The 115,343-nt window shown below is 52.7% G+C and carries 96 protein-coding genes and 1 other RNA gene (2 of these 97 running past the window's edge); 42 read left to right on the forward strand and 55 right to left on the reverse strand.

Annotated elements, in window-relative coordinates:
* Both AC6I7T_RS14800 and AC6I7T_RS14805 read left to right on the forward strand, forming a co-directional pair.
* Window positions 1–547, forward strand: the 3' portion of a protein-coding gene (locus tag AC6I7T_RS14800; protein WP_497794253.1) for a hypothetical protein. Its footprint begins 308 nt before the window's first position; 547 of the gene's 855 nt are visible here — the last part of the coding sequence; the start codon falls outside the window, past its left edge; its stop codon occupies window positions 545–547.
* A gap of 180 nt (window positions 548–727) precedes the next feature.
* On the forward strand, window positions 728–1,702 hold the full coding sequence (locus tag AC6I7T_RS14805; RefSeq protein WP_497794255.1) for an Ig-like domain-containing protein: 975 nt from the start codon (window positions 728–730) through the stop codon (window positions 1,700–1,702).
* 112 nt (window positions 1,703–1,814) lie between these two features.
* On the opposite strand, the gene miaA is transcribed toward AC6I7T_RS14805, so the two are convergent.
* Both miaA and AC6I7T_RS14815 read right to left on the reverse strand, forming a co-directional pair.
* Window positions 1,815–2,744 carry a tRNA (adenosine(37)-N6)-dimethylallyltransferase MiaA gene (miaA, locus tag AC6I7T_RS14810; protein ID WP_497794256.1) on the reverse strand — a complete coding sequence of 310 codons (930 nt, stop codon included), beginning with the start codon at window positions 2,742–2,744 and terminating at the stop codon, window positions 1,815–1,817.
* Window positions 2,745–2,916: 172 nt separating this feature from the next.
* Entirely contained in the window at window positions 2,917–4,233 is a 1,317-nt protein-coding gene (locus AC6I7T_RS14815; RefSeq protein WP_497794257.1) for an Nramp family divalent metal transporter, read from the reverse strand.
* Window positions 4,234–4,466: 233 nt separating this feature from the next.
* Here AC6I7T_RS14815 and purD point away from each other — a divergent pair, with 233 nt between their 5' ends.
* On the forward strand, window positions 4,467–5,747 hold the full coding sequence (purD, locus tag AC6I7T_RS14820; RefSeq protein ID WP_497794258.1) for a phosphoribosylamine--glycine ligase: 1,281 nt from the start codon (window positions 4,467–4,469) through the stop codon (window positions 5,745–5,747).
* Between the two features lie 131 nt (window positions 5,748–5,878).
* Here purD and AC6I7T_RS14825 read toward each other — a convergent pair whose 3' ends face one another.
* The 3 genes from AC6I7T_RS14825 to AC6I7T_RS14835 form a co-directional block, all read right to left on the reverse strand.
* The gene (locus AC6I7T_RS14825) at window positions 5,879–6,553 is read right to left on the reverse strand and encodes an HAD family hydrolase (RefSeq protein WP_497794259.1); all 675 of its coding nucleotides are present in this window, start codon (window positions 6,551–6,553) and stop codon (window positions 5,879–5,881) included.
* Window positions 6,554–6,743: 190 nt separating this feature from the next.
* A complete protein-coding gene (gene gatB / locus AC6I7T_RS14830) occupies window positions 6,744–8,222 on the reverse strand; it encodes an Asp-tRNA(Asn)/Glu-tRNA(Gln) amidotransferase subunit GatB (RefSeq protein WP_497794261.1) in 1,479 nt (492 codons plus the stop codon).
* A gap of 25 nt (window positions 8,223–8,247) precedes the next feature.
* Entirely contained in the window at window positions 8,248–9,432 is a 1,185-nt protein-coding gene (locus AC6I7T_RS14835) for a carbohydrate porin (protein WP_497794262.1), read from the reverse strand.
* A 274-nt stretch (window positions 9,433–9,706) separates the two neighbouring features.
* Between AC6I7T_RS14835 and AC6I7T_RS14840 the strand changes: the two genes are divergently transcribed.
* The 5 genes from AC6I7T_RS14840 to AC6I7T_RS14860 all read left to right on the forward strand — a co-directional run bounded on the left by AC6I7T_RS14840 (window position 9,707) and on the right by AC6I7T_RS14860 (window position 18,607).
* Window positions 9,707–11,158: a M20/M25/M40 family metallo-hydrolase gene (locus tag AC6I7T_RS14840; protein ID WP_497794263.1), complete on the forward strand. Its 1,452-nt coding sequence runs from the start codon at window positions 9,707–9,709 to the stop codon at window positions 11,156–11,158.
* Window positions 11,159–11,225: 67 nt separating this feature from the next.
* Window positions 11,226–14,792 carry a transcription-repair coupling factor gene (mfd, locus tag AC6I7T_RS14845; protein WP_497794264.1) on the forward strand — a complete coding sequence of 1,189 codons (3,567 nt, stop codon included), beginning with the start codon at window positions 11,226–11,228 and terminating at the stop codon, window positions 14,790–14,792.
* A 30-nt stretch (window positions 14,793–14,822) separates the two neighbouring features.
* Window positions 14,823–16,580 carry a DUF885 domain-containing protein gene (locus tag AC6I7T_RS14850; RefSeq protein WP_497794265.1) on the forward strand — a complete coding sequence of 586 codons (1,758 nt, stop codon included), beginning with the start codon at window positions 14,823–14,825 and terminating at the stop codon, window positions 16,578–16,580.
* Window positions 16,581–16,940: 360 nt separating this feature from the next.
* Window positions 16,941–17,816: a UTP--glucose-1-phosphate uridylyltransferase GalU gene (gene galU / locus AC6I7T_RS14855; RefSeq protein WP_497794267.1), complete on the forward strand. Its 876-nt coding sequence runs from the start codon at window positions 16,941–16,943 to the stop codon at window positions 17,814–17,816.
* 260 nt (window positions 17,817–18,076) lie between these two features.
* Entirely contained in the window at window positions 18,077–18,607 is a 531-nt protein-coding gene (locus AC6I7T_RS14860; protein ID WP_497794268.1) for a hypothetical protein, read from the forward strand.
* Window positions 18,608–18,682: 75 nt separating this feature from the next.
* On the opposite strand, the gene hslU is transcribed toward AC6I7T_RS14860, so the two are convergent.
* Together hslU and hslV are read right to left on the reverse strand one after the other, a co-directional pair.
* Window positions 18,683–20,236, reverse strand: a complete 1,554-nt coding sequence (gene hslU / locus AC6I7T_RS14865; RefSeq protein WP_497794270.1) for an ATP-dependent protease ATPase subunit HslU — start codon at window positions 20,234–20,236, stop codon at window positions 18,683–18,685.
* Between the two features lie 29 nt (window positions 20,237–20,265).
* Window positions 20,266–20,874: an ATP-dependent protease subunit HslV gene (gene hslV, locus AC6I7T_RS14870; RefSeq protein WP_497794271.1), complete on the reverse strand. Its 609-nt coding sequence runs from the start codon at window positions 20,872–20,874 to the stop codon at window positions 20,266–20,268.
* Window positions 20,875–21,172: 298 nt separating this feature from the next.
* Here hslV and AC6I7T_RS14875 point away from each other — a divergent pair, with 298 nt between their 5' ends.
* The 4 genes from AC6I7T_RS14875 to AC6I7T_RS14890 all read left to right on the forward strand — a co-directional run bounded on the left by AC6I7T_RS14875 (window position 21,173) and on the right by AC6I7T_RS14890 (window position 27,601).
* Complete coding sequence (locus AC6I7T_RS14875) at window positions 21,173–21,637, forward strand: hypothetical protein (RefSeq protein ID WP_497794272.1); 465 nt, start codon at window positions 21,173–21,175, stop codon at window positions 21,635–21,637.
* A gap of 928 nt (window positions 21,638–22,565) precedes the next feature.
* Entirely contained in the window at window positions 22,566–24,317 is a 1,752-nt protein-coding gene (locus tag AC6I7T_RS14880; RefSeq protein WP_497794273.1) for a HAMP domain-containing methyl-accepting chemotaxis protein, read from the forward strand.
* Between the two features lie 142 nt (window positions 24,318–24,459).
* On the forward strand, window positions 24,460–25,389 hold the full coding sequence (locus AC6I7T_RS14885; RefSeq protein ID WP_497794274.1) for a cation diffusion facilitator family transporter: 930 nt from the start codon (window positions 24,460–24,462) through the stop codon (window positions 25,387–25,389).
* A 79-nt stretch (window positions 25,390–25,468) separates the two neighbouring features.
* The gene (locus tag AC6I7T_RS14890; protein ID WP_497794275.1) at window positions 25,469–27,601 is read left to right on the forward strand and encodes a CocE/NonD family hydrolase; all 2,133 of its coding nucleotides are present in this window, start codon (window positions 25,469–25,471) and stop codon (window positions 27,599–27,601) included.
* A 171-nt stretch (window positions 27,602–27,772) separates the two neighbouring features.
* Here the strand turns inward: AC6I7T_RS14890 and AC6I7T_RS14895 are convergent, their stop codons facing one another.
* The gene (locus tag AC6I7T_RS14895; RefSeq protein ID WP_497794277.1) at window positions 27,773–29,611 is read right to left on the reverse strand and encodes an ATP-dependent DNA ligase; all 1,839 of its coding nucleotides are present in this window, start codon (window positions 29,609–29,611) and stop codon (window positions 27,773–27,775) included.
* A 189-nt stretch (window positions 29,612–29,800) separates the two neighbouring features.
* Between AC6I7T_RS14895 and prfA the strand changes: the two genes are divergently transcribed.
* On the forward strand, window positions 29,801–30,877 hold the full coding sequence (gene prfA, locus AC6I7T_RS14900) for a peptide chain release factor 1 (protein ID WP_497794278.1): 1,077 nt from the start codon (window positions 29,801–29,803) through the stop codon (window positions 30,875–30,877).
* A gap of 3 nt (window positions 30,878–30,880) precedes the next feature.
* Window positions 30,881–31,735: a peptide chain release factor N(5)-glutamine methyltransferase gene (gene prmC, locus AC6I7T_RS14905; RefSeq protein ID WP_497794279.1), complete on the forward strand. Its 855-nt coding sequence runs from the start codon at window positions 30,881–30,883 to the stop codon at window positions 31,733–31,735.
* Between the two features lie 33 nt (window positions 31,736–31,768).
* Here the strand turns inward: prmC and AC6I7T_RS14910 are convergent, their stop codons facing one another.
* From AC6I7T_RS14910 to AC6I7T_RS14925, 4 genes are all read right to left on the reverse strand, one after another.
* Window positions 31,769–32,281: a hypothetical protein gene (locus tag AC6I7T_RS14910; RefSeq protein WP_497794280.1), complete on the reverse strand. Its 513-nt coding sequence runs from the start codon at window positions 32,279–32,281 to the stop codon at window positions 31,769–31,771.
* Window positions 32,278–32,871 carry an RNA polymerase sigma factor gene (locus AC6I7T_RS14915; protein ID WP_497794281.1) on the reverse strand — a complete coding sequence of 198 codons (594 nt, stop codon included), beginning with the start codon at window positions 32,869–32,871 and terminating at the stop codon, window positions 32,278–32,280. The genes AC6I7T_RS14910 and AC6I7T_RS14915 overlap by 4 nt, the downstream gene beginning before the upstream one ends.
* Before the next feature lie 24 nt (window positions 32,872–32,895).
* Entirely contained in the window at window positions 32,896–33,822 is a 927-nt protein-coding gene (locus AC6I7T_RS14920; RefSeq protein ID WP_497794282.1) for a hypothetical protein, read from the reverse strand.
* Between the two features lie 267 nt (window positions 33,823–34,089).
* Window positions 34,090–34,797, reverse strand: a complete 708-nt coding sequence (locus AC6I7T_RS14925) for a TetR/AcrR family transcriptional regulator (RefSeq protein ID WP_497794283.1) — start codon at window positions 34,795–34,797, stop codon at window positions 34,090–34,092.
* Window positions 34,798–34,860: 63 nt separating this feature from the next.
* On the opposite strand from AC6I7T_RS14925, the gene AC6I7T_RS14930 reads away from it, so the two are divergent.
* A complete protein-coding gene (locus tag AC6I7T_RS14930; RefSeq protein WP_497794285.1) occupies window positions 34,861–35,346 on the forward strand; it encodes a hypothetical protein in 486 nt (161 codons plus the stop codon).
* Window positions 35,347–35,636: 290 nt separating this feature from the next.
* Here AC6I7T_RS14930 and clpB read toward each other — a convergent pair whose 3' ends face one another.
* The 4 genes from clpB to AC6I7T_RS14950 all read right to left on the reverse strand — a co-directional run bounded on the left by clpB (window position 35,637) and on the right by AC6I7T_RS14950 (window position 42,994).
* The gene (clpB, locus tag AC6I7T_RS14935; protein WP_497794286.1) at window positions 35,637–38,261 is read right to left on the reverse strand and encodes an ATP-dependent chaperone ClpB; all 2,625 of its coding nucleotides are present in this window, start codon (window positions 38,259–38,261) and stop codon (window positions 35,637–35,639) included.
* Window positions 38,262–38,373: 112 nt separating this feature from the next.
* Complete coding sequence (locus AC6I7T_RS14940) at window positions 38,374–38,859, reverse strand: Hsp20/alpha crystallin family protein (protein WP_497794288.1); 486 nt, start codon at window positions 38,857–38,859, stop codon at window positions 38,374–38,376.
* 468 nt (window positions 38,860–39,327) lie between these two features.
* Window positions 39,328–41,556: a RelA/SpoT family protein gene (locus AC6I7T_RS14945; protein WP_497794289.1), complete on the reverse strand. Its 2,229-nt coding sequence runs from the start codon at window positions 41,554–41,556 to the stop codon at window positions 39,328–39,330.
* Between the two features lie 97 nt (window positions 41,557–41,653).
* Window positions 41,654–42,994 carry an alpha/beta hydrolase family protein gene (locus AC6I7T_RS14950; protein WP_497794290.1) on the reverse strand — a complete coding sequence of 447 codons (1,341 nt, stop codon included), beginning with the start codon at window positions 42,992–42,994 and terminating at the stop codon, window positions 41,654–41,656.
* A 56-nt stretch (window positions 42,995–43,050) separates the two neighbouring features.
* On the opposite strand from AC6I7T_RS14950, the gene AC6I7T_RS14955 reads away from it, so the two are divergent.
* Complete coding sequence (locus AC6I7T_RS14955) at window positions 43,051–44,340, forward strand: class I SAM-dependent rRNA methyltransferase (protein WP_497794291.1); 1,290 nt, start codon at window positions 43,051–43,053, stop codon at window positions 44,338–44,340.
* Between the two features lie 188 nt (window positions 44,341–44,528).
* Here AC6I7T_RS14955 and AC6I7T_RS14960 read toward each other — a convergent pair whose 3' ends face one another.
* The gene (locus tag AC6I7T_RS14960) at window positions 44,529–46,028 is read right to left on the reverse strand and encodes an anion permease (RefSeq protein WP_497794292.1); all 1,500 of its coding nucleotides are present in this window, start codon (window positions 46,026–46,028) and stop codon (window positions 44,529–44,531) included.
* A 135-nt stretch (window positions 46,029–46,163) separates the two neighbouring features.
* Between AC6I7T_RS14960 and AC6I7T_RS14965 the strand changes: the two genes are divergently transcribed.
* Window positions 46,164–46,559 carry a RidA family protein gene (locus AC6I7T_RS14965; RefSeq protein ID WP_497794293.1) on the forward strand — a complete coding sequence of 132 codons (396 nt, stop codon included), beginning with the start codon at window positions 46,164–46,166 and terminating at the stop codon, window positions 46,557–46,559.
* Window positions 46,560–46,629: 70 nt separating this feature from the next.
* On the forward strand, window positions 46,630–47,058 hold the full coding sequence (msrB, locus tag AC6I7T_RS14970) for a peptide-methionine (R)-S-oxide reductase MsrB (RefSeq protein WP_497794294.1): 429 nt from the start codon (window positions 46,630–46,632) through the stop codon (window positions 47,056–47,058).
* Between the two features lie 115 nt (window positions 47,059–47,173).
* Here msrB and rpmB read toward each other — a convergent pair whose 3' ends face one another.
* Window positions 47,174–47,362, reverse strand: coding sequence for a 50S ribosomal protein L28 (gene rpmB / locus AC6I7T_RS14975; RefSeq protein ID WP_497794295.1), 189 nt, complete (start codon window positions 47,360–47,362; stop codon window positions 47,174–47,176).
* Window positions 47,363–47,602: 240 nt separating this feature from the next.
* On the opposite strand from rpmB, the gene AC6I7T_RS14980 reads away from it, so the two are divergent.
* A complete protein-coding gene (locus AC6I7T_RS14980) occupies window positions 47,603–48,961 on the forward strand; it encodes a glycosyltransferase family 39 protein (RefSeq protein ID WP_497794296.1) in 1,359 nt (452 codons plus the stop codon).
* 124 nt (window positions 48,962–49,085) lie between these two features.
* Here the strand turns inward: AC6I7T_RS14980 and AC6I7T_RS14985 are convergent, their stop codons facing one another.
* Complete coding sequence (locus AC6I7T_RS14985; RefSeq protein WP_497794297.1) at window positions 49,086–50,768, reverse strand: hypothetical protein; 1,683 nt, start codon at window positions 50,766–50,768, stop codon at window positions 49,086–49,088.
* Window positions 50,756–51,793, reverse strand: a complete 1,038-nt coding sequence (locus AC6I7T_RS14990; RefSeq protein WP_497794299.1) for an NAD-dependent epimerase/dehydratase family protein — start codon at window positions 51,791–51,793, stop codon at window positions 50,756–50,758. Before AC6I7T_RS14990 ends, AC6I7T_RS14985 begins: the two co-directional genes overlap by 13 nt.
* A gap of 148 nt (window positions 51,794–51,941) precedes the next feature.
* On the opposite strand from AC6I7T_RS14990, the gene AC6I7T_RS14995 reads away from it, so the two are divergent.
* The 4 genes from AC6I7T_RS14995 (at window position 51,942) to rpmA (ending at window position 55,908) form a co-directional block, all read left to right on the forward strand.
* The gene (locus AC6I7T_RS14995) at window positions 51,942–53,555 is read left to right on the forward strand and encodes a glycosyltransferase family protein (RefSeq protein ID WP_497794300.1); all 1,614 of its coding nucleotides are present in this window, start codon (window positions 51,942–51,944) and stop codon (window positions 53,553–53,555) included.
* Window positions 53,556–53,631: 76 nt separating this feature from the next.
* On the forward strand, window positions 53,632–54,978 hold the full coding sequence (locus tag AC6I7T_RS15000; RefSeq protein ID WP_497794301.1) for an ArnT family glycosyltransferase: 1,347 nt from the start codon (window positions 53,632–53,634) through the stop codon (window positions 54,976–54,978).
* A 188-nt stretch (window positions 54,979–55,166) separates the two neighbouring features.
* Complete coding sequence (rplU, locus tag AC6I7T_RS15005; RefSeq protein WP_497794302.1) at window positions 55,167–55,487, forward strand: 50S ribosomal protein L21; 321 nt, start codon at window positions 55,167–55,169, stop codon at window positions 55,485–55,487.
* 157 nt (window positions 55,488–55,644) lie between these two features.
* Entirely contained in the window at window positions 55,645–55,908 is a 264-nt protein-coding gene (gene rpmA / locus AC6I7T_RS15010) for a 50S ribosomal protein L27 (RefSeq protein ID WP_497794303.1), read from the forward strand.
* Between the two features lie 78 nt (window positions 55,909–55,986).
* On the opposite strand, the gene AC6I7T_RS15015 is transcribed toward rpmA, so the two are convergent.
* Window positions 55,987–56,901 carry a hypothetical protein gene (locus tag AC6I7T_RS15015; RefSeq protein WP_497794304.1) on the reverse strand — a complete coding sequence of 305 codons (915 nt, stop codon included), beginning with the start codon at window positions 56,899–56,901 and terminating at the stop codon, window positions 55,987–55,989.
* Window positions 56,902–57,034: 133 nt separating this feature from the next.
* A complete protein-coding gene (locus AC6I7T_RS15020) occupies window positions 57,035–57,223 on the reverse strand; it encodes a hypothetical protein (RefSeq protein WP_497794305.1) in 189 nt (62 codons plus the stop codon).
* A 335-nt stretch (window positions 57,224–57,558) separates the two neighbouring features.
* On the opposite strand from AC6I7T_RS15020, the gene gyrB reads away from it, so the two are divergent.
* Complete coding sequence (gyrB, locus tag AC6I7T_RS15025) at window positions 57,559–60,183, forward strand: DNA topoisomerase (ATP-hydrolyzing) subunit B (protein ID WP_497794306.1); 2,625 nt, start codon at window positions 57,559–57,561, stop codon at window positions 60,181–60,183.
* A 93-nt stretch (window positions 60,184–60,276) separates the two neighbouring features.
* On the opposite strand, the gene AC6I7T_RS15030 is transcribed toward gyrB, so the two are convergent.
* Both AC6I7T_RS15030 and AC6I7T_RS15035 read right to left on the reverse strand, forming a co-directional pair.
* On the reverse strand, window positions 60,277–60,960 hold the full coding sequence (locus tag AC6I7T_RS15030) for a DUF3142 domain-containing protein (RefSeq protein ID WP_497794307.1): 684 nt from the start codon (window positions 60,958–60,960) through the stop codon (window positions 60,277–60,279).
* A gap of 62 nt (window positions 60,961–61,022) precedes the next feature.
* On the reverse strand, window positions 61,023–63,116 hold the full coding sequence (locus AC6I7T_RS15035) for a PA5441 family protein (RefSeq protein ID WP_497794308.1): 2,094 nt from the start codon (window positions 63,114–63,116) through the stop codon (window positions 61,023–61,025).
* Between the two features lie 404 nt (window positions 63,117–63,520).
* On the opposite strand from AC6I7T_RS15035, the gene AC6I7T_RS15040 reads away from it, so the two are divergent.
* Window positions 63,521–65,281: an alkaline phosphatase D family protein gene (locus AC6I7T_RS15040; RefSeq protein WP_497794309.1), complete on the forward strand. Its 1,761-nt coding sequence runs from the start codon at window positions 63,521–63,523 to the stop codon at window positions 65,279–65,281.
* A 188-nt stretch (window positions 65,282–65,469) separates the two neighbouring features.
* Here the strand turns inward: AC6I7T_RS15040 and AC6I7T_RS15045 are convergent, their stop codons facing one another.
* Both AC6I7T_RS15045 and AC6I7T_RS15050 read right to left on the reverse strand, forming a co-directional pair.
* Complete coding sequence (locus AC6I7T_RS15045) at window positions 65,470–68,529, reverse strand: DUF6298 domain-containing protein (RefSeq protein WP_497794310.1); 3,060 nt, start codon at window positions 68,527–68,529, stop codon at window positions 65,470–65,472.
* 236 nt (window positions 68,530–68,765) lie between these two features.
* Window positions 68,766–70,067 carry an alginate export family protein gene (locus AC6I7T_RS15050; protein WP_497794311.1) on the reverse strand — a complete coding sequence of 434 codons (1,302 nt, stop codon included), beginning with the start codon at window positions 70,065–70,067 and terminating at the stop codon, window positions 68,766–68,768.
* 419 nt (window positions 70,068–70,486) lie between these two features.
* On the opposite strand from AC6I7T_RS15050, the gene AC6I7T_RS15055 reads away from it, so the two are divergent.
* Together AC6I7T_RS15055 and AC6I7T_RS15060 are read left to right on the forward strand one after the other, a co-directional pair.
* On the forward strand, window positions 70,487–71,308 hold the full coding sequence (locus AC6I7T_RS15055) for a response regulator (protein ID WP_497794312.1): 822 nt from the start codon (window positions 70,487–70,489) through the stop codon (window positions 71,306–71,308).
* Window positions 71,309–71,354: 46 nt separating this feature from the next.
* Window positions 71,355–72,308 (forward strand): DUF4118 domain-containing protein, encoded by a 954-nt coding sequence (locus tag AC6I7T_RS15060; RefSeq protein WP_497794313.1) that lies wholly within the window; start codon window positions 71,355–71,357, stop codon window positions 72,306–72,308.
* A gap of 452 nt (window positions 72,309–72,760) precedes the next feature.
* On the opposite strand, the gene AC6I7T_RS15065 is transcribed toward AC6I7T_RS15060, so the two are convergent.
* Complete coding sequence (locus AC6I7T_RS15065) at window positions 72,761–73,192, reverse strand: NUDIX hydrolase (protein ID WP_497794314.1); 432 nt, start codon at window positions 73,190–73,192, stop codon at window positions 72,761–72,763.
* On the opposite strand from AC6I7T_RS15065, the gene AC6I7T_RS15070 reads away from it, so the two are divergent.
* Entirely contained in the window at window positions 73,179–74,117 is a 939-nt protein-coding gene (locus AC6I7T_RS15070; protein ID WP_497794315.1) for an ATP-binding cassette domain-containing protein, read from the forward strand. The two genes, AC6I7T_RS15065 and AC6I7T_RS15070, sit on opposite strands and share 14 nt — an antisense overlap.
* 6 nt (window positions 74,118–74,123) lie before the next feature.
* Here AC6I7T_RS15070 and AC6I7T_RS15075 read toward each other — a convergent pair whose 3' ends face one another.
* Window positions 74,124–74,759, reverse strand: a complete 636-nt coding sequence (locus AC6I7T_RS15075; RefSeq protein ID WP_497794316.1) for an FKBP-type peptidyl-prolyl cis-trans isomerase — start codon at window positions 74,757–74,759, stop codon at window positions 74,124–74,126.
* 315 nt (window positions 74,760–75,074) lie between these two features.
* On the opposite strand from AC6I7T_RS15075, the gene AC6I7T_RS15080 reads away from it, so the two are divergent.
* Genes AC6I7T_RS15080 through AC6I7T_RS15090 form a run of 3 tightly spaced genes read left to right on the forward strand, consistent with a single transcriptional unit; the run spans window position 75,075 to window position 76,611 of the window.
* The gene (locus AC6I7T_RS15080; RefSeq protein ID WP_497794317.1) at window positions 75,075–75,863 is read left to right on the forward strand and encodes a sulfite exporter TauE/SafE family protein; all 789 of its coding nucleotides are present in this window, start codon (window positions 75,075–75,077) and stop codon (window positions 75,861–75,863) included.
* Window positions 75,864–75,867: 4 nt separating this feature from the next.
* Entirely contained in the window at window positions 75,868–76,158 is a 291-nt protein-coding gene (locus AC6I7T_RS15085) for a SemiSWEET transporter (RefSeq protein ID WP_497794610.1), read from the forward strand.
* Between the two features lie 18 nt (window positions 76,159–76,176).
* Window positions 76,177–76,611, forward strand: coding sequence for a gamma-butyrobetaine hydroxylase family protein (locus AC6I7T_RS15090; protein ID WP_497794318.1), 435 nt, complete (start codon window positions 76,177–76,179; stop codon window positions 76,609–76,611).
* 83 nt (window positions 76,612–76,694) lie between these two features.
* Here the strand turns inward: AC6I7T_RS15090 and AC6I7T_RS15095 are convergent, their stop codons facing one another.
* On the reverse strand, window positions 76,695–77,276 hold the full coding sequence (locus tag AC6I7T_RS15095; protein WP_497794319.1) for an LOG family protein: 582 nt from the start codon (window positions 77,274–77,276) through the stop codon (window positions 76,695–76,697).
* 107 nt (window positions 77,277–77,383) lie between these two features.
* Between AC6I7T_RS15095 and AC6I7T_RS15100 the strand changes: the two genes are divergently transcribed.
* From AC6I7T_RS15100 to AC6I7T_RS15120, 5 genes are all read left to right on the forward strand, one after another.
* Window positions 77,384–80,137 (forward strand): ATP-dependent helicase, encoded by a 2,754-nt coding sequence (locus AC6I7T_RS15100; protein WP_497794320.1) that lies wholly within the window; start codon window positions 77,384–77,386, stop codon window positions 80,135–80,137.
* An 89-nt stretch (window positions 80,138–80,226) separates the two neighbouring features.
* Window positions 80,227–80,382: a hypothetical protein gene (locus tag AC6I7T_RS15105; RefSeq protein WP_497794321.1), complete on the forward strand. Its 156-nt coding sequence runs from the start codon at window positions 80,227–80,229 to the stop codon at window positions 80,380–80,382.
* A gap of 316 nt (window positions 80,383–80,698) precedes the next feature.
* Entirely contained in the window at window positions 80,699–82,141 is a 1,443-nt protein-coding gene (locus tag AC6I7T_RS15110; protein WP_497794611.1) for an amino acid permease, read from the forward strand.
* Between the two features lie 116 nt (window positions 82,142–82,257).
* Window positions 82,258–83,268, forward strand: coding sequence for an adenosine deaminase (gene add / locus AC6I7T_RS15115; RefSeq protein ID WP_497794322.1), 1,011 nt, complete (start codon window positions 82,258–82,260; stop codon window positions 83,266–83,268).
* Between the two features lie 110 nt (window positions 83,269–83,378).
* Entirely contained in the window at window positions 83,379–83,576 is a 198-nt protein-coding gene (locus AC6I7T_RS15120; protein WP_497794323.1) for a hypothetical protein, read from the forward strand.
* Between the two features lie 151 nt (window positions 83,577–83,727).
* Here the strand turns inward: AC6I7T_RS15120 and AC6I7T_RS15125 are convergent, their stop codons facing one another.
* From AC6I7T_RS15125 to acnA, 3 genes are all read right to left on the reverse strand, one after another.
* Window positions 83,728–84,117 (reverse strand): DUF1634 domain-containing protein, encoded by a 390-nt coding sequence (locus AC6I7T_RS15125; protein ID WP_497794324.1) that lies wholly within the window; start codon window positions 84,115–84,117, stop codon window positions 83,728–83,730.
* Window positions 84,117–84,956: a sulfite exporter TauE/SafE family protein gene (locus tag AC6I7T_RS15130; protein ID WP_497794325.1), complete on the reverse strand. Its 840-nt coding sequence runs from the start codon at window positions 84,954–84,956 to the stop codon at window positions 84,117–84,119. Before AC6I7T_RS15130 ends, AC6I7T_RS15125 begins: the two co-directional genes overlap by 1 nt.
* 74 nt (window positions 84,957–85,030) lie before the next feature.
* On the reverse strand, window positions 85,031–87,790 hold the full coding sequence (gene acnA / locus AC6I7T_RS15135; RefSeq protein WP_497794326.1) for an aconitate hydratase AcnA: 2,760 nt from the start codon (window positions 87,788–87,790) through the stop codon (window positions 85,031–85,033).
* 600 nt (window positions 87,791–88,390) lie between these two features.
* Between acnA and AC6I7T_RS15140 the strand changes: the two genes are divergently transcribed.
* The gene (locus AC6I7T_RS15140) at window positions 88,391–90,400 is read left to right on the forward strand and encodes an ArnT family glycosyltransferase (protein WP_497794327.1); all 2,010 of its coding nucleotides are present in this window, start codon (window positions 88,391–88,393) and stop codon (window positions 90,398–90,400) included.
* A 48-nt stretch (window positions 90,401–90,448) separates the two neighbouring features.
* Here the strand turns inward: AC6I7T_RS15140 and AC6I7T_RS15145 are convergent, their stop codons facing one another.
* Complete coding sequence (locus AC6I7T_RS15145) at window positions 90,449–91,501, reverse strand: TonB family protein (protein WP_497794328.1); 1,053 nt, start codon at window positions 91,499–91,501, stop codon at window positions 90,449–90,451.
* A 377-nt stretch (window positions 91,502–91,878) separates the two neighbouring features.
* On the opposite strand from AC6I7T_RS15145, the gene AC6I7T_RS15150 reads away from it, so the two are divergent.
* Complete coding sequence (locus tag AC6I7T_RS15150) at window positions 91,879–92,505, forward strand: YqaA family protein (protein WP_497794329.1); 627 nt, start codon at window positions 91,879–91,881, stop codon at window positions 92,503–92,505.
* 93 nt (window positions 92,506–92,598) lie between these two features.
* Here the strand turns inward: AC6I7T_RS15150 and AC6I7T_RS15155 are convergent, their stop codons facing one another.
* The 3 genes from AC6I7T_RS15155 to AC6I7T_RS15165 form a co-directional block, all read right to left on the reverse strand.
* A complete protein-coding gene (locus tag AC6I7T_RS15155) occupies window positions 92,599–93,141 on the reverse strand; it encodes a DUF6580 family putative transport protein (RefSeq protein ID WP_497794330.1) in 543 nt (180 codons plus the stop codon).
* 319 nt (window positions 93,142–93,460) lie between these two features.
* Entirely contained in the window at window positions 93,461–94,486 is a 1,026-nt protein-coding gene (locus AC6I7T_RS15160; protein ID WP_497794331.1) for an alcohol dehydrogenase, read from the reverse strand.
* A gap of 212 nt (window positions 94,487–94,698) precedes the next feature.
* Window positions 94,699–95,760: a metal-dependent hydrolase gene (locus AC6I7T_RS15165; RefSeq protein WP_497794332.1), complete on the reverse strand. Its 1,062-nt coding sequence runs from the start codon at window positions 95,758–95,760 to the stop codon at window positions 94,699–94,701.
* 78 nt (window positions 95,761–95,838) lie between these two features.
* On the opposite strand from AC6I7T_RS15165, the gene AC6I7T_RS15170 reads away from it, so the two are divergent.
* Window positions 95,839–96,330, forward strand: a complete 492-nt coding sequence (locus AC6I7T_RS15170) for an OsmC family protein (RefSeq protein WP_497794333.1) — start codon at window positions 95,839–95,841, stop codon at window positions 96,328–96,330.
* Window positions 96,331–96,632: 302 nt separating this feature from the next.
* On the forward strand, window positions 96,633–98,666 hold the full coding sequence (ligA, locus tag AC6I7T_RS15175; RefSeq protein ID WP_497794334.1) for an NAD-dependent DNA ligase LigA: 2,034 nt from the start codon (window positions 96,633–96,635) through the stop codon (window positions 98,664–98,666).
* Window positions 98,667–99,033: 367 nt separating this feature from the next.
* Here ligA and AC6I7T_RS15180 read toward each other — a convergent pair whose 3' ends face one another.
* From AC6I7T_RS15180 to mtaB, 17 genes are all read right to left on the reverse strand, one after another.
* Window positions 99,034–99,540 carry a hypothetical protein gene (locus AC6I7T_RS15180; protein WP_497794335.1) on the reverse strand — a complete coding sequence of 169 codons (507 nt, stop codon included), beginning with the start codon at window positions 99,538–99,540 and terminating at the stop codon, window positions 99,034–99,036.
* Between the two features lie 172 nt (window positions 99,541–99,712).
* Entirely contained in the window at window positions 99,713–100,774 is a 1,062-nt protein-coding gene (locus AC6I7T_RS15185; protein WP_497794336.1) for a VWA domain-containing protein, read from the reverse strand.
* Between the two features lie 14 nt (window positions 100,775–100,788).
* The gene (locus AC6I7T_RS15190) at window positions 100,789–101,823 is read right to left on the reverse strand and encodes an RluA family pseudouridine synthase (RefSeq protein WP_497794337.1); all 1,035 of its coding nucleotides are present in this window, start codon (window positions 101,821–101,823) and stop codon (window positions 100,789–100,791) included.
* 4 nt (window positions 101,824–101,827) lie between these two features.
* Window positions 101,828–102,625, reverse strand: a complete 798-nt coding sequence (locus AC6I7T_RS15195) for a prolipoprotein diacylglyceryl transferase (RefSeq protein WP_497794338.1) — start codon at window positions 102,623–102,625, stop codon at window positions 101,828–101,830.
* A gap of 96 nt (window positions 102,626–102,721) precedes the next feature.
* Window positions 102,722–102,910: non-coding RNA, 6S RNA (gene ssrS, locus AC6I7T_RS15200), on the reverse strand.
* 91 nt (window positions 102,911–103,001) lie between these two features.
* A complete protein-coding gene (locus tag AC6I7T_RS15205) occupies window positions 103,002–104,051 on the reverse strand; it encodes a redoxin domain-containing protein (RefSeq protein ID WP_497794339.1) in 1,050 nt (349 codons plus the stop codon).
* Window positions 104,052–104,262: 211 nt separating this feature from the next.
* Entirely contained in the window at window positions 104,263–104,601 is a 339-nt protein-coding gene (locus tag AC6I7T_RS15210; protein WP_497794340.1) for a cell division protein ZapA, read from the reverse strand.
* Window positions 104,602–104,607: 6 nt separating this feature from the next.
* The gene (locus AC6I7T_RS15215; protein ID WP_497794341.1) at window positions 104,608–104,895 is read right to left on the reverse strand and encodes a hypothetical protein; all 288 of its coding nucleotides are present in this window, start codon (window positions 104,893–104,895) and stop codon (window positions 104,608–104,610) included.
* Between the two features lie 163 nt (window positions 104,896–105,058).
* Window positions 105,059–107,149, reverse strand: coding sequence for a phenylalanine--tRNA ligase subunit beta (pheT, locus tag AC6I7T_RS15220; protein WP_497794342.1), 2,091 nt, complete (start codon window positions 107,147–107,149; stop codon window positions 105,059–105,061).
* Between the two features lie 102 nt (window positions 107,150–107,251).
* Window positions 107,252–107,629 carry a four helix bundle protein gene (locus AC6I7T_RS15225; protein ID WP_497794343.1) on the reverse strand — a complete coding sequence of 126 codons (378 nt, stop codon included), beginning with the start codon at window positions 107,627–107,629 and terminating at the stop codon, window positions 107,252–107,254.
* A gap of 75 nt (window positions 107,630–107,704) precedes the next feature.
* On the reverse strand, window positions 107,705–108,811 hold the full coding sequence (gene pheS / locus AC6I7T_RS15230; protein WP_497794344.1) for a phenylalanine--tRNA ligase subunit alpha: 1,107 nt from the start codon (window positions 108,809–108,811) through the stop codon (window positions 107,705–107,707).
* Between the two features lie 101 nt (window positions 108,812–108,912).
* The gene (locus AC6I7T_RS15235; protein ID WP_497794345.1) at window positions 108,913–109,161 is read right to left on the reverse strand and encodes a hypothetical protein; all 249 of its coding nucleotides are present in this window, start codon (window positions 109,159–109,161) and stop codon (window positions 108,913–108,915) included.
* Window positions 109,162–109,464: 303 nt separating this feature from the next.
* Window positions 109,465–109,668 carry a hypothetical protein gene (locus AC6I7T_RS15240; RefSeq protein ID WP_497794346.1) on the reverse strand — a complete coding sequence of 68 codons (204 nt, stop codon included), beginning with the start codon at window positions 109,666–109,668 and terminating at the stop codon, window positions 109,465–109,467.
* Between the two features lie 430 nt (window positions 109,669–110,098).
* Complete coding sequence (rplT, locus tag AC6I7T_RS15245) at window positions 110,099–110,467, reverse strand: 50S ribosomal protein L20 (protein WP_497794347.1); 369 nt, start codon at window positions 110,465–110,467, stop codon at window positions 110,099–110,101.
* Window positions 110,468–110,638: 171 nt separating this feature from the next.
* The gene (rpmI, locus tag AC6I7T_RS15250; protein WP_497794348.1) at window positions 110,639–110,836 is read right to left on the reverse strand and encodes a 50S ribosomal protein L35; all 198 of its coding nucleotides are present in this window, start codon (window positions 110,834–110,836) and stop codon (window positions 110,639–110,641) included.
* 260 nt (window positions 110,837–111,096) lie between these two features.
* Window positions 111,097–111,738, reverse strand: a complete 642-nt coding sequence (infC, locus tag AC6I7T_RS15255) for a translation initiation factor IF-3 (RefSeq protein WP_497794349.1) — start codon at window positions 111,736–111,738, stop codon at window positions 111,097–111,099.
* 66 nt (window positions 111,739–111,804) lie between these two features.
* Complete coding sequence (gene mtaB, locus AC6I7T_RS15260) at window positions 111,805–113,169, reverse strand: tRNA (N(6)-L-threonylcarbamoyladenosine(37)-C(2))-methylthiotransferase MtaB (RefSeq protein ID WP_497794350.1); 1,365 nt, start codon at window positions 113,167–113,169, stop codon at window positions 111,805–111,807.
* Window positions 113,170–113,334: 165 nt separating this feature from the next.
* Here mtaB and AC6I7T_RS15265 point away from each other — a divergent pair, with 165 nt between their 5' ends.
* On the forward strand, window positions 113,335–113,790 hold the full coding sequence (locus AC6I7T_RS15265) for a response regulator (protein WP_497794351.1): 456 nt from the start codon (window positions 113,335–113,337) through the stop codon (window positions 113,788–113,790).
* Window positions 113,791–113,912: 122 nt separating this feature from the next.
* Here AC6I7T_RS15265 and AC6I7T_RS15270 read toward each other — a convergent pair whose 3' ends face one another.
* Together AC6I7T_RS15270 and rpsU are read right to left on the reverse strand one after the other, a co-directional pair.
* Window positions 113,913–114,212, reverse strand: a complete 300-nt coding sequence (locus AC6I7T_RS15270) for a zinc-ribbon domain containing protein (RefSeq protein ID WP_497794352.1) — start codon at window positions 114,210–114,212, stop codon at window positions 113,913–113,915.
* 289 nt (window positions 114,213–114,501) lie between these two features.
* Complete coding sequence (rpsU, locus tag AC6I7T_RS15275) at window positions 114,502–114,699, reverse strand: 30S ribosomal protein S21 (RefSeq protein ID WP_497794353.1); 198 nt, start codon at window positions 114,697–114,699, stop codon at window positions 114,502–114,504.
* Window positions 114,700–114,896: 197 nt separating this feature from the next.
* On the opposite strand from rpsU, the gene AC6I7T_RS15280 reads away from it, so the two are divergent.
* Window positions 114,897–115,343, forward strand: partial view of a gamma carbonic anhydrase family protein gene (locus AC6I7T_RS15280; protein WP_497794354.1) — the 5' portion only. 72 nt of this gene lie beyond the right edge of the window; only the first 447 of its 519 coding nucleotides appear in the window; the start codon lies at window positions 114,897–114,899; its stop codon lies off the right edge, out of view.

A 115,343-nucleotide genomic window follows, 5' to 3' on the forward strand; every position in this document is an offset into this window, starting at 1 on the left:
ACCGCAGCCCTCCGATGCAGCAAAACAAGAACAACCGGCCAAACCCGCGCTCACTGTCCCGGCAGGAACCATACTGGCAATTCGCCTCAATCAGCGAATTGGTGTCTTAACCTCCCGTACCGGTGATCTTTTTACCGGGCGGGTAGTCTCCCCCCTCCCGACGCAAGGGAAAACGACAATCCCGGCTGGCGCTTCCATCGCGGGAGTTGTGCTGCATACCCGCAGGAAGGTTCTATCCAAAGGGGCATCCGTTCTCAAACTCACGCTCAGCGGGCTAAATATTGGCGAGCAACACTTTCAATTCCGCACTACAGACTCCTCCGTCAGCACCCAACATCGCTCAACTGGCCAGGAAGACGATGAAAACAGCATTGGGAAGCTTCTAGGCGGGGCTGAAGACAACGATTCGGTCAAAATCTTCGGTTCGCTGACCGGAACACGATCCGGGGCTATAACGGCCTCTCTTATCGGGACCAAAGATATCGATTATCCGCCGGATTCGCTCCTCTCCTTCCAGCTGAATGCCCCTTTATCCCTTCGACCCTGATGTCCAAAACCCGGTGCTTTTCAGGGGAGGAGCCCCAAAGATAACCGGCGATTTTGGCTCTGAACGGGGAAAACACCATGACCTTGCGGCGCTTCTGCCTCTGGCCAGATACAATGAGGTGACAGGATGGTCCGCCATGCGTCTGACCATTGTGCCTTTTTGAGTAGAGGTAGCTAGAGCGTGCAGAGTTTCCAGCCAGGCAGCAAGTTTCGTTTTTTCGTTTTTCAGGCCGTAGTTCTCGCGTTTTTCTTCACCGTCTTGGCGCAGACTTCCGCGCAGGCCGCGACTTCGGAGACAACAACGACTTCGCTGTCCGTTTCCACCCAGCAGCTGAATAGCCGTACGAGCTTCACCTTCGGTGTAACCGTGAAGGGTCAAAGCACAGTGCCGACAGGAACTGTCACCATCACAGACGGAACAAAGCTTTATGGCTCCGCTGCTTTGGATACCAGCGGACTCGTCGAATTGGTGATTGACGCAATACCTGCGGGAAAATATCAGTTCTCCGCCGTCTATAACGGAGATAGTACTCACTCTGCTTCTACCTCTTCCGCTAGCTCAGCGGAATCGATTACTGCAGGCCTCTCGGATTACACCTTTAGAGTTCAGCAGACGAACTTGGTCGTGACAGCTGGCCAGAATATTGCCACGACGGTGAAGCTTATGCCTGAAAACGGGTTCAGCCAGTATGCCAGTTTTTCCTGTTCAGGCCTGCCGCTAGGCGCAACCTGCACCTTCACCCCAACAACGGTGTCGGCCGCAGATGCTGTCGCCGATCCTGATAATAATGGGGTCCTGGCCACATCGACCACTCTGACCATACAGACGACATCACTCTCCGGAGCACAATTGGTCCCGCAACACTCCTCGGGACTCTACTATGCCCTGGCAGCACCTGGAATTCTGGCCCTTGTCGGACTGGGTGGCCTATATAAGAGGTGGCGCTTTGCAAGCCAGACCCTGTTCATGGCTTTATTAGTGACCCTGACTCTGGGACTCTCGTCCTGTGCAGCCCGCTACAACTACTTCCATCACGGACCACCCACGAATACGGGAACTCCGGCAGGAAGCTACTCGTTGAAGCTCACGACCAGTTCCGACAATGGCATCAAAGAGACAACCCATACCATTCCGATTGCTCTGGTCGTTAAATAGATTTCTTTCGGCAATTTTTCCCATGCAGTTCCAGTCGAAAGCTGCATGGGAAAAATCCAATCCAGCCCGATTCTCTTCTTCCCTGAAATTCTCCCTTTCCGACCCAAACGCCTCAACAAGCAAGAGATTCGCACACTAGCTGCGTCGCATAGCTTATTGTCTCGGCACTATCTCCGAAATCATCGATCCACTGAACCTCAGGCTCGCGCCGAAACCAGGTGAGCTGCCGCTTTGCATAATTTCGATGGCCCTGCTGTGCGGCAGTAATTGCGTCTTCCCGGGACAACTCGCCGGAAAGGATCATCTTTGCCTGCTTATAACCGAGCGAATCGAGAATCCGGCAATTCTCGCCATAATGGGACAGAAGGCCGGCGGTCTCCTCTATCAGCCCTCGCGAAAACATCTCTGCGGCACGGCTGTCGATGCGTTGGTATAGCTTCTGGCGTTCCGGATTCAGCCCAATCCGCATAATCCGATATCCCGTGAGCGGATCACGGCCTGAGAGTAAAGCCTCCGACATGGGCTTCCTGGTTGACAGACAAACCTCAATCGCCCGAATGAGCTTTGGAAGATCGTTTGGATGGATACGCTCTGCCGATTGGGCGTCAAGCCGTCGCAAAATGCGGTGAAGCCAGCCAGGAGTGTGCCGGTCCTCACTTCGGCGTAGCCGTTCACGCAGTTCCTCATCCCTTTGGGGACCTTCAAAGAGACCCTCCAGCAAAGCCCGAAGGTAGAGACCCGTTCCGCCCGTAACAATCGGCAGCTTTCTCCGGAAGGTAATTTCCCGAATGGCTTCGCGAGCCTGTCGGCTGTAATCTCCAGCGGTATATGCCTCAGCAGGAGTTACAACATCGAGCAAGTGGTGAGGAACACGGGCTCGTTCTTCCAGATTGGGCTTAGCCGTACCAATTTCCATCTCGCGGTAGACCGCTACGGAATCACAATTGACAATCTCGCCTGAAAAACGCTCTGCAAGCGAAAGAGAAAGCGCAGTTTTTCCACTAGCCGTAGGCCCAAGAAGAATAACCAACAAGGGATCCATCACCATATCCGCCACCATCCCGGGGGAAAGATGCGGTCTAGCCCTGCTCGTGCAATCGTGAAAAGCACAATCGTCCCAGCAAGAAGAAGAAGGCCGAAGGTCTGCCTCCTTCCCAATTTTTGCAAGGACAATTTCCTTTCACTCGATATTTCAGAAGGATTCCCCGACTTCATTACCCCACCAGAGTCTGCCACAACAAAAAGGCATTAAGAGCAATGATCAGAGTAACCGAGGCCCATCCCAGGCAAGAAGTCAGGCGTGTATTCACGAATTTGCCCATCACAGACTCCCGTCCGGTGAGGACCAGCAGAGGAATAAGAGCGAACGGTAAGGTAAAGCTAAGTACAACCTGGGAAAGAATCAAGATTTCAAGAGGATCGAGGCCTATCCCAATCACCAGGATTGCTGGGGCGAGCGTCAATAACCGTCTCAGAAAGATGCTGAACTTCACGTTCAGGAAGCCGTCGATGATTACCTGGCCAGCCATGGTGCCTACTGTAGACGACGACAAACCGGAGCAAAGAAGCGCAATCGCAAAAACCAGCGCGGAAGTGGGTCCTAAAAGAGGTCCGAGAGTCTGATGCGCCTGCTCAATCGACATTCCACCGGTAACGGAACCGGCAAAAGCAGAGGCTGCGACAACCACCATCGCCGAATTCACCAGCCAGGCGCCATTCATGGCGGCAATAATGTCGATCAGTTCAAAGCGCAGATGACGCCGCTGTCTGAGATATCGCGTCTGTGCAGGGGCAAAACTGTCCATCTGTACTCGTGGTTGCACCAAAGCAGAGTGCAGATAAACGACATGAGGCATCACCGTTGCGCCCAGCATCGAAACCGCCGCATAGACACTTCGCCGGTCGATCATCGGTACGAACACGTGATAGGCGACCTGGTTCCAATGCGGATGGATCAGAAACATTTCAATGCTGTAACAGGCCCCAATGATAAACACGAAGATCATGATGGCCACTTCCAGACTGCGGAAGCCCCAAAGCTCCAGAGCCAGGATGGCGAAGACCAGAACAGCAGAAACTAACGCGGAGACCAGCAGAATCTCCGGCTTTCCCAATCCATGACGCAATAGCCAGGGCCCGACCAGAAGGTAGAATCCCATCGCGGCACCAAGAAACTCCGCGAGATCTGTTGCCAGAGCAGAGACCTCCGCTGCAACCCACAAGGCTACGGTTGTGGGACGAGAAAAGTGTTCTCTACAGTTCTGGGGCAGCGTGCGAGCTGTTGCAATTCCTAATTTGGCCGAGAGGTATTGAACCAGGATGGCCATAGCATTCGACCAGAGAAGGACCCATAAGAGCTGGTATCCAAACCGGGTTCCGCCATCGAAGTTGGCACCAAAGTTTCCCGGATCGACGTAGGCAATACTGGCAACAAAAGCAGGTCCGAAGTAATACCAGAGTTCAGTCGTGCGCAATCGCGGCATTCTTAATCGCTGCCTGATATGCACCTCTGATTTTGTTTCGATCTCCATAGGTTTGATGAGGAGAGGACGAACCGCAACTTCTCAGTATAGAAGCCAGTTACCTCTTCGCCGCACAGAGCATTTCCCGCAACGATGGGACGAAAAGTTGTATTTCATCTCTTCAACACCATGTGAGATGAGAAGAAATGGCACCAACGTGCAGGGTGGTTTGACTTTACCTCTTCGCTTTGCTGAAGATAACCCTTTGACTACTTGCTTGGTGAAGGAGCGGTACAAACAATATGAAAGTTCTGGTAATCGGATCTGGTGGACGCGAACATGCCTTGGCTTGGGCCATCGCGCAATCGAGTCGCGTCGGCGAGGTCGTCTGCGCTCCTGGAAATGGCGGTATTGCATCGGTCGCCCGCTGTGTTCCCGCCAATGTAAAGGACCTCAGTGACCTTCTGCGCGTTGTCAGTGAAGAAAAGCCCGATCTCACAGTCGTGGGCCCGGAGCTTCCACTCTCACTCGGACTTGTCGATGAGCTTCGGCAACGCAGTCTTGCGGTTTTTGGCCCGACGCAAAAGGCTGCAATGCTGGAAACCAGCAAAGCCTTTGCCAAGCGCTTCCTCCAGCGTCATAAGATTCCGACGGCCAATTATGCCGTCTGCACGAACCCCAGCGAACTCCACCAAACCATCGAGCTCTTCCACACTCCAATCGTGATCAAAGCCGATGGCTTGGCTGCAGGCAAAGGCGTGATCATTTGCAATACCCGCCATGAGGCAGAGGAAACAGCAGCTTCTCTCTTCTCCGGCAAGCTGTTGGGCACGCCAGAGCACACGGTCGTCGTAGAAGAGTTCCTGGAAGGCGAAGAGGTTTCATTCCTGGCGATTACAGATGGGAAACATGTTTCTCCTCTCGTCCCGGCACAAGATCACAAACGCATCGGCGAGGGAGATACCGGCCCGAACACCGGAGGCATGGGAACCTACTCTACCGACCACATCCTGGCACCTGAGATGCAGGATTGGATTCTGAGCCACATCGCTCAGCCCACGGTAAATGGCATGGCAGCAGAAGATATGCCGTTTACTGGCGTTCTCTACTGCGGTCTGATGATGACGGCACGGGGACCAATGGTGCTGGAATTTAACGCTCGTTTCGGTGACCCGGAAACACAATCCATCCTGGTACGCATGGAAAACGATCTACTGGAGACTCTGGTAGCGACTGTTGAAGGACGTCTCAGTGAAACAGAATTCCGCTGGAAGCCCGGAGCCGCAGCTTGCGTGGTAGCCAGTTCGGAAGGCTATCCAGGCGATTATCAGACCGGGTATAAAATCGACGGCCTTGCCGAAGCAGCCAGCATTCCTGGAGTTCAAATCTTCCACTCGGGAACCTCGCTCATGGACAACGGCGACATCCTGACAAGTGGTGGACGCGTTCTGGGGGTCACCGCATCTGGAGAATCTCTCGAAAATGCTCTGGGACTCGCCTACGACGCACTGAAGAGGATCAACTTCAATGGAATGTACTACCGCCGGGACATAGGACATCGGGCGTTCAAAAAGAAAAAATAGCCCTGCCGACCCGCCGCCCCAAGTAGATAGCAAGAGCTCCTGAAAGAGCATTCGTGGTAAAGAGTGGCCATTCCAGCAAAAGAATGGCCACCCTAAGAACATTTCCCGTATAGATCTAGAGCGGCCCCTCTCTATGCTGCCCGCGCCAGTCCAAACAAGGACTGATTGAACCTGGAAAGCAATTCTTCCGGATCTTTGTAGACTTCGATGAAACCAGATTCAATCAATTTGGCCTCGCTCCATCCACCGCAGGTCAGGCCAATCGAGACAATCCCCAATTTCCCGGCAGCTTCGGCATCGTAAGGTGTATCTCCTACGGCGATTGCTTGTTCTCCCGAAATCCCTAAGCGGTCGAGTGCTGCCGCGAAAATATCCGGATGTGGTTTAGATTTTTCGACATCTTCACTGCTGGTTGATTCCTCGATGAGATCCTCTATTTGCGCCACTTCTTTGTAAAACTCCAGCTCGTCACTGCTGGCCGAAGAAGCAATCGCAATTCGTAGGCCCTCTTCATAAATCCGCTCAACCAGTTCTCTGGTCTTCGGAAACGGCTTCACATGAGGGAAATAGTCTCGCTTGAAAACCTCATGCCGCCAGCGCTCCATTGGCTCCTGAATACGCTCCCGATCGGCAGCCGGAACAAATACGGGGATCAACTGGTCGCCACCTTTCCCAATCTGATGCAGGATCGCGCTGTAGTCCACTAGGATTCCGAAGTGCGCTAGGGCACGCTGCCATGCTTTGGCATGCAAATGATTCGTATCTAAGAGGGTCCCATCCATGTCGAGCAATACGGCTGTCTTCACCTTTCGCCTCCACAACTGCAATTGCGCTGTGAACCCTTAGATGGAGGTTGCCTCTTCCTGGGTATCCCTACATTTTTATCGCATTAAAGGCGGAGCCGGGAAATCGGCTTGTGCCGGTAGATGTGGATGCCGCAACAACAAAAGGGCAGCCCTTTACAGGCTGCCCTCTGTTGTTAACTTTAGGAATTTATTAGCTATCCAGCTTTTTCGTTACCAACTCATTGAGCAAAGCAGGATTTGCCTGTCCTTTGGAAGCCCTCATAACCTGACCGACGAAGAATCCGGCCACGGTCTTTTTACCGCCACGATACTGTTCAACCTGCTTAGGATTGGCTGCAATCACTTCGTCGATGAGCTTCTCCAGAACAGCTGGATCGGTAATCTGCTGCGGCTTCTCCCGTTCGTAAACAACAGGGAAGTCTTCCTTCTTCTCGAAGCAGGAATCGAAGAGCTGCTTAATCTGCTTGCTGGAGAGGTCGCCCTTCTCAACCAAATCGGCGGCCAATACGATGCCCTGCATGGAAATCGGAGACTGATCGAGTTCAAGGCCAATCGCCTTCAGGCGTCCTGTCAGTTCGCTCAATACCAGATTGGCAACACGCTTCGGATTCTTTGCCTGACGGGCGGCAGCCTCAAAACGGTCGGCAAATTCACGAGTAGCGGTAAGCGTCTGCGCGTCCTGTTCCGCCAGCTCGTACTCGGCAATCATTCTTGCCCGACGGGCTTCTGGAAGCTCAGGCAAACGCTTGGCGATCTCTGCCTTCCAGGCGTCGCTAACGATGAGCGGTGGAAGATCCGGTTCCGGGAAATACCGATAATCGTGAGCCTTCTCTTTGGAGCGCATGGCATAGGTACGGCCTTCGCTGGCATTCCAAAGACGGGTCTCCTGGGTGACACGCCCACCCGATTCGATCAGCTCGACTTGCCGCTCAATCTCATACTGCAAGGCGGCACGGATAAAGCGGAAGCTGTTGACATTCTTTACTTCAGCCTTTGTGCCGAACTTCTCCTGCCCACGAGGACGAACGCTGACGTTGGCATCGCAGCGCAATGAGCCCTCTTCCATGTTGCAATCGCTTACCCCGGTATAGAGCAGAATCTCTTTTAGCCGGGTCAGATACTCATAGGCCTCATCCGGGGTACGGATATCCGGCTCCGAAACGATCTCCGCCAGAGGCGTACCGCAGCGATTCAGGTCCAGATAGGTTTTGCTTACGGAATCGGCAAAACCGTCATGGATGCTCTTTCCCGCGTCCTCTTCCATGTGCAGACGGGTAATTCCAATTCGCTTCGTCTTACCTTCGGCATCCGGCACATCGATCCAGCCAAACTCTGCAATCGGCTTGTCATACTGCGAGATCTGGTAGCCCTTGGGCAGGTCAGGATAGAAGTAATTTTTACGCGCAAAGATGGAGCGCTCACGCACCTGGCAGTTCAAGGCAAGAGCCGCAAGAGTCGCAAACTCCACTGCCTTCCGGTTCAATACCGGAAGGGCTCCGGGCAAGCCTAAACACACCGGGCAGATATTGGTATTTGGCTCGTCACCAAACTTTGGAGAGCAGCTGCAAAAGGCTTTCGTCTCCGTCAGCAGTTGAACGTGCACTTCCAGGCCGATTACCGGCTCATACTTTGCCAGAACTTCAGGTGAAACACTCGCTGTCGCAGCCATACGTGGCTACGATTCTAACAACCTTTCAGAACAAAATTCTCATTCTTGTGCCCAGCAGAATCGTACTCCCTACTTTCGGCTGGTCGGAAGGATGCACCAAAACCTCGATATCCGGACCAAACTCCACGCTTTGGGTCATACGAATCCGATAAAAAGCCTCGTACAGATTTTCATGACGTTTGTAGGGTTTTCCACCCGGACGGGAGAAGGTTACTCCGGCTCCGAACATGTCTCCCCGGCGGCCAAACGGCCGGGTCTGGGTCAAACCGATCCCGAGAGTCTGCTTAATCGTCATCCCTGTCCTGGTACCGAAAGCAAAGCGCCCAAAGGGAGTCCAGCCATTCTTGAACTCGTGATCGAAACCGATGCCGCCGCCGTGCCCGCTACCGAGTGTCTTTGTGTCATCTCGCCAGATAGCGGCACGATAAATCTGAACCTGTTTTCCCAGAACACCCTTTCTCCAGCCGATCTCAAGGGCTTCGTAGAACTTACGATCCAGTAGAGTCTTGAGATTGGATTGCGCCGTCCCTTGCGTATCCGCAACTACAGAGTGAAGGAAGAAGTGTCTCGATACCTGAAACTCTGCTGCAGCTCCTGGCGTCCAGGCTCCGGAAAAGGGATTTGAGATGTTGCCATCGTAAGGACCGCCCAAGAACTGTTTGGACTCATCGTCATTTACCGGGCTGAGACCAATATATGAATTAGGGTGAATCTTGCCGACCGAGAAAACCAACCGCCGCGCCAGGAATTCCTGCTTCCAGTAAAAGAGGTTCACTGTTATGGGCCTTTGCTCACCGCTCCCCTGAAGACAATTGGTGATTAGCAAAGAGCCCAGACGGTCGCTTAAGTTGTATTGCTGACTCTGACCGATATTCGAGCCAGAGCGGAGCAGAATATTCAGCGACCCGGAGCTGCTTTCCCCTCTATAGGCAGTCCAATTGAGATTGAGATCCAGACGCCCGCTGTATTGGGTATGCCGTGGAGTATCGGGTGCTGCAGTGGCATACTGCGAGAGAAAAGTATAGTAAGCACCTATCTTGATCCTGTCCGAATCTTGCAGATGCCTCAGAGCTCCATTCATCGGACGGAAGAAGCTCAAGGGATCGTTCGGAAACAGAGGATCTGCAGGAGTCTTCTCTTCAGCCTCTGAATCCGATTGCTGCTCGATCAATTCCTTCTGAGAGGTATTGGACTTCTGCTCCTGCTGCATATCGCTTCTTCGATCAGACGTATTGTTCTTATCGTCAGATTTCTGCGATTGCGCCTCAGTTAGAGAAGGAATACAAAACGACACGCCAATAAAAAATGTGCACAGCAACAGAAGTTTCTTTGGTCTCATTCGATCGGAGCCGGTATATCTCGTCCCATTCGATAGATGCGCCCCAGGACCAAAAGTGTTCCAATCGCTACCAAGAGGCTTCTTGAGACAGATAATCTGTTCAGTACAATCGAACTCAATATCGAGCAGTCCTTACAGGAGCCCCATGCAACTTATCTCACGCAGTATCTGCGCTTCTATATTGGGAGTCAGCCTGCTGGTGCTATCTCCGCTATCTCCTGCACAACCCGGTAGCTCAACCGATCGCCAACTGGCCCGAGACATCTTCCGGCAGTTGATCGAGATCAACACTACCGACTCTGTAGGCAGTGTCACTGCAGCCTCTGAAGCAATGGCTAAGCGGTTCCTGGATGCAGGCTTTGCATCAGCTGACGTGCAGGTTCTGGGCCCTAATGACAAGAAGAAGAACCTTGTGGTCCGCTATCGAGGTACAGGGCAGAAAAAACCAATCCTCATCATCTGCCACCTGGATGTAGTGGAGGCACTGCGCAAGGACTGGAGCACAGATCCATTCCAATTCGTCGAGAAGGATGGTTATTACTACGGCCGCGGGACTCAGGACATGAAGGATGCAGACGCAATTATGGTGGCCGATTTTATACGTCTTCATAGAGAGGGGTTCAGACCTGAGCGGGATTTGATTCTGGCACTAACCGCCGATGAAGAAGGCGGTAAATCCAATGGAGTAGCATGGCTACTCAAAAATCATCGGGATCTGGTCGATGCCGAATTTGTTCTCAATCCCGATTCCGGAGGCGTTGACGTTCAAGACGGAAAGACCATCGCCGTAATGGTAGAAGCAACAGAAAAGGTCTATGCCGATTACCAGATCACAGCAACAAATCCTGGAGGACACAGTTCTCTACCGCGTCCGGACAATGCTATTTACGAACTCACCTCTGCACTCGAAAAACTAGCCCACTACAAGTTTCCTTTCGAGTTGAACCCCGTTACCCGCACCTACTTCGAGCGTCTGAGTGCCCAGGAAACAGGGCAAACTGCAACCGATATGAAGGCGATCTTGTCCAATCCACCGGATCAAGCGGCAGTAACGCGTCTTTCGGTGGTTCCCTCCTTCAACTCGACTTTGCACACCACCTGTGTTGCCACTCGGTTGAGCGGAGGCCATGCTAATAACGCGCTCCCCCAAACAGCTCAGGCGAACGTAAACTGCCGCATCATTCCCGGACATTCCCCGGAAGAGATACGCCAGCAACTGATTCAGCTCTTTGCCGACCCGAAGCTGACGGTGAAGTATGTCAGCGATGCAGGATTTGTAAGTGACACAGCACCGGACCGGAAGGCTATCGTGCCACCACCACCTCTACCTGAAGTATTTGAACCGCTGACGCGCATTGCCGGGACGCTGTGGCCAGGAGTCCCGGTTATTCCGACGATGGAAAATGGCGCCTCTGACAGCATCTATACAGCTGCTGCCGGAATGCCCAGCTATGGTATCTCCGGCATTGCCCTGGAACGGGGTGATGTTCGGGCTCACGGGAAAGACGAGCGAATACCAATCGACTCCTACTACAAGGGACTCGATTTTTATTACGAGTACCTGAAGGCATTGAGCTTGCCGCATCAGCAACATTAGGGACAATTCGTTATCTCAGGGCAGAAGAAGCACAGAAATCCTGAAAACGCCGTAGAATCTTTTTTGGATGATTCTCCCTTTTGTCCGCGAGTTGGTCGCGGGGCTAGAGCATTCTCAATCGTTTGAGCGCGTCCGAAGGCACTTCAGCCTGGGCAGAGGACGGCGACGTGTGTCCGGACTGACCGCCACTGCGCGCGCCCTCTATATACCACTCCTTGCCAAAGCAGCACAGCAACCTGTTCTGGTTCTGGTCGCGGACAACAAGGCCGCCGATGCCATGCATCTGGCCGTGCGTGCCGGTTGCGACCTAACCGGAGCAATTGCACAAGAAATGGTGCTGCGCTTTCCGGCGCACGACGTTCTTCCCTTTGAAAACCTCTCGCCGCATCCGGATGTTCAGGAACAGCGCGCCTCCGTGCTCTGGAAGATCGCAACGGGAGAGGCCTCCATCGTAATTGCGCCGGTAGAAGCAGCTGCACTACGCTTCTTCGACCGCGACTGGTATGCCGGGCTAGCTCGGGTTCTACGCCGTGGCGAAAGTATCGACCTCGAAGCCCTTGTGACCCACCTGAGCAGCGTCGGCTACACACAAATGGACATGGTTGAGATGCCGGGGCAGTTCACACGCCGTGGTGGCATCCTCGACATCTATTCCTCGGAAGCAGACCGGCCGGTTCGTATCGATCTCTTCGGGGATGAGATTGAATCCATCCGCAAATTCGATCCCGATACCCAACGCTCTTTGACGCCTCTTGACGAGGCTCTGATCCTGCCAATGACCGAAACTCCGGTCAACGAACGGCTGCTGGCAGCAGTACAGGCACGTCTTTCTGGAGAACGCCTGTCTTCGGAGGGTGAAGACAACGACCTGATTGAGCAGGCGATTGCCGCCGGCGGCGTTACCGTTTTTCCCGGATGGGAGTTTTTTGCAACCGTAGCAGGCGCAAATAAGACACTGCTGGACCTCTTCTCGAAGTGCATGCTCTTTGTTGAAGAGCCCGCGATGCTGAAGAATCAGGTCGAACGCTGGTGGAATAAGGTTCAGCAGCGCCATGATCGCTCCGGTATCGGCTCGCTGATCACTCCGGAAGATATCTATCTGCGTCCGGAGATTCTGCTGGCAACCATTCAGTCGCATCCCGGATTAGATCTGGACCAATTGGGAGCGGTCGATATCCTCGAAGACGACCCAACCCTGGGCGAGATTGCTTTCTCCACCCGGCCCACGCTCCGCTTTCACGGCTCAATCCCTGCATTTATCGAACAGATCAAGTCTCTCGTCAGCCAGCAACAGCATGTTCTTCTAGCCGCACCCAATCAAGGCGAAGTTGAACGTCTGGCAACTCTGCTTCGCGAATATGGACTCGCTTACCGTCTGGGCAGCCGCACACAGCACACGGGCAGCGAGAATATGTACGACGAGTCCAGCCATCTTGCCGGGAATCTGGCGACTCCAGTCATTGTCCGCTGTCCAATATCAAGCGGTGTCAGCATTTCGGACTCCGATTTAATTCTCTTTGGAGCCAATGATCTCTCCGACGATGTAGACGTTGCAGCCAGACCTCTTCCCAAGAAATCGAAATCGAAGACAGCCGCCTTCGTCTCCGATTTCCGGGATCTCGCCATTGGAGACTATGTCGTGCATGTGGAGCACGGCATTGCTCGTTATATCGGGCTGAAAGAGATTGTTCAGGACGGACTTTCAGTTGAGTTCATGATCCTGGAGTTTGCGGAGCAGGCACGCCTTTACGTACCGCTTACGCGCCTGGACCTGATTCAGAAATATCGTTCGACCGATTCCGGACCCGCTCCTGTCCTGAATAAACTTGGCTCTCAGCAGTGGGCTAAGACGAAAGCGCGCGTTCGTAAGGCCATGGAGGACATGGCCGATGAGCTGCTTAAACTCTATGCACAGAGAAAAGCGGCCCAGGGCCACGCCTTCTCTCCTGATAACGAATTTCAGCGTGAGTTTGAGGACTCCTTCGATTACAACGAGACGGATGATCAACTGACCGCCATCACCGATATCAAGCAGGACATGGAATCCACTATGCCGATGGATCGGCTGCTCTGCGGCGATGTAGGTTACGGCAAAACAGAAGTAGCAATGCGTGCGGCCTTCAAAGCGGTTCAGGACGGGAAGCAGGTTGCAGTCCTCACCCCAACCACGGTCCTAAGCTTTCAGCATTTCGAGACCTTCAAAAAGCGCTTTGCTCAGTTCCCGATCATGATTGAAATGATCTCCCGCTTCCGCACAGCGAAGGAGCAGAAGCAGATTCTGGAGAGAGTAGAAGCAGGGAAAGTCGATATTCTCATCGGAACCCACCGCCTACTTTCGAAGGATATTCAATTTCACGAGTTGGGCCTGCTTATTGTCGACGAGGAACAACGCTTCGGAGTGCGTCATAAAGAGCGGCTAAAGCAGATGCGCCGTGAAATCGACGTACTCGCCATGTCGGCTACGCCAATTCCGCGTACGTTGCATATGTCCCTCGTAGGACTGCGCGACATGAGCGTCATTGAGACTCCGCCAAAAGATCGCATGGCCATTCAGACTGTCGTAGCCAAATTCGACGACAAGCTGATTCGCTCTGCCATTGAAGTGGAGTTAGAACGCGAAGGACAGGTTTACTTTGTCCACAATCGCGTCGAAACCATTTACGAGATTGCCTCCAGAATCACAGAACTGGTTCCTACAGCCCGCGTAATCATTGGCCATGGACAGATGAGCGAAGGGGAGCTGGAAAAGGTCATGCTTGCTTTCATGAAGCATGAGTATGATGTGCTTGTCTCAACCACCATCATCGAAAACGGTCTCGACATTCCACTGGCAAATACCATCGTCATCAATCGGGCTGATCGCCATGGTCTTTCCGAGCTGTACCAGCTTCGCGGACGTGTTGGAAGATCGAATCGCAGAGCCTACGCTTACTTGCTCATCCCTGAAGAGAAAGAGCTTACGGAGATCGCACGGCGCCGTCTTGCCGCGCTGAAAGAATTCTCCGACCTTGGAGCCGGATTCAAGATTGCCGCACTCGATCTGGAATTGCGCGGAGCCGGAAACATGCTAGGCGGAGAGCAGAGCGGACATATCGAAGCTGTTGGTTTCGAAATGTATACCTCTATGCTCGAGCAGGCAGTACACGAGCTCAAGGGCGAAGGGCAAGAGGAACATCCTACGACCCAGCTCAATCTCGGCATCTCTTTGCGAGTGGACGAAAACTACATTCCGGAAGAGAACCAACGTCTGCGTATTTATAAGAAGATTGCCGGAGCACAGAGCGAAGAGGCACTCAACGACATCCGTTCCGAACTCGAAGACCGCTATGGACCTATTCCCGACCCAGTGGTTTATCTGCTGGAAGCTGCCAGCTTGCGTCTGGAGTGTGAACGAATCGGAGTCGCACAGGTCGATCGCAAGAAAGATCAACTGCATATCCGCTTTACAGAAAAAGCAGCCGTCGATCCTGGCCGCCTGATGAAGCTTGTCGCACGAAATGCCAAGAGGGGTGCGCAGTTTACACCACAGGGAGTTCTGCGATATCCGCTTGAAGCGCTCCGTCCGGATGAGATTCTGCTTGAAGTTCGTGCTCTTCTCGAGGATCTTGAGCTGGAAGAAGTTTCCGCAAAATAGTTTCTGCAACAGATACAAAAGGATTACCGCATGAAGATCTTCCGCTTGGTTGTAACCCTTGTCTTTGGAGGCATCATGTCTACCTCTGGCGCTATCGCCGCTACACCGAATGCCACAGAAACTTTCCGGCAATTGGCAGACCGGTATTTCGACGATGTCTATTTCAAATACTCGCCCACGCTTGGGACCCTTTCCGGATTTCACCAGTACGACACACAGTTGGAGAATTATTCGCGTGCCGTAATCGATGCAGAGATTAAAGGCCTGCATAGCTATGAGACAAAGTTCTCTGCAATTCAAGCCTCACAGCTGGATTCGGTTGCGCAAGGAGATCTTGCACTTGTTCTCGGTAATATCCGCTCATCCCTATTGACGATGGAAATTATCCGTCCATGGGAGAAGAATCCGGATATCTACTCGAGCGGCATCACAAATAGCGCGTTTTTTCTAATGGAGCGTAAATTTGCTCCTCCGGAAGAACGGCTCAAGCTGTTAATCGCGCGTGAAAAGCAAATGCCGGGAGTTCTTGCAACGGCTCGTGAAAATTTGAAGAATCCGCCGCAGATCTATACCGAGATTGCCATCGAGCAATTGCCGGGATTGGTAAGTTTCTTCCGCAACGATGTGCCAACTGCGTTTAAGACATCGAAGGACGAAAAGGTAAACGCGGAATTCGCCAAGACCAACGCGACTGTTATCGCGGCCTTGGAAGATTACGAAAAATGGCTGAAATCCGATCTGTTGCCGCGTTCGAAGGGAGATTACCGCATCGGAGCGGAAAACTTTTCAAAGAAGCTCTCCTATGACGAGATGGTGGATACTCCTCTCGATCAACTCCTGCAGATCGGTTATGACAATCTGCATCAGAATCAGGAGTCATTCAACCGGATTGCAAAAGAGCTGGATTCCACAAAAACTCCGCAGCAGATTCTCGATGAGCTAGGGAAGAATCATCCTGTTCCAAACCAGCTGCTGGATACCTTCCGCGCTACCTTCGACGGGCTGATTCAATTCATCCAACAGAAACACATCGTCACCATTCCCTCAGACGTGCGCCCGATCCTGGAAGAAACTCCTCCTTTCATGCGCGCTATTACGCTGGCCTCGATGGATACTCCCGGAGCCTTCGAAAAGGTTGCGAAGGAAGCCTATTTCAATGTGACGCTGCCGGATCCGAAGATGTCTCCGGCCGAAGTTGAAGGCTATATGCATAGCTTCAATGTGGGGACAGTCGTCAGCACCTCCGTACATGAAGCTTATCCAGGCCATTACATTCAATTCCTTTGGGTTCCCCAAGCCCCTTCCAAGGTTCGCAAACTTCTTGGTGCAGCTTCGAATGCCGAAGGGTGGGCACACTACTGCGAACAGATGATGCTGGACGAAGGCTACGGCCAGCCCGGAACGGGAGCCAAAGATGCGCAGGAAGCTAAGCTGCTGCGTCTGGGGCAGTTACAGGATGCATTGCTACGCAATGCCCGCTTCATCGTTGGAATCAAGATGCATACAGGGCAGATGAGCTTCGACCAGGCTGTAGACTTCTTCGTGAAGGAAGGCTTTCAGTCGCATGAGGTGGGAGTCGTAGAGGCTAAGCGCGGCACTTCAGACCCGACGTATCTCTATTACACCTTGGGCAAACTCCAGATCCTCAAACTGCGCGCCGACCTTCAGAAGAAGGAGGGCTCCTCCTTCTCTCTTGAGCAATTTCACAACGATTTTATGAAGCAGGGCTTTCCTCCAATCAAGATCGTGCGCAAAGCACTCTTGGGAGACGACTCGCCAACACTCTAGACCAAGTCACAACTGCACGGAAGCTGTGTAAGGCGGCTGCTAAAGCATTTATCCTGGCAGCCGCTTTCTTTGCAGGAGCACTCTCACTGTTACTGTTGCTGACTCCTCCACATAGTAAAGATCCCACATGTTGGTCGCTCTTCTTGGTCGGGAATAAATCTAAAAGCTCTGTTTTCAGAGAACTGCGCATTTGCGCAAATACTGCGCGCAGAAGTGGAGGGAAGCAGTCGTTTGTCCACATCCCGCATCTAAGTTTTTGTATTCTTATCTGCACTTAACCCATTTAGACCCTTACAATTAACAGGGCACCGTCCTCAGTGTCCCCCCATCTTGTTGTGCAGTTTTCGAGGATCCTTTGCAATGACCATGAAAGTTCGGAAGGCAGTTTTTCCCGCCGCGGGTTTGGGAACCCGCTTTTTGCCCGCAACGAAAGCAATCCCTAAAGAGATGCTCTCTCTGGTTGATAAACCCATCATCCAGTACGGAGTAGAAGAGGCACTCGCTGCAGGCTGCGACGAAATCATCATTGTTACCGGCCGGGGCAAGACCCCTATGGAAGACCACTTCGATACCAGCTTTGAATTGGAAGCTACGCTGGAACGTCGTGGAAAGACCGAACTGCTCGACATGGTTCGCCATGTGGCCCATATGGCCAAAATCTCTTATGTTCGGCAAAAGGAAGCTCTGGGACTCGGCCATGCCGTACTGACCGCCCGTAAGCTCGTGGGCGATGAACCCTTTGCAGTGCTTCTTCCCGACGATGTCATCGCCGCAGAGGTCCCTTGTTTAAAGCAGATGATCGAAGTCTTTGAGGAGCGGCAAGGATCAGTTCTTGCGACTCAGAGCATCGAAGGCCCGGCCATCTCTGCCTACGGCGTCCTGGATGGCACGGTGGATGAAAAAGATCCGCGCATCATGAAGGTCAGTGGCATGGTGGAGAAGCCGAAGTTCGAAGAGGCTCCTTCGAAAAATGCCATCATCGGCCGTTATATCTTGACCCCGCGTATCTTCGATCTGCTGGAAAACACTGAGCCGGGAGCAGGAGGAGAGCTGCAGCTCACCGATGGCATCAAGGCTCTGCTGCAGTACGAGCATGTCTATGGTTTCAACTTCGATGGCGTACGTCATGATGCCGGGGACAAGTTCGGCATGTTGCGAGCTACCGTAGAGTTTGCTCTCAAGCGCGACGACCTGGGACCCAAATTCCGGGAATACCTGAAAACATTAGAGTTATAGCTTTTCCTCGAAAAGTCCGGTTTTGCTTGTCGTCGCAGGCCGGGCTTTTCTTTAGAACACTTTCCCCGCCCAATTCCAGTTTGAAATCTTCGCACTCTCTTTGTCCCGCTGCTAAACAAGTTGCAGAGGAATCATTTTTCTATCTTGGCAAACGCGACAAAATCCGTATTCTCAGTGTCACCTGTAGTCACAAAATAGCGCATTCCTGTAAGGGGAGGAGTGCATCTTCGGTGAAAGGTACCGGAAAAGGAGGGTGACAAATGATTGCCGATCCCAAACCGCTCTACCAACTCTTTCATGATGTTGTAGCTGATAAGTATGTACACGAGCTAGGCCTGGCCGACCCGCGGGTGAGTAATTACATTGCGAGTGTACTAACTTCTTTTGCCCAGACTGATCGTTTATATCCAATCCACGACAAAGAAGGTCGTCCAATTGAAAACCTGGAAGAGATGCTTGCCGCTTCCGATCCGATCAACGGCACGGCAGCGTCCTTCGATGCCGAAAGGGAAATCCGCAGGCACATTGGTGACTATGCGCTTTTCTTTGCAGGCATGTACCCGGAATCAACCCAGAAGAGACACTCTACAACAAGCTTTTCTGCACTGGTAGAAACAGGGAAGGAGAGCTACTACATCGTTTCGCTCTTTGACTTGTTCGAATATGCGGAAGAAGCTCCGTTATATGCACGACTCTCTGACTGGTTTGAGCGCTGTGTCTATGGATTGACGCTAGTGCGTGAAGAACTTAGCCGGCGCGTCCCGAACCTGCTGCCGCCTCCGGTCAATTAGGTAGGTTTTGAGAAGTTAACCGGAATTGGAGGGCGCCAGGCCTCATGCGGAGGCCTGGGATGCCTAGTGCTGGGCTTATAGAATGTACCGCGACAGATCCTGATCCTTCACGATCGAAGCGACTGTCTTGCGTACATAGTCCGGAGTGATCACGAACGCTTTCTGACGACCACTCGGAGTCTCCCGCTCTTCCAACGGAAGAGGAACCTCTGCGCCAAAATTTCCATCTGCATTTGGGTCCGAAGATCCGCTCTTCTGCTTTGCCACATCTGGAGCCAGGAAACTGATCTCATCCAGCACCCGTTCCATAATCGTGTGCAGACGTCTAGCTCCAATATTTTCAGTAGTTTCATTCACGCGGAAAGCGAATTGTGCCATCTCTTCCAAAGCTTCCGGGCTGAACTCGAGAACTATTCCTTCTGTCTCGAGCAAAGCCGTATATTGCTTGGTCAGAGAAGATTTCGGCTCCGTCAAAATACGCAGGAAATCCTCTACCGTAAGTGACTGCAATTCAACGCGAATCGGGAAACGGCCCTGCAATTCGGGGATCAAATCGCTGGGCTTCGAAACGTGGAAGGCTCCGGCAGCAATGAAGAGGATGTAGTCGGTCCTCACCATGCCATAACGAGTGTTGATCGTCGTCCCTTCGACAATTGGCAGAATATCCCGCTGAACTCCTTCTCGAGAGACATCCGGACCATGGCCTCCTTCGCGGCCCGCGATCTTGTCGATTTCATCCAGGAAGACAATTCCTGAGTTCTCGACCCGCTCGACGGCCAGACGCTGTACCTGCTCCATATCGATCAGGCGGCCTTCTTCTTCCTGAACCAGATAATCGAAGGCTTCCGAGACTTTCATCTTCCGCTTCTTTGTGCGTTGGCCAAAGATATTGGGCAGAAGATCCTGAAGATTGACTCCCATCTCTTCCGCACCTTGATTGGAGATGATCTCCAACGAAGGCATATTCCGCTCACGAACATCGATTTCGACAACACGGTCGTCCAGGCGGCCTTCTCGAAACTGTTGGCGCAATTTTTCGCGCGTCCTCTGATAGCTGTCAGTGCCATCAGCAGTTGCGGAAGTACTTGAGGGCTCAGGGTTTTCGGTTGTCGCACCGGGCAACGCCGGAACCGGCTGCCCTGGAGGTGCCGGTGTGGCCGAACTTGTCGGAGGCGGTAGCAGGACATCGAGCAAGCGCTCTTCTGCATTGAGCTCAGCCTTATCCTCCACCTCTTCCAATTTCTCTTCGCGAACCATATCAATAGAAATCTCAACGAGATCGCGAACGATTGACTCGACATCGCGGCCAACATAACCAACTTCAGTAAACTTTGAAGCTTCTACCTTGAGAAAAGGCGAGTTCGTAAGCCGGGCCAGGCGGCGGGCAATTTCCGTCTTGCCGACCCCGGTAGGCCCAATCATGATGATGTTCTTCGGCATGATCTCGTCGGCGAGATCGGGAGGCAGCTTCTGCCGCCTCATTCTGTTTCTTAAGGCAATGGCAACAGCACGTTTCGCGGCACTCTGGCCGACCACGTATTTGTCCAGCTCCGCAACGATTTCCCTCGGCGTAAGCTCTTCCAATGCCAGTTCTTGATCTTCCGATGTTCCTGGTAAGTAGATAGCCATCTGATTCCCCTGCACGACGTAAGGCCAGCTTAGGCGTGCAGCTCTTCCACTGTGATCTTGTCGTTGGTGTAAATGCAGATTTGACCTGCGATATACAGCGATTTCTCCGCGATTTCACGAGCAGAAAGATCGGTGTTCTCCATCAAGGCTCTGGCGGCGGCCAAGGCATAGCTTCCACCACTGCCAATAGCGGCAATCGCTTCGTCAGGCTCGATAACATCCCCCGACCCTGATAACAGGAAGATCTGCTGCGGATCGGCAACGATCAATAATGCTTCTAAGTTACGTAGCATCTTATCGGTACGCCAATCCTTGGCTAGCTCTACGGCTGCGCGTCCCAAGTTGCCCGCATACTGCTCGAGCTTGGATTCAAAGCGGCTGAATAAGGAGAACGCATCCGCCGTGGATCCCGCAAAGCCGGCAAGGATCTTTTCCTGATAAAGGCGCCGGATCTTTCTTGCCGAGTGCTTGATCACACTCTCCCCTAATGTGACCTGCCCATCGGCAGCCATAACAACACTGCCATTCCGCCGGACACAAATTACGGTCGTCGAACGGATACGCGGGGAACGCGGTGGATTGGCAACAGAAACAGAAGAAGCGGCAGATGCCGCTGGTGAAGGCTTGCGTATAGACATGCGATTCTCATTATAGCCTCTGAGGCCCCAGAGGGTCAGAGCACCGCCATTGCCGCAATCTGCCACAATAATGAAGCACATCTACCGGCCCGATTTCATCTTCTGCACAATTTCTACAGGGGGAACTCACCCTCTCTTGACTCCGCCGAAAGCAAGCTTTCCTTCAAAGTCATGGTCGCCGCAAACATGTCTTTGATTTGCAGGGGTGGAAAGAAAGCTACACCTCGTCACCGTCGGCGGTATACCTATGCGAGAAATGCTCTAGAATAAGTGCATCGACTGGGAACAGGCCAAAAGAATGACCCTCGGATTAACGCACCTCTCCTTGCGCGACCCACAAGTGATTGCTGGAATTGCAGCGGCCGGCCTTGTGCTCGTTGGAGTAGGCGTTGCCGTTTTTCGGAAAAGACCATCGCCGGATGAGATTGAACGAGAGCGTCGCACTGAACTTGTTCAAAGCGGACGTATCGTAGATGGCACAGTCCTGGATATTAACGAACTGCTTCCGTCGGAAGGCAATCCGAACGGACTGAAACTCATTCTCTACAAATATGAAATCGCCGGTGTCGTCTATGAGTGTTCCCAGGATGTCACCGCTCTCGGAGAGGTCGACCTTTACGCTACCCGTGTCGGCTTTCCCTGTTCCGTTCGGTATGAGCCTCACAACCCGCAGAACAGTATCGTAATTGCGGAAACATGGAGCGGACTAAGAGACAGCGTTTCCCATCCGCCATCGAGACCAACCTTGCCAAGATCTCGATAACCGCACCGTTCCGAAGCATTTCAGGTTTATGGCTTAGGTTCACCAAAGAACCATCGGGCAAAGAACCGCATAGTGTGGCTATCCTTTCCGCCCCGTTTGCATAAAACAGACGAAGCGGAGAACCGATTCTTTCGCGGAATAGCTGCACTAATATCTCGATCTGCCAAAACCTCACTTGCTCAAAGTCTGGCAGTCCACTAAAGCGGAATCAGGGTAGATGTATCCGCAAGCCACGAAAGACTGCGCAGCTTTTCCGTCAAGTCTGGCAATGATAAAACCGACCCCGGAGGGAGGAACGTAGGTTGTTTCTTATCAGAAAAGCTGCACTTACCCCTGCTGGATCGGACACAGTAACCCTGATTCCGCGCTAAAGCCGTGAAATATCTCAACAGACGAGAACTTGCTCAGTACCTCTCAAAATAATCGATCTCAAAGTACCGCTTTGTGCACTTGCCCGCCGCCAAATGGGAACGAAACCATAGAAGATAGAGCCTCTGCACATATGCAATAGATGCACTGGGACTATCACTTTCCAGGCTTGATTGGTCGTCCCTCCAGATAGGACATGTATTCGCAAGCAGAACCTGCCCAAGACTCTCCGAACTAAAGATATTCAATAACTCCACATGTATATTGCCGAACCAGCTCATTCGGTACTTGGGATCGATCACCAATCGATCCCAAGTATGGCTAGTTAGGACAAGATTGGTTTTGCTTTAGCCTTCCCGTGATTAGTGGCATACAGCTGAAAGCTAGCGTAATCATTCGTTGATCCGGCATACATCTACATAGGGTTTCGCATTGATACCACTTAAGTTACCTAAAGTAATGCTCTATTACACGAAAGTGTCAGTGCGGTAATTAATTTGATATTTCCGCCGATTGTTACATATAGCCGCCAAAAGCTATCCCCTATGGAGGACACTACATGAATTTTTTTCGTAATTTGCCTATTGCCCGGAAAATGGCTTTTGCCTTTGGTCTGGTCTCAGTCCTCTGTATGGTATTAGGCGCCATCTGTTTAAAAAGTCTTTCGACAATTCACCAGGCCACCGTGGCTATGGCAGAGGACTCCTTGCCAAGTGTCCAAGCGCTTGGAAATGTAAGGTTGTCTGTCTCAAATGTCCGCCGGGCAGAGCTGAACTTCATGATGTGCAAAACACCCGAGTGTATCGAGCACTACAAGACGGAGCGTCATGAGTATGCGGAAAAACTCGAAAGCTATGTAAAGCAATATGTCCCATTGATCTCCCAAGCAGGGGAGAAATCCGCTTTCGAAGCTTATGACGCGGACATGAATGCCTATACCTCACTAGTCAACCACGTCTTTGAACTGGCTCAAGCAGGACAGCAGGACGAAGCCATCGCAACCATGCAGAAAGATGGCCTCAAGGCCTTCAAAAAGGTGCAGGCGGATCTGGAAAAGTCCATTGCACTCAATACCGATTCTGCGCACAAAGCCTACAGCAGTGCCACCACTACCTACCAGACGATTCGCAACGTCGTCATCGCGATGATTTGCCTTGTCACGGCGATGGGACTCGTCATCGGCTGGATGCTCACCAAACTCATCGCACCGCCACTCATACATGCGACACAGGTACTGGAAAAAGTTGCCGATAAGGATCTGACCGAGACGCTGGAAGTAAATTCTTCCGATGAAGTAGGACGCCTTTCCTCTGCCCTCAATGCAACCGTCCATTCAATGAGAAGCGTGCTCACATCCATCATGAAGGGCTCTGAGACTCTTTCCTCCGCGAGTGAAGAAATCTCCGTCCGCTCAAGCCAGTCGTTGCAGAACACAAAGACGCAATCCGGATTGGCAGAAACGGTTGCCGCCGCGGCTCAGGAGATGACCATCACCATTGGGGAGATCTCCCAAAACAGCTCCCAAGCAGCGACCATGAGCCGCCAGTCGGCCGAGGCTGCAACCGGTGGCGGGAATGTAATGCAAAACACCACCAAGACCATGCATCAGATTGCCGCCTCAACAGAAAAGATGACCACCAAGATGTCATCCTTGGGCAAACGTTCGGAAGAGATAGGAAAAGTAGTAACCGTCATTCGCGAGATCTCAGACCAGACCAACCTCCTCGCTTTGAATGCTGCGATTGAAGCGGCACGTGCCGGAGAGCACGGTAGGGGCTTTGCCGTAGTCAGTGGAGAGGTTCGGCGCTTAGCTGAGCGGACAAAATCTGCAACGGAAGAGATTGCTGCAATGGTGCAATCGATTCAGTCTGAGACACATGAAGTTCTGCAGGTTATGAAGCTGGGCCAGAAAGACGTTTCCGAAGGACTGGAACAAACCACCGCGGCACAGAGTTCTCTCGGTGAAATCATCAAAATGGCCCAAGAAGCAGAGCACATGGTCACGATGATTGCCACAGCCGCGACTGAACAGTCCTCCGCCAGCAGTGAAATCAGCGAAAACATTACGAAGGTCGCAAACCTGGCTCAAGAATCGAATGTCTCTGCAGAAGAAGAAGCTGAGGCTTGTAGGGAACTCGCACATCTGGCTGGAGAACTCGAAGGAGTAGTACGACAGTTCCGCCTTGCGGCAGAGGACTACGAGACCTTTGATCATGAAAAAACGACAGTTTTCAGGAAGAAAAATAAGTCTCTTGTCTCGGTTTCTGGGAGCAGAAGTGGAGCTTTGGCTGGATACCAGACCACGGCTTAAGCACTTTATGGAATGAGGTAGTGACGGCCCGACAGGGTCACTTTTCGAGCAGCGTCAACTATCGGAAAGTGGCCTCTCGCCATCCTACCCTTCAGCCAGCTAGACTAAAGTTATGCATATTCACGGAGCCACAACTGAAAAGATGCAGCGAGTCCTTCGCTTCTCGCTTGTGGCAACCCTGGCTTATGTAGTTCTGACCTTCGTTGCCGGTGTTCGCGCCCACTCCCTGGCCCTAATTTCGGAAGCAGGACACAATGTTTCCGATTTTCTAGCTCTCCTGTTGTCCTTTGTGGCTGTTTACTTCCAGTCGCGCCCGGCAACAGATGAGAAGACCTTCGGGTATCAGCGAGCAGGAGTCCTGGCTGCTTTTCTAAATGCCTTATCTCTTGTTTTCATCGCCATTTGGATCGGAATAGAGGCCGTTCGCCGGCTAAGTCATCCGGTTCCGGTTCACCCGGAATTGATGATGTCCATTGCAGCCGCAGGTGTCGTGATGAATGGGGCCATTGCAGCCCTCCTGTGGCGTGTCGCTAAAGATGTAAATATCCGGAGTGTGTTTCTCCACATGCTGGGCGATACGCTCTCCACTGCAGCCGTTATCGGTGGTGGCTTAGGCATTGCCTTTACAGGTCAAAACTGGATTGATCCGGCGCTCTCGCTGCTGATTGCCGCTTTGATCCTGTGGTCGTCAGTCTCAATCGTGCGTGAAACCCTGAACATTCTCCTCGAAGGAACGCCGAGGGGAATCTCTATCCCTCTCGTACGCAGTGCACTTGAAGCAATTTCCGGAGTAGAAGACGTCCATGATCTGCATGTCTGGAGTCTTGGTTCACAGACGCACGCACTAGCCTGCCATGTCACGATCGCAGACATTCCCACATCCGAAAGCACTCGTATTCTGGAGGAGATCAACTCCACCTTGCGCTCCAGCTTCCATATCCACCACACTACGATTCAGTTCGAGAATGTGGAGTGCGAGGTCGCGCATGGATGCGTAATACCTGTGGACGTAATTGATATGCATAGCCACCACGGGCACTCCCATTCTCACCATCACGACTGTTCTCACTGAATGCTGTAATTCAAAAGCTTAGGAATATACAGGAAGCTCTTCATGTTACTCTGACCCCAAACATGGAGGCATTTTCTTAGTGAATCGTCCGATCGGTTGTCTGGTTGTCTTCTTGCTCGCCACCTCTCTGTGGCTCAGCCCTCTATCGGCCCAGAACACTTCTACAGAACAGGCTTCTTTTCATGCCAGTGCTGCACAGATGGACGCTCTCGTGGGCAGATACCAAAATTCAGCCGACCCGGACACGACATTAAATATCTACAGGCAGGACGACAAGCTTTATATGGAAGGCGAGCGTCGCACTCCTCAAGAACTGGTCCCGCAAGCAATCGATGATGCCACCCTAAGTGGCTCCGAAACGCATCTTCATTTCACCCTGGACGCCAGCGGGCATGCTACTACCGTCGACTTTCTCAATACCAGTTACTCAAAGATTGGCGAGCCCGTCATTCGTCATTTCCGTCCCTATTCGCGAGAAGAGGTAATGATCCCGATGCGGGATGGAGTAAAACTGCATGCCGTAATCCTCCGTCCTGCCGACACCAATGCTCCGCTTCCATTCTTGATGGATCGCACACCTTATGGAGCAGATCGCCTGAGTTCTTCTGGCATTCACGTCTCCCGCACAGAACTGGCTGCCAGCGGCTATATTTTTGTGGGTGCAGATATTCGCGGCAGGTATCAATCGGAAGGACAGTTCATCATGTGCCGCCCTCTTGCCGACCATAGCAACAAACAAGCAGTAGACGAAAGCACCGATGCATGGGACACAATCGACTGGCTAGTTAAAAATATTCCGAATAACAATGGTCGTGTCGGGGTCTTAGGCACAAGTTATGACGGCTTTCTTGCGATGATGGCGGGAATCGATCCGCATCCGGCTCTGAAGGCTATATCTCCGCAAGCTCCCATGATCGACACGTGGTTGGGCGATGACTTCTTCCATAATGGAGCCTTTCGCCAGACCTATGGCTATGACTATGTATTGGGAATGGAGAGCACAAAGGAATCTACCTTTGGCAAGTTGGACGAGGATGCTTACGACTTCTTCCTCTCGAACACGTCCTTTGCCGGAGCAACAAAGGCTTCTGAATCAGGTACTCTGCCGACATGGAAAGATTTCTTTGAACATCCACTCTACGACAACGTCTGGCGTTCACGTGGTGTGGAATACCATCTGAATGCGGTGACAGTTCCGACTCTCACGGTTGGGGGTTATTACGACCAAGAGGATATGTGGGGACCACAAGCCGAATATGCAGCTCTGGAGCCGCACGATAGCAAGCATGAAAACTTTCTCGTGCTCGGCCCCTGGCATCATGGCCAGTGGAGTTCCAGTGGACGCCATATCGGGGCATTACAGTATGGGGCACCAATCAGCGACGAGTACCGCGCCAAGATTGAAGCTCCTTTCTTCGCTCATTATTTGAAGGATGAATCAGGTTTCGATCTAGCCGACACGGCCAGCTTCCAGAGTGGCAGCAACAGCTGGCACCGTTACTCCCATTGGCCACCCGTTGAAGCCAGATCTCAGAACTTATATCTTGCACCGAAAAGCAAGCTCAGCTTCTCTCAAACCCAAGCTCACGGAGAAGAGAGCTATCATTCCGATCCCAAGAATCCCATTCCATACCGCCATCGTCCCATTCAGGCTACCTATGCTCCCGGTTCTCTGTGGAGAGACTGGATGGTCGAAGACCAGCGGTTTATCTCCGATCACAAAGACCATGCCGCATGGGAATCACCGGCGCTCAACGCAAACCTCACCATCACCGGCGATGTCGTAGCCGACTTATTTGCATCGACATCGGGCACAGATAGCGACTGGATTGTAAAGCTAATCGATGTTTACCCGAGTGACGATTCAGACCCAACAATGCGGGGCTTTCAACTGATCGTGAATGCAGAGATATTCCGCGGGCGCTATCTTTCAGGATTCGACCATCCTTCGGCACTTACTCCAGGGAAGCCTTACGAATACAAGTTCAGTCTGCATGGAGCGGATCATATGTTTCTCAAAGGACATCGTTTGATGGTTGAAGTTCAGAGCACCTGGTTCCCGCTCTACGACCGCAATCCACAAAAGTTTGTGCCTAACATCATGACCGCCACACCGGAAGACTATAAAGCTGCAAAGCAGACAATCTATTCCGATGCGGAGCATCCATCTCACCTGATTTTGCCTGTAATCGGCGAAATGCCCAGCTTGTAGAAGGGGCAAGGGAGCGTGCTGAGGCAAGGACAGCAGAGGCTTTCATATCGGTAGCCGAACGATATTTGGGAATTTAACCCTGTTCGGCTATCGATATCGCAGCATCTGCATGCATTCGATAATTAAAAACTTCGATACTCGGCCATCTTTCTGTCGAAGCCCAAATACATCTCATTCGACAGGCTTATCCGGCTGCGAGTCATAGATCTCTTCTACGCGTTGGAGTGTGTCGATCTCCTCAAGCGGCTTATCGTCACGAATGCGGAGAATACGGGGGAAGCGCAAGGCGAAACCGGAATCATGCCTATCGCTACGCATAATGTTATTAAAAGCAACTTCTAAGATCATCTTTGGCTCGACACTTCGGACATACCCATAATCTTTTACCGTGTGTTCCTGAAACCATTCGGATAACCGGTCGATTTCAGCATCCGTTAGCCCCGAATAGGCTTTGCCTATATTTCTGAAGAGCTCCCCGTCACGAACCGCAAAGGTGTAATCGCTAAGAATGCCGGCACGTTTCCCATGACCATACTCTGCTGCCGTAACCACAACATCCAAAGTGGCCAATTCCCGTTTGAGCTTCAGCCAGGCCAGCCCACGTCTTCCTGGCTGGTAAATACTATTGCGGGCCTTCAGCATGACTCCCTCATTGCCACGGACACGTGCCTCGACATAAGCAGCTTCCAATTGCTCGGCACTCTTCAACTCGACAGCGGGGGCCAGCAGGAAACGGGGAAAAGCTATCTCCTCCGCTTGAGAAAAGAGATTTTCCTGTCCGTGCTCTCCCGTACTCGAAACAGCTGTGCGCTCCGCCTCAGCCGCAACCAGGCGATCGAGAAGTATCCGCCTCTCCGCGAGAGCTCTTTCCAGTACCAACTCTCCATTGAGATACAGAACATCGAAGGCCATAAAGATAACCGGATTATCCCGCTGCATCGCCTCGGTCACCCGCTTTCGACCTAACCGCTGCTGAAGAGAGGTAAAGGGAAGAGCCCTATTTTCTGCCGGACTCCAAGCCAGGATCTCGCCGTCGAGAATGACCGGTTGGCGTAGCTGCTGAAAACCCGCTACCAGTTCCGGGAAACTGACCGTCATGTCGTCTTTAGAGCGGGAAAAGAGGGCTACTCTTCCCGGCTGAGCAGGATCACCGGCATGAAGCTGGCAGCGAATACCATCGTACTTGTCTTCCAGCTGCGCCTCTTGAACGGCCTGCTCGGGAGAAACCTGAATTGGCAGCACTGCCACGGGAGTCACTTCCGGCAAAGCCTCCGATTGTCCCTTATGTTCCGCTGTAATCTCCTCGGCAAAACGCTCCATTGCCTCCTGAACACTGGCTACAGGGCTGGCCAGCATAAATCCGAGGGGGTGGAAGAGCTGCATCCGGGATTCTTCCAGCCTGCGCTCTGCGGCAAGCCGAACAACCTGTTGCAGATCTCCCAGAAGCATCGTGGCCCGGCGTATAGCAGCAGTCTTGGCCTCGTAGGCCTCGGCAATGGCTTCCTCGACCAGACTTTGCTTCACTCCTATCCGCATGTCGCCCAGGATCAGCTTGATCAGGTATTTTGCTTCCAGAGGGGAGGCCCTATCCATCAAGCCCTCGACAAGTTTTCTCTTGCTCTCTACGCCGCGGGCTTCGGAGATATAGTCAAAAAACTCCTGGATCTGAGAAAACGTGAGATCCGCCCCGGGTGACCGACTCGGCCAAAGATCGGCAGCTGCGGCACCCATATCGCCATGGCGCAGATATGCCGCATGCATCTCTTGAGGAGAAGCATTGCTTTTTTGTTGCACGATTTTTTGTAGAAGAGCCCCGGCTACATTCAGGACCTTCCCGGAAGTCTCAGGAAAGACCAGCCCTGACAGATATTGAGCAGCCAGAGCCGCATCCGTTTGAAGAGACTGCAAGTACCTGGCAATCCAGGCCCTTTTCTCCAGCCTCTTGGTTGTCCCGGCAAGTTGCTCACAAAGCTCGGCAAATCCGGTGAATCGTGCGTTTTCTTGCGACATCCTTTATCAAGTAGATGCTGCCGATTCAGGGAATCGGCGGTAAAATAGAATAGCTACAGCAATGAATTTACCAGTCGTCATCTCGACCCTGCTCTAGCGGTTCCCGCCGCGAATACACTTTGCTGTCTCCGTCGTATCCCTTAGAAACCCCAAACACTCAGTACACAGGTACTTGCGCCCAGAGGAATCATGTTTGAACGTTTAGAGCAGATCGAACAACGTTATGAAGAATTGGCTTCCCAGCTCGCCACCCCGGAAGTCATTAACGACCACGAAAAGTACCAGAAAACGGCTAAACAGCACCGAGACCTGGAAGCGGTGGTCGACAAGTTCCGTGAATACAAGCAGGTAGCCCAGGGTGTGGCCGATGCTAAGTCGATGCTCAATGAGAGCGATCCTGACCTTCGCGCCATGGCAACCGAGGAACTGGCTTCTCTGGAAGAGAAACTGCCCAAAGTCGAAGAAGAGTTGAAAGTTCTGCTCCTGCCCAAAGATCCGAATGACGAGAAGAACGTCATTCTAGAAATCCGTGCCGGAACCGGGGGAGACGAAGCCTCTCTCTTTGCGGCTGAAATCTTCCGGATGTATACCCGCTTTGCCGAACAGCACCGCTGGAAGGTCGAGATTCTGTCTACCTCGGAATCCGGAGTTGGCGGGCTGAAAGAAGTCATCGCTATCATCGAAGGCGATCGAGTCTTCTCCCAGCTCAAATATGAGAGCGGTGTTCATCGTGTGCAGCGTGTCCCCGCCACAGAGACCCAAGGGCGTGTACACACATCGGCTATAACGGTTGCTGTCCTGCCTGAAGCTGAAGATGTCGATATCAAAATCGAGGCGAAGGATATCCGCATCGATACCTTCTGCTCCTCGGGACCTGGTGGCCAGTCGGTAAACACGACCTACTCTGCTGTTCGTATTACGCACCTTCCGACGAACACCGTCGTAAGCTGCCAGGACGAAAAGTCGCAGATCAAAAACCGTGAGAAGGCTATGCGCGTGCTGCGTTCCCGTCTTTACGAAGTAGAGATGGAGCGCCAGCAGCAGGCACTCGCTCAAGAACGCAAGAGCCAGGTCGGTTCCGGAGATCGCAGCGAGAAGATCCGCACCTATAACTTCCCGCAAAACCGCTTAACCGATCATCGTATCGGCCTTACCATCCATCAACTCACGGAAGTTATGGAAGGCAAGCTGCAGCCAATCGTAGATGCACTGATTTCCCACTATCAGGCAGAGCGGTTGAAAGCGGAAGCCGTTAACGTAGCGTAAGTCGTGACCCTACAGGAAGCCCTTCGTGAGGCGGTTGACATCCTCGCCGCCTCGCCACATCCAGACCGTGCGCGCCAGGATGCAGAGCTTTTGATGATGCACGTCCTTTGCTGCGGACGCGCACAGCTCTTAACTCAATCGCGTGAACACATCACCGCAGAAGCAATAGGAAACTACCGTCAGATTATCCAGGAGAGAGCTTCCGGCAAACCGATCCAGTACATTACCGGCCAGCAGGAATTCTATGGCTTGCCCTTCGCGGTAAAGCCTGGAGTACTGATTCCACGTCCGGAAACAGAGCATTTGATCGAAGCTGCTCTTGCCATCGCAGTAAATTATCAAGCACCGCGAATAATCGATATCGGCAGCGGTTCCGGAGCTATCGCCGTAACCCTGGCGCATCGGCTTCCAAACGCATCAGTCACTGCAACAGATATATCTCCTACAGCTCTCGGTGTCTCTCGTGAAAACGCAGAGAAGAATGGCGTTGCTGAGCGAATCCGTTTTCTTCATACCGATCTTATGCAAGGCCTGGAGAAGGAACATTTCGATCTCGTTGTCTCCAATCCTCCCTACATTCCGTTAACCGATAAGGAAAGCCTCAGTGCTGAGGTTCGGGAACATGAGCCTGAATTAGCTCTCTTCGCGGGGAATGATGGGCTGGACATCTATCGGCGCCTGATCCCAAGCGCCTTCCAGCAGCTTTCCGCTGCCGGTTTTCTTCTTTTGGAGATTGGTTTCGGACAACAGGAATCAATCGATGCGCTGCTAAAGAAGAGTGGATTTAAGTCTGTTGTCTTTCATCCGGACCTGCAGGGTATTCCACGGGTAGTACAAGGCCAAAAGCCATCTGATTAATTGATTCAGGTTACGCGCGGTCCATCGTGAAGATTAGTCTTCACGATGGATCAAGAATGCGACCAGCCCACCTGCCAGGCCAAGGATCACGGTTGAAATAAGCAGCGGGAGCCAAAGGCTTGAGCCGGCAAATAACTGCTGAACCCAATCAAATTGTGAGGACTCAGGATGAGAGGTATGGGTAAACGAGTCCAGCCATGCCTTCAAGAGCGACCGCTGGCTGGCCGCAAATATCACAACAACGATTAGCGACACCACCATCGTGAGTATTTCGAAAATCGCAAAAGGCTTTTGTGCCCGTTCGACCATTTCCTGACGACGCCGGATCTGGGCCTTCCACCAAAGCAATCCCGGTGATACCGGCTGGGCAATCGACATTGTCTGCTGTCGTGTTCGCCGCAACGACTGAGATACCAAAACCAGATCTCTACAGGCAGCACACTCTTCGACGTGCTTCCGAAGCTCCGGGGTACACACCTCCGGCCATTGCCGCTCGCGAAGAGCTGCTGTAACTTCCCGCTGATATTTACAAGAGTAAAGATTCATCGATTGCTCCTCTCTATCAGCATTTGCTGGCGTAATAAGCGGGCCAGTTTGCGACGGGCACGAAACAATAGCAACCGGATGCTGGTCGTCCCTAATCCGGTTATCTCTGCAATTTCACGATGTGTGGCCTCTTCAGCATATGCGAGCCACAGGAGTTGACGTTCTCTGGGACGCATCTTCTCAAAGGCTGGACCGAGTAATACCTGGGAATCAATATGACGATCGATTTCGATACTCACCGCCGGCAGATCTCTTTCGAGTACCTCCTCTATAGGGGTATCCGAAGGACGGCGCCAATGGTCACGCATCTGATTTGTAGCAATCCGGTAGAGATAGCTCTTACAGGCCATCTCTCCTTCCTGCCATCTCACCGAAGACAAGAAACGAAGAAAGCTTTCCTGGAGCAAATCATCCGCCAGTGCAGGGTTTCTTAGCACTCCTGCCAGATAGGCCCACAGAGGCCGAGCGTTTTGCTGATAGAAAATCGCAAACCGCTCATCCTCAGATAGACCATCGGCCGTCGGAACCAGATCCGCAGCGCCGATATTCGGAATGGCACAATCGCCCGTCATTGAATCCTTGCTCGCCATAGGGGAAGTCGCCTTGCAGCTTTATCAGCGCGCGCTCTGCTCGTTGTCTTCGTTATGAAGGCGAGAAGGAAGCAGTCCATAATGATGCGCTACCAGCCAGGAAATAGTTGCAGCAATGGCTAACCCGAGCCCTAAGGTCAACAACAGTGTACTCATCGTGAGGATGCCGGAGGAATTGGCATGAGTGCCCGGCAATAACCGCAGTCCAGAACCTACTGAGATCAAAACAGTTCCGACCTGTACTAACACAAGCACTCGGTCCAGCATTCCTTTTGTATGAGACTCATCTTTTGTAGCGGCCGGGATTTGTGGCATTTGCATTAGTTTTTTCCCCGCATCTGTTTCCAGATAGGCAATTAACCCTTCATTACTCGTAAACTTATCCAGCAACTTATTTTGAAGATCGGCTTGTCCCTTAATCGCTCTCTTCCACCTGGAATTCTCCAGCGCGAGCCGGATCAACCGGAAAATCACAATCGCAAGGAAGGAAATAACCAGGGCTGGCGTGGCATCATTCCAAAATCGATCCCATTGCTGGTTCTGGTAGCTGAGATCGGGCCAAACATCCCGCTCAAGGCCGTTCTCTCTGCTTCCATTCGGATTCTCAAGATAGGCAAACAGAAAGAATTCAGCGTTGCGTGCAATTTCCGGATGTTGATCGAGGAACTGCGCAAGAGCTGGATTGCTGCGTTCCACATAGGGCTTATCAGCCAACAACGATGGGTCGTGCGCTACGGCACTGGTCAGCGTTGGCGTCATACGTAATAGCCGCAGAAGCTCTTTCCGCGTCTCGATGATTGCATCCTGTTTTGCGATTGCGGGGTTATTCGTTACGGAATCAGCTTTCGGAGAGGAGTTCGTCTGAGCTCCTACCCAACCAGCGCCCAAAAACACTGTGAGAAATAAGGTGATCCGAAGAATTCCAGCAAAGTATCTGCGAAGGTTGTTCACTTTCCCTCCTGCTACGTCTTGAGCTTCGCGCGCTTCCTGCTCGTCTGCGCTTAATACGGACTACCAGCCGAGATGGTTAACAAAAAAATCGAAGCAGGAAACATCGAAGAAAGAGGAACGATCAACAGGAAGGGAGAAAGACTACGGATATTTGATCCGAATATCTTTACAGTTCTAGTGCAGCTTTGGACGGGTGTAGGAATCTGCGATTCGTTGCTGGGACAATTACTTGGGAAACGGCTGTAGGGCTAAGAGCTCTTGAGAAATTCAGGCCCGTTTTGCAGTTTCTGCCTGTTTCTTTCGGGCCGGGCAATCGGCGCAAGCCAAATTCTGCATAAGGATCTCGAACCAGCGGCCTAAACACTTCTCGGAATACTTCTTGGTGATGCGTTCCGGGTCGAAAGATAGAGCCAGGCCCAGGCCATCGACAAGTCCTTCCAGCGCTGTCCGGGTCTGTTCATCAGGTACCGGATAGGTAACCTGCCCCTCAGGAACAAGCAAACGCCCCAGTTCTTCAAAGTTCAGCCTCTGTTTCAGGCTCCTCTCTGCCTCTGCCAGACGTTTATGGAGTTGAGGGCGACGGATGGCGTACAGCTTGAACTCGATTCGCAGCAGGATGTTGAGGGGGTCACTTAGGACGGATTCGATAAAAAACCTTTTGGCCAACTCCTGGCGCTCTGCCAGGGTCTTTCCCTGAGAAACAATCTGGATGCCCCGGCGCTCCTTTTCCTCGAGTTCTTCCTCTACCAAAGCGAAAAAGACGTCTTCTTTGCACTTAAAGTTGGCATAGAAGGCACCCCGGGTGCGACCAGCCTCTGCGGCAATATCTTCAATCCTGGAAGCAGCATATCCGTCCCGAATAAAGACAACTTTGGCGGCTTTCAGGAGAGCCTTGCGTGTCGCCGCCGTCTTTTGCTGCTGTTTTGTCCCAGGTTCTGCCACAAACTGACTGTAACACTCAAATTCACTGGACAACGAATCACCCCTGTCGTATAAAAATATACATACATGTATGTATTTAATCAAAGGGTGGGCAAGATGACTCCTCTCAGCGATGTAGCAAGTTGCAGAATCTTCTTTGACTCTTTAGGTGCGCTTTTTCTTCTCGCATCCTCGATCCTTCCGGGGAACCAGGATTCCATCGAGGAGATTCTTCTGAGCGCACACGAACGCTGGAAAAAGCGCCCTGAGAATGAGTGGACACTTCTGAATGCCCAGAGAGATGTAGCCCTGGAAGCTATTGAGCATGGTGCAGCTCAACCGCAGGAGATGGTGGCTCTTGCACCCGTCGACAACAAGCTGCCATCCGAAGCCGAGTCGCTCTTGACCCTGCCGCTCCTTGAGCGGGTTGTTTTCCTTATGGGAACGGTATGCCGCTTCGGAGTCGATGAGATTTCCAAGCTGTTGAGGCTGCCCAGTGCAGATGTTCAATCTGCCCGCATTAATGCCTTCCAGCTTCTGCCAAAGGCCCGGAAAAGAGAGTGTGCGGTACAGGCGCCCGCTTTCCATGCCCTTACTGCTTAAGTTTGATCCAGACCAATAAGTCAGCCAAGGCCCTTGCTGAATCAATCTCGTCTGGTGGGGGACGGAATCATTCCGTCCCCCTTTACTAAGTTCCTCCCCCAAATGCCCACTCGATGACCGATTGTTATCTCATAAGCTTCTCTGTCTTCAGTCCACAGATAGCGGGAGAGTGAAATTCGCTACACCAGTAGCTAGCTACTTTCGTAGAATCCTTCCGGAATGCTTTAATGACGTCTGAAAACTGCAAAATTTTGGGGGAGGAACGAATCGTTCTTCCCCCAAATTACAGCTTAGGAGTTCGCAGTTACTTCTCTTCCAACGATCTCAAACCGCAATTGATTTCCGGTGGGATCGGCATCCACTCGAACGGTATCGCCGTGGAGCACCTCTCCATCCAGAATCTTGATCGCGAGTGGATCTTGCACCAGCCGCTGCAGGGCTCTCTTCAGCGGACGTGCACCATATACACGATCGTAGCCACCGATAAAGAGCACATGCTGCGCCGACTCGGTAAGCTCCAGCGTAATCTTACGATCCGCTAACAGCTTCTTCAGATCATCAAGCCGTAGTTCGATGATGTGTTTCAGCTGGTCCTCGCCAAGCGGACGGAAGATAACAATATCGTCAACACGATTAAGGAACTCCGGCCGGAAGCTCTGCCGTAGAACTTCCATCACCTGCTCCTTTGCCTGCTCAAAGGCATAATCCGTCTCCAGAGCTTCTGCCGATAATGCCTGCGCCCCGAGATTCGAAGTCATAATCAGAACCGTATTCTTGAAATCTACGGTTCTCCCCTTCGAATCGGTTAAGCGGCCGTCGTCGAGGACTTGCAAGAGCACATTAAAGACATCCGGATGCGCCTTCTCGATCTCATCGAAAAGCACTACCGAATAAGGCCTGCGACGTACAGCCTCGGTCAGCTGGCCGCCCTCGTCATAGCCGATATATCCCGGAGGGGCGCCGATCAGACGAGCCACGGCATGTTTCTCCATGTACTCGCTCATATCGATGCGGACCAGGGCTTGTTCATCGTCGAACAAGAATTCCGCCAGTGCACGTGCAGTTTCAGTCTTTCCGACACCGGTAGGGCCGAGGAAGATGAAGCTGCCAATCGGTCGTTTAGGATCGCTCAAACCGGCGCGGGAACGGCGAATCGCATTCGCTACCGATTGCAGAGCCTCGTCCTGCCCAATAACGCGCTGGCGCAAGCGATCTTCCATATGAACAAGCTTGCTGACTTCGCCTTCCAGCATCTTCGCTACGGGAATTCCAGTCCACTTGCTTACTACGGAAGCAATGTCTTCCTCATCGACTTCCTCTTTCAACATCCGCTGTGTTTGAACATCTTGCCGCGCAGTCAGCTGCTTCAACTCTGCTTCCAGCTTTGGCAATTCTCCGTATTGAATCTGAGCTGCACGATCCAGCTGGCCACGACGAGTCTGCTCTTCCGCTTCAAAGCGTAGACCTTCTATCTTCTGCTTTAGCTCACTGACTCGGGCAATCGCCTCGCGCTCTTTCTGCCAGCGAGCACGTAGACCTGTGGTCTTCTCCTTCAAAGCAGCAAGTTCTTTCTCGACCTCGGCAAGACGTTCTTGCGAATTTTGATCCGTCTCCCGTTTTAATGCCGCCCGCTCGATTTCGAGAGAGGTGGCATCGCGTTCCATCTGATCGATCTCCGTAGGCACCGATCCAATCTGAATCGCCAGAGATGCCGCGGCTTCATCGACCAGATCGATTGCCTTGTCCGGCAAGAATCGATCGGAGATATAGCGATGCGACAGCGTCGCTGCGGCAACAATCGCCGCATCCTTGATCCGCACCTTATGGTGCGATTCATAGCGCTCTTTCAATCCACGCAGAATCGCAATCGTATCCTCGACATTTGGCTCGCCGACAAAGACGATCTGGAAACGCCGCTCCAGTGCCGCATCCTTTTCGATGTACTTGCGATACTCATTCAGAGTGGTGGCCCCAATAGCGCGCAACTCGCCTCTAGCCAAGGCAGGCTTCAGCATATTCGAAGCATCAATCGCGCCTTCTGCGGCTCCGGCACCTACCAGAGTATGAAGCTCGTCGATAAAGAGGATTATCTGACCATTCGACTCTTCAATTTCTTTTAGAACCGCCTTTAGCCGGTCCTCAAACTCGCCACGGTACTTGGCTCCTGCCAACATGGAACCCAAATCCAGCGAAATGACTCGCTTGTCGCGTAAGACTTCCGGCACATCGCCCTGAATGATGCGGCGCGCCAGTCCTTCCACGATGGCCGTCTTACCTACACCCGGCTCACCAATCAGCACTGGGTTGTTTTTAGTACGACGGCTCAGGACCTGGATAACGCGGCGGATTTCTTCATCACGTCCGATCACCGGATCGAGTTTGCCTCTTCGCGCTAACTCAGTAAGGTCCTTGGCGTACTTCTCCAACGCCTGATATTTCGCCTCAGGATTCGGATCCGTTACACGCTGAGAACCACGAACCGCAGTAAGAGCCCGCAGGATTGCGTCGCGGGTAGCCCCGTGAGCAGCTAAAGCCAACTGCGCAGGATCTTCCTTCTGATCTGCAAGGGCCAGGAGCATGTGCTCTGTCGAGACATACTCGTCTTTAAAATTCTGTGCTTCCTTAAAGGACTGATCCAACACCCGATTGAGCACATTGCTCATGCCGGGCTGGGCACCGGCTCCCGATACCTTAGGAAGTTTTTCGAGGACACGATTGACATCGTGCAGAAGCCGCTCCGTAGGGACGCCAAGCTTTTCCAGTACGGGCACGATGATCCCCTCACGGTCCTCCAAGAGTGCAGCCAAAAGGTGTACCGGCAAAAGCTCCGGATTACCGTTATCGGTCGCCAACGAGCTGGCAGACTGCATCGCCTCTTGCGACTTAACCGTCAATTTGTCCCAACGAATCGCCATAGTGAATGTACCTGTTCTTTAGTTTGCGAAAGACAGCAGCGGGAACCAGTATGCACCGGTTCCCGCCGCCTTCACTCAGGAGAATTCCGCTTTCCCCTCGCCTAATCTCTACTTAGGCAGCAGGCTTGGCTTGACCAGACTCAACCTGCTTGGAAGTACCGATGTTGACCTTGATCTGTTTCGGCTTGGCTTCTGCCTTCTTGTGCAGACTTAACTGCAGGACGCCAGCCTCATAGCTTGCATCAATGTGCTCGGTATCGACCGTGTTCGGCAACGTGAACGCGCGATAGAAGCTGCCATAACGGCGCTCGAGACGGTGGAAATTCTCTTCTTTCTCATCCTTCTCCATCTTGCGCTCGCCACGGACAGTCAGAGTATTGTTCTCAACACGAATATCCAGATCTTCTTGCTTAATGCCTGGCACTTCCAGCTTGAGAACAACCTTTTGCTCGTCTTCATAAATATCTACTGCGGGAACGAAGCTGGCCGTCGTCAAGACATCGTTGTTCTCTGTGCCGGAAAGGTCACGGAAAAGAGAGTTCATACGATTTTGCAGTGCCACTACTTCACGAAATGGATCCCAACGAGTAATTGCCATGATGTTTCCTCCAGAACCTAATTCAGTTTGGAACTCGAACCCCTTCGCACCTCATGCGCTCCAGGGGAGTTCCATCTACATCCGATCTGATTCAGACTATAGCACAGCAGTTGCATAAATTGTGAGCGTAATTAACTCATATTTTATGCGTACGAATATGCGGTTGATAAATAAGGAAATAGCAGTCAGCTGGTAAAGCGGTCAGCTAAACTCCGGCCAGCTAAGAACCAGTCAGCAAAGCAATATCGCTTTGCTTCTCCTATTCCGCAGGGCTATAGGACTTGGATTTAGTCGAGAAATTGGAGAGAGAATGGAGAGATTTTGAGGCGAGAACCAGCCGTCACCGTACGGAGGTTCTCCATTGTTTTGTCGAACAGGGGACACCGTGACACTGTTTCAGAGAACCAGCCATCCCGCTGACCGGAGTTTAGCTGGCCGCTTTACCAGCCGACCGGCTCTTAGCTGCTTTTAGAGCTTCTGTGCACGTTGGACTTCGCGAACACCTGTCAGGCGCCGTAGTCCCATAACCAGTCGGTTCAGATGGCGAACATCTTCAGCTTCAATAGTGAATTCGACAATCGCCTCACCACTTTCTTGCGCCTTAAAATCGACTCCGCGAATATTCGTACCATCGTCGCTGATCACGGCAGTTAATTCCTTCAGCATTCCCGGGCGGTCGTCGCAATAAACAGTAAGCCGAACAGGGTAGGTCATTTTGCGACCCTTTACCTCATCCTGGCTACGAGCCCATTCGACAGCAATACGGCGATCCGATTCGTACAGCAGATTCTGTACATTAGGACAGCTACGGGCATGTACGGCAACGCCCTTTCCGCGGGTGACGTATCCGACAATCTCCTCCCCGCGGATCGGATTACAACATCGCGCACGGTAGACAAGCAGATCGTTTTGACCCTCAACCTGCAGAGAGTCCGATCCGCTCATGTGGACGCGCTTGACCGTCTCCGACATTCCGGACTTGGAGTCAACCGGAACATCCGCTTCGGGAAGAGGTGCCGAGGTGACACCCGGAGAGAGCTTGTTCAACACCTGGCGAGCGGAAAATTTTCCGAAGCCAATGTTGGCCATCAGATCGGTAGCCGTCGCGACCCCATATTCCCCGGCAATACGAGCGTAATCCGCGTCGTCGAAGCGAGTGAGCGAAACCTTGTATTTGCGGGCTTCGCGCTCTAAAAGCTTGCGCCCGATCTCAATGGCACGTTCTCGCTGATGCTCATTCAGCCAGTGCTTGATCTTGTTGCGAGCACGAGGGCTTTTGACAAAGCTGAGCCAATCGCGGCTGGGCGTATGGCCCTTCTGCGTAATGATCTCGACAATGTCGCCATTCCGCAGACGGGTGCGCAATTGCACCATACGACCGTTGACCTTGGCTCCGACGCAGGTATGCCCCACTTCCGTATGAATCGTGTAGGCAAAATCTACCGGGGTTCCGTCGGCAGGCAGAACGACAACCTTCCCCTTTGGAGTGAAGGTGTAGACCTCTTCCGGATAGAGATCGATCTTCAACGTCGAGAGGAACTCATTGGGATCGGTCATCTCCCGTTGCCACTCGACCAGCTGCCTTACCCATGCCAGCCGCTGCTCATCGCGAGCGCTGATGGGCATATTTCCGGCCTTATACTTCCAGTGGGCCGCGATACCTTCTTCAGCAATGCGATGCATCTCCTCGGTTCGGATCTGCACCTCAAATTGATGTCCGCCCTCTCCCATCACCGTCGTATGCAGAGATTGATAGAGATTCGGGCGGGGCATGGCAATAAAGTCTTTGATACGTCCCGGGACCGGTCGCCAGATAGAGTGGATCAGGCCAAATACTGCGTAGCAGTCCGGAACGCTCGCCGTAATTACGCGAATAGCCAACAGGTCATAAACCTGGTCGACGGAGACGCGGGACTTCTGCAGCTTTTGGAAGATGCTGTAAAGACGCTTGATACGCCATTCGACGCGGGCTTTGATGTTGTTCTCCCGCAGCCGGTCAACCAGCGTGTCCTCGACCATCCGGAGGAACTGCTCGCCCTCCTGACGCCGGGACTCTACGGCCTCGGAGACCTGCTGGAAGCTGACGGGATCGACGTATCGGAAAGCCAGATCCTCCAGCTCTCCACGCACCTTGCCCATTCCCAGGCGGTGGGCCAAAGGCGCATAAATATCAAGTGTTTCCCGCGCAATGGATTCCTGACGATCCGGCTTCAGGTGCTCAAGGGTTCGCATATTGTGCAAGCGGTCCGCCAGTTTAATGAGCACGACGCGCACATCGCTCACCATGGCAAGAAGCATCTTGCGGACATTCTCCGCCTGACGGTCCTCGCGGTTGGCGAATTGGATCTTGTCGATCTTGGTGACGCCTTCGACGATATGGGCAACCTGCTCGCCGAACTGCTCGACGATGTCTTCGGTTGTAACCGGCGTATCTTCTACTGCGTCATGGAGTAGACCGGCCGCAATGGCTGTGGCATCCAGCTTCATCTCAGCCAAAACATGCGCTACTTCCAGAGGATGGATAACGTATGGCTCACCGGAGGCACGCAATTGCCCCTCATGGTGCTTCAGGCAGAATTCCCAGGCCTTGCGGATGACGTTGGCATCATCAGAGGGACGGTTGGCGCGCACCGTTTTCAAAAGAGCTTCGAATTTTGCGGCGGTATCTTCGACCGAGGTCTGGTGCGCTGTTGCCATACCTGATTATAGGCGCGTTAAGCAAAATCCTCATGAAGGAGCTGAGGAAGCATTTCCAACTTCAGAAAATCTTCCTTTCAGCCTCAAGAAAGAGGCATTACTCCGGCTTGCCCACCTCTCTCGGCTTTTGCGGCGATGCCGGACGGACGGTAACAGCCGGAGGCGCGGATCCAGGTAAAAGCCCCGGTGTCGGCCGCTGCCCCTGATGCAGCCAGGCGACCAGCTCATCGAAGGCCTGACCGGTCTGGTCGGCGGTGATATTGCAATGACCGTCTCTCTTTACATATTGCTGAACGAAGAGATCCCCCACTCCGTGGCGAAGCGTAATCATGTTGTAGTAACCGGTCGTCTCTGCCGGTACCAGCGGATCATATACGGTATGAACCGCCAGCAGCTTCTTCTTCAATTCTCCAGTCGGAGTGTAATTTTGAACGAGATAGTTCACCGCCTTGTCATCGGCACTGTAGCGCCGGACCTTGTCGTTCAGGGCATTGTCGTCGGTCGTCCCCGTATAGATGAGATTGCGATTGTCAAAAGGATTTCCACCGGCTTTCATCCTCAGGTCCTTGATTACAAAGGTATTGAAAACCAACACATCGGCTAATCCGCGGCTGGTATGGATATTCGAAAGGTCCCGCAAAATCGAGGCCTGCGCTGGGGCACTGTTCAACGCCTTTTCAATTGCATTGATCGTCGGCAGATCATTGATATTGAAGGCCTCGGGAATGTGCTCCACATCAGGAAGAATTCCCGGGAAAAGCGCATCGAAAGCCACGCGATTTGCAAATGCCTTTTGCATGACCCAATTGGCAGGAGCCAGTACTCCGCAAAAGGCCAGCCCTCCGGAATAGGCATCTGCATGCTGCTCCAGCGCCATCACGACCAGGAGTCCTCCCATGGAGTGCCCCATCACCAGGGTCTCTTTCGGATTTCCGTATTTCTTGGCGAAATAGCGTCGTAGGGATTCGCCATCTCTGGCAGCAGCAGCCACGGCCCATCCACCCTCGGAGTATCCGGACTGAGCCACGGCATACCCCCGGTTCAGAACTTGCTGCAAAACGCGACCCGGGGGATAGGGCTTGCCATCCGCCCCCAAAGCAAACTTGTGCGGCTTTTGATCGTATCCGTGAAAATACAGAACCAACCCACGATTCCACCCCTGTCCGGGGATATCGATACGAAAGGAGGCCCCGCCGATCTCTCCCAGCTCCGTAGAAACCGGAACAGCAGGGGGCTCTACAGGAGTGGGAGGTTTCTCCGGTGCCTTTTCCGCGCTCCTTACCGGGGTTTGCTGAGATTGTGCCGGCGAGCTGTTTACGAGATTACTTTGCTTCTTTTCCTGATTGGTTTTCCCACTGTCCCGGTTCGTCGGACTAACGGTTTGCGCCTGGACCAGAGCCAATGCGAGCCAGAAAACACCTATCCACCACCGCCTCAAGCCATCTTCTCCTGCGGTAAGAGATAAAACACCGTAAGATCACCTGAGGGTTTCAGATGCGATCTAGCAAACAAACGCGACAGAAAACAACGAAAGCACAGAAGAGTCAGGAACAAACACCTGTCCATAACACCTTTGAAGGTCCCGTCGCGATAGTCTCGCGGCGTGCTGCCGATAGACTTCGCGCCGGACACGTCTGGGTCTACGCCTCCGATATCGAGGAGGTACAAGCACCGGAAGAGGAGACTCCATCGATACTGCCGGTAACAGATTCTCGAGGCATTCTATTGGGCACCGCTCTCTACAGCCCGGCCTCGCAGATCACGCTTCGGTTGATATCGAACGAACTGTTGGACGAATCCCACTGGTTGTCTTCCCTAGCTGAGCGCCTGCGTCACGCGATAGCTCTCAGGCGTCCCATGTTGAACGATGAGACGAACGCATGTCGCATTGTCTTCAGCGAAGCGGATGCGATTCCAGGCATGATTGCCGATAAGTACGGAGACCTGGTCCTGCTCCAATTACTCACAAAAGGCCTCGACAATGCAGCAGTCCGCACAGTCGCAGTTCAGATACTGACAAAAGAACTCTCCCCTGTTTCCATCATGGAAAGGCCCGATGCCCGGATTCGTGAGTTGGAACAACTCTCTACACCGGAGACGGCGCCGCTCTTTGTGACCGATCCGGAGCACCCTCTCACAGCAACCACCTTTCGGCTAAACGGTCTTGAATTTCACTACGATGCCGATGCAGGCCAGAAGACGGGAGCCTTTCTCGACCAGAGAGAAAACTACGCGGCAGCAGCACTCTATGGCTACGGAGAAGCCTTGGACGTCTGTTGCTATCAGGGTGGCTTTTCACTTCACCTGGCGAAATCATGTGAGCGAGTTACCGGAGTGGATCAGTCACGTGCGGCCTTGGAAGTTGCAGAACGCAATCTTGAATTAAACCGCCACCAACTGAAGGCCGACGTTGACTGGATGGAGGCAAATGCCTTTGATCTTCTTCGCGATTGGTCGGTAGCTGGAACACTTTACGACACCATCGTTCTCGATCCACCGGCTTTTGCGAAATCGAAGCGAGCTGTAGAGGGTGCTGTCCGTGGTTACAAGGAACTCAACTTGCGGGCAATGAAGATGCTGCGCCCGGGCGGAGTTCTCATCACCTGTTCTTGCTCGCATCACGTATCGCCTGCGGAATTTCAGGCTGTAGTCTCTGCGGCTGCCGGAGATGCGAAACGGCGCGTGCGGTTAGTTGAGCGGCGCGGCGCCGCTGCCGATCACCCAGTTGTGCTGACAATTCCGGAAACCGAATATCTGAAGTGCTTGATTTGTGTTGTAGAGTAACTTCGCCGGACGATCGGCACAGTAAACGAACTATTGCTGATACATATATCCCGTAGCACTTATGCAGCTGAGAAAATGCGAATCTCAGCTGCACGTTGGGAGATAGGTTCACAGCAAATCCTTTATCGAAGCAGTTAAGCTATCCATGGCTTCTCCTGGTGAAAACTCTTCAGATCCGGAAATACCTCTCATATCGCGTGGCGAAAGAAGAAGAGTACCCAGGGAATATCTATCGCTAAGAACAGCAGCAAAAATATCGAACCAAAGATGGTGCCTAGTTTCCAGAACTCGGCCGAAGAAATGTATCCGGAGCCGTAATAAATAGGACTGGAACCACAGCCAAAGGGTGTCAGGATTCCCATAATGCCTAATTCAAGGCAAAGCAGCATGGCAAACTGTGGAAGAGGGATTCCCGGAATGCCTGCGCCAACGGCCAGCATCACCGGGAGAAGAGCCGTGGTGTGAGCCGTAACGCTGGCAAACAGATAGTGCGCAACAAAGAAGACAATCAGCAATCCTGTCATGGCTACCAGCGGAGAGAATCCAGCCATGCGTGAGGCTACAACTCCGGCAAACCACTTTACGAATCCCACCCGATTCAAGCCGTCGGCCATATCAATCAAAGTAGCAAACCAGACAAAGGTTCTCCAGGCACCTTTGTTGGCCATAATCTCGCCCTCTGAAAGAATGCCGCTGACAAGCATGAGGCAGATAACCACCAATGCCGCTGTCGTTGCATCAATCCACTGTCCGGCAAAGATCCATAGCCCTAGCGCAGCTACCACCAGAAGAGCCAGCAGCAGTTCTTTCCGGGTGATCTTGCCCATCTGTTTCAGCTCTGTATCGGCCCAGGCGGAGACAGCCTCACCCTCCTTAACCTCGGGAGGATAAAGCCAATAGGTCAGCAGTGGTAGCAGGACGAGCAAGATCAAGCCAACGGGTGCAAACGAGAGGAACCACTGTGTCCAGGACAACTGCACGTTACCGATTTTGCGGACCAGTTGCACTGCCAGCAGATTGGGAGCAAGTCCTGTCAGAAACAGGGAACTTGTAATCGAAACAGATGCAATTCCGATCCACATAACATAGGCGCCCAGCTTTCGCCTGGAAGGATCGTTTGGTTTCGATCCATAGAGTGGCGGCAAGTTGGCAATGATCGGATACAACGTGCCGCCACTTCGTGCCGTCGACGAGGGTGTAAATGGAGCAAGAAAGGCATCTGCAAAAGCAATGGAATAGCCAAGCGTCAATGTTCGCCTGCCCATGGAGCGCACGAGCAGCAGGGCCAGACGTTTTCCCAATCCGGTCTTTTCATAGCCAAGAGCAAACATGAACGCGGCAAAGATCAGCCATACCGTATGATCGGCAAATCCGGAAAGGGCCCAGTTCAGCCCCGCATCTGCAGGACGGAAGCCGGCAACCGCCAACTGCTCGGGAGAAAAGAGGACAAACCGCGGCAGTGCGGCAACCAGCGTGATACCGATCAATCCGATGACGGCGCCGGGCAAGGGCTCCAGAACCAATCCGACGATGACGCCCGCAAAGATTGCGAAATAGTGCCAGGCATAGGAAGGAAGTCCGACCGGAGCTGGGATACAGGCAAGAAGCACCGGAATCAGGACTGTGAACACTCCCTTCCAAAGAAGGGGCTTACTCTTCCCAGCTGTTCCTGGGTGAATGTCTGTCATTGAGGAAAATTCCTGCTGGCAACGATAGCCGGGAGCGACTACATCTCCTCGTGACCATCCTCACAAGCAATAAAGCCCTCTCCAAAACGGGAGACGATGTATGACAAGCAACATTCCGGTTAAGCTGGAAGCATTATGAGCAACAAAAAGCTTCAGATCGCTACAAAGGGTGCTCCTGCGGCCATTGGTCCATACTCGCAGGCGGTGCGTGTCGGCAACATGCTGTTTACCTCCGGTCAAATTCCGCTGGACCCGGCCACCGGCCAGCTTGTCGCAGGTGGAATCCAAGAGCAGACCACCCAGGTTTTGGAGAATCTGAAGGCCATTGTTGCTGAAGCAGGGGCTGACCTCTCGCATGTCGTCAAGACAGTTGTCTTTCTCAAAAACATGGGCGATTTCGCAGCAATGAATGAGATTTATGCCAAGTATCTGGCTGGAGACGGGGTCGTCGCACCTGCTCGCTCTACGGTGGAGGTAGCACGTCTGCCGAAGGACGTTCTCGTCGAAATCGAAGTCATCGCCGAGCTCTAGAGAAAGGCGTACAGCAGGGAGATGTAACCCTCCAGGGCTCTGAAGAATCGAATAGCCAAGAGGGATCCCCATGACTGATTTAAAGACCGAAACGAAAGCTCCAGCAGAGAAGGTCGCTAGAACGGAAGAAGAGTGGCGCAAAGAGCTTACGCCGGAACAATATCGCATCCTCCGGGAGAAGGGGACAGAACCACCCTTCACCGGAGCGCTGTACCACAATCATTCCGATGGAATGTATCACTGCGCAGCCTGCAATGCTGCTCTCTTCCCTAGCGATACGAAATTCGAATCCGGTAGTGGCTGGCCCAGCTTTTGGATGCCGCTCTCTTCGGAAGCCGTGATAACACATGAAGATAACAGCCATGGAATGAGAAGAATCGAAGTAACCTGCGCCCGCTGCGGAGGGCATCTGGGACACGTCTTTCCAGATGGCCCGCGTCCGACAGGACTGCGCTATTGCATCAATTCTGGTTCACTAAAGTTCGAACCGAAGGAATAGAACCGCTCAAGAGCACAAGGCATGCAGGGTTAGGGAAAGGAAACACGGAAAGCCCCGCAACTCCACTGAGAGTGGCGGGGCATTTCTTTTAGAACTTAAATTTTGCGGCCAGAAACTAGGCCTTGGTGACCTTGCCTGACTTGATGCAGCTGGTGCAGACACGCAAACGCTTGGCTCCGCCTTCAACCTTGGCCTTAACTGGGCGAAGATTTACATTCCAGCGGCGCTTGGTCACGTTGTGCGCGTGCGAGATGTTGTTGCCGAATTGCGGTCCCTTGCCGCAGATTTCACAAACCTGTGCCATGACTTCACTCCAAAACCGTAAACTTTTTCGCGCAGAAGGAGACGTAAAAGGCTATAGCCATGAAAACATGTCTCTCACGGAGAGGCGGCAAACATATAGGCGCACGCCTAGCTGCGGAGTTTTTAGTATAGCCGTACATTCCCTTTCCCAGCAAATAGGGGCAGCTGAAATTTGGCTGGCTTCCCGCCTCTGCAAGCGACGATTTACTTGTTTACAATCAACCATTCAGAGAATAAAAGCGTGGAAATCAAGTATTCCCAACAAATACAGCAAGATAGCAATCTATCCGGGCAAAAGAGCCATCAGTGCCCGTGGACAATCTTCTGGGTCGCTCTCATCGTGCGTCTGCTGTATATCACGTTGGCCCATCCTTACCGTTTTCACAATTACCCCTGGCCCAATCACTTTCAGTTTGGGTGGGAGGCTGGGCAAATTGCAGCGGCTCTGGCGGAAGGACGAGGCTATTCCGATCCCTTCGAATGGGGTCACACCGGGCCGACAGCCTGGCTCACTCCCTTATTCCCACTTCTGCTGGCGGGCGTATTTAAGCTCTTCGGAGCCTTCTCTTTAGTCTCGGGATGGGTAATTCTTGCCATCGACTCCGTTTTTTCGGCCTTCATTGTCCGTACTATCTGGGAAATTTCCAGCCGCTGTTTCAACCAGCGCGTTGCCCTCTGGTCTTCCTGGATCTGGGCACTTCACCCCGCAGCCATGCAGTATGCCGTTCGCTGGGTTTGGGACATGACTTTGACGCTCTTGCTCTTCCAATGGGCGTTGGTCCTGGCATTGCGGATGAGGGGAATCGGCGGAACAGACGGGAACGATAGAAGTACCTCCCGCTGGATCTGGTTCGGAATCGTTTGGGGCCTTATTGCTCTTAGCAGCCCAGCAGCCCTTTTATTGCTGCCTGTCTGCGGACTTTGGATTTTGAAAGGCAGCCCTAACTACAAACAACAATTCGGCCGGGCCGTCCTGTCGGCTGTGCTCTGCCTGGCAATTATCTCTCCCTGGACCTGGAGAAATTGGAAGGTATACCACCACTTCATTCCGTTGCGCGCCAACTTCGGAGTAGAGCTATATCTCGGGAATTCACCTCTTTCCGGAGGCTTGCTGGCTGGATATTGCCATCCCAGCGAGGCCGTCGATCAGTTTCAGGCCTATGCGCGACTGGGGGAACTGGAATATTCGAAGTCGAGACTGGAAGCGGCAAAGGCCATCATTCGCGAAGATCGTGGACATTTCGCGTTCTTGACTCTGGAAAGGGTCTATATCTTTTGGGCACTGGGGACGGTTCACACCATGGGCCATCCCTTCAACGAGATATTCCGGGAGTTGAACCATGCTTTCGCAAGTTTGGTTGGACTCCTGGGCCTCGGCCTAGCCCTGCGGCGAAAGATTCCAGCAGCCTGGCTCTTTGCCATGGCCTTTCTTCTTATCCCGTTGCCTTACTACGCGACAATTGTCATCTCCAGATATCGACACCCTCTCGAACCATTGATCGTGATCCTGGGAGTTTTTCTCTTCCAGTCGGCAACAAAGCGGTCTGGGGGCGCCAAACACCAAAACAGTCTTCAGGCCGAATCCGCACAAAACACTTAAACATAGATTCAAATCCGAACAGAAGAGCGGAGCGAATAAAGCGAATGCCCCCTGACAATAAAAGTCAGGGGGCATCTGTATTTGTTGCACTTTCAATTAAAGACTCTTATCTGCTCAGAGATCTCTATTCGGAAGGCTGCAGAATCGCTTGGCAGAGGGTCGCAAATCTGCCGGTACGCATCGGAGCATAACCGCAGTAGCGATGAGTTTCCCGATAACCGTGGGAAACGTAATAGTCTCTGATACCGTAGTCGTCTCCCATGTAATCCGCTGGAGTCTCCTTTACAGGAGATCCCGACAAGTAATGCCAGCCATGAATGATGCCTTGCTCATCCCAATCGGTGGCCTGTGAAACGACCACATAATCCGGATGCTGACGAAGGGTCATCGGAGCTTGAGCATTGACCTGCGCCTTGTTACTCCATGACCAGTACTCGTGTTCGGTCTGGTTGATATACGTGGGATGGCCCAGGTAAGCTACCGGGCCGACGGTTAGGAAGTAGAATCCAGCAACCTTCTTTCCCGTTGCATTCTGACGCAGGAAGTCAGCGGCTGCACGATCCCCCGAGAATTGACCCTGTACATCGTGTTTCAAAGCTCTTGCCGTCCAACCGATCTGTTCAACACACATCACGATCAGAGCAATAACAAGTAATCTCTCCCGCCAGATCGCAAAACCGGTCTCAGGCTTTTGCTGTGGCCACGTCAACCATAAAGCAACTAGAAAGGAAGCGAACAGAGTTCCCGTGTGCCACGGTCTCAGATACATGCGAGAGAAGAAGACGACCATCAACAGATAGGGAAGCAGCCCTATCCAAAGCTGGGATTTAGAAATTCCAGCTTCTCCGCTCTTTGCCTTCCTGCCAAAAGCACGCAGGATCAGCAGAACAAAGAGAGCCAAACCTAACAGATGAGACTCGGAGAGTGGATAAGTAATGACGGACAGCTGTTTAATCACCGTCAACTGCTTTGCTTCCCATTTCGTCTTAGTCTGTTCAGGCATCTGAGCCGGAGTCAGCTCTTCGACGGAACTGGAAGCCTTCTTATCTATCTGCCCGGGACCTGCGGACAGATTCTTGTCGAATTTCTTTCCGTGTAGTGCTTTTTGAATACGCACACCCGGTTTCATCGCGATATCGGATGGAGGGAATGCCGTAGCAACCGCAGTCACCCAGAAAATCGCAAATAGCCCAAGAGCAACCATTACTGTCTGCTTTCTCTTTTCCATAGAAAGCAAACGCGGATCTTTGCGCCAGGCAAGCAGAAAGGCAATCGCCAAACCTGTTGCCGCAACAAATCCGTGGAGAGAGACATTCGCGAGTAAACCTGCTGCAACTGCCAAGGCAACCAGACGCAGACGCTCTCCCGAAAGCAGTGCCGCAACAGAAAAGATCAGCACAGGAAAGAGAACATAACTTCGGGCTACAACCGCATTCTGATAGGCCAGGAAAAATGTGAAAGGGAGAAGAACTCTCAACAGCAGAGGGAAGGGCGACCAGCGCAGCAGTACAAAGGCTCCCACAACTGCAATGGAGCCAGCAACCCAGTGCATCCCTTGAAACGAAAAATGAAGGCGGCTAAGGAACCAAAGGAGGCTATGCCAAAGTGCGGGGCTCCCTTCATACCGGACACCATGTATCAACAGCTGCCACCAGCCCAGGTCACGTGCTAGCAGCCAGGCTTGAGCCTCATCTCCCCATCCTTCATGAACAGCTACGCCCGTCCCGACTACGATGCAAAATACGAGAAAAGCAAGAGACTCTATCCATCCAAAACCCGGCTTACGCCGTCCACTTACGAGATCCATTTCAATATCCGGATAACACCCATTGCTGAAGGCTTGCTGTGTGCCGATACATCTTTACGATGGTGGATCTCGGTTTTCCGTTCGGCATAGTAACGATAGGCACGCACCATCATTTGTTCATTGGTCAGAGTAGGTTTCCAACCAAGACGCTCGCGAATCTTGGTGGTGTCGAAGAGAAAGTCTTCGGCAATCATCCGATAGTGATAGGGCCCGAGTGGAGAAATCTTTAGTTTGTGAGCCAGCTTCATCGCTGCAATTGTGAGGCCCTCTGGCAGAGAACAAACACGGGACTTGCTTCCGGCTTCGCGGATTACGGACTCATATACCTCACGGAGAGACTTCACATTGTCCGATCCGATGTGGAAGATATCCGAACCTTTGTAACCCAGAGATTTCAGGCAGGCATCAGCCAGGTCCTGAGCGTAGATGAATTGATAACGATTCGAGCCATCGCCTACGACCCAGACCTTCTTTCCCTCTTCCATGAATTCGAAGAGAATCGCCAGCAAACCAAGCCGTCCGCTATCGATAATGGTAGGGCAGCGGATAATAACGACGCTCATGTCCTGGCTGTATTTCAGGAGAATCTGTTCTGCCGCCAGCTTCGATTTGCCGTAAAGTTCCACAGGCTCCGGCTTCTCGTCTTCACGAACCGGATGGCCAAGATTGCTGGCCCACAGACAATTGGTCGAAGTGAAAACCAGCGATGAGATGCCGAATTGACGACAGGCCTCTGCGACATTGGAAGTTCCATCTACATTGGAAGTCCAAAGCATGGTTTCCGAGATAGGTCCGTGCGCCAACATCGCTGCACAATGAAAAACCGCAGAGAACTGGCCTTCCTCAAAAACCTTCTTGAGCAGGTCCTTGTCCCGAATGTCTCCCTGAACGCTGGTGAGATTGGGATGGCTATCTGTGTCAGCAACCAGATCGATATTCGTGCATAAGAATCCTTCCGCAAGCAGGCGCCTCTTAAGCACCCCGCCGAAGAATCCCGATCCACCGGTAACTAGAACTTTATTCATCGCTCATCATTCTATGCTGGTGTTCTTCCCTACGTCCCGCCGGAATCTTCCGGATTTTTCTTTGGCCATAGAAAGCCCCGGCTTTTGCCGACAGAGAAAGAAATACTCCACAGCTGGAAGGTTATCCTGCGAGTATAGAAGCAGATTGATGGGTCATTTTATGGAGAAAGTCGCACCACAGTCGCATGGGCCCTTGCGGTTATTTCTTTTGGCCGCCAGCCTTGTGCTGCTAGGTTCTGCTAGCCTGTACTTCGCCTTTACCTGGCGCTGGCCTCTGGTGGGCGACGCGTCGTTGATTCACTACATCTGCTTCATGATGGATCACGGAATGGCGCCTTACCGCGATCTCGGCGACATGAATATGCCGGGCTCCTTCCTGGTGGAGTGGACAGTGATGCACACGCTCGGAGGCGGAGCAATCGCGTGGCGGATCTATGATTTTCTCCTGCTGCTCACCGCCTCGGCAGCGATGCTTTCGATTACTTCTCGTTACAGCTGGTTCCCTGGAATCCTTGCCGCTGCACTCTTTGCTTTAGCTCACGGACAAGATGGCATTGCGCAAGGCGGACAGCGCGATCTCACGATGGCCGTTTCCTTGTTGCTGGCTACCGCATTCCTCTTTCGATCGCTACGAAGAAATGAAGCGCGATGGTCGGCGCTATTCGGCCTCTTTGCCGGACTGGCTGTAACCATTAAGCCCACTGCACTTCTATTCGCACTTGGGCTTTTGGCGATGGCGGCCTTTACACAGCACCGGCGCGGAGAGAGCTATACGAGGGCTGTTTTCGCCGCAGCATCTACTTTCTTCATTGCTCCTTTGATAGCACTGCTCTTTCTCTGGCGCGAGGAAGCTATTCCTGCATTTCTGCATGGGCTGCAGACGGTTGTCCCCTTCTACGCCAGTCTGGGACATCGTTCGTTCGGCTATCTGCTGACGCACAGCATTTCCCCACTGCTCCCGATGGTAATTGTCTGGATTGTCGTCCTGGCACTAGTCAGACCCAAACTCAGCTGGGAACGGGCAGCATTATTTGCCGGTATAGCCTTCGGACTCATCTCTTTTGTCGTGCAGGCCCGGGGATACTCCTATTATCGCTATCCGCTGCTTGTCTTCTTACTCCCACTGATGGCAATGGACCTGACAGCTCCCGTGCTGAAACAGCCATCCGTGCAAAGAGCGGGAAAGGCAGCGCAGATCCTGGCCCTTGTAGGTATCTTTATTGGAGCCTTCGTCATTGCACCAGTCTCTGCACGCAAGATTCTCTCCTTCGACTGGCGGAATCTGGATTTCATAGACTCTCTGGAAGCGGACTTGAATCGCCTTGGCGGGCCAGCGCTCTCCGGGCAGGTGCAATGCATCGACTCTGTTTCAGGCTGCGGAACAACCCTCTACAAAATGAGGTTGGTGCAATCGACGGGAGTTCTTTCCGACTTTTTACTATTTGGACCCGCAGACAAAGCTGCCGTTCGAGAGACACGGGAGCAACTTGATCGGGAGATTGCAGCAAAACCGCCAGCTGTCATCGTCGTAACCAGCTTCCTTCATATCGACAATGCAGATGGATACACGAAGCTGGATCGCTGGCCCCAATTTCGGGACTATCTCTCCACGCAATACTGCATAGCAGTCGATTGGAAGCCGACCCGGCAGGAGAAGTGGTGGAGCCGGGCGGAGTGGCCGAGGGGATATCGAATCTACCTTTCAAGAACGAGCCAATTCGCCTCCGCCTGCACGCTACACTCCGGATCAGGTACTCCCTGAGGTAAGCGCCGCAGTCTATATACCCGCCCGGTGTTTTATGTTTTTATCTCAGATGGAGTAACCGCTAAGGAGCAGCATGCACGTCCAGAGTACGCAACCGATGCACCACGATGAGGATCGTCCACAAAGCGAAACGGGCAGGCTATTCCCGTTCCCATGGAAGATCTTCTGGATTGCATTGCTTATCCGGCTGCTCTACATCACTGTGGCACATACCTACCGCTTCAGGACCTATCCCTGGCCTCATCATTTTGGCTTTGGATGGGAGATGGGGCAGATTGCCGCGGCTTTAGTCAGCGGCCGGGGCTACGCCGACCCTTTCAGCTGGGGTCCGAGTGGTCCAACGGCTTGGACCACCCCGCTTTACCCCCTGCTCCTGGCCGGAGTATTCAAGATTTTCGGGACTTTCTCGGCACTCTCCGGCTGGGTCATCCTGGCGTTGAACTCTCTTTTTAATGCACTGGTAGTGCGCACCACCTGGGAAATTGCCTGCCGCTGCCTTAACAAACGTGTGGCGCTCTGGTCAGCCTGGATTTGGGCGCTCTATCCGGCAGCCATGCAATATGCCGTCCGCTGGGTCTGGGAGATGTCGCTCACGCTGCTCCTCTTCCAGTTGGTTTTGGTTCTAGCCCTGAGGATGCGCGGTATTGGAGACGATACCGAGAAAGGCAGCCTGCGTCGCTGGGTACTCTTTGGAGCGCTCTGGGGCACAATTGCTCTCAGCAATGCGTCTTTGCTTCTCTTCCTTCCTGTCTGCGGAATCTGGATTTTGCTGGATAGCGGACAGTGGAAGCAGCAGATTGCCCGGGCAACGGTGGCTGCTGTCATATGTATAGCCATTGTTACCCCTTGGGTTTTGAGAAACTGGCAGGCTTTCCATCATTTCGTCCCTCTGCGGGCGAACTTCGGAGTGGAGTTCTACCTGGGAAACGGGCCTGAATCCAATGGGCTCGTCAAAGCCTATAGCCACCCGAACGAAGCTCTCGATCAGTTCTATACCTACGTCAGGATGGGCGAATTCGAATACGCAAAGATGCGCGGGAAAGAGGCCAAAGAGTTCATCCAGACGCATCCCCGCCACTTTGTGCTCGTTTGCCTGAAACGGGTCTACTACTTCTGGGCAGGCACTCCACTGCCGGATACCAAGCCCATCGTCGAAGCAGGACGAAATTTGAACTTTTGCTTTGGAAGCATTGTGGGAATTCTGGGTATTCTTTGGGCTGTCCGAAGGAAGATCCCTGCAGCCAGTCTTTTTGCCGCAGCATTCCTTTTACTCCCTGCCGTCTACTACACTGCTTTTGTTGCAGCTCGTTTTCGGCATCCCATTGAGCCGTTAATAACGATTCTGGGGGTTTACCTCTTCCAATCGGCCAAACGTCGCCGGCCAGAGAAGAAGGCACCAGAAATCGCAGCTGCCAATTGACCTGAGACGGCTCAAACAGTACACTTATCTAGTTTGGCGATTCTGTCCGTACGTCTAACCTGACTCGCTCGCCCATCGCTGTGGGTTGATTATTAGAGCCCGGGGTCGAGGTTTTGGCACGTAAGTCTCCGCCCAGCTAAAAGTTTGAGTTTGATGCGCGCGCCGTATTGAGGCGTGCTGGAGGCATTATGTACGCGGTGATCCGCACAGGTGGGAAGCAGTACCGTGTCGCTCCGGGCGATGTGGTTAAGGTGGAAAAGACGGCTGTCGAAGGCGATACCGTTGAATTCAGTGATGTTCTGGCAGTCTCCGGTGAGCCCGGAACCGTCCAGAAGCCCGCAGCCGCAAAGGTTGTCGCTTCTGTTCTCGGTGAAGGCCGCGGCGACAAAATCCTTGTCTTCCATTACAAGCGGAAGAAGCAGTACAAAAAGCTGCAGGGACACCGTCAGGGATTCATCCAGGTCCGCGTAAACGAGATTCAGGTGGACGGAAACACCTACAAGGCCTAAGACGGCCTGGGCACCTCTGGCGCTAGGCAGTTCTTGCGCAGATGTAGCCAAACCAAGAAGATTTCGCAGTTTTCCGGAAAGAAGGCTGCACCTGGCAACTACCGTCCGAAAGTTTTCGGTAGTGCGAGAAACGCTCGAGAAGCGAGGTTATTGAGATATGGCACATAAAAAGGGCGGCGGAAGTTCCAGTAACGGCCGCGACTCCAATGCGCAGCGGCTTGGTGTAAAAGCCTTCGCAGGGCAGCTGGTTACCGGCGGCTCCATCATTGTTCGTCAGCGTGGAACACCAATCAAGGCTGGTTTGAACGTAGGACGCGGATCCGATGACACCTTGTTCGCCAAGGTTGACGGACGTGTTCGCTTCGTTGATCGCGGACGCACTGGCCGGTTTGCTGTTATCGATCCAGTCACAGCTGAGTAAGCCACTTTCAAGCTCAAACAAAACGCCCGAACCATAACGGTTCGGGCGTTTTTATTTTTGATGGCAAGTGGAGCAGCTCTAGCTCACCTGTTCGACCGACTTCTTGATGCTGTTATTCATCATCACCTTGTCGACCGCCCTTTCAACCTCGGGAATCACAAAGCTCGATGGCGAACCACCCACAGCTATCTTGGCTTCGCCAAAGCCCAAAGCCAGGGCAATCTCGTTCCAACGTATCAGCGGAGAGGTCACAGGAAGCATAATCGGCTTTCTGGAGGGCTCGGCGCGTAATCCGTAGACAAGCCATATCCCCATGCAGAGGATTTGAACCACCTCATTGGCGATACTCAAAGCCGAGTGCAAACCGCTCTGGCGGGTCGCAATGACAGAGTAGACGAGGTATTGAAAGGAAAGAACTCCCATTCCAAAACTGATTCCGAAGATCCGGCTCTTAAACCCAAGCCCAAGCTTCGTGACAGTCAGGAACAAAATCATGAGTAGGCAGATCTCCAACACGCTTACACACCGCATAAGCGCTCTGGCTGTATCCACCAGCAATCCGGGACGAATTTGAAATTTAAGCGGTACTATGCCTGCCGTTACAGCCATCAGTACACAAACGCCACCAGCCCAGTAAAAGACCCTACGGCCAAGATCTTTCAACCCGGCTAAGGGCGACATCGCTGCACTGTACAACTGCAGCATAGTCGCAAAAATGGCTACGGCACTGATTAGGAACAGGCCCCAGAAAGTGAAGAAATAAATCGCGTAGATCTGATGCTGGCTTAATGGTAAAAAAGGATACTTTTTGAAGTAATACGTAAGAAACAGCAGATTCGAGCAGATTCCTTCAACGACCCTGAGGAAAAAATAAACTACCAACGCAGAGAAGCGTTGGCGCATGTCCTTGGATCGCAAAAATACTGCGAGCAAGGCCACCGCCAATCCCAATTCGGCCAGGGTCGACAGAAACATTGTTGTAATAGACGACATTAAGCGGCCCCCGACGAGTTATTAGAATAGCCCGTTTATAAAGGCCGCTCAATGAAAAACCCTCTGATAATCAGCAATCATACGTACCCATATCCGAGGTTACTGTCTCGGTATTACTACTCAAATCTTGGTATTACTGCCCGAAAGGGACACAGGTTGGATCGAAAGGATCACACATCGGCGGCGGTCCGCTCAAAAACGAGACAGGATTGGTACTCGCGACATGGTGAGAAGCAACGGTGCTGGTGGTTTGCGTGGGTTGGGCCATCATGGCTCCGGCAAAAGTCAGGCTGAGGGCGAAAGCACGGACAAAGTATTTCATAATTAGTTACTCCTTTTAATTTCTCTCTCTTAGGGATTCTTCCCTTCGACAAGAGGGAGTATTGTCGTTATGAGGTAGTAAGTCCATTAAATTCAGTTATATTAGAAAGTATTTACCCCCTACGATTACTAAGGTAATCAGTAATTATTTAGTAATATTTAGAATAAAATCAGCAAGGGTGAAACGAGCCCCGAGCAAAGATCAAAGGTGGCTGTGAGGCCGTGCTATAATGGAGAAGCAAATGCGGGTAAAACCTTCGCTTTCATGCAGTTAAGCTGCTCAGCTTCCCGCTCTCTCTTTGAGCTGTCTTGAAGGGTTTTCCGCACCGGAGTTTCATGTCAACCAAAGAACTGACTTCCGCGCAAGCTACAGACGCGTCTTCTTCCTCCATGTCGAATTCTTCATCTCCTACCCCTGGTCCTGAGTACACAGGCGAGAGTATTAAGGTCCTGGAAGGGCTGGAGGCGGTTCGACTTCGCCCTGCCATGTACATTGGCTCGACGAGTGAGATGGGATTACACCACCTCGTATATGAGGTCGTCGACAACTCCGTCGACGAAGCTTTGGCAGGCTATGCCTCCCATATCGAGGTCCTCATCCATGTCGATAACTCCATCACTGTCATTGACGACGGAAGAGGTATTCCGGTTGATGAAATGACGCTGCCTACGGGGGAGCGCCTTCCGGCCGTACAAGTCGTCCTTACCAAGCTGCATGCCGGCGGTAAGTTCGATACCTCGACCTACAAGGTCTCCGGCGGATTGCATGGTGTCGGCGTCTCATGCGTGAATGCACTCAGCGAAAATTTCGATGTCGAGATCTGGCTGAACGGGCACACCTACGAGCAGGACTACTCCTGCGGCATTCCCATCTCGCAATTGCGGCAGACCGGTACTTCGAAGAAACGCGGTACTAAAGTTCATTTCTTGCCGGATAAGTCGATCTTCTCCGTCACGGAATACAATTACGACACTCTGGCGCAAAGACTTCGCGAACTGGCCTTCCTGAACAAGGGATTGGTCATTACGCTCACCGACGAGCGTGTGACGGATCCCAAGACCGGCGAGCCCAAGCACAGCGAATTCAAATACGCCGGCGGTATCGCAGAATTCGTCAAGCACCTGAATAAGGGCAAGCAGATACTGCATGACAAGCCCATCACCATGGAAGCCAGCAGAGATGGCGTGGAGATGGAAATCGCTCTGCAGTACAACGACAGCTACTCCGATACGCTCTTCAGCTTTGCCAACAACATCAACACGGTCGATGGTGGTACACACCTCTCCGGTTTCCGCTCTGCACTCACGCGCACGATCAACAGCGCCGGCCAGCAGCTCGGACTCTTCAAGGATGTTAAGGAAAACCTCTCCGGCGACGATGTTCGCGAAGGACTGGTGGCCGTAGTCAGCGTCAAGCTACCGCAGCCACAGTTTGAAGGGCAGACAAAGGGCAAGCTGAATTCCGATATCGCTGGAACGGTCCAGGCCTTCGTTAATGAGAAGCTGGGCATGTTCCTGGAGCAGAATCCTCAGGTAGCAAAGAAGATCATCAATAAAGCCATTGAGGCATCCCGTGCCCGTGAAGCAGCCCGCAAGGCTCGCGACCTCACACGCCGCAAGGGAGCGCTGGATGGTGGCGGCTTGCCAGGAAAGCTGGCTGACTGCAGTGAGCGCCAGCCCGATCGCTGCGAACTCTACCTGGTCGAGGGTGAATCCGCAGGTGGAACAGCGAAGCAGGGACGCGACCGTCGTTTCCAGGCCATCCTCCCGTTGAAAGGTAAAATCCTCAACGTCGAGAAGGCCCGCTACGACAAGATGCTCGGCCACGAAGAAATCCGTGCCATGATCACGGCATTGGGATGCGGCATCGGCAAAGAGGACTTCGATCCGACGAAGCTTCGCTACGGCAAGATCATCCTGATGACCGATGCCGACGTCGACGGCTCCCACATCCGCACGCTGTTGCTGACCTTCTTCTTCCGTCACATGACGGATCTGATCAAGCGCGGACATGTGTTTATCGCACAGCCGCCGCTCTTCAAGATCAAGAAGGGCAAGTCGGAGCAGTACATCAAGAATGAGCGCGATTACTTCAAGGTGATGGTCAAGAGAGCCTCGGAAGGAATCACTGTTCGTTACGGAGATGGAACCAAGACTCTTGCCGATGCGGACCTGAATAAATTCATGAACCAGCTGCACGAATACCTTGATCTCTTCGAGAAGGTCAACAAGCGGTTGCGGAATGAGAAGGTCACACAGGCATTCGCCGATATCTTCTGCCATGAAGGCAAGGAGCCGGTGAAGCGTACAGACTTTGAATCCTCAGCGACTCTGGAAGCTCTGAAAGAGCGTTTGCTGGCGATTCAGGTCAGCGAACAATTTAAGGCTGTCAATGATCCTGCCCTGGATGAGGAGCATCAAACCTGGTCCTTATCGTTCGTCGATTCCCAGGGTGCTACCCGCTTCATCAACTGGACCTTTGCGGCAGCTCCGGAAACGCGTCAGTTGTTGGCAAGACATGCTCAGCTACGTGATCGTCTGGATCCGCCTTTCACCGTGGAATATGCGGGGAAGAGTGCGCAGCAGGCTGCTGCCGATTCGGAGGATGCAGACGAAGAGACAGCAGGAGAGAAGGAAGCAGCCAAGTCAGCACCCAAGCGCACCAATCGTGCTGTCCACGAGCCGGTATCCAAGGCCACACCTCGTGAGCTCTTCGAATATGTTATCGAGCAAGGGAAACGCGACTTCCAGGTACAGCGTTACAAGGGTCTGGGCGAAATGACGGCTCCGCAGCTGTGGGAAACCACCATGGATCCTGAGCGCCGCACTCTGCTCCAGGTGAAGCTGGAAGACCTGACCGAGACCGAAACCATCTTCACTACACTCATGGGAGAAGATGTCGATGCCCGTCGTAAGTTCATTGAAGAAAATGCACTCGACGTCAAAAACCTCGACATCTAAAAAGATCGGCACGAAGATACAAATTGCTTCAACTAAGCTAGAAAAGCCCCGGATCATCTCCGGGGCTTTACTTTTTAGAGATCGCCTCATCATTCATCTATCAGCAACCGTCCGCCTGTGAGATGGATTTTGCAAAAACACCACATACCCACGAAACCAGGGAGTCTTCGCCAAATACTCTGGAGCGTCCCAGTTACCACCTTGAATGAGACCGATTTTGAACGGAACTTCCAATCGGCTGACGCGGGGTAAGTAGGCCTCGTAGTTTTCGATTGTGTGCCGGCCCTGATAGGTTTGTACGACAACCTCATCCACCACACCTCTCAGCTGATTCACCTGGTCGGGATCTGCACGACTGCTCCAATCGAGAAGCCCGGTAATTCCAAGACGATATTCGGCAGGCAGGTGTTGGCGAAGCTGCCGAAGAAAATCCAGATACTCCTGCAAGTGCAGCGTATGAGCATCAAAATCAACCTGTACCCCGACGACCTTATTCCCGGCCTGCCGCCATCGTTCAAGCTGAGCAAGCATGATCGTGTACACCGCCGGATTCCAATGCAACGTATGTACACGATATGCCAACCAGATTTCAGAGTGCTGTCTTTTAGGAATGGCAACACCTTGAGCGAGAAGCCGGACATGAGACTCATCTCTCTTTAGAGGCTCAATCTGTCCCTGCAAAACATAAACACAACGGGCTTTACTCAGCACCGGTTGCGGAGTCACCCCGCTCCAGAGCCAGAAGGAATCGTACTGCGAGGCATCGACGGTATTCACCGCCAAACCTCGCGCACAAAGTAGCAGCCACAGACAACTCAGGAAACAACACCTCATTGCTCTTACCAGTAATACTTCAGCGATTGCGCCCAGGAGCTGTCGGGATAGCTGGTCTTGAGTATGTGGAACCACTGTTTACGCGTACTCTGGGGAATATCCTGAGAGCCGCAGTCGTTGTTACCAGACGGAGCAAAACACCGGATAGCCCGATATAGCGCATAGGCACGAGCATCCTTATCGGCTTGCTCCTGCCCGATGACCTTCAGGTAGCTGCCCATTCGAGAATAGCCTGTAGAGGGGAATGGAGAGGGTGCTCCACCAAGATCGTTTGCCGAAGGCGCGGCCTCCTGATCATAATGGACTCCATTGTTGCGAATAAATTCGCCCAAGCAATTAAGGCTCTTTGCATCCTCAGGATGTTGCTGCAGAGTTGCGGCAACCTCGCGCATAGCGGGGCAGGGATAAATAGAGTTCCCCTTTCCCGGCTGCGCGCTGAATGGAGCTAATAAGGCATTCGGGTGAGCAGGCAGCAACGATAAATCGGATTGGAATACCTGATACTTGGCACCGGTCAGTTCCTTATACAGCAACGTATAGAGTGCGGCATCGCGTACCGTTGCATTCTCCTTAGTGTCCTTGATCCGTTGCCGCAACAGATCGGCACTCGCTGCGTGTTCCACGAGGATGGTACGGATTGCCGGATCTGTCACCAGCGAGTCGGCGGCAAAAACACGATCGACACGGCCTGTACGCTCTTCGACCATAGCTAGTTGCAGTTGTAGCTGCTCGCGTTGCAGAGGCAGCTTTGCCATAGGAATCAGCTGTTGAATCAATGTTCTTGCCTCATCGAAGCGGCGGCCTGCCTCAAGAGCAAAAACTCGCAATGTTTGCTGACTGAAGGAGAAGTAATTCAGCTGGGTACTTGGCTTGGCTGGCAGCAAGGCCAAGGCTTGCTGCGGCTTGGTATCTACGTATAGGTAGTAAGCAGCCTGTAGATAGCTGAACAGCTCGGGCCTTTTCGCGAAATAATCCTTCTGAGCCTGAAGCTGAGTGAACTGAAAAGTGCTGCCCTTCTTGTCATCCACGGACCGCATTTGCATCAGATCGACAATTGCGAGCAGCAGAGGAGACTTAACTAACTCCGGCTTTACGGAAGACAGGAGTTTCTTGTCGGCTTCTTCAATCAGCTCTGAAGCCGTCACATTTACACCATCCGGAGACGCATCGACCAAAGCCTGCTCGTAAGCTGCAGCCAGACGGGTTTGATCGTCGCCCAACCAGTAGACACGACGAAGTAATCCCCTTGCAGAAGCAGCATAGTGTCCATGCGGGAACTTCTGAAGATATGCATTCAGCGCAGACTCGGCGGCTCCTAATGCAGCTTTGTCCACCTTCTCGAACTTCAGTTCCCCCCATTCACCGAATGCCTGTTGTTGAGCATTGTTCAATTGGGTCCTTCCCGCCATGTAGAGAGCCGTCTCTTTCAACCATGGATTCGGGCTATTCTCAATGCTGTTGAAGTTCTTCGATGCCTCGGCGAAGTTTCCGGCATAAAAGGCATTTGCTCCTGCGATATAGGTCGCAAACTGCTTGCCCAAAGTGGAATGAATTTCCGAAGGAACCTTCCATGAAGCGTTACTGTCGGAGGAACAATTCACGACGATGCTTCCACGAGCATTGCCTAGCACTGCGGCTTCATTTGCAGGAAGCGAAGTTGCACTTTTCAGCGCCTCCCGAAAGGCCGCGAGACCATCTTCCGCGCTACGGCAGCGGCTACCCTCGCCTACGGCATAATCCTGCGATTCCGCCGTATCTCCACTCTGCTTTACATTCGAGCTGCCACCAGCTCCAGGAGTCTGTACGTCCCATTCTTCCATGTTGAAGGGAACTCGAAGCATGATTCGATCCGGAGCAGTATCGTACTGGGGCTGAGTCCTTAAGCTTCCGGCGAGCCTGCCGCTATCGATCAAAATCAATTGAAGATTCAAGCGGCTGTCATTGGCAGGACTAAGAAACGGAACACTATTGCAGCTGTCATAACTCCCGTGCTTGACATTGCCATTGGACGTAACACAACCCCAGTCACCACTGGCATTGGCCACGGGGGCTTGAAGCAAGCCCAAGGCGAATGCGGCATAGAGATATTTGCGTAACACGTACTCTCTCCTAAACAAAATCTGTTGAATGATTACAGCAGGAATCCGGATCGTTGCGAAATTTCTCCAGTCATCCTCTCCTTGCTGGCTTGAATAACGCACGCGAAGAGAGGTGGCCGGCACACTGTACGGCAACACCTTTCCCTTCAGGATTGTAAGGACAAGCTGAGATTAGTCTGTCAGCAGAAAGGGCTAGAGAGCAATCACTTCGTCCGGATTTGGGTTTTGTACCATCCTATTTGATAAGCGACATTTAGCTCTGCCTTCGGCCAGAAGGCGCGCAAAAGAATTTACTTTTATTTCACAAATCCGCAAAGCACTTCGTTCCCCTTAAATGTTAACTTTCTCGACACCGGAGAACCGCCCGGATATCTCCACCAAACTCCCCCCAAGGAAAACCCTTGATGAATCGCCGTAACTTCCTCCAAGCCCTCACAGCTATTGGATCAGTCGCATGGATAACGAAATCCATGCCAGTGTTCGCACAATCGCAATCGAGCTTCGTAAACCCAATTCCGGTTCTTACCGATCCTTCCATTGCGGGACTGACAGAGCAAGATCTGGCAAATCTGTTTACCGTCTCTGAAACCAACCTCGACAGCCTTCAACTGCTTACCTATCCGCAGAGTGTAGCCAGCGGAGATCCGCAACCAAACGGGATTGTCCTATGGACCCGCATCGCTCCAGAGGCTCAGGGCGGACCTTATTCAACCTGTGTAGCATGGCAGATTTCTACATCTCAGGATTTCTCCGATGCGTCAGTACTCCTCGAAGGCGTATTGCCGCTAGATCCCAGTAAAGACAATACGGTCAAGCTCCCCATCTCGCACGTTACACTCGCGCCTTATAGCACCTACTACTATCGATTCCTCTACAATCAAATTCCCAGCAGAACCGGGCGTTTCAAAACCTTGCCGTCGCCTGAAGACAATCTGTCTACCTTGAAGCTGGGATATGTTGTTTGCCAGGATTATGGCAATGGCTATTACACAGCTCTGGCACATCTCGCCGAGGAAGAGGTCGATTACGTTGTCCATCTCGGCGACTATATTTATGAAACCATCGCAAGCAGCACCTTTCAAAGCAATCCTGTCCGAACAGTTCCCCCATTCCCCAGCGGTGGACAAACGCCGCAAGGCATAGACGATTACCGCCATCTCTATAAGACTTACCGCAGTGACCAAAATCAGCAACTCGTTCACGAACATTTCGCCTACATCCAGTTATGGGACGACCATGAGTTCGCCAACGACTGTCACCAGGACTTTCATCCCGACAACAACGTCTCGCCCGTAACCGCCGACACTCCACAACCAGCACTGAGGCAAGCTGCCAGCCAAGCCTGGAGCGAATTCGGTCTAGCCGATGTCCCCTTCGATCCCAGCCAGGATTGGAGACAGGCGATTCGGTTGTATAGAAAATTTCAATTCGGAAGCTTGGCCGACGTGATTGTCACCGATGAACGACTTTATCGCGACGGGCCACCATGCGGAAATACGGAGTTCGGGCAAAGATATTTCACCGTAGGCTGTGCCGGGCTGCAGGATCCCAATCGAACCATGCTGGGAACAGAACAAAGACAATGGTTCTTGGATCAGGTCACTAACTCACAAGCAATATGGAAGCTTTGGGCAAACGAAGTCATGCTCATGCAACTGAAGGCCACCGTTGTCTATATCAGCTTGGATCAGTGGGACGGCTACCCGCAAGAACGCGCACTGTTGCTGCGACAAATTCGTGATGCCCAGACAAAGAACTTTGTGGCGCTGACTGGAGACTTGCACACCTTCCTGGCTGGGTACCTCCGAACCGATTTCAATAATCCTTTCGAACACCCAATGGGAATCGAGCTAATGGTCGGATCGATCAGCTCAGCGAATTTCGCGGAAGAAATCGAAACGGCTGTTCACCTTCCAAGCGCTCCAGTTCCAGCAAAACAGATGGGAGTATCACCCGATCTTCTCGATCCGGTGATACGCATTTTGAATCCGCATATCCGCTACTGGAACAGCTCTACTCACGGATATGGGCTCCTTACAATCACACCCAAAAACCTTACATGTGAATTCAAAGCCGTCTCAACTATTCGCGAACCCATAGCCGACCTGATACATCTGAAGACTTTCACCGTTCCGGCAAACAAGGTGCATTTGAAAGAGAGCTAAGAGAACAGATGGGGAGTTTGAACATATTTCTTCCGGTAGAGAGAAGGCGCGAATAGTCCAGGATGAAGCGAAGCATAAGCGGGCGGAACCTTGGGTGAATTCATAAATGAAAGATGCCCGTCCCGGAGGGCCGGGGCGAGGACTGGCTGATCATTCTCCATTATTTCGTTGTGCACTATCTCGCAGGCTTACGGTTCGGGGGTCAGCAACAATAACCAATCTTTTTCATCGGGTTTTTGAAAGGAAGCCTTGGCCGACACGGAAGGAACTGTAACCTTCGAAATCTCTCCGGTATGCGGATTCAACCAGAGGCCTGCATATCTTCTAGCAGGGAGACCGCGTGACAAGACGATACTCTTACCCGATAAGGAATAGATAAGAACAGGTTCCTGTTGACCACCTGCAAGTACCCACGTCTTTTCAGGAGCTTCTACCCAGCCGTCGGCAGGAGACATATTCGGAAGATCTTGCGCCAGGTAGGTCCGAACAAATTCATCGATTATCTGATCTTGACTCTTTTCATTTGGATCTACCTTGCGCACCGGACGGGGCGGATACATTGCCGATGCACTTTGTAACGCTGTAGGAGCTGGCGACGGCGGTTGCGATCTCAGTGCCGATTGCGATGCCGCACCGGCCATCAAGATCGGAACCGGACCTGCATCTTCCTCCATCGGCATCAGCGCAATCTCCGGATACCGATCCCGATACTCACGGACCTGCCGATATACCTGCTCCGGCGTTGTTGACGGTGGTGTATCGGTATAACCGGGAAAGGTCTTGGAGATAAGTTCACGGAAGGCATGATTCTCACCCGCTTTCGGAGCGAATAGAGTACCGTCGGGGCGATATTCCCAGTACCGCATATCTACAACGGCAATCTGTTTAGAACGCACAGGATTCTCAAGAATGTCATCGGTTGTCTGCTTGCTGGTCGTCAACACAATGCGAACCTTTTTACCGTGCTTCTGCTCCCACTCGTGCACCGTATCAAGAAAGAATTCCTGAAACACAAGAGGCCCGGCATACTGATATGCCAAGCCAAAGATAATGTTCGGCACGTCTGCAAGCTCATCCAGTGTGTGGAGAATATAAGCACGATGCAAGGTACGGAGTGGAGGATAGTCTGTGCTGTAAAACTCGTTGCCCACATCCATTCTGCCGTGTGGTCTTAGAGGCGGAGGTTCCGGTAGACCTGTATCGTTCACATTATTTGCAGGACGCCACGGATAGTCGATCCAGTGAGGCCCGATCTCCAGCACATTATGCGTGTTGTAAAGGTCGTAGAAGACAAGTAATCCGTTCTGACTCGCAAGTCTTCCAAATTCGCGCTGCCTCTCGAAATACCACGGATTGTAGCGGGAAAGGTCAAAGAGACTTAGTCCATCCCATGCCTTTCCTTTGCCACTGCGCGCCCAAGGCATCTCGTAAAACGGAGCCCACACATTCCCATCTTCGCGGTGTTCGATAGTGTGAGAGTCGCGGCGATGTTCATACCACAGCCCTGGATTAATCTGGACAGAGAGCAGTTTTTTGTCCTTCAGTCTTCTTACCAGCGCAGCAAGATCCTCCGTCTCCCCCGGAGCAACGACCCCGGGCATAAAACGCGTAACACTCCATCCCGTTGAAGTCCCGGCCGTGTAAAGAGAGGTATCTCCACGCCACCAAGCTTCTGTTTGAGACTCTCCCCAAAGCACCTTCCCCTGATAGACAAAGCGTCCGTGAACAATCTTCACGGGAGAAGGGGATTCCGCTGTTGCAGGTCTGGCTTCCTTTAATGGCAAAGTGAATTCAGGCACGGAGCTAAAGGCTAACGGCTTAACCTCATCCTTGCTTTCAAGTGAGATTCCAAGCCGAGCCCGCAATTCTTCTTCATACAGCGATTTTTCCGAATGAACAGTGAAATTCGGAGCGCCTGGAGGACCAATGGCATCAAGCGTGCGCGCAATAGAATTCCATATCAAAGAATTTGCAGCAGTCCATCCCGCACCTTGCGCCCGAGCGAAATCAAGCAGAAGTTGAATGCTTGAATCTGGCACTTTGACCTGCTCGTACAGCACACCCGAAGACCATCCCTCAAAGGCTCCGCTCGCACCGAGTGAATGAACAGCTTCGCAATTGAGGAATACATTCGGACCACCGGACAGCATGCCGCTTGCGAAATCGTTCATCCCGTATTCGCTGTAGCAGCGATGGACAAGAACCTGTTGTCCATAAACGAGAAAAGACTGCCTTCTGTATCCGCCTTCTTCCGAAACGGGTGCTTCACTACGGCAGTTTTCGACAGTGATACGACGCCCGCGCAAATTCACCCGTACGGCAGAGGCCACGAAGTGACGCGCTATAACGTTCTTCACCCAAGCGTCTTGTACGTTGTCGAGCAAGACAGCAATCCAGGAATGCTCTTCGTCTTTGGGCCTTGATGTGTCATAGACACTCTCCAGCACCAAATCCTGAAGACCTAGGTGTTGAGGGAAAACATCTTCTGTAGAAAGCGCAACACTCCCTCCGCCATACTTTTGCTCCAGGGCAGTTGTAACAGGAGCATCGATTTCAATCTGTTTTCTTTCCCGATCGACGCTTGTGATCGACCGGTCCCACAGAAGATCATGCGAGCCCGGCTTCCAGTCGAGACGGGCATTCGCAAAGCTTCCTGGCAGCCCCTTCATCCCCATCTCTGAGATCCACTCATCGGTGCTTGGCCGACGGACTACAACCTTGTCACCGATTGCAAAACGCTCTACAGATTCCAGAGTTAGAACCCGGCTTCCCGCCGGAGCATCCTGCACGATCTGTTGTCCTGCACCGGGCGACGGAGAAGCCTTAGCTCCAATCTCAATCAAGGTTCTGCGGGAAGTGCCATCCGCTTCAAGAATTGTTCCATCAGGGCCTGTGCCTGAACCACGAAGCACAACTCCGCTAACGCGCATCTGAAGTTGTCCTTTGATGTGGAAGCGGCCTCTCGAAAGCAATACGGCGCCGCGGAAGCCCGTAGCATTTGGTTCCAGAGTGGCTATTCGATCCAAAGCAGCTTGAATTAGCGCACGATCGTCGGCTCCAGAGGGGTGAACCACTACTACCGGTGCAACATCCGGAATCGGATGACCGGCCTCATAGCCTGCATAAGAAAAATCAACGGGGACAGGATTCTTTCCGGACTCCAAAGCAAAAGTAGGAACAGATAAGATGACCAGAAACCAAACCCAGGACGAGAGAACACGTAATTCAATGCACTTATGCAGTCGCATCGCTATTTTGAAGCTCCTTACCTGCTCCCGGCTTGTGAAGAGCCTGCCGTTGTAGGCTATCCATATCCACCGTGCAATGAACAAAATAATGAAAAAGGGAAACACGATATCGTACAGAGATCTTTGGCCTGCTTGCCAGAACAAAAGGACACATGAGTTATGAAACGATTGTGTACTAAAAGTGAAAGGGAGATGCATCTTCGCATCTCCCCTGATGAAGCTCTAGCGCGGCAGGACTACTTGATGGTGTACTGCTGAGCAATATAGAAATAGCGTGGATTGATACCACGTGTTGCATTCTCCACGAAATCGCCTTTAAAGAAATGGCCAAAACCTGCCAAGAACGTATGAGCACCGACTTTCACCGTCAGAAAAGAGTCAAGCTCCTGCCCAACATGCGTTCCGGCAGTCCCCTTTGAAGAGATTGCAATCTGCGAACCTGCGCCGTTATACAGCGCATCCGAAGCGCTAAAAAGGTGATGATCGGTATACATCAGATTAAAAGCTACAGCCTTTGTCACCTTTACGGTTTCCAGCGTTTTGAAGGTCGACAGGTTCCGCCAGCCAAACAGATCTTGATGGCCAAATTTGTCGTGGTTCGCTGGGGACAGCTGATCATACGTAGCACTATGATCCGAGCCCGTGTGCGACCCCGAAGCCTGCTTATATTCCGCAGAGATATCTATGGGAAGCTTGCCAACTGTGACTGGACGTGAGACTCCAGCAAACCACGCATAAGCACGCTGCGTCTTTGTCCCCAGGTGTCCGGCTTGTCCAATGCCCTCAAGGCTATAGGAGAAATGAGCAGGAAGCGGACCATAGAACCGGGCACCAAAGCTATTTGTTCCAACAGTACCTTTTCCCGTCCATCCACCAATTACATTTTGCGAATGACGCAAAGCATAGACATCGACCGCTGCTCCACGCCAAACCTTCGGGAAAACGCCGTAAGCTCCCCATATCCGATTTCCAAATTCCGGATTGTTGAACTTGTCGGCCCGAATGATAGCGGGAGAAACCAGGAGCCCATCCAATGTCATCTTTTTGTTAGAGAATTGGATCCGTCCAAAGTCGTAGGTACGGGATGTGTTACCCCATTGCGGCACGCCGATGACACGGGTCTCTCCGTAATCCAGCATTCTGCGTCCGGCCGAGAAATTTATCTTTTTCTCGGAGCCAAAGACAAGATACGCCTCCTGTAAATCCATGCTGTCGCGAAGACTGGTTGGAGCACCTTTCCCATAGAAGGGAGCACGCGCATCTTGACCCATTCCAGAAATCTTTAGCCAGGAAGTCGGGCGATATTCCATTCCGATACGAAGACGGCTCAGCATATCTTGCTGATTCTTATCCTTGCCGAAATTCACGCCATATCTTTCTTCCCAACGAGTTCGCTCTTCGAGGGTAATCGTCAGCTTGTTTTCCGATGCCGCATGCAGGTCATTTGCTGCTTTGCGCACTGGGTCGTGCTGCGCGAGTGCCACTGTCGCCGAACATGCTACTACCAGTACTCCAATACTCCATACAATCTGGTTCATGCCGCTCCCCGGCCCTTGTTTTTTGAAATGGGTAGAACGTTTATCGACCGATTTGGCGGAATGCTGTAGCAGGTTATCTTCCTGACCAAACACGTAAAGGCCTCTCTAAAAGAACTTAAGGTGCTATCTCCTTTTGAAATTTGGAGATATATAGGAACCGTTCTTATCTGCCGGATTTCTACAGGGGGAAACAGCACCGAATTTGAAAGCTGCCAAGTCTATTACCTTCTATTACCAAAGTGGTACTGAGATATCATTCGACAAATTTTGCTACCTTATCTTCCCAAGATAGAACAAGGCCTTCATTCCATACCTATATCCCGGCCATCCACTGCTCAGATTGGCCTTGATATGCATCTAATCAAGCTGAATGTAATACTTGAATTATCAAAGGTTAAGTATACCAAGGCATCAAAACGATGAAGACACGTCTCCTTTTCGTCGATGATGAAGAAAACATTAGGATCACACTGCCTGCGATCTTGCGTCTGGAAGGTTTCGACGTATCTGTCGCCGGAACAGTTCCTGAGGCGCTAGAGCTCATGCAGCACGAGCAGTTCGATATCCTGCTCACTGACCTCAATGTTGGGGAACCGGGAGACGGATTCACTGTCGTGAGTGCCATGAGGCGCACACAACCTAAGGCTGTGACCTTTATCCTCACAGGCTACCCGGATTTCCAGAGTGCCCTGGAGGCAATTCGAAGTCAGGTGGATGACTATCTCACAAAACCGGCAGACGTACGAAAGCTGGTGGCAATGATTAAGTCAAAGCTTGAAAATCCGCGAAGCATCCGAACCAGCCCATCAAAACGCGCGGCTACTGTCATTCGCGAGAATCTGGACCACATCATCGACTACTGGCTGACGGAGGCGATGGCCATCAAAGATATGGCGTCCGTACCACTAACCAAGCAAGAACGCATCGACCATCTATGTTGGCTTCTGCAAAGCTTAATCAAATCACTAGAGGCAGATAAGCCCGGAGTAGCCACAGAGACCATCAATTCCACTTCAATGCACGGAACTGAACAGGCCCAGCGAGGTTATGACATAACCATGCTGGTGAAAGAGACTGCAATTCTGCACCAGGCACTCTCAAGGATACTGGAAGAATGCCAGCTGGAAATCGATCCAAGTACTCTGGTTGGTGATGCAATGAAAATTGGTGAGAACTTAAACTCTTTGCTTGAACAATCTATTCGCTCTTATCAAAAATACATCCACCAACAGGTGGCATAGAACCTTAAATCCGGTTTAGGACCCCGTTCCTACTTGAGGAGCAGCTGTGCCCCTTCGTGCGCTCTACCGTCCAGATCCTCTCAAGAAACGTCTCTTGCGGCATCTCATGCCATATGTAACCGCAATTGTTCTATCTGTTTTGGCATTGCTGCTGACCCTGATCATTCCCACAAATGAAAATAAGTCCTTTTTTGTATTGTTCTTTGGATCAGTCGTTGCATGTTCTTGGCTTTACGGAATCGTCTCCGGATTATTATCGATACTCCTGAGCACTCTGGAGATCGTTTACTTCATCTTCCCTCCAAGAAACTCTTTCTTTTGGACAGACTCCGGCGACATCGTTCGTCTTGCACTCTTTGTGGCGATGACGTTTCTGATTGCCAGGATGATGACAAAGCTCCGGAAAACGCAACAGGCGCTTGCACTGGAACAGGAGCGCTTCGAATTAGCACATGAAATTGCAAAGATTTGGGCATGGGAACTGGAGCTTTCCTCCGGCCGCTTTATATGGTCAAGCCGTACGAGAGAGACCAGTGACATCCAGCAGGAAAGCACACAGGAGTTGTTTCAACAGATCCATCCCGACGATAGGGAACGGTTTTCGCTAGAACTAAGCCGTGCAGTAGAAAACCGCCAGCCCTATGAAACGGAATTTCGAATCGACTTGCCGAATGGGGAGATCTGCTGGATTGCCTCTATGGGGGAATCGTATCGAGCCCCGGATGGAGAACAAAGAATTATTGGCGTCAATGTAGATATCACTTCCCGAAAGATTGCCGACCAAGCCCTGGAATCGGCTGCAAAGGGTGAGTTGGCCGGTAAACTTGCGCATGAGATCAACAGTCCGCTTCAAAGCCTGATCCATTCCCTCTATCTGATTCGTCACTTAACAGCGCAGACAGAAACACAACTGTATTCGGAATTGGCCTACACAGAAGCAGAGCGCGTATCGCAACTGGTCAATGAGATCTTGGGACTCTATGCCAAACCAGGAGTTTAAAGCATTTCTCGCATAGGGAAAGCTGTACAAATCAGATCGATGAATCATCCGATTGCGCCGGGTTCCGGACATCTTTGACTTACTCGAAGCTTTGCGATCTGCTCTTCAAAAAATCGACGCTTTCCTTGCATACACTTGCGCAAACCTCGACTCAGAACTCTTGATTCGCCGCATTCCATCGGGATACTCTTTGCGTACACGGGAAAGGAGGTTGATCCAGCTAATGAAAAGTTCTGAAGGTAGTAGTTGCATGATCCTACGTGAGGTGACTGAGGCTTAGAGCGCCCTTCGCTCTAGTCCTGGCGATTGTCAAACTCCCTCGCCGAGGCCCACCTGTAAAGATCGAAGGGTGCCTCAGGTCAATCTCAACAGCTCACCGGTATCGAAGGCTCGCTTCGCCGAATCTGGCTGCGAGCCTTCATACATTTACGCTTGCACCTCTCCAACTTTCTTCAGGCGAACTGTTCTATCAGCCGATCCAGAAATATCTTCTGGCTCTTTAGAATTTTCTCTTGTGCCGCCTCCAGAGAAAACCAAGCCCAACGGTCGACTTCGGGAAACTCCGCCATGCGTTTGCTTTTCGGGGGCCACTCCATCTGAAAGGTATTGCTCCTTAACTTAGCCGGATCGAGATCTCCCTCGACAGACCAGACGACGACAATCTTTCCTCCCGCTTGTTTGGTATCGCCCAGGGACCGGAAATCTCCATTCACAGACGCGCCAGTCTCTTCCTCGAACTCTCGCCTCGCTGCGACAAGAGGATCTTCGTCAAGCTCGTATTCGCCTTTAGGAATGGACCAGGCACCCAGATCCTTCTTTGCCCAGAAAGGTCCTCCAGGATGCACAAGAAAGACTTCCAGAGCTTGTTCTGTGCGGCGGTACATTAAAACTCCTGCGCTGTGCTTCGGCATCGATTCCTCACCCCGGAGCTGGATTGCAATTCGTCCATCTCTCGATCTTCAATATAGTGCTGTTTCTCTGACACTTCCCGGTCGCGGTTGTACGATTCCAAATATGGCTTTGGTTGAAGTCCAGCAGCTGGCAAAGAGCTATCCCCGACGCATCGGGCTGAAAAGCGAAGAGCAGTTCGTGGTGGAAAATGTCTCTTTTGCCATTCAAGAAGGAGAAACCCTGGGACTGGTGGGCGAATCGGGCTCAGGGAAAAGCACGATTGCACGGTTGATTCTCGGTTTGATAAAGCCGACTCAGGGCAAGGTTCTGGTCGATGGCGTCGATGTAGTCAAAGCCAGTCGCCGCGAAATGCGCAACCTTCGCCGCCAGATGCAGCCTGTATTTCAGGACCCCTTCGCGGCGTTAAATCCTCGCATGAAGGTCCTAGAAATCATTGCCGAACCATTGCTGATCCACCGCAATCAAGAAGGCGTAATCGCTTCGAAGAGCGCCTTGCGCGAACAAACTACATCGATGTTGCATGCTGTTGGGCTCGACGATTCAGCACTGAACCGCTATCCACACGAGTTCTCCGGAGGCCAGCGACAGCGCATCAATATTGCCCGAGCCTTGATGCTGAGACCGAAGTTGCTGGTTCTGGATGAGCCGGTTTCCGCACTGGACGTCAGCGTGGGAGCGCAGATCGTCAACCTATTGCGCCAACTGCAAAAGGATTTCTCGCTAACTTATCTTTTCATTTCGCACTCGATGCCGTTGGTACGATATCTCTCCACCAGTATTGCCGTATTGCAGAAGGGAAGACTTGTGGAGCAGGCTCCGGCAGAAGAGCTCTGTGCACATCCCAAACAGGCCTATACACAGGCTCTTATAGCCGCCATACCGGAATTGACTCTTTAAACGAGTCTAGAGGGGCTGCATCGGATCGGGCGGTTGCGGCGGAGATGCAGGCGCTTGCGGCATCGGAGGCTGCGGCGGAGCTGCGGGAATCGTTCCATACGGTGCATTTTGGCGAGGTGCGGGCATAGGCATACCGCGTGCTTCCAGCAATTGCACATCGAAGATCAAATTGGCCTTTGGAGGAATGTCTTCAAAGCCAAAGGCACCATAAGCTAACTGATAGGGAACAAAAAGCCGGCGTTTGCCACCGACGCGCATTCCTTCAAATCCTTCATCCCAGCCAGCAATTACCTGACGCATTCCCTGGGTAAATTCAACAGGCTCGTCCCGATCGACGGATGAGTCGAACTTTCTTCCGTCGGCCTCCAGCCAGCCGGTGTAATGCACGCGATAGATTTGACCAGGCTGAGCCTCCGGCCCCGTTCCAACCACGAGTTCCTGATAGCGCAAAGCGAAGCCAGTCTTCAGCTGCGCTTGAGAAGCAGGAATTCCAGGAGGAAGATGCGACCGGCCAGTTTTCGGTGCCGCAGATCCCACATACTCAGGCCGGGCTGGTGCTTTCGACGATGGCCTGTTCTGAGATTGAACCAGGACAGGCAACAAAAAGAACAGGCTTACAACGATAAGGTTCTTATTTTTCAAGAGCTCGTCTACCTCCCGAATGCATCTCGCTTGGGTTCAATTTTAGGGCTAGGGGGCAATGCAGCCACGGATGGCAAGCTGTAGCCACCTTTGGCAGGTGGCACGCAAACACCCATTCTTGTTTGTACTGCTTCAAAAGGCTCTAATCCCGTCGAACGGGGAATCGGAGGCCTTTCACTCTTAACGATTGGTCATTCCCGTTTCGACATTCGAAAGCAAGTTTCTCCGGCATGCATCAGGTATTCGGGACTCACTGTCCAGAGAGAAAACCAGGAAAACCGGGAGGAGACCAAAACACCATAAAATGACTCTAGAATGCTTCTCTTTTGGGGCCACAATTGGCATAGCTGGTGGCTGATAGCTGCGTCTTTTCTGGCCGGTACCTTGAATGCAATGGCTGGAGGCGGTTCTTTTCTAACCTTTCCAGCGCTGCTCGGTGTAGGAATCGCTCCAATTCAGGCAAATGCGACCAACACGGTTGCACTGTGGCCGGGGCAATTTACCTCGATTGCCGGATATCGAGAGGACATTCGACAAAATCTCAAGCTCACCATCCCGCTCGGATTCGGAGCGCTCCTGGGCGGATTCGCAGGAGCAATCGCACTGCTCAGAACGCAGCAGGATACGTTTATGGCTCTGGTACCGTGGCTTTTGCTGATCGCGGCGCTACTCTTTGCCCTGAGCGGTCCGATTTCCAGATGGCTGGGGCGCCGTATAACCAGGCACGAATCGCTTCGGCCGTCAGCCATTCCCCTGTTTCTGGGTATGGTGGTGATCTGTTTTTACATCGGCTACTTTGGAGCTGGTGCCGGGTTTCTCATCATCTCTCTGCTTGCATTGTTTGGCATACAGAAAATCAATGAGATCAATGCCCTTAAGGTGGTCAGTACCACCCTGGCCAATGGAATAGCCGTAATTACTTTCATCGTGCGTGGTCAGGTACTCTGGCAACACTGTCTGCTCATGATGACAACAGCCGCCGCCGGAGGATACTTGGGAGCAAGATCCTCAAGACAATGGAATGCCAAACTGATGAGGGTAGTAGTCGTCGGTATTGGACTGACGATGGCGGCGTATTTTTTCTGGAGGCAGGTAAGCAGATAGGATGATGAGAGATTTAGTAGGTTCAGCAGCAGCGGTGTGTACGACCGTCTCTTTTCTCCCCCAGCTCATCCGAGTATGGAGATTGAAGTCTGCCCGGGATATTTCAATGACAATGTTCCTGGTCTTTTCCCTGGGGTTAATCTTTTGGCTGATCTACGGTGTTCTCACGAATGCCTGGCCGGTAATCATGGCCAACGCCGTCACTCTAGCTCTCTCTATGGGAATTTTGCTTCTCAAAATCCGATATGACCGCCGAGATGCTGTCGTTGTCTCATCCGAGGCAGAATATAAATAACAAGAGTTTTGGAGTTTTATGAGCCACGAAGGAATTCGCTTCGTCCCCGCCGAAGAAGCTAAGAAACAAGAGCAGGAACAGTCCAAGCAGCTGCCTCGTGAGGCGACGGAACCGGTTAAGGTCCGTGTGCACAAAACCGAAGGTACCGGAGTGGAAATCGATTGGAAAGACGGTCACCACAGCTCCTGGAGCTTTCCCTGGCTACGGGATGCCTGCCCCTGCGCCACATGCCACGAAGAACGGCAAGGCCAGGGCAGAAAACCCGGAGACCCCAAGTCAAAGAACACCCAATTGCTTCCGATGTACGAACCACCATCCCGTCCTTCCGCTATTAATCCAATCGGCCGCTACGCATTGCAGTTCGTATGGAATGACGGTCATCAGGGCGGAATCTATTCCTGGGATTATCTACGCACACACTGCCAGTGCGAGGAATGCAAGAAGCGTAGCTAGACCGCTCTCTCAAATACTTAAAGACAAGGGCGGCTTTTCTTGGCGGAGAAGCCGCGCCGGAATTCTTTCCAGCGGATGCGTCCTCACGGAAGGTGCTTCAACTCTGGGGCAGCTCTTCCGGTCGAGAAGTGTTGTTCTGCCAGGTTCAGAGCTTCCTCGACATTTCGGGCCACAAGCAATAGCGCACGATTTTTCTGCTGAATAAAGCCCTCCTGCATGGCATGTGCCAGGAATTTCAGCAGTCCATCGTAGTAATTGCGAGTATTGATCAGAATACAAGGCTTGGTGTGGATGCGGAGCTGAGCCCAGGTCAGAATTTCCATAAACTCATCCAACGTCCCATATCCGCCCGGTAGAGCGACAAAAGCGTCTGCGTAGGAGGCCATCAGGGCCTTGCGTTCATGCATTGTGCCCACTCGATGCAGCTTCGTTAGCTTCAGATGTGCAATCTCACGATTTGATAAGGCCTCGGGCAATACGCCAATGACTTCGCCTCCACCGGCAAGCGTGGCATCGGCAACCGCTCCCATTAACCCTACAGTCGCGCCCCCGTAAACCAGCCCATAGCCGTGACTGGCTATTGAGCTGCCCAATTCCGTGGCAACGGAGAGATATTCCGGATCGGATCCATTAGCCGAAGCACAAAAAACGCAGATGCGTTGCAAGTTCTTTTCTGGCATATCAGAGATAGGATAGCCCGTCGGGAAAGCAGATCTGCCCCAGGGACGATACACTAGAGAAGCAAGGTAGTCCCACCACCCGGAAGAGCAGGTTGCAGCATCTACTCAACAAACTGAATCCGCAACAGCGCGAGGCCGTAGAATCCGTCGATGGACCGCTTTTGATCCTCGCTGGCGCTGGCTCGGGGAAGACCCGTGTCATCACGCACCGTATTGCCTATCTGATCGAAGAGCGCGGCGTCGCCCCAGACTCCATTCTGGCCGTAACCTTCACCAACAAGGCCTCGGCAGAGATGATGGAGCGCGTCGATAAGCTGCTCGGATCGAGCACCGTCGCGAAGCCGTTGGTTGCGACCTTTCACTCCTTCTGCGTTCGCGTACTTCGGCGGGATATCGAAGTACTGCGCATTGGCAAAGAGGGTTTGACGAGAACTTTTGCCATCTACGACGAAAACGACCAGCAAGCCATCGTCAAGCAGGCGATGCGCAGGATGGGCTTGGATACCAAGCAGCTCACCCCACGGACAGTGCTTTCCCGGATCTCCTGGGCAAAGAACCATGCGCTAGACCCGCAAGAATACTTTCTGCAGGCCACCGATCCGAACGGCGAAAAGATCGCCCACATCTTCGAGGCCTACCGCAAGGAACTTCGCAAGAATAATGCGCTGGATTTTGACGACCTTCTGTTGGAAACAGTCCGTTTGCTGAAGTCTTCCGCCGAGGTAAGAGAACGCTACAACCGGCGCTATCGTTATCTGCTAATCGACGAGTATCAGGACACCAACCGGCCCCAATACGAATTGATGAAGTTGCTTGCCGGAGAGCGCAAGAATGTCTGCGTAGTCGGCGATGAGGACCAGAGCATCTACTCCTGGCGCGGTGCCGATATCCGCAACATTCTCGAATTCGAGCGCGATTTTCCGAATGCCAAGACCATTCGCCTCGAACAGAACTACCGCTCGACACAGGTCATCCTCGAAGGAGCAGGAGCGGTCGTCGCCAACAACTCGCAGCGCAAAGGCAAGACGCTATGGACGGAGCGCGAGGGCGGCACCAAAATCGGGTACTACGAGGCTCCGGATGGCGAGAATGAGGCTTTATTCATCGCCGACTATATCCAGAAATATCTGCGCAAGTCAGGGGAGAGTACCGAGAATTCCGAAAGTCCGCACATTGCGGTCCTCTATCGAACCAATTCTCAATCCCGGCTGGTAGAAGAAGCGCTTCGCCGCTACGGTGTCCAATACACGATGGTCGGCGGCTTCTCATTCTACGAACGCGCCGAAATCAAAGACCTGTTGTGTTATCTCAAGCTGGTCAAGAATCCCGACGACTCAATTGCACTGCAAAGAGTCATCAACACTCCTGCCCGAGGCATTGGCAAGACCACGCTGGAGACCGTGGAACGTCTTGCCCTGGAGACAGGTTCCAGCACGTGGAGCGCAATTGGCCACGCCATAAAAAACCGTCTCCTTCCGCAACGCGCTTGCTTGGCATTGGACGGCTTCCAGCGGATGATCGATGATGCACGAGCCATGATGGGCCCTGGATTCGCAGAAAAGCTTGCTGCCGATGTTGCAGGCGACGCGGCAGAACCCGCCATGGAGGCAACAGACTTCGATGTGAGCTTCGGCGAAGAAGAGTCAGGCTCAGACTCGTCGGACGGGGATACCAGCTTCGATTTCGGAGAGTTGGATGACAGCGGACAAGGTCTGCTGAACCTGGGCCCCATAGCCACACCGCAAGAGGATGAGCTGGCTATTAACGCCGCCGATTTCAATCCCTTCCTCGAAGTGGCTCCCAAGCGCCGGACCCAGCCGAAGAAGCAAGAAACTTCAGCTCCGCCACCACCCCCTCCAGTTCAAGCGGAGCCGGTAGCAGGTTTTCGCATAGAAGGGGACAAGGCTACTCTTCCGGAGCTCATCCGTTTCTTGATTGATCGAACCGGATATGTCCGGTCGCTCGAAGACGAGGGCACTCCCGAATCCTTCTCTCGGATTGAAAACCTGAAGGAATTGGCCAATGCTGCCCAGGATGCCGAGGAGCGGGGAGAAACGCTTGACGAATTCCTCGATCATGCCGCATTGGTGAGCGATACGGACCAGTACAACTCGGACGCCCGCGTCACGCTGATGACCCTTCACGCCGCTAAGGGCCTGGAATTCTCTCTGGTGTTATTGACCGGAATGGAAGAGGGACTCTTCCCGCACTCGCGGTCGATCAACGACCCGGAGGGGATGGAGGAAGAGCGCCGCCTCTGTTATGTGGGCATGACTCGAGCGATGGACGTTCTGATTCTGACCCGGGCGCGTTATCGCCGCCGCTATGGCAACGACATGCCCGAGGCCTCGATGGCATCCCGCTTCCTGGAAGAGATCCCCGCCCACCTTATCGAAGATTTGAGCGGCGGAACGCAGCGGCCCACCAGTTGGGGCGGTTACGCAGCAGATTATGCCAGCGGCCGCCGTAATAATGACGACTATGGAGTCAGCCGCCACTACTCCTACGAAGACGAAGATCAGCGGCCAGCTTACGGACGGGAATATGCCGGAGCCGCTCAACGAAGCTCCACAGGCAAGGCTCCCGGAGCCCGCGGTTCCGTGGACAATATAGCGAATTTCTTCTCAGGGAGAAGTTCAGGCGTATCTAGGCCTAAAATTGATATTCCCGAGTCTTCTGGAGCCACGGGCATTAGGAAAGGCACCAAGGTTCGGCACCCCAAATACGGCGAAGGAGTTGTCTTTCTGCGTGAAGGCGACGGAGAAGATGCCAAGATCACGGTACAATTTGCGAAATTTGGGTTAAAAAAGCTAATAGAGAAGTTTGCTCATTTAGAAAAGCTCTAAAGCAGACGCTGTTTTAGGACCTCCGGTGGTTGCGAAGAACAGAACGCGAAGAGGCCGGAAGATTTTTGAAGAGGAATTGAAAAAAGATTATGGCAGACACAAAAAAGATCGAAGACAAACTGGAACGGAAAAAGGTCAAGCGGACAGCCCGCAAGAAGGCCGCTCCTAAGGCAAAGCGCACCACACCGCGTGGTTCCGCCAAGAAGAAGGTCAAGAAGTTGGCACGTGGCCAGAGCAAGCGCTAACTCTGGTCGGTAACGGAATAAAAACAAGAACCCGGCCCGCCGATTATCTATTTCTTGCCAGCGTTCGGTAAAAAATAAGATGGATTGCAGCTTCCAGTGGAACTGAGAGGCTGCAATTTGTCTGTTTTTACTTTTAGCAAGCCAGCAAGAGTGAACCAGCGGGCCATCTTCCCCAAAAACTTAGAGAAGACGGTTCAGGAGCACCACACTGGTAAAGCAATTTCTTTCCCGTAAATCGATAGACAAGCTCATCAGCGACTCAGAGTTACCTGAACAGCGCCTGCAGAAGACGCTTGGCCCTTGGTCATTGACTGCCTTGGGTATTGGAGCGGTTATCGGCTCCGGTATCTTTACCGTGATCGGCACCGCTATTGCCGGTGAAAAGTTCGACACCTCATCGATCCTGAACACACCGCTTCTGGATTACCTCATCCGGCATCAGGCTCTGATTGGACGTCCCGGCGCCGGTCCGGCTCTGGCTGTATCCATTCTGCTGGTAGCAGTTGTTTGCGGGTTCACCGCACTTTGCTACGCAGAAATGGCCTCGATGATCCCCATTGCAGGCAGCGCTTATACCTACACCTACGCCACAATGGGAGAACTGGTCGCCTGGATCATTGGTTGGGACCTGATCCTGGAATATGCCGTCTCCAATATGGCCGTCAGCGTCGGTTTCGCGGCTCACATGGTGGACTTGCTCGACTGGCTCGGCATCCATCCGGCATTGCGATGGATTACACCAGCCTACCTGCCCTCAGGGCTCTCGGATTTCACTGGGCACTCCATCTACGGCCCGGGCTGGCATCTTGGCTTTAACTTCCCGGCGTTTTTGATCGTTATGGCGATCACGGTGATCCTGGTACGAGGAATCCAGGAATCGGCAAAGACCAACAACATCATGGTGTTGTTGAAGATCGCAGCCATCCTGATCTTTGTCTTCGCCGCCGCCAACTTCATCAAGCCCCATCACTGGCATCCCTATTACCCGAACGGCTGGTCGGGGGTTCTGACAGGTGGAAGTATTATCTTCTTCACCTATATCGGCTTCGATTCCGTTTCCACTGCTGCCGAAGAATGCAGAAACCCGCAAAAGGATGTTCCCTTCGGCATTATCGGAGCACTGCTGGTCTGTACTGTGCTCTACATCTCTGTAGCCGTGGTACTGACGGGAATCGTACCCTGGAACACGCTCGTGGACGATGCAGCTCCTGTCGTGAACACGCTAAAGCGGCTTTCGCTGATACCTGGTGGACTTCATCTTCACTGGGTTCGATTGGTGATTCTGCTTGGCGCCATGCTGGGAATGATCTCCTCCATCCTGGTCTTCCAGCTGGGACAAGCGCGAGTCTGGTTTGCCATGTCTCGCGATCAGTTGTTCCCCGAATGGTTTAGCCGTGTCCATCCCAAGTACCGCACGCCCGCAATTGCGACCTGGGTTGCAGGTCTGGTTGTTGGTATCCCCGCAGGACTACTCGATATCGGGACCCTAGCCGATCTCTCCAACATTGGAACGCTCTTCGCTTTCGTCCTGGTCTCGGCCGGAGTTCTGGTTCTTCGTTATCGGGAGCCGGAGCGCAGAAGAGGCTTCCGCGCTCCAGGCGGACCGGTTATACCGGTACTTAGTATCGGTTTCTGCACACTGTTAATGGCTGGTTTGCCTATCATGACCTGGCTGCGTTTCTTCGTCTGGCTGGTCATTGGGTTGGCAGTCTATTTCCTCTATAGCCGCCATCGCAGCGAATTCGCAGGCATTCGCTAGTCTGAATACCTCGGTGGAGGGTCTCCCGACCCTCCACACTCGAAGTTATTAGCCTTCCCCCGCCTTCGTCCCACGATACGGCCTCCCGTTCCAGGCTCCGCGTAAGATAGAGATGTATGCGTCAAGACCTGAGCGCCTTTCTCCGCAGGCTACCGAAAGCGGAGCTTCATCTTCATCTGGAAGGCACCATCCAACCGGAAACTTTAGTACAGTTAAGCGCTCGTCATGACGACGAACCTCTTTCACTGGAAGCGGCTCGTGGTCTTTACGAATACGAAGACTTCACTAGTTTCATGATGGCCTTCAAAGCCGTTACAGAGAGGCTGCAGTCTCCGGAAGACTACGAGCTTGTCACCTACCACATGATCGAACAGCTGGCACGACAGGGCGTTGTCCACGCGGAAGTCTACGTTTCGGTCGGAGTGGTTTATTACTGGCGCAAGGCGGAATTCGAACCTCTCTTCGAAGGGATGGAACGGGGACGTATTCGCGGAGAGCGCGATTTCGGAGTCACGCTCTACTGGATCTTCGACGCCGTTCGTCATTTCGGACCGGAAGAGGCTACACGTGTATTTCGAAAGGCTGCGGAACTCCGCCGTTATCACCCCAGCATCATCGGGATCGGTATCGGAGGAGATGAACGCCGCACTGGAGCTGAACCGTTTCGGGATTTGTATGCTGAAGCGCGGGAGCAAGGGCTTCGCCTGACAGCACATGCCGGAGAAACCGTTGGACCCGAGGGATTGTGGGGAGCGATCAATATTGGCGCGGAGCGGCTCGGACATGCACTCTCAGCCATCGAAGATCCGGAGTTAGTGGAAGTGCTGGCACATCGGCAGATTCCGGTAGAAATCTGCATCACGTCCAACCTAAAAACAGGATGTTGTCAGTCGGTGTTGGAACACCCGGTTCGCCAATACTTCGACTCGGGACTCATGATCACTTTAAATTCCGATGATCCCGCAATGTTCGGCAGCACTCTGCAAGATGAATATTTGCTCGCATCCATGGAATATGGATTCACTACCGAACACATCCGTGAACTTGCATCTAACTCTATTGAAGCCAGCTTTTTACCACCTGATCGCAAAGTGGAAATCCTAAAGCGGATTGAATCTACTCAATAACTCATTTCTTGCGGACGTAGTTCCGATAAAGAAGTTATAGAAGCCCAGCTGCGCTATCATGAGTTCAGGTGATTGTGGCCGTGGGCCATTGAATAAAGAGGAATGTCGTAATGCATCTGCCTGAAAACAAAACGGAAACGACGCTGAAAGTCATTGGTTGGGCGTCAGTTGCAATTGGGGTAGCGGCACTGGGGATCTTCTGTGGGCGTGAACTCCGCCAACGCTACAAATTCAAGAAGAGAACCCCCTACGATTACTACTCTCATGCTGGCGATGCTTCTTCGGCAGACTACGGCGTCGGAATTTAAAGATCTTTAGGGCCGGTCGAAAACGAACCGGCCCTAAACGTCCGAGTCTCTGAAAGAATCACCTGCTCCGCGTCGATTTCAAGTACTTCCTCTCTTGTACCTATCTCCTGTTAAAACACTCCTCGCCTGGGTATGCTGATGGCTCAACTAGCTAATGAAGCAACATCAGGCTCGTCAGAAGCACTACCAGAACAATCAAACTGACTCCTAAATAAAGACGGTCCCGCTCCAGAAAAAACGCAATACACGCAAAAACCACACGAGCAATCGGTGTTGCAATCAATAGCAGGATTCCGCACTGAATAATCGCTGCAGGATTGCCGGTAGCTACGAGGTGAAAGAGCTCCGGCAAATTGCGCAGGTCTGCGGGCTCGCTCCGAAAGTGCCGGTAGTCAGCAAGCTGTCCGTGTTGCGCAACCAGGTAGAGGATTCCCCCGATCAAGACAACGGAGGAAGAAAACAGAACTCCTGCACGAAGCAAATGCCCCATCATGGCTTCCATACGGGTATCGTCAAAGCGAGACTTCTCTGTTCCGTTCACTAGAGCCTTCCTGTAAGTGAGTTAAAGATCATCTCCAGACCCAGCACTAAAATGACCAGGCTGAAGACCACTCTCAGGACACGAACGCGCGCGCCCATCAGCACATAAGCCCCAATAAGAGATCCGGTCAGGACTCCAACCAGAACCGGCCACACCAGCCCGGGATCGATATATCCACGTCGCAGATAGATACCTGCACTCGCCGCAGCTGTTACGCCAATCATGAAGTTGCTGGTGGTGGTAGAGACTTTGAAGGGAATCCGCATGACTCTATCCATGGCCAGCACTTTGACAGCACCAGAACCAATTCCGAGTAAGCCGGAGAGAGTTCCCGCACCAAACATCATGCCGAAACCGGCGGGCACATTTGTAACTTCATAAGGTTGTTGTTTCCCTTCGCCGGCAGGGAAGCTTCCACCCAGTCGCAGACGACGGGAAAGAGCATTTGCCGGTAACGGTCTGGAAGAGATCGTGCGCTGCTTCCACGAAAGAAGACTCGACCAGATAAGCATTAGCCCAAAGACAATGCCAATCGCTTTCGTTGGAGTGCTGCTCGCAAGCCAAGCTCCGAAAACTGCTCCGATGGTCGTTGCAATCTCGAGAAACATTCCGATGCGGACATTCGAAAATCCCTCGCGAACATAAGCTGCAGCAGAGCCTGAAGAAGTGGCAATCACAGAGATTAATGACGCACCGATTGCGTAGTGCAACTCAACATGAAAGCCAAGTGTAAGCAGAGGAACAAGAACAACGCCCCCACCCAGCCCTGTAAGCGAACCCAGAAAGCCGGCCAGCAGAGAGCCGGCGAAGATCAAAGAAGAAAAGAGCAGAAGGGACATCGTGCAGTCTTCAAGATGAGATTTTGAACTCTGAAGGCGAGTTGTATTTACCCGCCTCCAGAGTCTTCTTTAGTTTAATTGGCAGCCAGTTGGCGGAGGACATATTGCAAGATGCCGCCGTGCTCGTAGTAGAGAATCTCCTGTGGAGTGTCGATTCGAACGTGAGCCTCGAACTGCTTCACTTTGCCATCCGGCGCCGTAGCCTTTACAGTCAGCGTCTTGCCACTGGCAAACTTCGCATCCAACAAATCCTTGAGACCGGGAAAGTCGAAAACCTCTTCTCCGGTTAGCCCAAGACTCTCCACATTCTGTCCCGAAACGAACTGCAGAGGCAGAATGCCCATACCCACCAGATTCGAACGGTGAATACGTTCATAGCTTTCAGCAATGACAGCGCGAACACCTAAGAGGCGAGGCCCCTTGGCTGCCCAGTCACGCGAAGAACCGGAACCGTATTCTTTACCGGCTAGGACGACCAGTGGCACGCTGCGCTCTGCATATTTGACGCTGGCATCGAAGATGCTCATCTGCTCGCCTTCCGGAAGAAGACGTGTAACTCCACCTTCAGTTCCCGGCGCCAGACGATTCCTCAAACGCACGTTGGCAAAGGTTCCGCGAACCATCACCTCATGATTGCCACGGCGTGAACCATAGCTATTGAAGTCTGCAGGCTTCACGCCATGTTCACTCAAATACTTGCCAGCCGGACTATTCGCCTTGATGGAACCAGCTGGGGAGATGTGATCGGTCGTCACACTATCGCCCAGAACAGCCAAAACCCTGGCACATGCAATATCCTTCACCGGAACAGGTTGCGCGGGCATGCCATCGAAGTATGGGGCCTTGCGGATGTAGGTGGAATCCGGCTCCCACTGGTAGACATCTCCAGTCGGGAATTTCAGAGCCTGCCAATTAGCATCGCCTTGAGTCACGGTCGCATATTCCTTGCGAAAACCCTCGGAACCGATTGCCGATGCGATTGACTCAGCAACTTCCTGCTGGGTAGGCCAAATATCGCGCAGATATACCGGAGATCCATCCTGCGTTTTGCCTAACGGCTCCGTATCGAAGTTGTGCCCGATATGGCCCGCAAGAGCATAGGCCACGACCAGCGGAGGAGACATCAGATAATTGGCGCGAACATCGGAGTTGATACGGCCTTCAAAATTACGATTGCCACTCAACACCGAAACTGCGACGAGTCCGTGCTCCTCAATCGATTTCGATACATCGGTTGGCAGAGGACCGGAGTTTCCGATACAAGTTGTGCAGCCATAGCCCACAACGTTAAAACGTAACTTATCGAGATACGGAAGTAATCCAGCCTTCTGATAGTAATCCGTAACAACTCGCGAGCCGGGAGCCAACGAGGTCTTCACCCAGGGAGGAACGGAGAGCCCTTTCTCGACAGCTTTCTTTGCCAGCAAGCCGGCCGCGATCATCACCGAAGGATTCGAAGTGTTCGTGCAGCTTGTAATAGCCGCAATCACAATCGATCCATTATCCAGATACTTATCGGGGTCGACACCGAAGCGCTCTTTGATCGTTGTGGCGGGTGCATTGCCATTGCTTGCCGCAACAGCCGTTCCATTCCACTGCTCAATCTTGCGATCACCGGCAAGCTTAGCATTCGGACCCAGGAGATTCGGCAATTGCTTATTGAAGCTACTGCCGGTCTCCTTCAGAAGGACACGATCCTGAGGACGCTTCGGACCGGCAACACTAGGCTCGACTGTTGCCAGATCCAGAGAAATAGTCTGGGTATACTCAGCTTCCGGCGAGCTAGCTGTATGGAAGAGTCCCTGCTCCTTGTAGTACGCCTCAGCTAAAGCAATCTGCTCATCGGAGCGTCCGCTTAACCGCAGATACCGTAAAGTCTCGGCATCGACAGGGAAGATTCCGCAGGTAGCGCCATACTCGGGAGCCATGTTCGCGATGGTGGCGCGATCAGCCAGAGCCAGGTCGCTCACCCCGGGACCGTAAAACTCGACAAACTTGCCGACTACCCCTAGCTTGCGAAGCATCTCTGTGACAGTCAAAACCAAATCGGTGGCAGTTGCGCCCTCGCGCAATTTGCCGGTAAGCCGGAAGCCTACGACCTGAGGAACCAGCATAGAGACCGATTGGCCCAACATGGCGGCCTCAGCTTCAATTCCACCAACACCCCAACCAAGAACTCCTAAGCCGTTGATCATCGTTGTATGGGAGTCGGTTCCGACCAAAGTATCGGGATAGGCGCGCAATTTACCACCTACTTCCGTCGTGAAGACCACGCGAGCCAGATACTCCAGATTGACCTGATGGCAGATGCCCATACCCGGAGGCACCGCAGAGAAGTTATGGAAGGCCGACTGCCCCCACTTCAGGAAGGCGTAGCGCTCGCGGTTGCGCTGAAATTCCAGCATGGAGTTGTAGGTATACGCATTCGAGGTCCCAAAGTCGTCGACGGAAACGGAGTGGTCGATAACCAGCTCCGCCGGTTGCAGAGGATTGATCTTCTGGGGGTCACCACCTAATACCTTCATGGCATCGCGCATTGCAGCTAAATCGACCACGGCAGGAACTCCGGTAAAGTCCTGCATGAGAACGCGTGCGGGCATATAGGCGATTTCTCGCGACGGCTCAGCCTTTGGGTCCCATTTGGCCAGGAATTCGATATCTTCCTGGGTCACGCTCTTTCCATCCTCATGACGGAGGAGATTTTCCAGCAGAATACGCAAGCTGAAGGGTAGACGACTCAGGGAAAGCCCATTCTTTTCCAGGGCGCTAAGGCGAAAGATCTCATAGGTGCGATTGCCAGCCGTTAACTGAGACTGACTGCCGAACGTATTCATTACGTCACCATCCTTTGGGTGCTGAGGTTCTTGAGCACATCCCCATAGCAACGAACCAGGACATTTCCTCGAAGCAACATCCAAGCCTCACAGCATCCGTGAGGTTCTGTCCAGGCCAACGGGGGTCATCTCTTGCATCTGAAGGTTGCTGCAGACCTTAACCCGTGCATATCGGATCAACGAACACACTAAAACGCTCGTTGCCATTCCGTAGAGAGGCAAGCGGACAAGATCTGCCAGAGAGAAAGCTTAATTACAGAGAGGCGCTTCGTCCACGGTCAGGGCGACCACGGCGAAAGCGCTTAAGAGCAGGGCAGCGAAGCAGGCGGATGGAAGAATTCCGATTGTTCATCGCTAAAGACTCTCCCTCACTCAACCGGACGGCTTAGGAGGAGGGAACCAGAGGATATTTTACGGTGTTTTGCCCCCTTCTGGCACCTGTACACGAACACCGGAGTCCCAGAGGTCAAATCGGACCGCTCATCTGCCTTCAATTATTTCTTTCTTCTCCTACTTTTGTCGAAACGCTGGAAGCAATGCTGAGCGTATCCTGGGCTCGCGAAAAAATCTGCACCGAATCGGTCACCAAAAGGAAACACCATGGACTTGGGGAATAGCAGCCGCAAGATGGCTGCCGTCGGAGTCGTTGCACTCTTAGTCGTATTATTGGCGGAATTAGCTTTTACCGTACGCCAGCAGTCTCTCAGCTGGGACGAAGGCGACCATATTTTTGCCGGAGTTATGTCTTGGAAAACCGGGGATTATGGACTCAATCCTGAGCACCCACCGCTCGTGAAGATGCTGGCCACAATCCCAATCCTCCATCTGCCTCTGTACATTCCTCCCCTACAGAACCGCTACTTCAAAACGGAAGCTTACTTTGACGGCCGGGACATGATCTACGGCAGTCCGGAAGCAAGCCCAGATCAGATCATCTTCCGAGTCCGGATGGCAGCAGCCATTATCAGCCTGCTCCTGGCAACCATGGTCTTCCTCGGCACACGAGAGATGTTCGGAACCGGTGCGGCTTTTCTAGCCATGGCGCTGGTGGTCTTCGATCCGAACGTTATAGCTCACGGTGCCTACGTAACAACCGATATAGGAATCTCCTGTTTCCTCTTCGCAACCATCTTTGCCTTCTATCGCTATGTCAAAAATCCCACCGTGGGAAGGCTGTGCGTAGTTGGAGTTGCAGCAGGACTCGCCTTGTCAACCAAGCACTCCGGCATCCTCCTGTTTCCGATGCTCGTATTGATCTGTCTCTATGAGCTATTCATCCACGCATCGGATTCTGCAAGCGAGAGCCGGGGGAAGCAGGCCTTGCGCCTTGTGCTCGCCTTGGCTGTAGTGACCGTGATTTCAGTCGCTATTCTTTGGTCCTTCTACGGATTCCGTTATAACGCACGCCCGGAAGGGCTACATCTGGGATCGGGACTTGCTCAATATGTGCATCCGCTACGTCCTATCGAAGCAACAGCGATTATGACGATGGCCCATCTGCACCTCTTGCCGGAATCGTATCTCTACGGTCTAACGGACGTTCGCTCCATGGCGAACTTCATGCCCAGCTATATCTTCGGGAAAGTCTATGCTCATGGTGTCTGGTTCTACTTCCCGGTTGCCTTCCTTATCAAATCGACCATCGCCGTTCTGGCTCTCTTCCTGATGACGGGATTTGCGTTACTCACTCGTCGGATGAAGTGGACAAGAGAGGTTATCTATCTCACCATTCCACCTGTCTTCTACCTCATCATCACAATGACCTCGCACCTCAACATCGGCATACGACATCTACTGCCGGTCTATGTCTTTCTGGCAGTTCTCTCGGCAGGCGTCGCCTTCAAGCTGATCGAGACGAATCGCCGCTGGGCATACGTAACCGCGATTCTGTTATTCCTCCAGATTTTCGCGTCGGTTCGCAGTTATCCCACCTACATTGCTTATGCCAATGAGCTCTGGGGTGGCCCCTCATCGACGTACAAGTACCTGACGGACTCCAATACCGACTGGGGCCAACAGCTCAAGGGCGTAAAGAAATACATCGACCAGAACGGAATCAAGAACTGCTGGTTCGCCTACTTTGTTGCTCCTGCAATCGAACCCAGCAGCTATGGAATCCCCTGCAAGCTTCTGCCAACGGCCGATACCGGCTGGTTTGGGGCCGACTTGAATGTTCCTCCAACGATCGAGGGACCCATCTTCCTGAGTGCCGGATCGATGAGCGGCTTCGAATTGGGTTCGAGCGTCCTCAATCCTTACACGCAATTCGAAAAGCGAAAGCCGGATGCCGTAATTGAGCATGGAGTATTTGTCTTCAATGGCACCTTCCAGGTACCTCGTGCCTCCGCCATGGCCCATGCACAAAAGGTCGGCAAATATCTTTCGGAGAAGAATCTGGCTGCTGCAACCGCTGAAGCAGAGGCGGCCGTAAATGTCGATCCAACTTCTCTGGAAGCCCAAATGTCGCTTGCCGAGGTGCGCTCCGCATCGCAGCAGAAGGATCAGGCACGAATGGCGTATCAACAGGCCTTGGCGATTGCCCAGACCATGGAGCCTTCAGCAAAAGACGTATGGATTCCTAGAATCCAGAAGGCTATTTCGAAGCTGTAATTCCGGACCTTCTCTACCGGGCATAACCGGTAGAGAAGGTTAAAAAGATTACTTGCCAGGAGGCGGGTTGTAGAGGAAGAAGAACCGTAGAGCCAAGTACGGTCCCTTAAATTCCTTCGGCAACGGAGGATAGTTGGATCCGGTAATAGCTCCCCAAGCGCCCCGATCCAAGGAAGGATCTCCGGAAGGACCTACCAGCTTCATCTGCTTCACCCTACCGTCGGGCATAATCATGAACTCGATGGCGACCGTCCCGCTCTTCATAAGCGGAGGACGGGCAGACTCCGGAATCAAGGGCTCCCATGTTTGGCGGGTCTCGCGAATCACATGATTCATATAAGGACCGAAGTCTACGCCCATGGTGTCGCTTAGGATCTCCGCCCCGGCCTTTACGCCGGCATGAGCGTTCGGAGCATTCGCACCATAATCTCCACCACCACCCTGACGCGCTGCCGCACGGGCTGCCTGCCGGATCGCGTCTCCGGGAGAAAGAGGCCCGGTATTGAAGTTCGGACGAGCCGGAACCGCCTTCGGATGGGGAGCCTCAAGCTGCGCCTGTTGATTCGATTGCAAAGGCTGCTGCGACGGCGAAGGAGGCAGCGGCTGCTGTTGAGCTTGCTGTTGCGGAGGTTGCTGCTGAGGCTGAGGAGCTGGCTGTGGAGCCGGCGGTCCGGCCTTCTTCATCGCTTGAAGCTCCTGAAGAGTCTTCTTGTCGATGGTGGGAGCTTTGGATTGTGCGGTCCGGTCCTTATCCGAAACAACGTCCGAGTGTTTCGGCTTGATCTGCTTTAGAGCATCCGGAGGTAAGTCCAAATATGTCAGATCTTTGCGATTCTTTAGAACGTCGGCGGGATTGACCACTCTCGGCACATGCAACAGGTATCGAGGCCCCCAGGAGACCAGGGAGAACAGGATCATATGAGCAATGATCGAGATCCATACTCCTTCTCTCAGACGCGCCCAGCGGCGATCATCCTCAAGCCGATCAATCAGTTGGAGTAGTTCATGAGCTTCGTAATGCTCGTACCGGGAGCCTTTACCGTCTAATGTAGGCTCAGACCGATGCTGCTCAGAGCTAGGTGGTGTTTCCGTGATGGGCATGTGTTGGGTGGCAGAAGCTTAAATGTCGCCCCACGGCCCTGATAAGCCTGCGACCTTCCGCTATACCGATCCTTCCAATTATTTTCTCATTCTTTTGCGAACTGGCCCAATAACAAGTTGGTCGGTGGTTTCCCAATTTTGAGGCCTTTTTGGCCTTCTCTTTTGTAAACGATGCTTATCCTAACAAAGCCTATACAGTCACCTCGTTCCATACAACAAAGAAAAATGTGACCGCCATCTCAAATTTCCCTATCCAGGTAAACCCGTACAATCGAAGTGAGACGCTGGAAGCGATACTCTGAGATTTAGACTTTTCAATTACTTATCGGCACTACCGCTAGCCGAATATTTTGTTTAGGAAGTGAGTTGCACCAAGCTTGAAGCATTCGATTGCTATTTTTTTGAAGAAGTGGGAAGCGGCCATACTCGGATTCCTTGCCCCTTTCGGATTTTGGGGTATGGGAGCCATGGCACTCCTGGATTCCTCCTCGATTCCCGTTCCGATGGATTTTTTCCTCATCGGCTTTGTATTCACCGACCGTCCGCATATCTGGCTTTACTGTTTAACGGGAGCGATCGGATCGGCAATTGGAGGTTTGGTTCCTTTCTATATCGGCCGCGCCGGTGGCGAAATCTTCCTGATGAAGCGCATCAATCGCAACAAATACGAGCAGATGCGTAACCGCTTCGAACGTCAGGAGTTCCTGGCGATGATGATTCCCTCCATGCTGCCTCCTCCCACGCCATGGAAAGCATTCGTTTTTGCTGCCGGTGTCTTTGAGATGCGGGTGATTCCCTTTATGCTCGCTGTCTTCCTGGGGAGAATCGTTCGCTGGGGCGTACTTTCCTTCCTGGTCATCCGCTACGGACCGGCAATCGTGGATGTAATTGCAGGTGCCTTCCGGCAGCATGTGGTGCTGGTTCTCTGTAGTTTAGGAGCGCTTCTGGCACTGCTGCTTCTCTTCGTGCTGCGCAAGAACTTTCGGAAGGGTGGAAAACGGTAGGAGCAGTTCAGGGAGCTTGCAACAGCTCAAAATGAGAAGAGGGATGGCGCGCAAGCCATCCCTCTTCTCGTTCAATCAACTGTTCAACTAAACCTAAGCAACGGTCTTTCCTTCTCCAAGGCGAGCAGCGCGAACAGCTGCCTGATGCTTCATCAGGACAGGCAGTCCGAAAACTAATGCTGAAACCAGCGCCGTTGAAACCAGATCGTTGCGGTAGAAAGGCAAACCTGCAACATAGCAAGCCGAAAGCCCCGAGAAGGAGTGCGGATACATCGTCCCGCTTGCCCACACTGCGAAGTTGCTGATCAGGAAGAAAGAAGTAGAGCCCAGCAAAACAGCGGCAATCCCGCGACTCCAGGAAATTCGATCCCGCAGAAGAATGCGTCCCAGGAAAATCGCTGCTACGTACCAAATCCACGTAGGCAGGAATTCAGTCACGTGGAAGGGATAGCTGTATGCGTAAACCGTCAGATAGTAATCGGTTGCAGCAAAAGCAACGAATGGCAGAATTACCTGTGAGAGTGGACGGCGCGCGCCAAAGAAAAGCAAGCCACTGCCCACAGCTGAAAAATTAAACCACGTATGTGGTACCACCCGGCCGAGAACAGCCAACAATATGAGCAGATAAGCAAGCATTAAGCACCTCGAGATAAGGGGTCCAAATCTATTGGCCTCCCACAGGGAAGCAGTGGAGAGAGTGGATACAGGAATCGCACTCTCCCGATCAAACCTCATTTGGAGCATTTCCTGCATAGATTTAGACCTGCCGAGGACAACGAAGAGCAGCTTCCTTTGGCGGAAAGCTGCGTAATGCCTCTGTGCCTTGGTCTACATCTTTGCAGGAAATACTCCAGCACTTACAGTCTAGCAATTCTTTCATCGATCTTCAGGGGAAGGTCCTCTGAGAGTGCGCATCTTCCCCTGCCATCTTCATGCAATCGGGCTTGAGTTTCGACTATGCGCCTGTTTCCAACACGACCCGAAATCTCGCCTTGCCGCTCATCATACGGTCATACGCTTCAGCCGCGCGATCCAGCGGATAGCGCTCGACCAAAGGATGAACCTGGGTCAAAGAACTAAAGCGCAAAGTATCTTCCGAATCGATAGCTGTGCCACTTGGCCATCCTTGAATCGCCTGCCGCTGCATCAGGATCGGGGTAATCGGCACCGAAAGTGGAGAAGGAGGTGCGCCTACAACCACAAACTGGCCATCGTATTTCAGCCCGCCAAGTGCAGCAGTCATAGCATCGGCATCGGTTACAGTTGCCAGAATCACCTTTGCGCCTCCTAGCTTCTGCAGAGCCTTTGCCACATCTTCGCTAGTGCTATCGATGTAGTGATGTGCTCCAAGCTCATGAGCAAACTTGGCCTTATCGGCACCACGAGCGATTGCAACGGTTTCGAAACCCATCTTCGCGGCAAACTGCACGCCAAGATGTCCCAATCCGCCCATGCCGAGAATTGCCACCAAATCGGCAGCCCGCGCCACGCTATTGCGGAGGGCATTGAAAGTCGTGATTCCGGCACATAAGAGCGGCCCAGCCTCAGCACTTGTCAGGGATTCCGGAACCGACGCTACCGCCTCGGCAGGAGCAACCACGTAGTCGGCATAACCGCCATCATAGGAAATACCTGCAATGCTCATTTTTTGACAAAGAATGAATTTACCGCGACGACAGGGTTCGCAAACACCGCAATGTCCGCCATACCATCCCAGACCTACGCGCTGACCTTGCTTCCATTGAGTTACGCCGGAACCGACAGCATCCACTAAGCCAACAACTTCATGGCCTGGAACCCGGGGATAGGAAAGGGGAAAGTAACCTTCCTTCGTGATGGAGTCGCTATGGCAGACACCACAGGCCTGCACCCGAATTCGTACCTGCCCCGGACCAGGCTCCGGAATATCCCGTGTAACAAGCTCGAGAGGCCCACCAGCCTTAGCCACTTGCACAAATCTTGCCTTACCGTCCATCGTCATCCAAGTGTTCTCCTAATAAACTCATGCCCCGAAATAGATTGATTCCCAGCACTTTTCAGAATAGGCATCAGGCTATTGGATGACCTTGAGAAGGATGCGTTTCTGAAGATCGCAAAAATCCTCTCTTCGCCTTGATGGGGTAAAAATCGTAACCGTGAAAGATCCTAATATCCGACGATCTTCCGCTTCCCCTGCTTATGTTCGAGGCAGCGTTAGTTCTGTTCCCGTCCGCTCATAATCATCGCCACGACTTCACCGGGAAAACGCACATAAACCCAGGCTGCAAGCGGAGGATTCTGAGAGCTGCGTCCCAAAAGCGAGGGATAAGAAAAGCGCAAATCATAGAAGCGCACAGAACTCCAGTTACCTGCGGGAACAGCTATATTCGTCCCCGGAGCCGGATCTGGCCCCAAATCTTCAATAAAGGGAAACTGAGCCCAATCCATATATGCCTTGCCCAGTAGCGATTGCTTGGCAGCAACACTGGCCGGAGTATCGGGATGCTTATAAAGAATGTTGACATGCGGATCGCTGGTGACCCGATCGGTGCGGGTATCGATCTCGCCAACCTGAAAAAATCTAGGAGTCTCTGCAATTACCGCCCAATGAAAGGGATTGAAGGGATAAGGCTCAATTCCAACCTTTGTAAGCTCAACATCGGTTAGCCCTCCATTTTGCACAAGTTTTCGAGCATGTTCATGCTCTACGGCACGCCAAGTCCAGGTTAGAACTACTCCAATTAATGCGGCAATTGCCCAACGTTGGCCAGCAAATGAGCGACGGCGAACGCCTACCTCTCTGTCGGCGAGTCCCAATAACGATGGCATGATCAGGGCTCCCAGGAGAAAGACGAAAATAATCGGCTCAAAGATGAAAACAATGTCCCAGGAATACCAATGCGAATTGAAAGGAAAAAAGGGACGAACGCCATAGTTATTGGTGAAATCCAACAAGATATGACTGAGGGCAGCGATCAAAGAAAAGAGCCAGATCAGGCCCCAGCGGGCCGGTAGCTCCGGCTTCTTTCTCCTGTACCGATGGAAAAGCCAGATAACTCCAGTCACACCAATCGCCACAAAGGGAGCGCCAAAGAATGTGTGGGTTATTCCGCGATGATGCTCGAAGCCGGTTACCGGGCCGCCGAATCCCCATATAACATCCAAATCTGGAGCTTCAGCTGCAAGAGTCATGGCCAAAGTGGCATAAGCAGTTTTACGATTGAATCCTGCGCGACCCAGGCAGGCTCCGGTAAGGAAGTGGGTAACTGGTTCCATGCGTTGTCTAGTTCATCCACCCAAAGGTCGAATGTATTGTGATTGTAAAACCAAGGCATCGAATCTCGGGAGAATGCAATGTCCAGTAAAGAACATCTCTATCGCGTGGCGGTGAAGTGGACAGGCAATACCGGCACAGGAACATCGAACTATCGCGCCTATGAACGTGCTCATGAAATCCAGGTAGCAGGCAAACCCATGATTTTGGGCACATCGGACATGGTCTTCCGTGGACAACCAGGCCGCTATAATCCCGAAGAGCTATTGGTTGCCTCACTCTCCGCATGCCACCAACTCTGGTATCTGCATCTGTGCGCAGACCATGGAATCATTGTCGTGGACTATGAAGATTTAGCGGAAGGAGTCCTGGAAGAAAGTCCGGATGGCAGCGGGCGATTCAAAGAAGTCATTCTCCACCCGAAGGTCATGATTGCTCCCGGAAGCGATCAGGAGAAAGCCCTCTCGCTTCACGATATCGCTCACGAGAAGTGTTTCATCGCAAGATCGGTCAACTTTCCCGTCACGTGCAAGCCAGCAGTAAAGGCGGAGCTAGTGGTGGAAACCGATTGAACTGGTTGTACTGGCTCCCGACGATCCGGGCTCTTGAACCGTAGTCATAGAGGAAGAAGAATCTCTTCTGCTTAACTTCGAATCTCACCGCCCTTACCAGATGGGCCCCACAGGTTGTTCCCGGTAGATAGGATCGGGGCCGTTTCGGCTGGAGAGATGGATTGCCCTCAAGGCTCAGATACTCTGAATTGTGATCACCCCTGTCCAAGAGCAAGGATGTCACGACATTTGCAGCCTGTGTATCCCCTGGAGCAACAGGGAAGTACCCCGATCAATCCCAGCTTTTCTATAATCCACGAGAGATGAGTGCCGACATTCAGAACAAAATCGATGCTTTGCGAAAAGAGCTCCGCCACCACGAACACCTTTACTATGTGCTCGATTCACCCGAGATCTCTGACGCAGCTTACGACGCGCTGATGCGTGAGCTCAAAGAACTGGAAGCAAAACATCCGGAGCTGATTACGCCCGACTCGCCAACCCAACGGGTAGGCGGCAAGCCGAAGGAAGGTTTTGCCAAAGTCGCTCATTCCCGGCCGATGCTGTCTCTCGATAACGTCAACAGCGAAGAAGAACTTCGCGATTGGGACAGGCGTGTCCGCGAACTAGCCGGTGGTGAGGAAGTGAGCTATGTTTGCGAGCTAAAACTGGATGGCATGTCGCTCGCTTTGCATTACGGACCTGGAGAAAATGGCACATCCCGCCTATTGCAGGGCATCACACGAGGCGACGGAAGCATCGGGGAAGACGTCACGACCAATGTACGCACAATCCGCTCCATTCCCCTTGTTATCTCCCCGGCACAGCTGCAGAAGGGAGATCTTCCGCAACAATTTGAAGTTCGCGGCGAAGTAGTCATGCCCATCTCCGGATTCCTCAGACTGAACGAGGAACGCGAACAGCAGGGGCTAAGTCCCGCAGCAAATCCGAGGAATGCTGCTGCCGGAACCATTCGCACGCTGGAACCCAACATCGTTGCACAGCGTCGCCTGGACTTTTACGGTTACTTTCTCTTCACCGACGGAAAGACGCTCAAGCCGAATCAGGTACAAACTTTGGACGCGCTCACGACAGCAGGCTTCCGCGTGAACCCTCATCGCCAGGCTTACACCAGCATCGACAAGGTACTCGAATTCATTCAGAAGGCCGAGCAACAACGCTCCGATCTGGGTTACGAGATCGATGGTGTCGTAATCAAGGTGAATACAACCGCAACCCAGGACCGACTTGGATTTACAGGCCGTGCTCCACGCTGGGCCGTCGCCTACAAATTTACCGCTCGCTCCGGCATTACGCTTGTTGAGGATATTCGGGTACAGGTAGGCCGTACCGGCAAACTCACCCCGGTTGCAGTCCTCACTCCGGTTTCTATCGGCGGAACTACAGTAGGCCGTGCCACCCTCCACAATGCCGACGAAATTGCGCGCCTGGGTCTGAAGATCGGTGATTCGGTTTTGGTGGAACGCGGCGGAGACGTTATCCCGAAGGTTGTGGAAGTAGTAGAAGACAAAGACCACCCACGAGGAGACCGCGAATTTTCATTCCCTTCGGATTGCCCTGTATGCGGAAGCGAAGTTGTTCGAACCGAAGGCGAGGCAGACTATCGCTGTGTAAACATCGATTGCCCTGCACGTCTCAAGGAAAGCCTTCTGCATTTTGCCTCCCGTGGGGTGATGAACATAGATGGCATGGGAGAGGCTGTCATCAATCAGTTGCTGGAACGCAAATTGGTGACAAGTATTGCCGACTTGTATGAATTAAACGAAGAGAAGTTACTCTCTCTCGAACGTATCGGAGAAAAGACCGCGAAATCCTTGCTTCGGGAATTGGAGCAATCCAAACAGGCGCCTCTTAGCAGAGTGCTCTTCGGATTGGGAATCCGCTTTGTCGGTGAGCGTACCGCGCAATTTTTAGCGGAGGAATTTGGCTCGATGGATGCGCTTATGAACTCTTCCAGTGAAGAACTGGAGCGAGTCAATGAAGTGGGGCCACGCGTCAGCGCTGCAATTCGGGAGTTCTTCGACGAAGATAAAAATCGCGCGATGGTCGAACATCTTCGCAATGCCGGACTCACCTTTACGCAAGAGAAACGGAAGCGCACCACCCAGCTTGAGGGACTGACATTTGTCCTGACGGGAACCCTGCCAAACCTCTCCCGGGAAGAGGCTAAAAGCAAGATAGAAACAGCTGGAGGCAAGGTATCCGGCTCGGTTAGCAAAAAAACCAGCTATGTAGTCGCCGGAGAAGAAGCAGGATCGAAACTCGATAAGGCAAAGGAACTGAACATAGCAGTTCTCGACGAAGCGGGCCTGCTGGAGATGCTGGGCCAGGAATAAGCCCGCCAATGTTCTCAGCTTTCCTTGAAAGTTGAGAACATTGCTTCGAAATGTAACTCATAAGACAACAAATTCGCGACCCGCAGACGCACGAGGTCCTTGACCTGGCAACGAAAAGTCGGAGAGATGGTGGTTACCACCGTTAAGCCGAAGGTCGCAGTCGGAACCTTTACCGGTACAGGCCAACCAAAGATAGGTGATGACGCCAAGAAGCAGTAGGGAGCTGCGTCATTCCTGCTCCGGTATAGAAATAACCGAAATGCTGTGTGGCCATTTCTTGCTCAGATGGCCACACAACAGCATCTGACCATCGCATCGAGATTAACCTGCCTGGAATAAATCTGAACAATTACTGCTGAACAACCGATCACCGCAGGAAGGCTTTCGAACCACCACCGACTTCTTTGTTTTGACGTTCCAGCTCATGTTTCCACGCTATCTTGCGCCGATCCTCAGTAGTAGAGAACGGCTGAGGTTCTTCCGGCGAAAGTAGCGAGGCGTAGGTCTGAACCAAAACTGCCCCCTCCACCACATCGTCCAGCTGATTGGTGGCCGGCTTTTCCAACGAAGTGCCAATTGCGTCCATCATGCTCGAAACACCAGCCATAAATTCATCCAGGAGTCGATGAACACATTTTTGTCCGCAGAGATGTTTTGCCTTGGGCCTCAAGGTTTGTTTGGATTGCCAGCCACTCAGGCGTAGCTCTCCGTTTCGCTCATAAGCAACGAACCAGTGGTTCGTTTGCTTTTTCTCAGTACCGCATATATCGCACGAGATTGCCTGCCGGATCACTTCCCAGTCCTCCTTGTCAGACAGTCCGACGCAGCTATTCCACCGTGTCAACCAGGGCTTGTCGAGAAGAAAGCCCGCCACGAGTGATCCTTGCAGATGTGAGATTGCCAAAACGGACCCAAAACTCGGATTTGGAATCGAACGGTACTTTGGTGTACCTCAGCCGTAAAAAATTTTTGGCTCCGGAGCCCCTGATTTTGCTAGGAGCTTCGGAGCCGGTCTTTATCTGGACAGCTCGAAAAGGTACTGGAGATCACGGCTTTGGAGCAAAGTAGCCTTCACGAGTCCGGACGACATACTTACGGTCTAGAGCTACCAGATAGATCTTCCGGAATGCCCCATTCGCCTCGAAATCGGCCGGAGTGTAAGTAAGGGCGTACTGACTGCGCAGTTCCTCTTCGATCTTCTGGAACCCTATAGCGATGTCCTCAATCCGTTGCGGGAAGAACGTAATTCCTCCGGTTGCTTGAGACATCTTTTGCAGTACGGAATCGCCGCGGCCGCGTGTGGGACTGGTATTGGTGCTGATCGTATAAATGATTGTGTCCGCACGATGGCACATCTTGATGGCATCGTCCAGGTATGCATGGCTCTGGTTGTCGTCTCCATCGGATACCAGGATCATTGCCTTGCGGACAGGCTCGAGTCCACGGGAGCTATCGAGCAATTTATCGCGGCAGGCCGTATAGACCGCGTCGAAGAGAGCGGTACCGCCCCCCGGGCGCAACTTACTGATCCCGGTGCTGAGGAGGTCCAGATTGTTGGTCCAATCCTGCATGACCTGCGGAGTCACGTCAAAGCCCATCACAAAGGCTTTATCGCTCTTCGGCTTAAGTGTTTGCAGAAGGAACTCAGTCGTTGCCTGTTGCTCAAACTCAAAGCGGGTACGGATGGAAGTACTTGCGTCGATAAGAATTCCTACACGCATGGGCAGATTTGTCTGCTGCGCAAAGGACGAGACCTTCGCAGGAGCCTTCTGATCATCCAGCAGTGCAAAATCCTGCTGCCGTAGATCCTTTACGAAGTGCCCATGCTTATCCGCGACGGTGAAGATAAGGCTGACTTCGTTTACGTTCCGGCGAATGATGTATTCGTTGTCTTGTGGGTTCTGGGACTGCTGAGCGGGAGCTGCACCCGGCGCTGAGGACTGGGGAGCAGCAGGAGCTGGAGTCGTTGTCTTGTCAGAACCCGGCTGTGCCGCCGGAGCCGGCGTCTGTGTCGCGGCCGGAACGGGGGTCTGGGCTTTCGAAGACGCAACCGTAAAAACGGCAAACAACAATGCCGTAGCGGCGGCAAGAGAAACCTGTTTTGTCATGCGCTGTCATTCTATCAATGGGAGATAGCAGCCGAAGCTATCAATCTCTCAAAGGCTTCCAGTTCCGCGGGAAGCGGAGCGGTGAGTGAAATAGTATCTCCTGTAGAGGGATGATAAAACTCCAACTCGGCGGCGTGAAGAAAATTGCGCTCCAGCTGAAGAACATCTTTCCCGGCTACAGGCTCCCGGCGGCGGTTTCCGGAGGTTTGCAACGTGATCATCGCCGGAGCTCCGTAGAGTGTATCTCCGACAATCGGGTGTCCAATGGACGACATGTGGACCCGAATCTGATGCGTACGACCTGTTTCAATCCTGACCCTTACTGCCGTAAATTTGCCATATTTCGTGAAATACCGGCGGGTAACCCGATAATGGGAAATCGCCGTCCTCGCCCCCTCCACGCGCCGGGTCGTCATGCGGGTCCGGCGAATTGCGTCGCGGGCTATCGGCGCGCTAATTGTACCGGAATCCTTAGCCACCTCACCGTGGACAAGTGCGAGATATGTTTTGTGTATTTGCCGCTGGGCAAACATATTGGCCAGCTTGTGATGCGAGGGATCGTTTTTGGCGACGACGATCAGTCCACTCGTCTCCTTGTCCAGACGATGGACGATTCCCGGCCGCAAATCGCCGCCTGTTGTCGACAGAGATTGAAAGTGGTGCAGAAGGGCATTGACCAGTGTCCCCCGGTTACGCGCATCCTCTGTCGCTCCCGAACCGGCATGTACCATCATCCCTGCGGGCTTATTGATTACGGCCAGATCGTCATCCTCGTACACGATATCGAGCGGAATATCCTCGGCAATAGCGCGTAACGGCTCAGGATGGGGCGCAGCCAGGACAGAAATAGTCTCACCACCCCGCAGTCGCAGGGAAGCTTTAGCGGCCTTTCCGTCCACCAGCACCTCTCCGTTCTCCAGCAAAAGCTGGATGCGGGAACGGCTGACGTCCGCCAGTTGAGAGGCCAGAAACTGGTCCAGGCGCTTCCCACTTGCCTCTTCCGAGACCAGGAGGGTATTTGGATAGTCAGATGGAGCGTGCGATGACATTGGGCTAGGATTCACTTGGTTCTAGAACAACTGTATCCTGTTTGCGCAGTAACAGCCCGCCCAGCAGGACCATTCCCACGGCGAAAAGCTGTGTAAGCGTTAAAAAACCGCCCGGGAGCTCCACTCTTCCCATATCTCCACGGAAGAGCTCGCAAAGGAAATGGGCAAAACCAGCGCCAAAGAGCCAAAGTCCTGCAAGCTCACCGTCTTGGCTCTTTCGGGATAGACGCCAGAGTAAAACGCACCCTAACAGCAGCTCCGTTCCAGCCTCGTAAAGCTGCACCGGATGCAGCGGCGTACCCAATGGGGTACCGGACCAGGCTCCTGCCAGCCAGTTCCTGTATATAACGGCCCAGGGTACCGTAGCAGGCGATCCATAAGCCGATCCCGCGAGGAAGCAGCCAAACAATTCAATGGCGTGTCCAATGGCAACCGCCGGAGCCAGACAATCCGCCAACGGCAGCAACGGCAAGCGTGTTTTGCGGGCATACAACAGGGCAGCAAGAGCTCCCGCCGACAAACCTAAAATTGCCAGGATGTTATCGGGCATCATTGCCAAACTGAAGATCCAACGGGGATATCGCTGAAGGTCGGGAAGATTCACCAGCATCAGAAACAAGCGGGAAGATATCAGTGCGGTAAAGATAGCCAAGACACCCAGATTCCAAATGGAGTTGCTATCCAAACGCAACCGAGGTGCCGTCCGTAGCGAAACAACGAGCGCAGTCAGTACTGCAAGAGCAACCAGGACCCCGTAGGTGGGAATCAGGATCTTTCCGAAATGGAAGAGCAGCGGATACACAAAGAACTAGCTTATCGGAGAAAAGCCCGAATCCGGGAAAGAGCATTTCCGGTTCAGGAACGGGATCCAGGGGGTTCCGGACTCCAGACAGCAGAAAACCGACCCACGGGGCCGTGCAGCAGTATGCTGGTGAACCCGTCCTAAGACGGTGGAACTCCCCGCAGCTCTTTAGGCATTCCGGACTGGCGGACGTTGCTCACCGAGCCGATTTGTCGAGTCGAGTCCCTGTTCAATTGAATGTAGGTTCAACCAGCGTTGACCGCCGCACCTGCTTTGCAGGCCGGTTTCTTTGAGGATGCTAGCTGGTATGGCCTTTATTGGCAAGTCGGTGGGCTAAAGGCCTTCATTATCAATACACATCCAAAGATGGAAAAACTCATTGAGTTGCTGAATTTGGCGATACAACAGCGGTGGTTTGTTGCTGCAATTGTTGAGCACGGGCAATGAGCTTTTTTAATTTCCCATCAATCGCAGCATCGCCCACTTTCTCGTCCTGAAGAACACCGTCGGCATCGATGACGAAAGTATGGGGAATCGAGTTAACGGCAAAGATGGTAGCCAATTTCCCATCGAATCCAGAGTCGCGGTATTGGGGCCACGTCATATTGTTTTTGCTGATGAATTGCTTCCACGCTTCCTCATTGTTATCCAGACTGACGCTCAACACCTGGAAGTTCGGCCCGGAAAGACGGTTTGCGATATCCCGGACGTGAGGCAAAGCTGCGCGACAGGGAGCACACCATGTTGCCCAGAAATCAATCAACACTACCTTTCCAGCAGCTTCATCCAGAGAAAAAGTCTTTCCATCCAGCGTTTCTACACGAAAAGCCGGAGCCATTCGTGCACGCGCCAATTCAGGACGTTCGAGATAGCGAATCGCCCGCTTATGCGTAACGCTGAGAGGGTCGCCAACCCTCAGGTATTCCCGAAATTGCGCCTGCGCAGCCTCATCCTGCTTCAAGTGCGCGAGAGCTAGCCCATCGAGAAAGTGGGCATCTGGATTCGTCGGCAAAATCGCGAGCACCTCTTTAAACTGGCGGTCGGCCTCCACAAAGGACTTATCGTGATGGTGTACCAGACCATCGCGAATCGAAGCTCCGCCTTGAAGCAGATATGCCTTCCCTCTTGTCTTCGGGTCAGTTGCCGCATTCAGCATGGCCGTGGCAATCTCTCCGGCTTCCTTGTAATCGGCGGCGTCCAGTGCGGCATCGTAAGCCGACTGCTTGCAGATCCAACACTTTCCGCCATCCTGTTTATCGGCTTTCTCAAAGCCCCTCATGGCAAAGCCGTACATTCGGCGCTGGACGAGCTGCTTCGCTTCCGCAAACGTCTTCTGCGCTGCAGGATTGGAGGGTAACGGGAAATTGGACTGAGCAAATGACGAAAAAGGCAGAAGAAGGAAAAGGGCTATCGACCCAAAGCGCATCGTGCGGCTCCCTATCGCATAGGTTCGCAACAGATGATACAAGCCTAGGTTGCCAATAGAAAGAAATACCTAACCGGGATTATTCCTGCATGGGTAATTTGAGAACTTCGGTTAGGACAAGCTGAGCGGACAAAACAGAGAGATCCAGGCATGCCCCTCTGAGGGAACGCAGTATTGCTCAACTGTAGTCCTGGAACAGTTCTAGAAAGTCTTAGCCGATGCGGCGCTTCTCGTCGAGCAACGAGTCCAGAAGACCGGAAAGGGAATGTGCACGAGTACGCATCGAATTCGCTTCTTCGGCACTGCTCAGAAGAGCATGGTACTTCTCACTCACTGCTACCAGCTCATCGGCGATATTCAGTGCAGCCAATACGGCAACACGAAGAGAATCAACGGTGGTACCTTTTTCGGCTACCGTACGCATCTTCCCATCTACGAGTTGCGCAAGCTTCTGAATCCGCTCGGTATCCTGGCCGCGCAGATGGTAGGTCTGATCGTAGATATCAACGGCAACGCTATTATTCGTCGAATTGGAGGTATCTTCAGCCATACGAAACTATAGAGATAGAGTATCCAGCTGACGGAGCAACCGCTCCATACGCTGGCGAATCTCATCCCGCTCCTGTTTGAAGGTGAGGATCTCAGCTTCTGCACGTTCGAGCGCAACCTCGCGCTCACGGCACTGCTGCTCTAGCGATACTGCGCGTTGTTCGGCTGCGGTGCGCATTTCGCGCTCCATCTTGACTACTTCAACCGTGCGCAGGACACGTTCTTCCAGAGCCTGCAATTCGTCGTTCGCAGCTTCAGTATTACCCTCTGGGCTGTCTGGGGCGAAAGTAAGCATCTGGGGAACCTCCGAAGAAACAGATTACTCTTGGAGTATAGCAACTATTGCCTGTAAAAAAGCCCCTTACAACGCGCTGGCCTTTACTGCTTATATCCCTCTTTTCCACTACTCGACATTTCGGGAATCGCTTCCTCAATGTCGAGCAGGGAGATAGGAGCAACTAAGAGCGCAGTCTGCCACCCAGGCTTTGCATAGTCGAAAGAATTTGATCGGAGAAGGTTTGTACCTGTTCTTCCCGCAATGTCGCTTCAGACGATTGGAAAGTTGTACCTAACAAAAGTGAGTATTCGCCAGCGGCTAAACGCTTGTCCCGGAAGATCTCACGGGGAGCGTACTCAATCATCTCTGCAATTCTCAATGACTGAAGAGCCTCGGCTATCTGTGCCCACTGAATCTTTTCCGGGAAGACCAGGGAGAAGTCGCGGCGCACCGGCTGGAAGCGAGACAGCTCCTTTGCAAGCGGTTGACGCAAGGTCTGGCGATAGAGACGCTCCAGAGAGAATTCCCCAACCAACACCTGCTGCTTCAACTTCCGGCGCGAAGCTTCCGCCGGATGTAGTTGCCCGAAATATCCAATCGTAGTGCCATCAAGCACTACACGAGCAGAACGGAAGGGATGAAGCCAGGATGGCATCAATCCCGAATCTGCTGGGAAGGCGTCGAAATACAAAGACTTTGATGAGAAACGGGAGAAGAGCTCTTCGATCGCGCCTTTGAAATCGTAGAGATCGAAGCCGCGAGCCCCTTGATGAGGTCCCGTAACCGGAAGTTCTCCGGCAATGCCAATTGCCAAAGAAGGCCGCTCTTCCACGCGCTCCGTTGTGCCGCTAAAGATGGTCCCCATCTCGAAGAGACGCACATCGTCCACATCGCGATTGAGATTACCCGCCAACATGGTCAACATGCCCGGCACCAAAGAAGGCCGCAGCATACCGGCTTCCTCACTCAGAGGATTCCCGAGAGGAACCGCAGGAGCACTCTGCAGCGAGAAAGTAACTGCATCGGTAGCCGATGTGAAAGTACTGGAAATCGCCTCATTAAACCCAAGAGCCAGCAGAGTACGGCGGACCACCGTCTCCTTTTCCGCCCAAGGCAGCTGCACCACCGCGCCGGAGAAGGCAGGAAGGGTATTGGCAAAGCGGTTATAGCCGTAAACGCGAGCGACCTCTTCGATTAAATCGATCTCACGTTCGACATCCAGACGCCAGCTGGGCAAGGTCACCGTATAAGCGTCCTTGCTTTGTTTTGTAAGGGAGCATCCTAATGCAGCGAGCACGGTCTCAATAATCTCTGCCGTGATGCCCTCTTTCTCCGTTGTGGTGCCCAATATGCGCTGCACTTCGCCAACTGCGAGTGCTACCGGAGCTCGCTTGGCCGTACGCGTCTCGGCCTCGGGGATAACGATGTCGACGAGTTCCCCTTCTACATATCCCCCATTTTCGAGAATCAGGAGGGAAACGAGCGCCGAACCAATGGGAGATGCGTTGAAGTCGGCTCCACGTTCGAAGCGATGGGAGGCATCGGTATGCAATCCATGCCTACGGGAAGTTTGACGAACGCAGGCAGGATCAAACCAGGCCGCCTCGACCAGAATGTTTTTGGTCTCGGGCGTAATCATGGAATCCCACCCACCCATGACTCCGGCCAGCCCCAGTGCCTTCTTTTCGTCCGCAATAACGAGATCACTGAAATCGAGGGTCCGTTCCACGCCGTCGAGGGTCTTGAGTTTTTCTCCCTTGTGGGCGCGGCGAACAACGATTCCGCCTTCGAGTTTGTCGAGATCGTAGGCATGTGTCGGCTGGCCCATCGCCATCCACACATAATTTGTTGCATCGACTGCGTTGGAGATGAGCTTTTGCTCCAGCAATCCGAAGTAGTCGGCCAATGCGCCTTTCGAATTCCCGATCTTCACGTCGCGCAGCACTCGGGCGGTGAAACGTCCGCAAAGCTCCGGAGCCTCGATCCGCACAGGATACGGCTTAGCAGCAGGACGTGCAGACGGAAGCGCAGTCTCCAGAGGCTTCAGCTCCGCTCCATAAATGGCTGCAGCTTCCCTGGCGACACCGTAATGATTCATCGCGTCGACGCGATTGGTGGTGACGTCCATTTCAAACAACGAGCCCTTGCCCTCACCCAGAGCAAAGACTCCGTCCACGGCAATTCCGCGCAAGGTCAGATCATCCGCCAGCTGCTGGTCACTCACAGCAAGCGGCGGCAAATAGGAACGGAGCCAATTGGTCAGAATCTTCATAAATGTCAGCTGGTACAACGGTCAGCTAAAAGGCGGTCAGCTAAAGTCCGGTCGGCTAAGAACCGGTCAGCCAAAACCACGCTAGCTGATTTTCTTTCTCGCCTATGTCTCAGGCGCTTGTTTCCTATTCAAAGTATTGAGAAACGCATTGAGCATTCTTGCTACTTCTTCACATTGCTCAATCATTTCGTTTCCCCGCGTTGGATCCAAATATTTCAAATCCGCCGCCAAAATAATCTGTGTTTCTAATTCAGAGAGCGATCCACGTGCATGACCAAGAAAGACGGCAAAAGCACTATCTGAGAGACGTCCATGCCCCTCTGCAATATTGCTGGGCACCGAAACAGCGCTTCTTCTCATTTGGCTGGTCAATCCGAAGATTTCAGTTTTCGGAAAGCTCGCGGTCACAGCATAAACCTCACGAGCCACTTGCATTGATTTCTGCCAAACCTGCAAATCCCGAAAATGCTTCGTCTTCATTCTGCTTGCTGCCTTTTGCTGACCGGTTCTTAGCCGACCGGACTTTAGCCGACAGGTTTTCAGCTGACCGCCTTATCAGCTGAATTGTTCCAGAAACCTCATATCTCCCGAATAGAACTGTCCGATATCGCTGATGCCGTACTTCATCATGGCAATGCGTTCTACGCCCATACCGAAGGCGAAACCGCTAATCTTTTTGGGATCGTAGGCTGGCTGCTTCTGCTGCGCGAAGGCGAAGACAGCGGGATCTACCATGCCGCATCCCAACAACTCGATCCATCCCGAGAACTTGCATTTGCGGCATCCCTTGCCCCCGCAAAAGATGCAGCTGATCTGCACGTCGGCGCTTGGTTCCGTAAAGGGGAAGAAGGACGGGAAGAAACGCGTCTTCACGCTGGAGCCGAAGAAAGCCTTCATCGCATGATTCAGCGTGCCCTTCAGATCGCTGAAGGTGATGTTGGTATCGACACAAAGCCCTTCCACCTGGTGAAAGATTGGCGAGTGCGTGGCATCCGCAGCATCATTGCGGTGAACCTTGCCCGGAATCACAATCCGGACCGGTGGAGGCTGTTGCTCCATCGTACGAATCTGCACCGGCGAGGTGTGGGTCCGCATCAGCAGGCGCTCACGGAGAGGACGCCGCTCCTGATTCGCAACCACCAGTGTGTCCTGAGTGTCGCGAGCCGGATGGTTCGGCGGAAAGTTAAGCGATTCGAAATTGTAGTAGTCGGTTTCAACTTCCGGACCTACTCCGACGGAGAAGCCCATGGATTGAAAGACCGACACAATCTCGTTCATCGTGCGCGTGATCGGATGCTCGGCACCTAGCAGTCGGCGAGTACCGGGAAGGGTGATATCGATGGCTTCCGCAGCAAGCGCAGCATCGCTGGGACCGCTTGCAGAGGCGCGCTCCAGCAGTTCTTCGACCTGCACCTTGAGAACATTAAAGCGCTGGCCGAGCTGCTTCTTTGCAGTGGGAGGCGCTGGCTTAAGCCAAGCGTCGCTAATGAGCTTCAAACGTCCCTGTTTGCGCCCCAGCCATTCCAGACGAAACTGCTCTACGGCCGCGGCATCGGCCAATGCGCTGGCTGAAGCCTCTACCTGAGCGGTTAACGCTCCGAAGGCCTGGTCGAGAGAAGCGTCGTCATAACCCGATAGAGAAGGAATTTGGTCTTGCGACATATTCCTATTGAGGATAAATCAAAGCGGGGCAAGACTTCCGACATACGCTCGATGCGAAGTCCGGGGAAGACTCCCGAAATCCTCAAGAATTGCACTGAAATTCAGGCATAAACGCTGACGATTTTAGCCGTCAGATTAATCTCCGCAGCAATCAGGCTTTGCCCAATGGCAGAAAGGCCTGCTATTCCGGAAACATAACCACGGTAGCGCTCCGAATTCTGTTCGATAAACGCATTCCGGCTATCGCCTTCAACTTTGACCTGATATGACAACTTCGTCGTCCCCATCTCCTGCAACAAAGACTGCTGTGCAGAAACCGAAGATAGAGCATCAACGCCACTTACCTGCATAGACTCCCCTCCTATGCGCTTTCACGTTGATCCGAAATTTGGTTTTACCGCAGTCGACGCTCCCTGAAGTGGAGCATCAGACAAAACCGAATGTGAAAACGCCCAATTCCTGCCTACCAAGCCGCCGGGGACACTGCTTAAAGCAGGATCGTTTCGTTCCTACCAATTTCTTGGCGAAACTCTGAAATTCTGCATGCAATTTATTGGCAATTCTTCCCGAAACTCAATTAGCAGGCCCTAAGAATTCATTTCGGTACTGAGAATGTTGCCTGGAGAACAGACACGATCCCAGGCTCCAGATTTTTATGAATGCAACTCTACGATGTAGTCCGCGAAGGTATCCGGGGACTGATCTTTGGATTCGTCCTCGGAATCGCTATCTTCTTCGAACTGAATGGGGCACACTACGCGCCGCTCTTTGAGGGGATCCCGTTGTTGATCACTTCGTTTCGACGCGATTACCAACTTTGCATAGTCTGCTCGTAATGCAGAACTGCCAACTCTCATGGCATCTCTCCCTGTTTTCTTAGGTTTCCGACCTCCCAAGCCCAGGACACTGCACACTTCATGTGGCAATTTTCGGCAAGAAACAGGGCCTGATTACAACGAAAGGTGTATAGAGAAATACGAATGGTAACCGGGTTGTGCCATTTCTATACGATTCCCAAATGCATTCCGCGAAGCTCTCGAGTAAACAGGAGTTTCAGACAAAGTACCTTATTCAGCAGAACGCACCGACCCCACAGAGCAACTTTTAGGGCATTTCCCGAAATACTGTGAACTTTCCACGTAACGGGAAGAGCGGCTTTCTTTGGCGGAAAGCCGCGCCAACTCCTATTGTTTTGGTCTACATCTTTTCGGGAAATGCTCTGATCGAGCTAAGAATGAAAAAGGGCACTCCGATGGAGTGCCCTTTTTCGAAAACTATCTTGAAACGTTATGCAGCCGGATTCGCGAGAGCAGCCTTTGCCTGATTGACAAGGGAGGTAAAGCCCTGAGGATCGTTCACTGCAACGTCGGCCAGGATCTTGCGATCCAGCTCGATGCCAGCCTTCTTGAGGCCGTTGATCAGCTGAGAGTAGCTTGTGCCGTTCAGCTTGGCAGCAGCGCTGATACGCACAATCCACAAAGAACGGAACTGGCGCTTCTTCTGGCGGCGGCCAATGTAGGCAAACTTAAGGCCACGCTCAACAGCTTCCTGCGCAGCTTGATAAAGCTTTGATTTCGTTAGGAAGTAGCCACTCGCCCTTTTCAGAATCTTCTTACGGCGGTCACTACGTTTCGTTCCACGTTTTACGCGGGGCATTGCTTGGTTCTCCTTTGCGTCTTTCGTTTCGCGGCTGGAGGCAGGAGGCATAAGCAGAAATGCTTATGCTGAACCTCTTCACTCGCTTTACTCACCTGTTCTCTCGGCTGCAGTTTCTGAGCCGGGGGCCTATGCGCAACGCTTGAGCGCGGCCCTCATCTTGAGGATGGATCAGGCGTAAGGGATCATGCGGGACACCTTCGCGTGGTCGGCATCCGAAACCAGCGTGATTGCACGAAGCTTCCGCTTGGTTTTGGTTTCCTTCGACGTAAGGATGTGGCGCATCTTGGTCTGGCCACGCTTGATCTTGCCGGTGCCAGTCTTCTTGAAGCGCTTTGAGGCGCCGCTATGTGTCTTTAACTTAGGCATTTTGTTCTCGGATCGTAACGAGTTACATGTCGCACACTGACGCGAAGTCGCGTCAACACGACATTTCTCAGTATAAGGCAGGAAGCTTGATTCTCCTAATCGAAGCTCAAGATTCGCCCCTTATGGCAAGACACTGACCCACGCGGAAGGCCACGGGAGACATGCCTGTCCTTATCGAATCTCGGTCGATAAATGATCCATACGGCCGCTTCCCGAACGCGGAAACGCCGGGTTTGGCCGTATGAAGCAGGTCTTTCCAACTACTGCACTGGAGTAGCTGATTTAGGAGCTTCGGCTGGGGCTTGTTGAGGGGCAACTTGCGCGGGTTTCGGCTTGGGAGCCTCGGCTTTCTTTCCCGGCGCAATAATCGCATGCAAAGTATTGCCTTCCATGCGAGGCATGAACTCCACAACACCCGCATCGCCTATGTCTTTAATCAGGCGATTGACGATGTTATAGCCAAGGTCGCGATGGGCCATCTGCCGTCCCTTAAAACGGAGCGAGGCCTTCACCTTGTCGCCATCGTTCAGGAAGCGAACTGCCTGATTCTTCTTCGTCTGGTAGTCGTGCTCATCCACTGTGACGGAGAATTTGACTTCCTTGATGGTGATAACCTTCTGCTTCTTACGAGCAGCGCGTTCACTTTTGTCTTTTTCGTAGAGAAATTTACCGTAATCCTGAATACGGCAAACTGGAGGCACCGCGTTTGGGGAAACCTCTACCAGATCCAAACCACGCTCTCGGGCGATCTTTAAGGCCTCAAACGGGGGGAGAATACCCAACTGCTCTCCCTTTTCGTCAATAACGCGCACTTCACGTACGCGGATTCTCTCATTAATGCGAATGAACTGCTTGGCCGAACGCTTATCGATGATTCTCCTCCACAATCGCGAAGCGGGCACTTCTAGGCGGGCGCTTCGCCCTGAGAGTATAGCATTGGTCGCAGCAATTTTTGAGGATCATCCGCGCTATACTGCTCGCCCAGAGAGGCCGCTCGGGATAATTGATTGGATGCGGGCCACTATGGGACGGTTCGAAGAAAGGAGCTCTGGCAGCTCAACCCGCAAGAAGTTGTCCGTTAAAGCCTCGGTCCGGCCCTGAGATGCAAGTTCCGGAGCCGTATGCAAAGTTAGGCAGGAAAGTTCTTCCCCCAGAAATGTCTTTCGAAATGCCAGATTCTTTTCTGCAATGAGGCCGCGTAAAGCGCTCATCCTCTCTTGTACAACGGGTGTCGGAACAGCAGCAGATTGATGTAGCTGCCACGCCTTTGTTCCAGGACGAGCTGAAAAAGGAAAGAGGTGCAAATAAGTAAAGGGCAGACGGGCGATAAAGGCGTAGCTCTCACGAAAGAGAGTCTCCGTTTCCCCAGGAAAACCAACCATCACATCGGCACCAATCGCGGCCTTGGGAATGCTGGCATGAATAGCCTCTACCTTTTCCGCATAGTGCCAAGGCCTATATCGCCGGTGCATCGCACGAAGGATGGTGTCCGATCCGGATTGCAGTGGAAGGTGAGCATGGCGGGCCAATCTCGACGACGTAGACTCTCGGCTGTATTCGTTGAAGAGTGTGAGTAGATTGGCGGACCAGTCCATAGGCTCAATCGAACTAAGCCGCAAGCGTGGCAGTGAAGTACGTTCCATAATGGCCCGAACAAGATCTTCCAAATGAAGACCAGGCTCCAAATCCCGCCCCCAGCGGCCAAGATTGATACCGGAAAGCACAAGCTCCTGTCCGCCGCTCTCCACGAAATCCTGCACCTGGGCCAGCACCATTTCGAGGGAATGCGAACGGCTTGCTCCACGGGTCGTCGGAATAATGCAGAAGGAACAGCGATTTGAACAACCATCCTGCACCTTAAGGTTCGGACGTGTCTGGTCGGACCTCCCCAACTCTACGATCGCCAGATCGGAATGGGCGAAGCTATCATCTGCCCATATCGGCGCGGACCGGCCTCCGCCTGCACTCGCAATTGCGGTTATAGGAACCATGGAAGAAGAGGTCGTGGCAATCTCAGCCAGGAGCGCCTTGTGACTATTCCCGATGACGGCACTTACCCCTTCCAATCGCGCCAATTCTTCCGGCGCCCGCTGAGCATAGCAGCCTGTGACAATGACACGTGCTTCGGGATTCCGACGGCGTGCGCGACGCAGAAAAGCGCGGGCCATCCGGTCAGCTTCCGCCGTTACGCTGCAGGTATTTACGATGAGCAGATCTGCTGCTTCCGGGCTGGAAGCAGGCACAAAACCACGACGGCAGAGATCGGCAGCAATAGCCTCGCCATCGGCTCTCTGAGCCCTGCATCCGAAGTTCTCGACGTGATATCCTGCCATCAAGTTGAGTTTACCAATGGGGAACGCTTTTCGCGCTTCACGCTATCGGTTGCCCGCTTCCCCAGCTTGTGTAAAAGTTCCCCTGCAACGCTCGCATCAGCTCACCATGCACGCCCAAGCCGATGTTGCCTGCTCAACGTCCCGTAACTGCACCGGAGGCAATCCATGAAACGTCGTATTTTGCTTGTCGACGATGAGTTGACGATTTTGTTAACACTCAAGGCTGTCCTTGAGATCCACGGATTTGAGGTAGACACCGCTGCATCTGCACGGGAAGCCAAGGTGCGACTGAAGACAGGCACCTACCACATGGTTATTACAGACATGCGGATGGAAAATGAAAGATCGGGAGTAGAAGTCATGCAGGCAGCCAAACGGGCTCCGTATCAGCCTGCTGTAGCACTTCTGACAGCTTTCCCACTCTCCGGGACCGACTGGCAGGAACAAGGCGCCGACCAGATGCTGGTCAAGCCGATGAACACACCAGACCTGCTGCTACAGATCGAAGCCCTTCTAGTCTCCCACGAAGACAAAAAACGCAAACATGCCACCCGGGCAATTCCCGAGATAAAGAGCCGCCGTCGGGCTGAAGAAGAACCTGCTGCCTCTACGGGGAGCTAGAGCATTTCCCGCAAAGATGTAGACCAGGTCACAAAATCATACGCAGCTTTCCGCAAAGAAAGCTGCACCTCTGTATTGCTGGCGAGCCTATACCTATGCGGGAAATGCTCTAATCTCCAAACCTAAGGCGCTACTGCGGCGGCCGGTGGCCGCTTTTGCTGAAAGCACTGTCGGCAAAGCACAGGCCGCCCCTGCGTCGGTTTGAACGGCACAGTCGTCTCTGCCCCACAGGCCGAGCAAATGGTTTTCGTCTCAGAACGAACTGTCCCTGAAGATCCATTCGCGCGCTTTGCCTTGCATTGCTTGCATCGTTTTGGGTCGTTTTTGAATTGCTTATCGTGAAAGAAGATCTGTTCGCCGGCGGTAAAGACGAAATCATTTCCGCAGTCCACGCATTTCAGGATCTTATCGACGAATTCCATGGCCTGTTTTCCCCATAGCGGGACCAGCTGCGGCGGGAGAAAGAACGCAATCCGAGGGGAAAATGCTCGCAGAACTGTCCTGCTTCTCTAGCTTTGAATTTGAATTTTTTCTAAAGGGGCCCGGCCGCAAAGAGGAGCGGCATACATATAGAGTCATTTCCCGCTGTTCTGGAAAATCACGATGGCCATCCTGAACAGGACAACCGATACTGCAGGTTATTTTTATTATGAATTTTGTCTGACTCACCCCGGTCTTTCCAAAGCATCTGGAAGAACCGGGGTCGAGAGGTTAGTCCTGCTCTTTACGAGCCTTTTTGCGATTCCGTTTACGTGCGAGCGCTTCCTTGACGCGCTTCTTTTCGCCTGGCTTCAGGTAGAAGGAGTGACGCTTAACTTCCTTGATGATGTCCTCCTGCTGTACCTTCCGCTTAAAGCGGCGCAACGCATTCTCTAACGGTTCGCCTTCCTGAATTCGAACCTCTGCCAAAAGAACTACACCTCCAGACGTCCCAAAAGGGCTTCAACTAGGATACGGTAATCTTCGGACGGCTCGTCAAGGTAAAAGAGACTGAAGCGACTACTTTTATTCAGGAAGCGACCTCCATTTTGCCCTTCTGTCATAAAAAATCTCTATCAGACAACAAGATGCGGCCATCTCTGCACAAGAAAGGATGCAATTCTCTCATGATCCGCTCATACCAAGGAATCACTCCCTCCATCCCGGAAAGCTGCTATATCGATCTTTCGGCGCAAGTTTTAGGGGATGTTGTTCTGGGAGAACGATCAAGTGTCTGGATGAACGCTGTCGTGCGAGGGGACGTGAACTCAATCCGCATTGGGTCGAATTCCAATGTTCAGGATTGTGCCGTTTTGCATGGAATGCGCTATGTCTATCCGGTCACCGTTGGGGATTGGGTAACAATTGGACACAATGCCACTGTTCACGGCTGCGTGATCGAAGATGCCTGCCTGATTGGTATGGGAGCTACCATCTTGAATAATGCCCGCATCGGAGAAGGTTCCATCATTGCTGCCGGATCAGTGATTCCGGAGAATGCAGTCATCCCGCCTCGCTCCTTAGTCGCCGGAGTACCAGGGAAAATACGGCGCAAATTGGAAGACAAAGATCGA

The organism is Humiphilus diazotrophicus (genome assembly GCF_059726315.1).

Excerpts from the sequence above, each read along its gene's own strand:
- miaA (WP_497794256.1), bottom strand. The coding sequence starts at position 2,744 with ATGGATCCCTTGTTGGTTATTCTTCTTGGGCCTACGGCTAGTGGAAAA.
- AC6I7T_RS14815 (WP_497794257.1), bottom strand. The coding sequence starts at position 4,233 with ATGGAGATCGAAACAAAATCAGAGGTGCATATCAGGCAGCGATTAAGA.
- purD (WP_497794258.1), top strand. The coding sequence starts at position 4,467 with ATGAAAGTTCTGGTAATCGGATCTGGTGGACGCGAACATGCCTTGGCT.
- gatB (WP_497794261.1), bottom strand. The coding sequence starts at position 8,222 with ATGGCTGCGACAGCGAGTGTTTCACCTGAAGTTCTGGCAAAGTATGAG.
- AC6I7T_RS14835 (WP_497794262.1), bottom strand. The coding sequence starts at position 9,432 with ATGCAGCAGGAGCAGAAGTCCAATACCTCTCAGAAGGAATTGATCGAG.
- AC6I7T_RS14840 (WP_497794263.1), top strand. The coding sequence starts at position 9,707 with ATGCAACTTATCTCACGCAGTATCTGCGCTTCTATATTGGGAGTCAGC.
- mfd (WP_497794264.1), top strand. The coding sequence starts at position 11,226 with ATGATTCTCCCTTTTGTCCGCGAGTTGGTCGCGGGGCTAGAGCATTCT.
- AC6I7T_RS14850 (WP_497794265.1), top strand. The coding sequence starts at position 14,823 with ATGAAGATCTTCCGCTTGGTTGTAACCCTTGTCTTTGGAGGCATCATG.
- galU (WP_497794267.1), top strand. The coding sequence starts at position 16,941 with ATGACCATGAAAGTTCGGAAGGCAGTTTTTCCCGCCGCGGGTTTGGGA.
- AC6I7T_RS14860 (WP_497794268.1), top strand. The coding sequence starts at position 18,077 with ATGATTGCCGATCCCAAACCGCTCTACCAACTCTTTCATGATGTTGTA.
- hslU (WP_497794270.1), bottom strand. The coding sequence starts at position 20,236 with ATGGCTATCTACTTACCAGGAACATCGGAAGATCAAGAACTGGCATTG.
- hslV (WP_497794271.1), bottom strand. The coding sequence starts at position 20,874 with ATGTCTATACGCAAGCCTTCACCAGCGGCATCTGCCGCTTCTTCTGTT.
- AC6I7T_RS14875 (WP_497794272.1), top strand. The coding sequence starts at position 21,173 with ATGACCCTCGGATTAACGCACCTCTCCTTGCGCGACCCACAAGTGATT.
- AC6I7T_RS14880 (WP_497794273.1), top strand. The coding sequence starts at position 22,566 with ATGAATTTTTTTCGTAATTTGCCTATTGCCCGGAAAATGGCTTTTGCC.
- AC6I7T_RS14885 (WP_497794274.1), top strand. The coding sequence starts at position 24,460 with ATGCAGCGAGTCCTTCGCTTCTCGCTTGTGGCAACCCTGGCTTATGTA.
- AC6I7T_RS14895 (WP_497794277.1), bottom strand. The coding sequence starts at position 29,611 with ATGTCGCAAGAAAACGCACGATTCACCGGATTTGCCGAGCTTTGTGAG.
- prfA (WP_497794278.1), top strand. The coding sequence starts at position 29,801 with ATGTTTGAACGTTTAGAGCAGATCGAACAACGTTATGAAGAATTGGCT.
- AC6I7T_RS14910 (WP_497794280.1), bottom strand. The coding sequence starts at position 32,281 with ATGAATCTTTACTCTTGTAAATATCAGCGGGAAGTTACAGCAGCTCTT.
- AC6I7T_RS14915 (WP_497794281.1), bottom strand. The coding sequence starts at position 32,871 with ATGGCGAGCAAGGATTCAATGACGGGCGATTGTGCCATTCCGAATATC.
- AC6I7T_RS14930 (WP_497794285.1), top strand. The coding sequence starts at position 34,861 with ATGACTCCTCTCAGCGATGTAGCAAGTTGCAGAATCTTCTTTGACTCT.
- clpB (WP_497794286.1), bottom strand. The coding sequence starts at position 38,261 with ATGGCGATTCGTTGGGACAAATTGACGGTTAAGTCGCAAGAGGCGATG.
- AC6I7T_RS14940 (WP_497794288.1), bottom strand. The coding sequence starts at position 38,859 with ATGGCAATTACTCGTTGGGATCCATTTCGTGAAGTAGTGGCACTGCAA.
- AC6I7T_RS14945 (WP_497794289.1), bottom strand. The coding sequence starts at position 41,556 with ATGGCAACAGCGCACCAGACCTCGGTCGAAGATACCGCCGCAAAATTC.
- AC6I7T_RS14955 (WP_497794291.1), top strand. The coding sequence starts at position 43,051 with ATGCGATCTAGCAAACAAACGCGACAGAAAACAACGAAAGCACAGAAG.
- AC6I7T_RS14960 (WP_497794292.1), bottom strand. The coding sequence starts at position 46,028 with ATGACAGACATTCACCCAGGAACAGCTGGGAAGAGTAAGCCCCTTCTT.
- AC6I7T_RS14965 (WP_497794293.1), top strand. The coding sequence starts at position 46,164 with ATGAGCAACAAAAAGCTTCAGATCGCTACAAAGGGTGCTCCTGCGGCC.
- msrB (WP_497794294.1), top strand. The coding sequence starts at position 46,630 with ATGACTGATTTAAAGACCGAAACGAAAGCTCCAGCAGAGAAGGTCGCT.
- rpmB (WP_497794295.1), bottom strand. The coding sequence starts at position 47,362 with ATGGCACAGGTTTGTGAAATCTGCGGCAAGGGACCGCAATTCGGCAAC.
- AC6I7T_RS14985 (WP_497794297.1), bottom strand. The coding sequence starts at position 50,768 with ATGGATCTCGTAAGTGGACGGCGTAAGCCGGGTTTTGGATGGATAGAG.
- AC6I7T_RS14990 (WP_497794299.1), bottom strand. The coding sequence starts at position 51,793 with ATGAATAAAGTTCTAGTTACCGGTGGATCGGGATTCTTCGGCGGGGTG.
- AC6I7T_RS14995 (WP_497794300.1), top strand. The coding sequence starts at position 51,942 with ATGGGTCATTTTATGGAGAAAGTCGCACCACAGTCGCATGGGCCCTTG.
- AC6I7T_RS15000 (WP_497794301.1), top strand. The coding sequence starts at position 53,632 with ATGCACGTCCAGAGTACGCAACCGATGCACCACGATGAGGATCGTCCA.
- rplU (WP_497794302.1), top strand. The coding sequence starts at position 55,167 with ATGTACGCGGTGATCCGCACAGGTGGGAAGCAGTACCGTGTCGCTCCG.
- rpmA (WP_497794303.1), top strand. The coding sequence starts at position 55,645 with ATGGCACATAAAAAGGGCGGCGGAAGTTCCAGTAACGGCCGCGACTCC.
- AC6I7T_RS15015 (WP_497794304.1), bottom strand. The coding sequence starts at position 56,901 with ATGTCGTCTATTACAACAATGTTTCTGTCGACCCTGGCCGAATTGGGA.
- AC6I7T_RS15020 (WP_497794305.1), bottom strand. The coding sequence starts at position 57,223 with ATGAAATACTTTGTCCGTGCTTTCGCCCTCAGCCTGACTTTTGCCGGA.
- gyrB (WP_497794306.1), top strand. The coding sequence starts at position 57,559 with ATGTCAACCAAAGAACTGACTTCCGCGCAAGCTACAGACGCGTCTTCT.
- AC6I7T_RS15040 (WP_497794309.1), top strand. The coding sequence starts at position 63,521 with ATGAATCGCCGTAACTTCCTCCAAGCCCTCACAGCTATTGGATCAGTC.
- AC6I7T_RS15045 (WP_497794310.1), bottom strand. The coding sequence starts at position 68,529 with ATGCGACTGCATAAGTGCATTGAATTACGTGTTCTCTCGTCCTGGGTT.
- AC6I7T_RS15050 (WP_497794311.1), bottom strand. The coding sequence starts at position 70,067 with ATGAACCAGATTGTATGGAGTATTGGAGTACTGGTAGTAGCATGTTCG.
- AC6I7T_RS15055 (WP_497794312.1), top strand. The coding sequence starts at position 70,487 with ATGAAGACACGTCTCCTTTTCGTCGATGATGAAGAAAACATTAGGATC.
- AC6I7T_RS15065 (WP_497794314.1), bottom strand. The coding sequence starts at position 73,192 with ATGTACCGCCGCACAGAACAAGCTCTGGAAGTCTTTCTTGTGCATCCT.
- AC6I7T_RS15080 (WP_497794317.1), top strand. The coding sequence starts at position 75,075 with ATGCTTCTCTTTTGGGGCCACAATTGGCATAGCTGGTGGCTGATAGCT.
- AC6I7T_RS15085 (WP_497794610.1), top strand. The coding sequence starts at position 75,868 with ATGAGAGATTTAGTAGGTTCAGCAGCAGCGGTGTGTACGACCGTCTCT.
- AC6I7T_RS15090 (WP_497794318.1), top strand. The coding sequence starts at position 76,177 with ATGAGCCACGAAGGAATTCGCTTCGTCCCCGCCGAAGAAGCTAAGAAA.
- AC6I7T_RS15105 (WP_497794321.1), top strand. The coding sequence starts at position 80,227 with ATGGCAGACACAAAAAAGATCGAAGACAAACTGGAACGGAAAAAGGTC.
- add (WP_497794322.1), top strand. The coding sequence starts at position 82,258 with ATGCGTCAAGACCTGAGCGCCTTTCTCCGCAGGCTACCGAAAGCGGAG.
- AC6I7T_RS15120 (WP_497794323.1), top strand. The coding sequence starts at position 83,379 with ATGCATCTGCCTGAAAACAAAACGGAAACGACGCTGAAAGTCATTGGT.
- AC6I7T_RS15130 (WP_497794325.1), bottom strand. The coding sequence starts at position 84,956 with ATGTCCCTTCTGCTCTTTTCTTCTTTGATCTTCGCCGGCTCTCTGCTG.
- acnA (WP_497794326.1), bottom strand. The coding sequence starts at position 87,790 with ATGAATACGTTCGGCAGTCAGTCTCAGTTAACGGCTGGCAATCGCACC.
- AC6I7T_RS15140 (WP_497794327.1), top strand. The coding sequence starts at position 88,391 with ATGGACTTGGGGAATAGCAGCCGCAAGATGGCTGCCGTCGGAGTCGTT.
- AC6I7T_RS15145 (WP_497794328.1), bottom strand. The coding sequence starts at position 91,501 with ATGCCCATCACGGAAACACCACCTAGCTCTGAGCAGCATCGGTCTGAG.
- AC6I7T_RS15155 (WP_497794330.1), bottom strand. The coding sequence starts at position 93,141 with ATGCTTGCTTATCTGCTCATATTGTTGGCTGTTCTCGGCCGGGTGGTA.
- AC6I7T_RS15160 (WP_497794331.1), bottom strand. The coding sequence starts at position 94,486 with ATGACGATGGACGGTAAGGCAAGATTTGTGCAAGTGGCTAAGGCTGGT.
- AC6I7T_RS15165 (WP_497794332.1), bottom strand. The coding sequence starts at position 95,760 with ATGGAACCAGTTACCCACTTCCTTACCGGAGCCTGCCTGGGTCGCGCA.
- AC6I7T_RS15170 (WP_497794333.1), top strand. The coding sequence starts at position 95,839 with ATGTCCAGTAAAGAACATCTCTATCGCGTGGCGGTGAAGTGGACAGGC.
- ligA (WP_497794334.1), top strand. The coding sequence starts at position 96,633 with ATGAGTGCCGACATTCAGAACAAAATCGATGCTTTGCGAAAAGAGCTC.
- AC6I7T_RS15185 (WP_497794336.1), bottom strand. The coding sequence starts at position 100,774 with ATGACAAAACAGGTTTCTCTTGCCGCCGCTACGGCATTGTTGTTTGCC.
- AC6I7T_RS15190 (WP_497794337.1), bottom strand. The coding sequence starts at position 101,823 with ATGTCATCGCACGCTCCATCTGACTATCCAAATACCCTCCTGGTCTCG.
- AC6I7T_RS15205 (WP_497794339.1), bottom strand. The coding sequence starts at position 104,051 with ATGCGCTTTGGGTCGATAGCCCTTTTCCTTCTTCTGCCTTTTTCGTCA.
- AC6I7T_RS15210 (WP_497794340.1), bottom strand. The coding sequence starts at position 104,601 with ATGGCTGAAGATACCTCCAATTCGACGAATAATAGCGTTGCCGTTGAT.
- AC6I7T_RS15215 (WP_497794341.1), bottom strand. The coding sequence starts at position 104,895 with ATGCTTACTTTCGCCCCAGACAGCCCAGAGGGTAATACTGAAGCTGCG.
- pheT (WP_497794342.1), bottom strand. The coding sequence starts at position 107,149 with ATGAAGATTCTGACCAATTGGCTCCGTTCCTATTTGCCGCCGCTTGCT.
- AC6I7T_RS15225 (WP_497794343.1), bottom strand. The coding sequence starts at position 107,629 with ATGAAGACGAAGCATTTTCGGGATTTGCAGGTTTGGCAGAAATCAATG.
- pheS (WP_497794344.1), bottom strand. The coding sequence starts at position 108,811 with ATGTCGCAAGACCAAATTCCTTCTCTATCGGGTTATGACGACGCTTCT.
- AC6I7T_RS15235 (WP_497794345.1), bottom strand. The coding sequence starts at position 109,161 with ATGCAGGTAAGTGGCGTTGATGCTCTATCTTCGGTTTCTGCACAGCAG.
- AC6I7T_RS15240 (WP_497794346.1), bottom strand. The coding sequence starts at position 109,668 with ATGAGAGTTGGCAGTTCTGCATTACGAGCAGACTATGCAAAGTTGGTA.
- rplT (WP_497794347.1), bottom strand. The coding sequence starts at position 110,467 with ATGCCCCGCGTAAAACGTGGAACGAAACGTAGTGACCGCCGTAAGAAG.
- rpmI (WP_497794348.1), bottom strand. The coding sequence starts at position 110,836 with ATGCCTAAGTTAAAGACACATAGCGGCGCCTCAAAGCGCTTCAAGAAG.
- mtaB (WP_497794350.1), bottom strand. The coding sequence starts at position 113,169 with ATGGCAGGATATCACGTCGAGAACTTCGGATGCAGGGCTCAGAGAGCC.
- AC6I7T_RS15265 (WP_497794351.1), top strand. The coding sequence starts at position 113,335 with ATGAAACGTCGTATTTTGCTTGTCGACGATGAGTTGACGATTTTGTTA.
- AC6I7T_RS15270 (WP_497794352.1), bottom strand. The coding sequence starts at position 114,212 with ATGGAATTCGTCGATAAGATCCTGAAATGCGTGGACTGCGGAAATGAT.